Annotated in this window: 101 protein-coding genes, 3 tRNA genes, 2 pseudogenes and 1 riboswitch (3 of these 107 cut by a window edge); of the genes and pseudogenes, 35 read left to right on the top strand and 71 right to left on the bottom strand. The window is 35.9% G+C overall.

The window, feature by feature from the left end; translation table 11 throughout:
- The 3 genes from ACN1CN_RS01395 to aroB all read right to left on the bottom strand — a co-directional run.
- A protein-coding gene (locus ACN1CN_RS01395; protein WP_173966619.1) for a deoxyhypusine synthase family protein crosses the window boundary here: on the bottom strand, window positions 1–528 show its 5' portion. 441 nt of this gene lie to the left of the window's left edge; only the first 528 of its 969 coding nucleotides appear in the window; the start codon lies at window positions 526–528; the stop codon falls past the left edge of the window.
- A gap of 104 nt (window positions 529–632) precedes the next feature.
- Complete coding sequence (locus tag ACN1CN_RS01390) at window positions 633–2,036, bottom strand: arginine decarboxylase (RefSeq protein WP_264523866.1); 1,404 nt, start codon at window positions 2,034–2,036, stop codon at window positions 633–635.
- Between the two features lie 300 nt (window positions 2,037–2,336).
- Window positions 2,337–3,404 (bottom strand): 3-dehydroquinate synthase, encoded by a 1,068-nt coding sequence (aroB, locus tag ACN1CN_RS01385; protein ID WP_419134377.1) that lies wholly within the window; start codon window positions 3,402–3,404, stop codon window positions 2,337–2,339.
- Window positions 3,405–3,674: 270 nt separating this feature from the next.
- On the opposite strand from aroB, the gene ACN1CN_RS01380 reads away from it, so the two are divergent.
- Entirely contained in the window at window positions 3,675–4,844 is a 1,170-nt protein-coding gene (locus ACN1CN_RS01380; protein ID WP_419134376.1) for a proline dehydrogenase family protein, read from the top strand.
- A 213-nt stretch (window positions 4,845–5,057) separates the two neighbouring features.
- On the opposite strand, the gene ACN1CN_RS01375 is transcribed toward ACN1CN_RS01380, so the two are convergent.
- Both ACN1CN_RS01375 and ACN1CN_RS01370 read right to left on the bottom strand, forming a co-directional pair.
- Window positions 5,058–6,365 (bottom strand): OprO/OprP family phosphate-selective porin, encoded by a 1,308-nt coding sequence (locus ACN1CN_RS01375; RefSeq protein ID WP_264523869.1) that lies wholly within the window; start codon window positions 6,363–6,365, stop codon window positions 5,058–5,060.
- Window positions 6,366–6,406: 41 nt separating this feature from the next.
- The gene (locus ACN1CN_RS01370) at window positions 6,407–8,197 is read right to left on the bottom strand and encodes an ABC transporter ATP-binding protein (protein ID WP_291287401.1); all 1,791 of its coding nucleotides are present in this window, start codon (window positions 8,195–8,197) and stop codon (window positions 6,407–6,409) included.
- A gap of 263 nt (window positions 8,198–8,460) precedes the next feature.
- On the opposite strand from ACN1CN_RS01370, the gene ACN1CN_RS01365 reads away from it, so the two are divergent.
- The 7 genes from ACN1CN_RS01365 to ACN1CN_RS01335 all read left to right on the top strand — a co-directional run bounded on the left by ACN1CN_RS01365 (window position 8,461) and on the right by ACN1CN_RS01335 (window position 12,145).
- Window positions 8,461–8,535, top strand: a tRNA-Val gene (locus ACN1CN_RS01365).
- Window positions 8,536–8,841: 306 nt separating this feature from the next.
- Window positions 8,842–9,546 carry a purine-nucleoside phosphorylase gene (gene deoD / locus ACN1CN_RS01360; RefSeq protein WP_419134375.1) on the top strand — a complete coding sequence of 235 codons (705 nt, stop codon included), beginning with the start codon at window positions 8,842–8,844 and terminating at the stop codon, window positions 9,544–9,546.
- A gap of 337 nt (window positions 9,547–9,883) precedes the next feature.
- Window positions 9,884–10,390: a Crp/Fnr family transcriptional regulator gene (locus ACN1CN_RS01355; RefSeq protein WP_419134374.1), complete on the top strand. Its 507-nt coding sequence runs from the start codon at window positions 9,884–9,886 to the stop codon at window positions 10,388–10,390.
- A 59-nt stretch (window positions 10,391–10,449) separates the two neighbouring features.
- Entirely contained in the window at window positions 10,450–11,007 is a 558-nt protein-coding gene (locus ACN1CN_RS01350) for a DinB family protein (protein ID WP_419134373.1), read from the top strand.
- 69 nt (window positions 11,008–11,076) lie between these two features.
- The gene (locus tag ACN1CN_RS01345; RefSeq protein ID WP_419134372.1) at window positions 11,077–11,718 is read left to right on the top strand and encodes a class I SAM-dependent methyltransferase; all 642 of its coding nucleotides are present in this window, start codon (window positions 11,077–11,079) and stop codon (window positions 11,716–11,718) included.
- 191 nt (window positions 11,719–11,909) lie between these two features.
- Window positions 11,910–11,984, top strand: a tRNA-Val gene (locus ACN1CN_RS01340).
- 80 nt (window positions 11,985–12,064) lie between these two features.
- Window positions 12,065–12,145: transfer RNA gene (locus tag ACN1CN_RS01335), tRNA-Tyr, on the top strand.
- 117 nt (window positions 12,146–12,262) lie between these two features.
- On the opposite strand, the gene ACN1CN_RS01330 is transcribed toward ACN1CN_RS01335, so the two are convergent.
- Window positions 12,263–13,402, bottom strand: coding sequence for a transglutaminase-like domain-containing protein (locus tag ACN1CN_RS01330; protein WP_419134371.1), 1,140 nt, complete (start codon window positions 13,400–13,402; stop codon window positions 12,263–12,265).
- A 343-nt stretch (window positions 13,403–13,745) separates the two neighbouring features.
- On the opposite strand from ACN1CN_RS01330, the gene ACN1CN_RS01325 reads away from it, so the two are divergent.
- The 4 genes from ACN1CN_RS01325 to lepB all read left to right on the top strand — a co-directional run bounded on the left by ACN1CN_RS01325 (window position 13,746) and on the right by lepB (window position 20,733).
- Window positions 13,746–16,115, top strand: a complete 2,370-nt coding sequence (locus ACN1CN_RS01325; protein WP_419134370.1) for a TonB-dependent receptor domain-containing protein — start codon at window positions 13,746–13,748, stop codon at window positions 16,113–16,115.
- Between the two features lie 18 nt (window positions 16,116–16,133).
- On the top strand, window positions 16,134–17,348 hold the full coding sequence (locus ACN1CN_RS01320) for a hypothetical protein (RefSeq protein ID WP_419134369.1): 1,215 nt from the start codon (window positions 16,134–16,136) through the stop codon (window positions 17,346–17,348).
- Window positions 17,349–17,668: 320 nt separating this feature from the next.
- Entirely contained in the window at window positions 17,669–18,853 is a 1,185-nt protein-coding gene (locus ACN1CN_RS01315) for a PQQ-binding-like beta-propeller repeat protein (RefSeq protein WP_419134368.1), read from the top strand.
- 272 nt (window positions 18,854–19,125) lie between these two features.
- Window positions 19,126–20,733 (top strand): signal peptidase I, encoded by a 1,608-nt coding sequence (lepB, locus tag ACN1CN_RS01310; protein WP_419134367.1) that lies wholly within the window; start codon window positions 19,126–19,128, stop codon window positions 20,731–20,733.
- A gap of 105 nt (window positions 20,734–20,838) precedes the next feature.
- Here lepB and ACN1CN_RS01305 read toward each other — a convergent pair whose 3' ends face one another.
- Window positions 20,839–21,909, bottom strand: coding sequence for a hypothetical protein (locus tag ACN1CN_RS01305; protein WP_419134366.1), 1,071 nt, complete (start codon window positions 21,907–21,909; stop codon window positions 20,839–20,841).
- On the bottom strand, window positions 21,906–22,322 hold the full coding sequence (locus ACN1CN_RS01300) for a hypothetical protein (protein WP_419134365.1): 417 nt from the start codon (window positions 22,320–22,322) through the stop codon (window positions 21,906–21,908). The genes ACN1CN_RS01305 and ACN1CN_RS01300 overlap by 4 nt, the downstream gene beginning before the upstream one ends.
- A 378-nt stretch (window positions 22,323–22,700) precedes the next feature.
- A riboswitch (cobalamin riboswitch) is annotated at window positions 22,701–22,903 on the top strand.
- Between the two features lie 384 nt (window positions 22,904–23,287).
- On the opposite strand from ACN1CN_RS01300, the gene ACN1CN_RS01295 reads away from it, so the two are divergent.
- The 4 genes from ACN1CN_RS01295 (at window position 23,288) to ACN1CN_RS01280 (ending at window position 28,127) form a co-directional block, all read left to right on the top strand.
- Complete coding sequence (locus ACN1CN_RS01295; RefSeq protein WP_419134364.1) at window positions 23,288–24,577, top strand: cell surface protein; 1,290 nt, start codon at window positions 23,288–23,290, stop codon at window positions 24,575–24,577.
- A 43-nt stretch (window positions 24,578–24,620) separates the two neighbouring features.
- Window positions 24,621–25,862, top strand: coding sequence for a hypothetical protein (locus ACN1CN_RS01290; RefSeq protein WP_419134363.1), 1,242 nt, complete (start codon window positions 24,621–24,623; stop codon window positions 25,860–25,862).
- A 12-nt stretch (window positions 25,863–25,874) separates the two neighbouring features.
- The gene (locus tag ACN1CN_RS01285) at window positions 25,875–27,113 is read left to right on the top strand and encodes a hypothetical protein (RefSeq protein ID WP_419134362.1); all 1,239 of its coding nucleotides are present in this window, start codon (window positions 25,875–25,877) and stop codon (window positions 27,111–27,113) included.
- Window positions 27,114–27,179: 66 nt separating this feature from the next.
- Entirely contained in the window at window positions 27,180–28,127 is a 948-nt protein-coding gene (locus tag ACN1CN_RS01280) for a DUF4465 domain-containing protein (protein ID WP_419134361.1), read from the top strand.
- Window positions 28,128–28,258: 131 nt separating this feature from the next.
- Here the strand turns inward: ACN1CN_RS01280 and ACN1CN_RS01275 are convergent, their stop codons facing one another.
- Entirely contained in the window at window positions 28,259–29,743 is a 1,485-nt protein-coding gene (locus ACN1CN_RS01275) for an FAD-dependent oxidoreductase (protein WP_419134360.1), read from the bottom strand.
- Window positions 29,744–29,971: 228 nt separating this feature from the next.
- On the opposite strand from ACN1CN_RS01275, the gene ACN1CN_RS01270 reads away from it, so the two are divergent.
- Window positions 29,972–31,336, top strand: a complete 1,365-nt coding sequence (locus ACN1CN_RS01270) for a hypothetical protein (RefSeq protein WP_419134359.1) — start codon at window positions 29,972–29,974, stop codon at window positions 31,334–31,336.
- A 79-nt stretch (window positions 31,337–31,415) separates the two neighbouring features.
- Here the strand turns inward: ACN1CN_RS01270 and ACN1CN_RS01265 are convergent, their stop codons facing one another.
- From ACN1CN_RS01265 to ACN1CN_RS01180, 18 genes are all read right to left on the bottom strand, one after another.
- Complete coding sequence (locus tag ACN1CN_RS01265; protein ID WP_419134358.1) at window positions 31,416–32,981, bottom strand: serine hydrolase; 1,566 nt, start codon at window positions 32,979–32,981, stop codon at window positions 31,416–31,418.
- A gap of 518 nt (window positions 32,982–33,499) precedes the next feature.
- Entirely contained in the window at window positions 33,500–33,919 is a 420-nt protein-coding gene (locus ACN1CN_RS01260) for a VOC family protein (protein WP_419134357.1), read from the bottom strand.
- Window positions 33,920–34,030: 111 nt separating this feature from the next.
- Window positions 34,031–34,465 carry an NUDIX hydrolase gene (locus ACN1CN_RS01255; protein ID WP_419134356.1) on the bottom strand — a complete coding sequence of 145 codons (435 nt, stop codon included), beginning with the start codon at window positions 34,463–34,465 and terminating at the stop codon, window positions 34,031–34,033.
- A gap of 45 nt (window positions 34,466–34,510) precedes the next feature.
- Window positions 34,511–35,089 carry a YdeI/OmpD-associated family protein gene (locus tag ACN1CN_RS01250; protein WP_419134355.1) on the bottom strand — a complete coding sequence of 193 codons (579 nt, stop codon included), beginning with the start codon at window positions 35,087–35,089 and terminating at the stop codon, window positions 34,511–34,513.
- A gap of 21 nt (window positions 35,090–35,110) precedes the next feature.
- Window positions 35,111–35,668: a DUF4256 domain-containing protein gene (locus ACN1CN_RS01245; protein WP_419134354.1), complete on the bottom strand. Its 558-nt coding sequence runs from the start codon at window positions 35,666–35,668 to the stop codon at window positions 35,111–35,113.
- Window positions 35,669–35,737: 69 nt separating this feature from the next.
- Window positions 35,738–36,121, bottom strand: coding sequence for a DoxX family protein (locus ACN1CN_RS01240; protein ID WP_419134353.1), 384 nt, complete (start codon window positions 36,119–36,121; stop codon window positions 35,738–35,740).
- 15 nt (window positions 36,122–36,136) lie between these two features.
- Window positions 36,137–36,604: an SRPBCC family protein gene (locus tag ACN1CN_RS01235; protein WP_419134351.1), complete on the bottom strand. Its 468-nt coding sequence runs from the start codon at window positions 36,602–36,604 to the stop codon at window positions 36,137–36,139.
- Between the two features lie 8 nt (window positions 36,605–36,612).
- Window positions 36,613–36,936 carry an ArsR/SmtB family transcription factor gene (locus ACN1CN_RS01230; RefSeq protein WP_264523894.1) on the bottom strand — a complete coding sequence of 108 codons (324 nt, stop codon included), beginning with the start codon at window positions 36,934–36,936 and terminating at the stop codon, window positions 36,613–36,615.
- A gap of 157 nt (window positions 36,937–37,093) precedes the next feature.
- Complete coding sequence (locus ACN1CN_RS01225) at window positions 37,094–37,465, bottom strand: hypothetical protein (protein WP_264523895.1); 372 nt, start codon at window positions 37,463–37,465, stop codon at window positions 37,094–37,096.
- A 134-nt stretch (window positions 37,466–37,599) separates the two neighbouring features.
- Window positions 37,600–37,968: a hypothetical protein gene (locus ACN1CN_RS01220; RefSeq protein ID WP_264523896.1), complete on the bottom strand. Its 369-nt coding sequence runs from the start codon at window positions 37,966–37,968 to the stop codon at window positions 37,600–37,602.
- A 187-nt stretch (window positions 37,969–38,155) separates the two neighbouring features.
- On the bottom strand, window positions 38,156–39,088 hold the full coding sequence (locus ACN1CN_RS01215) for a transglutaminase (protein WP_264523897.1): 933 nt from the start codon (window positions 39,086–39,088) through the stop codon (window positions 38,156–38,158).
- Window positions 39,089–39,106: 18 nt separating this feature from the next.
- Window positions 39,107–39,958, bottom strand: coding sequence for a substrate-binding domain-containing protein (locus ACN1CN_RS01210; protein WP_291287375.1), 852 nt, complete (start codon window positions 39,956–39,958; stop codon window positions 39,107–39,109).
- 50 nt (window positions 39,959–40,008) lie between these two features.
- A complete protein-coding gene (locus tag ACN1CN_RS01205) occupies window positions 40,009–40,482 on the bottom strand; it encodes a DUF4265 domain-containing protein (protein ID WP_419134349.1) in 474 nt (157 codons plus the stop codon).
- A 30-nt stretch (window positions 40,483–40,512) separates the two neighbouring features.
- Entirely contained in the window at window positions 40,513–40,905 is a 393-nt protein-coding gene (locus tag ACN1CN_RS01200; protein WP_419134348.1) for a VOC family protein, read from the bottom strand.
- A 3-nt stretch (window positions 40,906–40,908) separates the two neighbouring features.
- Window positions 40,909–41,349 (bottom strand): DinB family protein, encoded by a 441-nt coding sequence (locus tag ACN1CN_RS01195; RefSeq protein ID WP_419134346.1) that lies wholly within the window; start codon window positions 41,347–41,349, stop codon window positions 40,909–40,911.
- Between the two features lie 264 nt (window positions 41,350–41,613).
- A complete protein-coding gene (locus ACN1CN_RS01190; RefSeq protein WP_291287372.1) occupies window positions 41,614–42,486 on the bottom strand; it encodes a nucleoside phosphorylase in 873 nt (290 codons plus the stop codon).
- Window positions 42,487–42,598: 112 nt separating this feature from the next.
- Entirely contained in the window at window positions 42,599–42,931 is a 333-nt protein-coding gene (locus ACN1CN_RS01185; protein ID WP_419134345.1) for a translation initiation factor, read from the bottom strand.
- A 111-nt stretch (window positions 42,932–43,042) separates the two neighbouring features.
- On the bottom strand, window positions 43,043–43,993 hold the full coding sequence (locus tag ACN1CN_RS01180; protein WP_264523904.1) for an isopenicillin N synthase family dioxygenase: 951 nt from the start codon (window positions 43,991–43,993) through the stop codon (window positions 43,043–43,045).
- A 171-nt stretch (window positions 43,994–44,164) separates the two neighbouring features.
- Here ACN1CN_RS01180 and ACN1CN_RS01175 point away from each other — a divergent pair, with 171 nt between their 5' ends.
- Complete coding sequence (locus ACN1CN_RS01175) at window positions 44,165–46,141, top strand: alpha-ketoacid dehydrogenase subunit alpha/beta (RefSeq protein WP_419134344.1); 1,977 nt, start codon at window positions 44,165–44,167, stop codon at window positions 46,139–46,141.
- 67 nt (window positions 46,142–46,208) lie between these two features.
- Window positions 46,209–47,951 carry a DUF885 domain-containing protein gene (locus ACN1CN_RS01170; protein WP_419134343.1) on the top strand — a complete coding sequence of 581 codons (1,743 nt, stop codon included), beginning with the start codon at window positions 46,209–46,211 and terminating at the stop codon, window positions 47,949–47,951.
- Between the two features lie 227 nt (window positions 47,952–48,178).
- On the opposite strand, the gene ACN1CN_RS01165 is transcribed toward ACN1CN_RS01170, so the two are convergent.
- Window positions 48,179–48,586 (bottom strand): glyoxalase, encoded by a 408-nt coding sequence (locus tag ACN1CN_RS01165; RefSeq protein WP_419134342.1) that lies wholly within the window; start codon window positions 48,584–48,586, stop codon window positions 48,179–48,181.
- Between the two features lie 59 nt (window positions 48,587–48,645).
- Here ACN1CN_RS01165 and ACN1CN_RS01160 point away from each other — a divergent pair, with 59 nt between their 5' ends.
- Window positions 48,646–49,029 carry an acyl-CoA thioesterase gene (locus ACN1CN_RS01160; protein ID WP_263360764.1) on the top strand — a complete coding sequence of 128 codons (384 nt, stop codon included), beginning with the start codon at window positions 48,646–48,648 and terminating at the stop codon, window positions 49,027–49,029.
- Between the two features lie 32 nt (window positions 49,030–49,061).
- A complete protein-coding gene (locus ACN1CN_RS01155; RefSeq protein ID WP_419134341.1) occupies window positions 49,062–49,490 on the top strand; it encodes a hypothetical protein in 429 nt (142 codons plus the stop codon).
- Between the two features lie 92 nt (window positions 49,491–49,582).
- Here ACN1CN_RS01155 and ACN1CN_RS01150 read toward each other — a convergent pair whose 3' ends face one another.
- Window positions 49,583–50,839 (bottom strand): mechanosensitive ion channel family protein, encoded by a 1,257-nt coding sequence (locus ACN1CN_RS01150; protein WP_264523910.1) that lies wholly within the window; start codon window positions 50,837–50,839, stop codon window positions 49,583–49,585.
- Window positions 50,832–51,119 (bottom strand): DUF3817 domain-containing protein, encoded by a 288-nt coding sequence (locus tag ACN1CN_RS01145; RefSeq protein ID WP_173967873.1) that lies wholly within the window; start codon window positions 51,117–51,119, stop codon window positions 50,832–50,834. The genes ACN1CN_RS01150 and ACN1CN_RS01145 overlap by 8 nt, the downstream gene beginning before the upstream one ends.
- A 103-nt stretch (window positions 51,120–51,222) precedes the next feature.
- Between ACN1CN_RS01145 and ACN1CN_RS01140 the strand changes: the two genes are divergently transcribed.
- The 4 genes from ACN1CN_RS01140 to ACN1CN_RS01125 all read left to right on the top strand — a co-directional run bounded on the left by ACN1CN_RS01140 (window position 51,223) and on the right by ACN1CN_RS01125 (window position 56,301).
- The gene (locus ACN1CN_RS01140; RefSeq protein ID WP_419134340.1) at window positions 51,223–51,753 is read left to right on the top strand and encodes a DUF6155 family protein; all 531 of its coding nucleotides are present in this window, start codon (window positions 51,223–51,225) and stop codon (window positions 51,751–51,753) included.
- A gap of 111 nt (window positions 51,754–51,864) precedes the next feature.
- Complete coding sequence (locus ACN1CN_RS01135; protein ID WP_264523912.1) at window positions 51,865–53,406, top strand: DEAD/DEAH box helicase; 1,542 nt, start codon at window positions 51,865–51,867, stop codon at window positions 53,404–53,406.
- 208 nt (window positions 53,407–53,614) lie between these two features.
- Window positions 53,615–54,949, top strand: coding sequence for a DEAD/DEAH box helicase (locus ACN1CN_RS01130; RefSeq protein WP_419134338.1), 1,335 nt, complete (start codon window positions 53,615–53,617; stop codon window positions 54,947–54,949).
- 83 nt (window positions 54,950–55,032) lie between these two features.
- Window positions 55,033–56,301 carry an NAD(P)/FAD-dependent oxidoreductase gene (locus ACN1CN_RS01125; RefSeq protein WP_291287327.1) on the top strand — a complete coding sequence of 423 codons (1,269 nt, stop codon included), beginning with the start codon at window positions 55,033–55,035 and terminating at the stop codon, window positions 56,299–56,301.
- Between the two features lie 223 nt (window positions 56,302–56,524).
- Here the strand turns inward: ACN1CN_RS01125 and ACN1CN_RS01120 are convergent.
- Window positions 56,525–57,679 (bottom strand): annotated as a pseudogene (locus ACN1CN_RS01120) (multidrug effflux MFS transporter).
- A gap of 226 nt (window positions 57,680–57,905) precedes the next feature.
- Here ACN1CN_RS01120 and ACN1CN_RS01115 point away from each other — a divergent pair.
- The 6 genes from ACN1CN_RS01115 (at window position 57,906) to ACN1CN_RS01090 (ending at window position 62,695) form a co-directional block, all read left to right on the top strand.
- Window positions 57,906–58,136: a hypothetical protein gene (locus tag ACN1CN_RS01115; protein ID WP_419134337.1), complete on the top strand. Its 231-nt coding sequence runs from the start codon at window positions 57,906–57,908 to the stop codon at window positions 58,134–58,136.
- Window positions 58,078–58,455, top strand: a complete 378-nt coding sequence (locus ACN1CN_RS01110; RefSeq protein ID WP_419134336.1) for a hypothetical protein — start codon at window positions 58,078–58,080, stop codon at window positions 58,453–58,455. Before ACN1CN_RS01115 ends, ACN1CN_RS01110 begins: the two co-directional genes overlap by 59 nt.
- Window positions 58,456–58,831: 376 nt before the next feature.
- The gene (locus ACN1CN_RS01105) at window positions 58,832–60,748 is read left to right on the top strand and encodes a DUF294 nucleotidyltransferase-like domain-containing protein (protein ID WP_419134335.1); all 1,917 of its coding nucleotides are present in this window, start codon (window positions 58,832–58,834) and stop codon (window positions 60,746–60,748) included.
- A gap of 3 nt (window positions 60,749–60,751) precedes the next feature.
- Window positions 60,752–61,348 carry a 3'-5' exonuclease gene (locus ACN1CN_RS01100; RefSeq protein WP_173967721.1) on the top strand — a complete coding sequence of 199 codons (597 nt, stop codon included), beginning with the start codon at window positions 60,752–60,754 and terminating at the stop codon, window positions 61,346–61,348.
- A gap of 562 nt (window positions 61,349–61,910) precedes the next feature.
- The gene (locus ACN1CN_RS01095) at window positions 61,911–62,450 is read left to right on the top strand and encodes an SRPBCC family protein (RefSeq protein ID WP_419134334.1); all 540 of its coding nucleotides are present in this window, start codon (window positions 61,911–61,913) and stop codon (window positions 62,448–62,450) included.
- 26 nt (window positions 62,451–62,476) lie between these two features.
- Window positions 62,477–62,695 carry a DUF4287 domain-containing protein gene (locus ACN1CN_RS01090; RefSeq protein WP_419134333.1) on the top strand — a complete coding sequence of 73 codons (219 nt, stop codon included), beginning with the start codon at window positions 62,477–62,479 and terminating at the stop codon, window positions 62,693–62,695.
- A gap of 59 nt (window positions 62,696–62,754) precedes the next feature.
- On the opposite strand, the gene acs is transcribed toward ACN1CN_RS01090, so the two are convergent.
- From acs to ACN1CN_RS01055, 7 genes are all read right to left on the bottom strand, one after another.
- Window positions 62,755–64,662: an acetate--CoA ligase gene (gene acs / locus ACN1CN_RS01085; RefSeq protein ID WP_419134332.1), complete on the bottom strand. Its 1,908-nt coding sequence runs from the start codon at window positions 64,660–64,662 to the stop codon at window positions 62,755–62,757.
- 504 nt (window positions 64,663–65,166) lie between these two features.
- Window positions 65,167–66,636, bottom strand: coding sequence for a ketol-acid reductoisomerase (gene ilvC / locus ACN1CN_RS01080; RefSeq protein ID WP_419134331.1), 1,470 nt, complete (start codon window positions 66,634–66,636; stop codon window positions 65,167–65,169).
- A 61-nt stretch (window positions 66,637–66,697) separates the two neighbouring features.
- Window positions 66,698–67,219, bottom strand: a complete 522-nt coding sequence (gene ilvN / locus ACN1CN_RS01075) for an acetolactate synthase small subunit (protein ID WP_291287343.1) — start codon at window positions 67,217–67,219, stop codon at window positions 66,698–66,700.
- An 88-nt stretch (window positions 67,220–67,307) separates the two neighbouring features.
- Entirely contained in the window at window positions 67,308–68,996 is a 1,689-nt protein-coding gene (gene ilvB / locus ACN1CN_RS01070; RefSeq protein ID WP_419134330.1) for a biosynthetic-type acetolactate synthase large subunit, read from the bottom strand.
- 151 nt (window positions 68,997–69,147) lie between these two features.
- Window positions 69,148–70,821, bottom strand: coding sequence for a dihydroxy-acid dehydratase (ilvD, locus tag ACN1CN_RS01065; protein ID WP_419134329.1), 1,674 nt, complete (start codon window positions 70,819–70,821; stop codon window positions 69,148–69,150).
- Between the two features lie 268 nt (window positions 70,822–71,089).
- A complete protein-coding gene (leuB, locus tag ACN1CN_RS01060; protein WP_264523925.1) occupies window positions 71,090–72,208 on the bottom strand; it encodes a 3-isopropylmalate dehydrogenase in 1,119 nt (372 codons plus the stop codon).
- Window positions 72,209–72,278: 70 nt separating this feature from the next.
- Window positions 72,279–73,454, bottom strand: a complete 1,176-nt coding sequence (locus tag ACN1CN_RS01055) for a 2-isopropylmalate synthase (protein ID WP_264523926.1) — start codon at window positions 73,452–73,454, stop codon at window positions 72,279–72,281.
- A 155-nt stretch (window positions 73,455–73,609) separates the two neighbouring features.
- On the opposite strand from ACN1CN_RS01055, the gene ACN1CN_RS01050 reads away from it, so the two are divergent.
- Window positions 73,610–75,154, top strand: a complete 1,545-nt coding sequence (locus ACN1CN_RS01050) for a hypothetical protein (RefSeq protein ID WP_291287348.1) — start codon at window positions 73,610–73,612, stop codon at window positions 75,152–75,154.
- 172 nt (window positions 75,155–75,326) lie between these two features.
- Here ACN1CN_RS01050 and ACN1CN_RS01045 read toward each other — a convergent pair whose 3' ends face one another.
- Entirely contained in the window at window positions 75,327–76,982 is a 1,656-nt protein-coding gene (locus tag ACN1CN_RS01045; protein ID WP_419134328.1) for a M1 family metallopeptidase, read from the bottom strand.
- A 179-nt stretch (window positions 76,983–77,161) separates the two neighbouring features.
- Between ACN1CN_RS01045 and ACN1CN_RS01040 the strand changes: the two genes are divergently transcribed.
- Window positions 77,162–77,860 (top strand): carbohydrate-binding family 9-like protein, encoded by a 699-nt coding sequence (locus ACN1CN_RS01040; protein ID WP_419134327.1) that lies wholly within the window; start codon window positions 77,162–77,164, stop codon window positions 77,858–77,860.
- Window positions 77,861–77,878: 18 nt separating this feature from the next.
- Here the strand turns inward: ACN1CN_RS01040 and ACN1CN_RS01035 are convergent, their stop codons facing one another.
- The 12 genes and pseudogenes from ACN1CN_RS01035 to ACN1CN_RS00980 form a co-directional block, all read right to left on the bottom strand.
- Entirely contained in the window at window positions 77,879–78,484 is a 606-nt protein-coding gene (locus ACN1CN_RS01035; RefSeq protein WP_419134326.1) for a hypothetical protein, read from the bottom strand.
- Between the two features lie 336 nt (window positions 78,485–78,820).
- A pseudogene (gene hisIE, locus ACN1CN_RS01030) lies at window positions 78,821–79,426 on the bottom strand (bifunctional phosphoribosyl-AMP cyclohydrolase/phosphoribosyl-ATP diphosphatase HisIE); the annotation flags it as partial.
- Window positions 79,427–79,501: 75 nt separating this feature from the next.
- Window positions 79,502–80,257 (bottom strand): imidazole glycerol phosphate synthase subunit HisF, encoded by a 756-nt coding sequence (gene hisF / locus ACN1CN_RS01025; RefSeq protein ID WP_419134325.1) that lies wholly within the window; start codon window positions 80,255–80,257, stop codon window positions 79,502–79,504.
- A gap of 39 nt (window positions 80,258–80,296) precedes the next feature.
- On the bottom strand, window positions 80,297–80,602 hold the full coding sequence (locus tag ACN1CN_RS01020) for an NIPSNAP family protein (RefSeq protein WP_264523931.1): 306 nt from the start codon (window positions 80,600–80,602) through the stop codon (window positions 80,297–80,299).
- Window positions 80,603–80,608: 6 nt separating this feature from the next.
- On the bottom strand, window positions 80,609–81,334 hold the full coding sequence (gene hisA / locus ACN1CN_RS01015; RefSeq protein WP_419134324.1) for a 1-(5-phosphoribosyl)-5-[(5-phosphoribosylamino)methylideneamino]imidazole-4-carboxamide isomerase: 726 nt from the start codon (window positions 81,332–81,334) through the stop codon (window positions 80,609–80,611).
- An 81-nt stretch (window positions 81,335–81,415) separates the two neighbouring features.
- Window positions 81,416–82,009 (bottom strand): imidazole glycerol phosphate synthase subunit HisH, encoded by a 594-nt coding sequence (hisH, locus tag ACN1CN_RS01010; protein ID WP_419134323.1) that lies wholly within the window; start codon window positions 82,007–82,009, stop codon window positions 81,416–81,418.
- An 87-nt stretch (window positions 82,010–82,096) separates the two neighbouring features.
- Window positions 82,097–83,233 (bottom strand): bifunctional histidinol-phosphatase/imidazoleglycerol-phosphate dehydratase HisB, encoded by a 1,137-nt coding sequence (gene hisB, locus ACN1CN_RS01005; RefSeq protein WP_419134322.1) that lies wholly within the window; start codon window positions 83,231–83,233, stop codon window positions 82,097–82,099.
- A 54-nt stretch (window positions 83,234–83,287) separates the two neighbouring features.
- Entirely contained in the window at window positions 83,288–84,331 is a 1,044-nt protein-coding gene (gene hisC, locus ACN1CN_RS01000) for a histidinol-phosphate transaminase (RefSeq protein WP_419134321.1), read from the bottom strand.
- 100 nt (window positions 84,332–84,431) lie between these two features.
- Window positions 84,432–85,724, bottom strand: a complete 1,293-nt coding sequence (hisD, locus tag ACN1CN_RS00995) for a histidinol dehydrogenase (RefSeq protein WP_419134320.1) — start codon at window positions 85,722–85,724, stop codon at window positions 84,432–84,434.
- A gap of 101 nt (window positions 85,725–85,825) precedes the next feature.
- A complete protein-coding gene (hisG, locus tag ACN1CN_RS00990; protein WP_264523937.1) occupies window positions 85,826–86,683 on the bottom strand; it encodes an ATP phosphoribosyltransferase in 858 nt (285 codons plus the stop codon).
- A gap of 310 nt (window positions 86,684–86,993) precedes the next feature.
- Entirely contained in the window at window positions 86,994–88,394 is a 1,401-nt protein-coding gene (locus ACN1CN_RS00985) for a sensor histidine kinase (RefSeq protein WP_419134319.1), read from the bottom strand.
- On the bottom strand, window positions 88,395–89,060 hold the full coding sequence (locus ACN1CN_RS00980; RefSeq protein ID WP_291287358.1) for a response regulator transcription factor: 666 nt from the start codon (window positions 89,058–89,060) through the stop codon (window positions 88,395–88,397).
- Window positions 89,061–89,397: 337 nt separating this feature from the next.
- Here ACN1CN_RS00980 and ACN1CN_RS00975 point away from each other — a divergent pair, with 337 nt between their 5' ends.
- Window positions 89,398–91,488 (top strand): LTA synthase family protein, encoded by a 2,091-nt coding sequence (locus ACN1CN_RS00975; RefSeq protein ID WP_419134318.1) that lies wholly within the window; start codon window positions 89,398–89,400, stop codon window positions 91,486–91,488.
- A gap of 222 nt (window positions 91,489–91,710) precedes the next feature.
- Here the strand turns inward: ACN1CN_RS00975 and ACN1CN_RS00970 are convergent, their stop codons facing one another.
- Window positions 91,711–92,709, bottom strand: a complete 999-nt coding sequence (locus ACN1CN_RS00970; protein ID WP_291287360.1) for a zinc dependent phospholipase C family protein — start codon at window positions 92,707–92,709, stop codon at window positions 91,711–91,713.
- Window positions 92,710–92,879: 170 nt separating this feature from the next.
- Between ACN1CN_RS00970 and ACN1CN_RS00965 the strand changes: the two genes are divergently transcribed.
- Window positions 92,880–93,833, top strand: coding sequence for a hypothetical protein (locus ACN1CN_RS00965; RefSeq protein ID WP_419134317.1), 954 nt, complete (start codon window positions 92,880–92,882; stop codon window positions 93,831–93,833).
- Between the two features lie 9 nt (window positions 93,834–93,842).
- Here the strand turns inward: ACN1CN_RS00965 and ACN1CN_RS00960 are convergent, their stop codons facing one another.
- On the bottom strand, window positions 93,843–94,808 hold the full coding sequence (locus ACN1CN_RS00960; protein WP_419134316.1) for a YeiH family protein: 966 nt from the start codon (window positions 94,806–94,808) through the stop codon (window positions 93,843–93,845).
- 74 nt (window positions 94,809–94,882) lie between these two features.
- Window positions 94,883–95,779: a LysR family transcriptional regulator gene (locus tag ACN1CN_RS00955; protein WP_419134315.1), complete on the bottom strand. Its 897-nt coding sequence runs from the start codon at window positions 95,777–95,779 to the stop codon at window positions 94,883–94,885.
- Between the two features lie 85 nt (window positions 95,780–95,864).
- Window positions 95,865–97,892: a hypothetical protein gene (locus ACN1CN_RS00950; RefSeq protein ID WP_419134314.1), complete on the bottom strand. Its 2,028-nt coding sequence runs from the start codon at window positions 97,890–97,892 to the stop codon at window positions 95,865–95,867.
- Between the two features lie 125 nt (window positions 97,893–98,017).
- Window positions 98,018–98,764: a 3-oxoacyl-[acyl-carrier-protein] reductase gene (fabG, locus tag ACN1CN_RS00945; protein WP_264523946.1), complete on the bottom strand. Its 747-nt coding sequence runs from the start codon at window positions 98,762–98,764 to the stop codon at window positions 98,018–98,020.
- Window positions 98,765–99,043: 279 nt separating this feature from the next.
- Window positions 99,044–99,244 carry a hypothetical protein gene (locus ACN1CN_RS00940; RefSeq protein WP_291287365.1) on the bottom strand — a complete coding sequence of 67 codons (201 nt, stop codon included), beginning with the start codon at window positions 99,242–99,244 and terminating at the stop codon, window positions 99,044–99,046.
- A 259-nt stretch (window positions 99,245–99,503) separates the two neighbouring features.
- Entirely contained in the window at window positions 99,504–100,880 is a 1,377-nt protein-coding gene (locus ACN1CN_RS00935; RefSeq protein ID WP_419134313.1) for a DUF4302 domain-containing protein, read from the bottom strand.
- 23 nt (window positions 100,881–100,903) lie between these two features.
- Window positions 100,904–101,761: a zinc-binding metallopeptidase gene (locus ACN1CN_RS00930; RefSeq protein ID WP_419134312.1), complete on the bottom strand. Its 858-nt coding sequence runs from the start codon at window positions 101,759–101,761 to the stop codon at window positions 100,904–100,906.
- Between the two features lie 25 nt (window positions 101,762–101,786).
- The gene (locus ACN1CN_RS00925; RefSeq protein WP_264523950.1) at window positions 101,787–103,268 is read right to left on the bottom strand and encodes a RagB/SusD family nutrient uptake outer membrane protein; all 1,482 of its coding nucleotides are present in this window, start codon (window positions 103,266–103,268) and stop codon (window positions 101,787–101,789) included.
- Between the two features lie 11 nt (window positions 103,269–103,279).
- Complete coding sequence (locus tag ACN1CN_RS00920) at window positions 103,280–107,011, bottom strand: SusC/RagA family TonB-linked outer membrane protein (RefSeq protein WP_419134311.1); 3,732 nt, start codon at window positions 107,009–107,011, stop codon at window positions 103,280–103,282.
- A gap of 224 nt (window positions 107,012–107,235) precedes the next feature.
- Window positions 107,236–108,354, bottom strand: coding sequence for a FecR family protein (locus ACN1CN_RS00915; protein WP_264523952.1), 1,119 nt, complete (start codon window positions 108,352–108,354; stop codon window positions 107,236–107,238).
- Between the two features lie 91 nt (window positions 108,355–108,445).
- Window positions 108,446–109,057 (bottom strand): RNA polymerase sigma factor, encoded by a 612-nt coding sequence (locus tag ACN1CN_RS00910; RefSeq protein ID WP_419134310.1) that lies wholly within the window; start codon window positions 109,055–109,057, stop codon window positions 108,446–108,448.
- A 475-nt stretch (window positions 109,058–109,532) separates the two neighbouring features.
- Window positions 109,533–109,961: a hypothetical protein gene (locus tag ACN1CN_RS00905; RefSeq protein WP_419134309.1), complete on the bottom strand. Its 429-nt coding sequence runs from the start codon at window positions 109,959–109,961 to the stop codon at window positions 109,533–109,535.
- Window positions 109,962–110,101: 140 nt separating this feature from the next.
- Entirely contained in the window at window positions 110,102–110,974 is an 873-nt protein-coding gene (sucD, locus tag ACN1CN_RS00900; RefSeq protein ID WP_017497509.1) for a succinate--CoA ligase subunit alpha, read from the bottom strand.
- Between the two features lie 84 nt (window positions 110,975–111,058).
- Window positions 111,059–111,421, bottom strand: a complete 363-nt coding sequence (locus ACN1CN_RS00895; RefSeq protein ID WP_319800533.1) for a nuclear transport factor 2 family protein — start codon at window positions 111,419–111,421, stop codon at window positions 111,059–111,061.
- Between the two features lies 1 nt (window position 111,422).
- On the bottom strand, window positions 111,423–112,352 hold the full coding sequence (locus tag ACN1CN_RS00890) for a UDP-3-O-(3-hydroxymyristoyl)glucosamine N-acyltransferase (protein WP_419134308.1): 930 nt from the start codon (window positions 112,350–112,352) through the stop codon (window positions 111,423–111,425).
- A gap of 96 nt (window positions 112,353–112,448) precedes the next feature.
- On the bottom strand, window positions 112,449–113,015 hold the full coding sequence (gene efp / locus ACN1CN_RS00885) for an elongation factor P (protein ID WP_264523956.1): 567 nt from the start codon (window positions 113,013–113,015) through the stop codon (window positions 112,449–112,451).
- Between the two features lie 85 nt (window positions 113,016–113,100).
- On the bottom strand, window positions 113,101–113,886 hold the full coding sequence (gene lpxA, locus ACN1CN_RS00880; protein WP_017497513.1) for an acyl-ACP--UDP-N-acetylglucosamine O-acyltransferase: 786 nt from the start codon (window positions 113,884–113,886) through the stop codon (window positions 113,101–113,103).
- 73 nt (window positions 113,887–113,959) lie between these two features.
- Window positions 113,960–115,343 carry the 3' portion of a bifunctional UDP-3-O-[3-hydroxymyristoyl] N-acetylglucosamine deacetylase/3-hydroxyacyl-ACP dehydratase gene (locus ACN1CN_RS00875; RefSeq protein WP_264523957.1) on the bottom strand. It continues 5 nt past the right edge of the window, so the window shows 1,384 of its 1,389 coding nt (coding positions 6–1,389); the start codon falls outside the window, past its right edge — the gene reads right to left on this strand; the stop codon is at window positions 113,960–113,962.
- Window positions 115,341–115,343, bottom strand: the 3' end of a protein-coding gene (lpxD, locus tag ACN1CN_RS00870; RefSeq protein WP_264523958.1) for a UDP-3-O-(3-hydroxymyristoyl)glucosamine N-acyltransferase. It continues 1,041 nt past the right edge of the window; only the last 3 of its 1,044 coding nucleotides appear in the window; its start codon lies beyond the right edge, outside the window; its stop codon occupies window positions 115,341–115,343. The genes ACN1CN_RS00875 and lpxD overlap by 8 nt, the downstream gene beginning before the upstream one ends.

Raw genomic sequence — 115,343 nt, 5'->3', positions numbered from 1 at the left:
GGCAGCGGCATACATCCAGCTGTCTTTTAAATCAATTTCGTAGTATTCTTCTAAAACGCCTGACAACAACATTTTGTACATGAATTCATGAGGAAAATAACGTTCTCCTTTATCATCGGCATCTTTCCAGATTTTGTAAATGTGTTTTTGTAAACGACGGAATGCTTCATGTTCTGGGATACAAGTGTCTGTAACACGGTTTAATCCTCTTTCTAATAAAGCCCATTCGTCTTCAGGTGTTAAATCACGATAGTTTGGCACTCTTTCGTAGTGTGAGTGTGCCACTAAGTTCATGATGTCTTCTTCTAGATTGGCTCCAGTACAAGAAATAATTTGTACTTTATCTTGTCTAATAATTTCGGCAAAAATTTTACCAATTTCTGCTGTACTCATAGCGCCAGCCATACTTACCATCATTTTAGCTCCGTTTGCCAATTGTTGCTCGTATGCTTTTGCAGCATCAACTAGAGAGGCAGAGTTGAAGTGTAAATAATGTTTTTCAATAAACTGACTGATTGGTCCTTTCATTTGTTCTTGTTTTTTTATTTTTTTTTGAATTAAAAGTTTAACCTTTTAGTGGTACTGCAAATTAATAATTTTATATTTATTAACTTTTATTTGGCAGGTTTTTTTTATACTTTTTTAGTGTATCCTAAAATCTTTAACACATCGTCAGAAGTTTGCTGTTCTGAGAAAACTTCAGTGGCTAAAATACCATTTTCGTCACGATCTATTAAGATATGTTTAGGTTGTGGAATCAGGCAGTGGTGTAAACCGCCATAACCTCCAATGGTTTCCTGATACGCACCAGTATTAAAGAAACCAATATACAAAGGTTTTTCTTTGTTGTATTTAGGCAAATAAATGGCGTTCATGTTTTGCTCTGAGTTGTAATAATCGTCACTATCACAAGTCAAACCACCCAATAAAACCCGCTCGTAAGTATCGTTCCAGCGGTTTACGGCCAGCATGATAAAACGTTTGTTTATAGCCCAGGTATCCGGTAAAGTGGTAATGAATGAGGAATCAATCATGTTCCATTTTTCCCTGTCATTTTGTTGTTTTTGATATAAAATCTGATAGATCGCACCACCGCTTTCACCTACTGTAAAAGATCCAAATTCTGTAAAGATATTTGGTACATCTACTTCAGCCTCATCACATGCAATTTTAATCTGATTGATGATTTCGTCAATCATGTACTGATAATCATATTCAAAGGCAAGTGAGTTTTTAATTGGAAAACCGCCTCCGATATTTAATCCGTCAAGGGTAGGGCATTCCTTTTTAAGTGCAATGTATACTTTGATACATTTTACCAACTCATTCCAGTAATATGAGGTATCATTTATTCCGGTATTGATAAAAAAGTGAAGCATTTTAAGCTCTAGTTTATCATTCTCCTGAATTTGTTTTTTATAGAACGAAACGATGTTTTTGTATCCGATTCCTAATCTTGACGTATAGAACTCGAATTTAGGTTCTTCTTCCGCTGCAATACGAATTCCAATTTTGAATTTCCCTTTGATTTCCGCCTGAAGTAAATCTAATTCTTCGTAGTTATCAATGATTGGAATAGTGTTTTTATGTCCGCTGTTGATTAATCTTGCAATATTGGTAATGTATTCGTCTCTTTTGAAACCATTGCAGATAACATAAGTACTTTTGTTGATTTTGCCATTTTCAAGTAAATTCTCTACGATATTAACATCAAAAGCTGATGATGTTTCGATGTGAATGTTGTTCTTGAAAGCTTCATTCATAATGTATTCAAAATGAGAGCTTTTTGTGCAATAACAGTAGTAGTACTTTGCATCGTACTTGTTTTTTTCCATTGATTTTCTGAACCAGGCTTTTGCCTTATTGATGTTCTCTGAAATCTGCGGCAAATATGTAAACTTTAATGGCGTGCCATATTGCTCTACCAATTTCATCAAATCGATGTTGTGAAATTGAAGATTGTCTTTGTTTAATTTGAATTCCGCTTGTGGAAAGTAATAGGTTTGATTGATTAGATCTGAATATTTTGTATTCATTTATTTTTTAATATTAAGGATGTGAATTTTATTTTATAGATGACAAATGTTTAATCTATAATTCAAACCCTAATATTAGCAAATACAATTTGCAGTTTTTCGTGTTCCGCTTTTGAGCACAAAAAAACATCAAAACAAAACGGACTTTTACTATTATAAAAACGATTCAACATTCTTAATAAAGAACTATTGAGCCGGTTTCTATAGGAGTTAAAATGTCTTTGTTTACTGTTTGTTTTCATCGTGGCAAATGTAAAAAATAATATATACCTAAAGCAAAGCTTTTTTATTAAAAAAAGTTTAATACTTATAATCCTGAAACGCGTCTAGAATTAATTTATTTTCAACCGATTGGTTAATTTTTATTTTTCCGATTCCTTCGATTAACGCAAATTGAATTAAACCGTACTCATTTTTTTTGTCGTGAATAAGCAATTCAAGGATCGGATCGATATCATTTTCTTCGATTTCTACATCGTCATAAATGCTTTTAAGATTGCTTTTAATTTCGGCATATTCTGTTTCCGTAATTAAGCCTTTTTGCAGGGATATGTAGCTTTCAAGGATCATTCCAATCGCTATGGCTTCACCGTGCAACAAGGTTGTTTTGGTTTCACTTTCCAAAAAGTAACTTTCAATAGCGTGTCCTAACGTATGTCCGAAATTCAATGCTTTACGAATGTTTTTTTCAGTTGGATCCTGAATTACAATGTTGTTTTTAATTTCAACAGAGCGATAAATCAACGCATCTAATCCGTCATATAAAATTGCTTTTAAATTTAAAAACTGTCTCCAGTAGGCTGCATCGTAAATCAAACCGTGTTTTAGCATTTCGGCAAGTCCTGAACGCATTTCGCCTTGTGGTAATGTTTCGAGATAGTTTATATCAATCAATACCATTTGAGGTACGTTAATTACACCGATCTGGTTTTTTAAATTGCCTAAATCTACTCCGGTTTTTCCTCCAACAGAAGCATCGACCATAGATAATAAGGTAGTAGGGATATTGATAAAATCAACTCCACGTTTAAAGGTTGAAGCGACAAAACCTCCTAAATCTGTTACAACACCACCACCCAGATTAATGATAAGCGACTTTCTGTCGGCACCAAGCTCTGTCAATACTTTCCAGATTTCGATACAGGTTTCAATGTTTTTATTGATTTCTCCGGCTTCAAATTCAATAATTTCTATCGTCAAATCAGTTTCAAGCAAAGGCAGGAACTTTGGTAAACAATACTCATTGGTTTGCGTATCAACGATGATAAACAAATTAGAATATTTATTTTCTTTTAAGTGATTGTTTAAAGCTTCGTATGCAGTTTGGTTAAAATGCACAAGATAATTATTGGCTTGGATGGATTGCATATGTCTGTAGTTAATTGAAAGCGCAAAATAAGGCATTTTTCACTAAATAATATCCAAAGTTTTGTTCTTATTTGTTTTAAAATGAATCATTCTAGATAAGGACGAGCGCGTTTGTTTCGAATTTTCTTTCAAAAAAAAGGAATCCGACAGGCTTCTGATGTTATAATTTACAGAAATGTAACAATGTTGTTGCCGATACTGAAAAATTGGGTATCGATTAGTGAAGAATATTCAAAACTCTATCTATATTTGCATAAAAAACTGACCTTAATGGAAAAAATATTTGATAACACTCAGGTTGCATTTTCACTAAAAAGTGATACGGAACTTGACAGAGCTTATTTTCTTTTTAAAATGATCGACAGCCAGCCCTTGGTGAGGATAGGAACCGCTGTTACCAATTTTGCAATTAAAGCAAATCTTCCGGTAGAAGGATTGATTCGCGCAACTGTTTTTGACCATTTTTGTGGTGGTGTAAACGAAGACGATTGTATTACAGTGGTAGACAAAATGTTTACCAAAGGTGTTTCATCAGTGTTGGATTATTCAGTTGAAGGAAAAGAAGAGGAAGAGCAGTTTGATGCTGCTTTAGAAATGACTTTAAAAACTATTGAATTTGCTAAAGAGCGTTTGGCGATTCCGTTTGCTGTATTTAAGCCAACAGGTTTTGGTCGTTTTGAATTGTATGAAAAATTAGGAGAAAAACAAACATTGACTCCGGTTGAACAAGCAGAGTGGGATAGAGTAGTAGCCCGTTTTGATAAGGTTTGTGGTGAAGCTCACAAAAAAGATGTGGCTTTATTAATTGACGGTGAAGAAAGCTGGATGCAGGATGCAGCCGATGATTTGGTTACCGATATGATGCGCAAATACAATAAAGAGAAAGCGATTGTTTTTAATACTTTGCAAATGTACCGCTGGGATCGTTTGGACTATTTGAAAAAATTACATGAAGTAGCTAAAAACGAAGGTTTCTTTATTGGAATGAAATTGGTTCGTGGTGCTTATATGGAGAAAGAAAACAAGCGTGCAGAAGAGAAAAATTATGTTTCGCCAATTTGTGTCTCTAAAGAAGCTACAGATATTAACTATGATGCTGCTGTACATTATATGGCAGAACACCTGGATATCATGTCGATTTTTGCAGGGACTCACAATGAATTGAGCTCTTATAAATTGATGGAAATGATGCAGGAGAAAGGAGTTGCCAAAAACGATACTAAAATCTGGTTTGGACAATTGTACGGAATGAGTGATAATATTAGTTATAATTTAGCTGAGAATGGCTATAATGTAGCGAAGTATTTACCATTTGGACCTGTAAAAGACGTTATGCCGTACTTAATTCGTCGTGCAGAAGAGAATACCTCTGTTGCGGGGCAAACAAGCCGCGAATTGTCTATGATTAAAGCAGAACGTAAGAGAAGAAAAGGAAAATAATAGTAAAAATTCCAATAAATTTAAAAATCCCAAATCCCAATTGTTATGATTGGAATTTGGGATTTTTTGTATTTGGAATTTAGGATCTCCTAATCGATCGCTTAAATCGGATAGGTTTTTAAAACCTGTCGGGTTTAAATCTTCAATAAAAAAAATCCAAATCCCAACTGTTACGATTGGAATTTGGAATTTGTATATTGGAATTTCATTTTTTTAAAAAGAGACCTGGCATTGCAACACGACCATGCCCAATCGATCGTTTTGTTTGTAAGCGCCTAGTAGTGTTTTATCAAACACCGCTCTGTTTTGATAGTTTAAACTGAATTTTGGTCCCAAAGTACCTGTAGTGTAATAATTTACGCCTAATTCGTACATAGTCATTGGTGTGTCTAAAGCTTCTAAATCGGCAATTTGTGTAGCGGCATAAGGCTGAAAACGGCCTTTCTGGGCTGGATTGTCTGATTTCCCAAAAAGATACCCTAGCTGTGCGTAATAAATATTTCCGGTACCTACACCAATAAACCCTGCGCCTGAACCATTTATTAAAGTATTGTCTCCAATAGCGGGATTCGGGGTGTTAACGGACTGAATGTAGTTTTTACCATAATTATTGTTGTTGAAAGCGGCGTAAGCTGTTATAGCAGCTCCTTTGTTATTAATCTGACTGTCGTAAAAAACATCAAGACCTAAGATTTTCATGTCGTCATACGCAACTGTTGCATCGGGTGTTAGACGCCACATGGCTTTGGCCTGGGTCATATAACCTAAGGCAACATTCAGGATTTTCTTTGTGCCTAAGTAAGTTCCTTTATGGTAGGCATCTTCAAGCGATTCTTTATCGAAGAAAGAATAAGTTAGAATCCCCGAGTATTGTGCTCTTGGTGTTTGCGTGCTTACCGAAGAATTTATTCCCAGATTGTCTGCTGTATTTCGATACGGATTTGTGATAGCCGCACGGTAATTAAACTTGCCCAAATATCCTTTAGCATAAATGCTTAAATTTCGATTTCCGAAGGTTGATGATATGTTTGTAAACTGCTGGTACATTGGAGTGTCCAGCGTAAGGTGTGATGAAGAACTGTTTGCCGAATAACGCGTGGTTCCTGCTCCCCAGGCTGTCAATCCACCACCGATATGAAGTTTTTCGTTGAAATGGTACTCTCCCAATGCGTCCATAACCGAAAGAGGTGCATTTGAAGGACCGTTATTTTGAGTAAAATTAATATTGTTCTGACCTAACTGAAGATGAAAGAAAATATTCTCAGTCAGCATTCCCATAGCCTGCAAACGCAAACGTCTGATTACAACATCATAAGTATCGCTAACTTCATTTGTGCCAATTTTACTGCCTTCGTTCAATTCTGCATATCTTCCCCAAACCTGAAGGTTCATTCCGAATTTGATGTATTGCGCTCCGTCTTTGGAAATGTTAACTACGTTAAAAGGTTTTTCCTGAGCCAGAACACTGATGGTATTTAAAACAATAAACAATAAAATTAAAACGATTCTTAAATGTGGCATTACTTTAAAATTAAAATGAGTTAGTACTATTTACATTTCGGTTAAGAGTTGCTGAATTGAAGATTACTTAAGTTTTTATAAGTTCCGTTCTCCAAATTGATTAATTCCTGGTGTGTACCTTCTTCTGTAATTTTTCCATTATCGAGAACCAAAATTTTATCAGCATTTCTAATAGTCGAAAGACGGTGAGCAATAATAATACTGGTTCTTCCTTCCATTAAAACTTCTAAAGCTTCCTGAACCAGTTTTTCACTTTCACTATCCAAAGAAGACGTGGCTTCATCTAAAATTAAGATACTTGGATTTTTAAGCAATGCTCTGGCTATAGCGATACGCTGACGCTGTCCGCCAGACAATTTAACACCGCGTTCTCCTACCAGAGTCTCGAATTTTTCAGGGAAACCTTCAACAAAATTAAAGGCATTGGCTTGTTTTGCAGCTGCTATAATTTCTTCGTTGGTAGCATCCGGTTTTCCGTATGCGATATTTTCTTTAATCGTTCCTCCAAACAGAATAACATCCTGAGGAACAATACTCATATTGCCGCGTAGATCTTCCAAATCGTAATCATAGATGCTTTTTCCATCCACAATTATTTCGCCTGAAGTTATGTCGTAAAAACGTAAAAGTAAGGAAGATATAGTCGATTTTCCGGCACCACTTGGGCCTACAATCGCAATTTTCTGACCGAATTCGGCTGTAAAATTCACATCTTTTAAAACCTCAATTTCCTTTCTTGAAGGATAGCTGAAGGCAACATTTTTGAAGGCAACATTTCCTTTGATTTTTTCGATAGGAGTAGTTCTCGCTTTTGCATTGATCTCTTCCGGAGTTTCTTCCAGTAATTCAAAAACACGTTCGGTTGCACCTACTGCTTTTTGAATCTGAGCATACATCTCGGCAATACCTCCAAAAGAGGCTCCGATAAATGTAGTATAAAGTACAAACGAAATTAAATCTCCAACGCCTTCAACTTCACCTTTAATGGTTAGGGTGATTCCGTACCAAACTACAGCAACCACACAGCCAAAAAGACAAAGGATGATAAACGAAGCAAAATAACCTCTGTACTGTCCGCCTTTAATAGCGATTTTTACAATTTCTTTGATTTTATTTTTATAACGCTGGATTTCATACCATTCGTTGGCAAAAGCTTTTACATTGCTGATTCCTTGCAGCGTTTCTTCTACAATCACCTGACTTTCGGCTACTTTATCCTGTGTTTTCTTTCCGTATTTACGGATGAATCTTCCAAAAACAACGGCCGCTACCGCTACAATTGGCACGATGGCCAACATCATCAGGGTTAGTTTCGGACTGATGTTTCCTAAAATAACAAATCCACCAATAATTAAAATCAGCTGGCGTAAGAACTCAGCGATAGTGGTGGTGAAGGTGTCTTGCAGTTGTGAAATATCAGCACTAATTCGGCTGTTTAATTCCCCAACACGTTTTTGAGAATAAAATGACATCGGTAATTTTACTAAATTCTCGTATAACGCAAAACGAATATTGGAAAGTGAATTTTCGGTAAAATTTACAAAAAGTGAAATTCTGAAAAAAGAGAAGATAGCCTGTAGTGTCAGGATAACCATAAGACCGACGGCAATTTCGTTGGCTCTGTTCAGGTTTTTATTTGTCACACAATCCACCAGCATTCCCATTAATTTTGGAAAGGCAAGGGCAGTGGCGCTGGTTAATAAGAGAAAAACCAAACCCAGAAAAAATTTCCATTTGTGGTTTTTACCGTATTTAAAAATTCGAAGTGCTTTTTGAAGTGAATTAGAGTCTAATTTAGCTTTAGGTAAATCGTTTTCTTGATATCTAGGCATTTGAGTATACTATTAAGGTATGCAAATGTATGATTCTAGCCAGTGAATACAAAAGAATATTCGAAATTACCCCTAGAGATTTCATTTTTTAACTAAATGGGAAAGAAAGCTAAAAAATATTTGTTTTTTAAGGGGTTGATAAATAGATTGCTAAGAAATATTTTGAAAAACTATTTCATTTTTTTTCAAAATAAGCTTGTAAATGCAAAATCTAACTGTATATTTGCACTCGCAATCACAAACGATAGCAACCTAGTAAAATAGGGCGATTAGCTCAGCTGGTTCAGAGCACCTCGTTTACACCGAGGGGGTCGGGGGTTCGAACCCCTCATCGCCCACAAAAATACAACCTTCAAAGTCATATGATTTTGGAGGTTTTTTGTTTTATGGAAGATCTATGGTGTTGTTGTTTGTAATTTATTTAGCGAAAGCGGGTAGGGGGTTTAAATCCTTGGTCGCCTACAAATAACACCACCTCTAAAGTCGTTTGATTTTGGAGGTTTTTTATTTTATGAGGACCTATGAGTTGTTGGTTACATTTTATTCGGTGAAAGAAGGAATAAATTTATGATTAACTTAGCTTGTTCGAATTAAGTAAATTAAAGTAGGAAAATAGAGTTTATAAATCAATAAAAAAAGATAATATGAGTGCACATAACAATGCAAAAAAGGGCGATATAGCAGATTTTGTTTTACTTCCTGGTGATCCCAGAAGAGCAAAGTTGATAGCGGAAACGTTTTTAACAGATGTAATATGTTATAATGAGGTGAGAGGAATGTTGGGCTATACTGGTTATTATAATGGTAAGAGAATTAGCGTGCAGGGTACAGGTATGGGGATGCCATCAATTTCTATTTATATTACAGAATTGATTGAAGAATATGGTGTAGAAACATTGGTTAGAATTGGGTCTTGTGGTTCTATTCAGGAGGATGTAAACATGATGGATATTGTTTTGGCTATGAGTGCGTGTACGGATTCCGGGATGAATAAGCTTAGATTTAATGGGAGTGATTTTGCTCCGACAGCCAATTTTGAATTATTAAAAAAAGCCAATGAAATTGCAGAGAAAAGTACGGTAAAAACTCATATAGGATCAGTATTGACATCTGATTTTTTCTATACTGAAAGTCATTTAGGTGATCCTTTTTTAAATTGGAAAACTTACGGCGTGTTGGGTGTTGATATGGAAACAGCTGCGTTGTATTCTATTGCTTCCAAATACAGAAAAAAGGCGCTGTCTATTTTGACAGTATCCGATCATATTCTTAGAAAAGAATCTTTATCGGCAGATGACAGGCAAAATTCTTTTAAAGAAATGATGGATTTAGCGTTGCAGTTAGCTTAGTTAAATTGTGCTGAAATATTAGGTTGCAGAGGTTTTGTTTTAATCCCTCATCGACCATCGAGAAACTCCTTAAGAAATTAAGGAGTTTTTTTTATGCGTTGCATTTTTTAATTTTATTTGAACAAGTAGGGAGATGGAATTGCTTCAAAATAGGCCTGAATTAATTACCATTTCAAAAAAAACGATTTATCTAAAAAGCCAATTCCGGTATTCTTTTTTTGTGTAGTATTGTAAAATCTTATTCTTGATAGAAGAGTGTTACTGCTTCGGTTAAGGGGCAGATGTGCACAGAAAATAAGTGAATTGCAAGTAGATCAAAACCTATGGCAGACAGGAAATGAAGGAAATTATCGAACTTTCGGAGAAGACAATAACCATCGACAGAAACGAATTTCTGAAGGTGAAAGGCAGTATTGATACCAATATGTATTTTATAGTAAGCGGAAGCCTTAGGATTTTTGTTTTAGACGAATATGAAGAACGAACCATTAGATTTGGTTATAAAGAAAATTTGATCGTTTCATTGGATTCTTTTTTGACGGGTAAACCTTCCGATTTGTTTATTCAGGCGATCAAAAAAACGGTGCTAAAAGTGGTGGATAAACAACAAATTGATCAATTTTTAGACGCAGAAAGCAATAGAAATTTATGGATTAAAATTCTGGAAAATTTGGTTGTTCAGCAAATGGAGCGGGAGATTGATATACTGACCAATTCGCCAAAAGAAAGATATGAAAGGGTTTTAAAAAGAAGTCCACAGCTTTTTCAGGAAATCCCAAACCGGCATATTGCTAATTATTTAAGGATGAGTGCTGAAACTTTATCCCGGTTAAAAAAGTCTTGACTTCAATCAAGATTTATTGAAAATGCTTTTTACAATTTTGCATAAAGAAAAATAAAACTATGCAATCAGGGAAATTAATACAGACGCTTTTAGAGCAGACAAGGCAAATTATCAATCAGGCAGAAAAATTAAAAAATTATGATTTGAATGCTCTAACTTGGAGGGAAAACGAAACTTCCTGGAGCATTCTGGAATGTTTGGAACATTTGAATTTGTATGGTGACTTTTATTTATCGCAAATAGAAAGCGAGATAAAACAATCAACCACCAAAACTGATGTTGAATTTAAAAGCGGAATTTTAGGGAGTTACTTTGCAAAAAGCATGTTGCCAAAAGAAAAGCCAAACAAAATGAAAACTTTTAAAGACAAAAATCCGTTGAATACTAAACTGGATCAATCGGTAATTGACAGGTTTATAAACCAGCAAATCAAACTTTTGGACTTGTTAAATCAATCGGGAAAAGTGAGTTTAAACAAAGTGAAGATTAAGATTTCAATTTCAAACTTCATTAAGTTAAAACTGGGAGACACTTTTCAATTTTTGATCAATCATATGATTAGACATTTCAATCAGATAGACAAAATACAGATTGCGATGAAAAATGCCAGACAGTAATATTTAACAAACTGCATACCTCAGGATTAAAGAAAAGATTAGAGACCACTTTTGAACAATAATAGGATTATGGACAGATATAAAGAAACATTTGAAACCTGGAACAAAATTGCTTTACCCTATCAGGATAAGTTTATGGATTTGGATCTGTATAACGACACCTATGACTTTGTTTGCAATTCATTTGACAAAGTAAATCCCAAAATTTTGGAGATTGGTTGCGGTCCCGGAAACATTACAAAGTATCTGTTATCAAAGCGACCTGACTTTGATATTTTTGGGATCGACATCGCCCCAAATATGATAGAACTTGCAGCTACGAACAATCCAACGGCGAGTTTTGCTGTGATGGACAGCAGGCAAATCGATGAAATTAAAGTAAAATACGATGGAATAGTTTGCGGTTTTTGTTTGCCATATCTGTCTCAGTCAGATAGTAGGAAGCTTATTAAGGACTGTTTTAATTTACTGAATGAAAATGGATTGGTTTATATGAGTTTTGTAGAAGGTGAGTCCAGTCAATCCGGTTTTCAGGTGGGTAGTAGTGGTGCTAGGAGTTATTTCTATTATCATAATTTAAATGATTTAAAAGAACTTTTTTCTGAGAATCAATTTGGAGAATTTGAAATATTTAAAGTAAAATATAAAAAATCAGAGACCGAAATGGATGTTCATACCATAGTAACGGCCAGAAAAAAATGGAGCACTTAAACCGATTTGACTTATTTTTAAAGTTTATAAGCGTGCCTGAAATGCCTTTAAACTCTAGTAACTTTGCACAGAAGGCTTGTAGAGGGTGTTGGTTAAAATTATTTGATTTTTTTTCAAAATAAACTTGCAAATACAAAATCTAGCTGTATATTTGCACTCGCAATCACAAACGATAGCAACCTAGTAAAATAGGGCGATTAGCTCAGCTGGTTCAGAGCACCTCGTTTACACCGAGGGGGTCGGGGGTTCGAACCCCTCATCGCCCACAATAACTCCTTAATTTTTCTAAGGAGTTTTTTTATGGCTTACCGAACTACACGGATTATAAATCTGTGTTAACGGACTAGGGGAGATACTCAAGCGGCCAACGAGGGCAGACTGTAAATCTGCTGTGTGAACTTCGCAGGTTCGAATCCTGCTCTCCCCACACAAGGGTAAAAGAAGTAAAAGGAAACTTTTCAATCTTTTAAAAACCGAAATATTTCAAAAACCTGTAAATCGCAAGATTTACAGGTTTTTTGTTTTTGATGCTATTTTGAAACTGTTATTTAAAAGGGTTGCTCCAGAACAAATCCGGATTGTTTGTTTTATAGTTTGTAAATTTAACCTGTGTTTTTGAATTTGTTTCTTCTTCCTTCTGCGGCGTTTGTACTATGCCGTCTAAGGGTAACAATTCAATATAGGTTATTTCTCTTCCATTATTCCAGGTTTCGGTATTGTATTCGCTAACTAAAGGACACTCCAGCCTGTATAGATTTTTGACCATATAAGTCTCTAAATAATTTTCTTTTGTTTGAGAAATCTCCTTATTCCAATTGGCCTCCGGATTTAAAATTAAAGTTTTTCCTTTTATCAGTCTTTCACGAACTTCTGAAATTCCAAGCAATTCTCCTTTCTCGTTCATTACATAAGCGTCAAAAGTCGGATCAATCCAGATCCATTTTTTAAATTCAGTACTGTAAACCATGTTGATTACATGGCAATCATCAAATTCAGTTTCTTTTGGCATACAGGTAACGTATCTTGATTTTATTCCCATTGAGAGATAACACTCATTAAGAACAGTCGCCATCATCCTGCAGTTCACCCCTCTATTTTCAGTTTTGCAAATTTTGATTATGTCTATTGCATTTTTTAAAGTTGGATTGTCACTGTTTCCATCGTGTCGAATTGTATTGTGAACCCAATGCAGGAGGTTTAGTATTTTTGAAGTTTCGTTGCCTTTTCCAGCGATAGAATCTAACTTTAAATCTTTTCTGATTCTGATTAGATTTGGATTTTCTATAGACTGGTAGCTGAAATTTGGAATATATCGGTTGTCAGAATAATTATATTTTGCTCCTAGTTTCAATTGGTCTAAACGTGATATTTTATACTTAATCTGAGTACGTGCTTTTATAGAATCATTTAGCATAACCGTAAAATTGAACTCGGTATCTTTTTTAATTTTTACTGTAATTGAATCAATGTCCGTTATGAAAGTAACTTTTTGACCCAATGAGCTTGTTTCGTAAATGTCCGGGGCTAATTCAGGGGAAATATTCCAGCTTTGTTTCTTAAGATTCTTCCCATCCCGAATATCAATTTTCCTGGAGGTTGATTTAATAATAGGATTATTATTTTGAGCTGTAACTATTTGGCAAGCAATGATAAATAGTACAATTAGACTAATGTTGGTTTTCATATTTGATAATGTTTTGAAGATTCAGATGAATATTTTTCCTGGTTTGTATGTTTGCGAAAATAAGTTCGCCGATCATTACAATTTTTAGGTGAATTGAATGTTTGATTTCAGAAAATAAATATAGTAATTTTTTTCTTACAAATAATATAATTGAAAAGTTTTTTAGCAGAAGTGAAGCTGGGTAGCAGTATAGGTTAAAGAGGTTTCCAGCTTATTTTTTGAGGCTACAGCCAGTCAAAATTTTATTTGCGCTTAAGAGTATTGTGAATTGATAAAATTTTATATTTTTGCACTTTTTTTATTCATTCTAAATAATAATAGTTCATAATTCTAAGTTTATTTCATGAAGCTCAAAATAGTATTGCTCTTTATATTCTCGACGACATTTTTAATTGCACAAAACACAATTTCTGGTAAAGTAAATGACGAATATGGAACTCCGTTAAGCGGGGTTACTATTCAGCTTTTAGGTACAGAAACAAATGTAAAAACGAATGCTGATGGACTTTATCAGATAGGGAATTTGGCAAAAGGCAGCTATACCATTGAAGCGAGCTTAGAGGGGTATAGCTCCAGGAAACATAAAATTGTTTTAGAAGATTCTTTCAATTCTTCGGTTGCTATAACTTTAGAAAAGGTTCATAAAACGCCGAAAGAGGCAGAGAAGTTAAATGATGTAGTAGTAAAGGGTGTATCTGAAAAAAAGAAAAAAGAACAGTCCGCACAAGCAGTTTCCGTAATAGAAATGAGGGAAGCCAAGTTTAAAACTGCTGATTTAGGCGAAGTACTTGCTCAAACGCAGGGTATTAGTGTGAGACGCAGCGGTGGTTTAGGTTCCAGAACAAATTTTTCGATGAATGGACTTACAGGAAATCAAATCAGGTTTTTCTTAGAGGGTATTCCATTAGAGTATCACGGTTATACTTTTGGTATTTCAACAATTCCTGTTAATTTGATTGATCGAGTTGAAGTTTATAAGGGAGTTGTTCCTATCGAATTTGGAGCAGATGCTCTTGGTGGTGCTGTCAATTTAATCACTCCAAAAATAAAGCCTGGTTTTAGTGGATCTTTTTCAGCTCAGGCGGGTTCTTTTGGAACGTACCGAACATCACTAATACTTAACAATTATAATGAAAAGACGGGCTTTTTTATAAGAGGAAGTGCTTTTTACGACAGTTCTCAAAACAACTATAAAGTAGATGTTGATGTTCCGGATAATGCCGGGAAAATCAAAAAAGTAACTGTACCGCGATTTCATGACGCGTACAAAGGCGTGGGAGTGCAGTTAAAAACGGGTATAAAAGACAGAATTTGGGCAAAGGAATTGAGTATTGAAGGATTTTATACCGATTATACAAAAGAAATTCAGCACAATCAATTAATGGTTGGAGTTCCTTACGGGGAGGTGATGACCTATCGAAAAGCAGCCGGATCGGTTCTTACGTACCGCAACGATTTTAGTAAAAAATTTACACTCGATTTTATTTCGGGCTATAACTACAGAGAGCGTCAGTTTACCGATGTATCTGATTTTGTATACAATTGGTATGGCGAACGTATTGAGGGTTCTACAGGGAATATTAGTGGAGAAATTTCAGAATCTACTGGTCCGAGTGATACGTATACCTGGAACAATGATGTTTTTTCACGTCTGAAAGCTTCATGGAAAATTAACGATCAATATGCTTTGAGTTTTACTTCAGCACCTACCTATTCCAAACAAACCGGTGACGACCGACTTATTAACGGTTATGACCCGGCCAGTGCTGCAAGGCAAATGTTTACGTGGATCAATGGCGCAGACTTTAAAATAAAAGCCTTTAATGAAAAATTAGAGAATGTTTTTTTTGCTAAAAATTATTTGCAAAAAATCAATTCTGAGGAGAAAATCCCCTCTAATAATTCCGTAATAAAAGAAAAGAATAGTGTGAACTATTTTGGTTTTGGAAATGGATTTCGTTTCAAATTCAACGAACAGTTTTCTACCAAGTTAACGTATGAATATGCTACCCGATTGCCTCAAACCGATGAGTTGTTTGGAGATGGGCAATTCATTCAAGGGAATATAAACTTAAAACCCGAACGCAGTCATAACGTCAATTTTGAGCTTTTTTTCAAGTCAAAAGCAAATTATGAAAGCAGCAGCTGGCAAGTGCAAACCAATGTCTTTTTAAGAAAGATAGACAATCAGATCTTATTTGTTCCGAGTGTGGATCGCAATAATATTTATCAGAATGTATTTGCAGCTACTTCCAAAGGAATTGAAGTTTCGGGCAGCTGGACTTCAAAAGACGACAAACTCTCTTTTCATGCCAATAGTACGTATCAGCACTTTTATAATGACTCAAACGAAGGAATATTTGCAGCATACAAAGGAGACAGAGTACCTAATCAGCCGTATTTTTTTGCTAACGGCGGGACTAATTATTCTTTTCATAACATAATTGGCAAAGCAGATAAATTATCGCTTTTTCTCGATGTTAGATATGTATATGAATTTTACAGAAGCTGGGAAAGCGCTTCCGTAAATCCATTTGTTATCCCGAGCCAGAAGACTTTTGATTTTGGTACAACCTATCACAATAGCATAAAGGGAGCCAAGTATGCCATCACTGCAGAAATACAAAACCTAAGCAATGAAAAAAATTATGACTTCTTTGGTGTGCAAAAAGCGGGAAGATCATTTAATATCAAACTAGTAACTCAATTTTAATTATATAACCAAACAGCAATGAAAACAAATCGATTTTTTATAAAACATGCAGTATTAGCCCTAATGTGTTCGGTATTTGCCTTAACATCATGCAGTTCAGACGATACCAAAACAGATGAAGGTCAAGGTAAGAATCCTGCGGTTATCGCATCAGTTCGTGTCAATACGCCTGGCGGCAGAGTTTTTTATTTAGGAGCATACGATAAATTTCCTTCGACTCTTGATTATAAAACAATGACAGAGATAGGCCCGGGGGCAACAGTGTATTCGTATGGTGAACATCCTTATGTTTGGAATGGTACAGCTTCAACCTTAACCAAATATAACGTTAGTACTGAAATGAAAATTTCGAAGGCAGACGCTTTAAGTCTTGCAGGTACCGGAGTTAGCGGTACTTTTGGTCCTCCTGCTTTCGTGTCTGAAACAGAGGCTTATTTTTTCGCCTTAAATGATGGAAAAATTATTAAGTTCAATCCGGCAACGATGACAATCACCGAAACTATTTCAGTGACTCCACTACCGTTAAGTAATGATGCTGGTATAAAAACATTTACTTACATGAGTTATGTTACTTCTGCAAAAAAAATCATTTTACCGGTGGCCGCAACGCCTACTGATTTTAATAAGTTTCCACAATATGCACAAATTGCAGTTTTTGATATCGCTTCAAAAGCAGTTTCTTATGTTAAAGATTCTCGTATGTCAATGGGATACGATACGTTTGCTAAAGGAAATGACGGTACTTTGTACTACAGACCTTCACGCGCTACATCGCTGTCATTAGATTACAGTACTGTAAAAGATGCTCCTCCGGCTGGTGGATTGTTAAAAGTAAATCCTAACGGGACATTTGATCCTAACTTTTTTTTGGATTTAAAAGTTGCTTTAAAGGCACATTCGGTAAATGTAGTTGCTTATGTTCACGGAGATAAAGCCCTTGCTCAGTATCTGGACAATACGTTTACTCCACCAGCGAAACCTGCTGACTGGTACAATGCCCCAACAAAATTTGCTCTTGTAGATTTAAAAACATTAAAAGTAGAGCCTTTTACTTCTTTTGAAAAATACGGAACCGTTTATACTGTAGGAACAATTGATGATGTAGAATATTATGGTAACATCACTGCTCCAGATGGTAAATTCAGTCTGTTAAAGCAAAAAGGAGCTGCTGATTTTGAAGCCGTTTCCGAAGCGATTGGCGGTAGTGTGATATTCGTTGGAAAACTAAGATAGTCACTGCATTGAATTTGTTATTTAGAATTAATGATTTTTAATCCTAAATAACATTATACCCATAATACCACCTCCAAAGTCATTTGATTTTGGAGGTTTTTTATTTTATACCTATTTCTATTTTAGACTTCAATTTTCAATTCAAACAAGTCGGAACTTCCAAAATGCTATAATAATTTTTAACTATATTTGGCAGAGATATTGATTGAGGTATTGCGTTAAATAATTTTAATTTCAGTGTTTTAATCCGTATTTAAATGATCTTTTTTTGCGTCCTACCGCTAAAAAAGAAATCAAATCATTAATCCCAAATTTTAAAAATGAAAAAAAAGCTCATCACTCTTTTGTTTGTAAGTACTGTTGTAAATATGTTTGGACAGTTGCCAACCTTACCACAACCTGATAAAACTTCTTATGCTCCTGATAAGGTTTCTAATAAAGTCTTAAAGCCGCTAACAAAAGTACCATTAGACAAAGAGTCAATTCTAATCTATGATTACGACGGTTCGCTTTTTTCTTTTAATCTGGAATCTGAGAAAATCAACTGGACCGTAAAGGCTACAGATTCTAATACCGAAATGTGTGCAAACGCCATCACACTACAGGATGGAGTGGTGTACATTCCGTTTATTAACGGTGAAATTTTTGCCATAAACAACCAAACCGGTGCCATTTTTTGGAAGTCAAGATTAGGTAATACTACGGATCAGATTGTGGTAAAGAACCAAATTCCAACTATACATGGAGGAAAACTGTATCTAACTACACAAAGTCCCAATAATAGTATTTATGCCCTTGACATAAAAGATGGCGGTTTAGCATGGAATTACAAGCTGGAGGAAACAAATAATGATAGTCCGGTTCTTGTTTTCGACAATAAAGTTTTTACTCAAAGCGCGACTAATTTATATAGTTTTGACGCTAATAGCGGGAAACTTCTTTCTCAAAAAAGCTTTGAGGGCGTTATGTCCGGAAAAGTGGTGACGGATGGTGAAAATGTGTTTATCGCAAATGAAAAAAACGAGCTTTATGCTTTAAGTGCCAATAAACTTGATATACTTTGGCAGTTTAAATTAGATGAAAACCAACAGAATATCAGGGAGCGCATATTTTGCAAAGACAACAAAGTTTATGTAGGTTCACAAGGCCCGGAAGTTTCTTCGATATATGCTCTGGAGTCAAAAACAGGAACTCAGATTTGGAAAAGGGATTTTAAAGACGACAATGTCGAGTATATGGTTGAGGAAAGTGATAATATCTGGGGATATACCCGTAAAGGAAAACTTTTTCAAATAGACATTACAAATGGTGAAATAGCATTTGAAACAAAATTGACAACCAGACCCATTTCAAATTTTGAATTTGGAGGCGATGATTACTTCTTTTATTATTCGGATGCTGCTTTGATTCAGTTTGAATTTAAAAGTAAAGACGAAAACGAAGTTTATCTGAGAACCACCATTAAAGACGATGCTTATAGTGCTTATATAACGATAATTAGATAGCAACTTCAACTATAAACTCCTTAAGTAATTAAGGAGTTTTTTTTATGTCTTTTTTGAAATATTTGTGCTTCTTTTAAAAATTCATTTTTTTTATTGAATGATTTGTAACAAATTAATTAAAACACTACAAATACTACTAGTATCATAGGTCTCTTGGTGTTAATTGTAATTTTATTTGTTAAAAACACAAGTTAATTAACAAGTTGTTCCTCAGTACCTATAAGCCCAATTAGCCCTCAAAAAAGTATAAAAAACAACTAAAAATCAAAAGTATGAATGTATTAGAATGGCTCTTTTTTATTTTAATTATGCAAATTATTCATGGTGTGTCTACCTGGAGGTTTTATGTAAAAGCGGGGAGAAGAGCGGTAGAATCCTTTATACCAATTTATAATATAGTAATTCTATTGAAAATTATACATCGTCCTGTTTGGTGGATTTTGATGCTTTTTGTTCCTATTATCAATCTTTTAATGATTCCCGTAGTTTGGATCGAAACTATTAGAAGTTTCAGGAAAGATACTACGCGAGATGTTGTATTGGTTGTACTAACATTAGGGTTTTATATCACTTTTTTAAATTATTTTTCTAAGGATCTAACCTATGTTGAAAACAGAGATTTGGGACCAAAAACCAAAGCAGAAGATACTGTACGATCTCTTTTATTTGCTGTTATTATAGCAACATTGGTGCATACTTACCTTATACAGCCATTTACCATTCCATCTTCATCATTGGAGAAAACATTGTACATTGGAGATTTTTTATTTGTTAGTAAGCTTAACTATGGAGCAAGAACGCCAATGACTTCGGTTGCATTGCCCATGGTACATGATTCAATTCCTTTTTTGGGTACAAAATCATATTTATTTAGCGATGATTTTACTAAAAAAGGAACGTCAATACTAAACAAATTTCAATTACCCTATTTTAGATTTCCTGCACTAGAAAAGATCAAACGCAATGAAATTGTAGTTTTTAATCAGCCTGCTGATACGTTGCGTGACATGGATAATTTTCATCCGGATAGAAATTATTACAAGCCAATAGATAAAAAAACAAATTTGATAAAACGATGCGTCGGAATGCCGGGGGACTTTCTGGAAATTCGCGAAGGGGATGTTTATATCAATGGTAAAATAGAAAAACTACCGCAAAGTGCTAAAGTTCAGTATAACTTTTTAATTGATACCAAAGGACAACCAATTAATCAAGATATCCTTGTAAATCATTATGGAGCCAGAGAAGGCATGAAGCACGAAAATGGGAATTTTGCCTTAACCAATACTGGACAATATTTTCTGACATTGACCAATGAAGAAGCAGCATTAATAGCCCGTAATCCGGTTGTAAAAGGAGTTAAAAAACATTTAATGGCAAAGGGAGAAGGTGAAGACGTGTTTCCTCAGGATCCTTCTTTGGGTTGGAACATAGACAATTTTGGACCTCTTTACATTCCCCAAAAAGGAAAAACTATAGAATTGAATATTAAAACACTTCCATTTTACAAACGAGTTATTGAAGAATACGAACACAATAATTTAAAAGTTATTGGTAATCAGATTCTAATCAATAGAAAAATAAGCGCAACTTATACTTTTAAACAAGATTATTATTGGATGATGGGAGATAATCGTCAAAACTCTTTAGACGCAAGATTTTGGGGATTTGTTCCTTTTGATCATGTAGTTGGTAAACCCGTATTTATCTGGTTCAGTTGGGATAAAGACGGAAAAGGATTCAACAAGGTAAGATGGAATCGTGTTTTTTCTTTTGTAAATGAAAAAGGAGAATCTAAGTCTTATTTACTGCATTTTTTAGCGTTAGTTGCAATTTATATGATCGTGAGTAATGTATTAAAGAAACGAAAAAAAGTGTAGATTCAAATTCCAAATCTCAAATTCCAAATTCCAGTGCTCGATTAAGAAGTTTTGGAATTTGGAATTTGGAATTTGGAGTTTGTAGTTTGGAATTTAACTATTGTTTTACCAGTCTCGGCTATCTTTAGTATTAATTCCCCATCTGATGCCGAACAAAGAAACGGATTCATCATTTAAAGCAGATTCAAAATTCTTTCCAAATCCACCCGTTACATAAAGGTTGTCGGATACTTTATACTGAACAAAGCCAACTGATCTGTAATTCTTGCCTTCTCCATTTCGTTTGATATATTCATAACCTACAGAGATTTTGTTCCAGTCAAACTGTGCTTTTGATCCTACGTCAAAAAAGTTAGTGTGATTGGTGAATCTGTTGTTTTTTGTATCGTAGTCCGTATTATCCTGTATGTATCTGCAAAAACCGTATAGTTTTAAAGATTGATCTCCTTTGCCTATTGTAAAGGTAAGTGTAGACCATGCACCAAAGCGGCCTGATTGGGACTTGTTGAAATCTTTAGCAGGCATTAACATACTGTAAGCCGATGCTATGTCTAATGTTAGTAAGGGAGCTTTTAGGATGTCTGCGAAATTTTTTGCAGCAACTTCTTTGTTTGTGGTCTCTTTTTCAGTTAATTCCCTTAATACTTGTGCATAACGCGTATAGTAGTTTCCTGTTGTGTCCCTTACGTAACCTTCCTGCTGTAACTGGGCACGAGCCATCGCACTCAAATCTTGCATGTCCGCCCGCATTGAACTATATTTTTTTCTCATGTCTTCAGATGAGGAATTATACAGCGTAAAAACATTAAACTTAATTCCGATTGCTACTTTAGAAATTGAATCATTCTTATTGTATGCTCCCGAAACGGTTGGCATTTGTATTTTTTGCATCGTAAAAGACTTGATATTATCTGTCCCGCTTCCTAAGCCATAGTATTCAAGACCTTTCATATTCGCTGAAAATAAATTCCCGTCAAACGAGATACTTTCAAGGCTTTCTGTATTAATATTGAATTCTTTGACATTTGGATTTGAGGTGATAATGGCTGCCGAATTATCTAATAGAGACAAAGCAGACGAGTTAAGTAATTCTACTTTTTTCAAATCAGTCTTGTCATACGATTGGGCCAGAACAGAAGAGGTGACTAGTAACGCGAGTAGGTGTAATGTTCTCATACGATATCGATTAAAGTAACGAAAAAAACAATTTTTCTGCTTTCTATAAAAGTTGGGCCAAGGTCAATTCCTTTAAATTTATTGTCTTTGCCATCACAGTTGTTGATGATGGTGTAATTAAACAAAAGTTTCTTTGCTGCCGCCTTTGCTTGTTCAAGTCCTCCATCCATGGCTTCATAAGACAAATAATGCTCAAAAAAGAGCAGTCCGCCATGATGTTGAAAGCCAGGTGTTAAAGGAATGGAAGCGTCAGTTAAATATTTTGGAGTAGTAAAGATAGGTTTGTCTTCGTTCCTGCCATTTTGCAAATCCAGAAAAACTTCAGTATAAAGCGGTATAAAACCAAAGTTGTTCAGAATAGACGATTCTAGTTTTATTTCAGGACATCCATTAGATTGAAATATTTTTTTCATAATATAAAAAATTAAGCACGGCCCACTTTTTTCGGCTGTTTTGGTTATAATTCATTTTTAGGTTTAAGTTTTCCGGTATGGTTTAGAATCGTGATAAGATCCGGAATTCTGGTATAAAAATAAGGATTTGACACTGCTGATTTTAGCGTACAACTACGCGATTTAAACAGGAAGCGCCAAGTAAAAGAATAAGAAAAATCCTTATTTTTAAAGCTATGATTTTAGGAGTGACTCATAAATTCCAAATCCTGGTACCGAAGTGAGCCGTATTTGGCACTTGAAACTTGAAACTTGGAATTTGTTTTTTGGAATTTGGAATTTGAGATTCGAGATTTGGAATTTTTTATTTAGAATTACTCTATTGTAAAAGATAGTTATATATTTGCGCCAGATTTTGGTCTGTTTTTTCTTAAGAAAAAACAGTTAAAAGGGAATCAGGTGTAAATCCTGAACAGACCCGCTACTGTAAGTTCTATTCAAGTCTTTAAACGTTACTCATGCCATTATTCGCCGCGGCGGATGAGAAGGTTGTTTTAAAGATGGAACAAGTCAGGAGACCTGCCACAATCACATAGTTTTAGACTTTCGTGGAATAAAGTTGAACAACAATAAACTGACCTGTCATTTTTTATGACGGGATTCTCTCTTATTGCTTTTTTAATTATTACATCCCGGAGTTTACTTAATTCATTTAGTGATGTATAATACAGAAAAAGGACTCTTATTTATTGTTGCATTTGTTTCTACTTTACTTCAGTCGCGAGTATTACATCGCTGTTCTTCCATTTTAAAAACATTTTGCACGGAAAGTAAATGTTATAAAAAATCAATCCGGACACAAAGCTCTTTCGTAAAACTACGGGATGCATTTTGTACGGCATCCGGTTGAAGACTAAAATTGAAAACCCCACTTCAATTACTTCAATTTTTATTGCCTTAGAAACTCCCAACTTAAATAATGCCACATGTTTTACAACACTTCTCAATATTTCCGGTTCTTATTCTTTTGTATTCTGGCACTCTGCTTAACCAATTGTTCTGAGGATAATGCTGCCAAAGAGGATAACAATCCGCCCCCGGTAAGTTCTGATCTGACTCTTAACACCCAGCGATTTGCAATCTTGGCTATAAATTCTACTATAAATACAGCTACAGAAGCTACCTACAGTTGGAGTGTTACAAAAGCGACGTCCGAAAACTATGCTCTAACCAATACGACAGAAAAAGAAGTGCTGTTTGCCGCAGCAGAAACCGGGGTTTATGAATTAACAGTAACGGTAAATAACAAAGGGAGTTTACAAACGCAAAAAGCAGTCATTACAGTAACAAAAGAAACGAAGGAGTATAAAACCTATATCGCAAAGGTATTTGAGTTTAAACCCGCTCCGGGACAGTTTATAAACGATCTTCCGGCTGCCAATGACGGGGATACTGCTGAAAGAATTTTATCAAGAGCCAATACCTATCTGACTAAGAAAAATGGAGATCTGGTTTCGCTTGGAGCCTTTGGTGGTTATGTTGTTTTTGGGTTTGATCATACTATTGTTAACGTCAAAGGCAAACGCGATTTTAGAGTTCTGGGCAATGCATTTTGGGCAGAAGCGAACCCTAATTCGAACAGTACAATGCGAGGCGGAAGCAGTGAGGCAGGAGTGATAATGGTGGCTTACGATAAAAATAAAAACGGACTTCCGGACGATGAATGGTACGAAATAGAAGGAGGCGTGCATAAAATGTCTAAAACGATTCAGCATTATGAAATTACTTATTATCGTCCAGATCCAAACAAAAAACCGGTACCGGGAGGAACTACAGGTACGGTAGGTTTTGTTGATATGGAATACATTTATTGGAAAGACAATCAGGGTAAAAGCGGTTATCTGATCCAAAATAACGCTTACAATCATTCTTTAGATTACTGGCCAAAATGGCTTAGAGATCAGGCTTCTATTACTTTTAAAGGAACAAGGCTACCAGATAACGCAGTGGATGAAAGCGGAACCGGAAGTTACTTTGTGCAATATGCCTTTTTATACGGATATGCTGATAATGCTCCAAACGGGGATGACGATTCAGCCATAGACATCAACTGGGCTATAGATAAAAATGGAAACAAAGTAATGCTTCCGGGGATCGATTTTGTAAAAGTATACAACGGTCTTAATCAGCAGGCGGGCTGGCTGGGAGAAACTTCGACTGAAATCATGGGAGCAACCGATTTGCATCTGTCAGGAGAAAGTATTTCAACGCGATAACGCCAATCAAAAATGTATTAAACTAAATTATTATACCAGAATTATGAAAAAAAACTTTGCCCATTTATTATTATTTGCTTTGGCATCGGTATTTACCGCATGCAGCGATGACGATAAAAATGATGCCAATTCAGGAGAAGGACTAGTCATACCAATAGCAGTAAAACTTCAGGGAAAATTTGAAGTAGCTACCTTTAATGTTTTAAATATTACCGCTTCTGCCGAAACGACTAACCCTAGTTATGAGTGGGTACTTAAAAAAAATCCTTACAACCAAACCAAAGATTCTGTAGTAGGGACTGCCAAAGATTTACGATTTATCGCCCTGTATCCTGGAGCTTATGAGCTAACGTTAAATGTTACCGAAGGAGATAAAAAAGGAACAAGTGCGACTACTGTGAATGTAATAAATGAAGCTCAGAATTACAATCCGTACATCACAAGTATTTTCGATTTTAGCCCGGCACCGGGTATGTTTGCTAATGATTTGTACAAAGACGGATTTGCGAAAGCTGATGTTATGAAGGTAGCATTGGGAAGGATAAATGAAACCAGTGTAGGATATCCAATTGACTTGGGAGGCTTTGGAGGTTCGATCGCTGTTGGGTTTGATCATATGGTGATTAATATTCCCGGAAAGAAAGATTTCAGAGTTTACGGCGCAGATCTGACCGATAAAGCCAATCCGCCGGCTCCTGGATTGATTTATGTAGCCTATGACAAAAATGCAAACGGGAAACCTGATGATGACGAATGGTATGAGATTATAGGAAGTCAGCACGCCAAAGAAAATACCATTAAGAATTTTAAAATAACCTATCAGAAACCAGCAGCAGGCAAAAAGGTGGTAGTAAGCGGACCAAATGATCCTTTTTTAGACCGTGAGCACCTTTATTGTGAAAACAACCAGTCTCAGACTTACTTTTTACCAAGATCAAAAACTAAAAAAGAATACTATCCATCCTGGGTAACTCAAACTACCGCTGTTTATGAAGGAACAAAGTTAAATGTAAATTTCGCGGCAGTACGTCCCGGACAAACTACTTTGTGGAATTTCGATGCTCCGGAATGGGGGTATGTCAATGCTAAAAGTCCGGATATTGATATTGACTGGGCGGTTGATAAAAACGGCAACAAAGCCAATCTTCCGGGAATTCATTTTATAAAAGTGGTGAACTGTGTGAGTGAGCCAATGGGACTTTGCCACCAGCAATCGTCAATGGCAACCCGATTCTCGGGAGCTGCTGATCTTCAGATCATAAAAAAGTACAATCTAAAAAAGTAAGAGAATAAGAATATGAAAAAGTTTATCAAATATACTTTATGCCTAATGGTTATTAGCGTTTTTTACAATTGTAGTAACGATGATGCAAAACCTGATCCTGTAGTAGTAGAACCTAAACCCGAACCGGTTAAAGATCCTTCACTTACTTTAAAACTGCAAGCCGATTTTAAGACAGAACGATACAATGTCGTTGCTATTGACCCGGAGGTGGTTATTGAAAATGCCAACGGTGCCGCTGCACAGTACAAATGGACTGTAAAAGTAACAGGAAAAGACGGTGTTGCTAAAGACTCTGTTATTGGCGATACTAAGACTTTAAAGTTTATAGCACCAAAAGCTTTGAGTTACGATGTAGCGCTTACGGTAACATTGAACAAGGTAATAAAACAGGCATCGACAAAAGTAACCGTTGCCGAAACGGGTAAAGTCTACACGTCAAAAGCCTTTTCGATTATCGATTATGTACCGGCTCCGCATTACAATAATGACAGCTTTGAATTTGCAACAAAAGCAGAAGCGATAGAAAATGCACAAACCAATCTTGCCGACGGAAATCTGGTTGATCTGGGGACTTTTGGAGGATATATCGTGACAAAATTTGACCATACCGTGATCAATGCTTATGGCAAAAGAGATTTCACGGTTCAGATGAACGCGATCTCTAACGCTTCAAAATTCTCTCCTGTAAGTATCGCTGTTGCGTACGATGCAAATAAAAATGGCATTGCAGAAGACAATGAGTGGTATGAAATAGCGGGAAGTGAGTATTATAAATCGTCTACAGTAAAAAACTATGAGATTACCTATTACAAGCCAGATGTCAACAAAACTGCTGTAGCAGGAAAATCGGATTGGCAGTTTGACAAGGAATATCTTAAATGGACCAATAATAAAAAGGAGACTGGTTTTATTACCAGAACAAAAAAATGGAGACGTTACAACTATTACCCGCAATGGCTTGGGGATTCTTATACGTTGAAAGGAACAAAAATCAATTTACCAACAAAAGACATTAGTGACGGAGAAGGTACAGCCTTCAATGTAGGGACTTTTGAATGGGGTTACGGTGGTATTAAAGATCCTTCTATAGATATCAGCTGGGCTGTAGACAGCAATGGCGTTAAAGTACAGCTGCCGGGAATAGACTTCGTAAAAGTATATGTACCTACATTCACAGAGATCGGGGCATTAGACCTCGTAACCAACTCTTTTAAACAGGCTGAAGATTTAAATTTTGCGGCAGGCAAATAATCAAAAAATTTGAACAACACTGTTCTATTAACTAACCAAGTATATTAATCCTAAATTTTATAAATAATGAAAAAAGTACTTTATTTTTTGACAGTAGGTTTGATGCTGGGACTTTCGTCTTGTAGCAATGATGAAAACCTTTCAAACAACGAAAACGGCAACGCAGCAGTAAAAAGCTCAGGCTCAACTTCTAAAAGTGCAGTGACCGATCCTTCGATAGGAACAACTTCTACGCTTAACCTGACCAGTTCTTTGTTGACTAGCGGAACATCAACAACAGGAGGGAAGTATTGGCAAAATACCTATGTGGCAAATACCAATTTAACAGTTGACATATTTAAATTTTCACATAGCGGAACATCATCAGGTTACAACTATTGGGATGGTTTTATTGTATCAAATGTAAATGATATTACAAATTATGGTTCAGGAGCAGGTTCTGGTGGATCTAACGGATGGGTTGCCAATCAGTGGGGAACTATGGCTGGAAGTGGTTTTGGTACTTCATCAACCATTGCTGCTGGAACTCCGGGAACAACAGGAGACCCTTATATTGTGGCTTATTGGTCAAGCTACACAGATCCAAAAAATCCACAGGGAACTACTTTTACAGAAGCAGGTTTCTCTAACTGGATTAAAATTGGAAACACAGGATTGTATCAGATAAAAGGACTTAAAATCAACAATCATCCGTGGCCATATTACGGCTGTTTATACGGAGACGGTTTTGCTCAGGCATTTTCTTCAGGAGATCATTTTGAATTGTTGATCTACGGTGTAGATGCGAGCGGAACGATTACCGCTCCAATCACACAATCATTGGCAGATTACACAGGAGGTTCTTTGGTAATGCCAACAGGATGGATCAATGTAAACACTACAGCACTTCAAGGTTTAGGAGATGTAAAATACCTTGTTTTCCAAATGGCTTCAACAGATTCACATCCGGTTTACGGAATGAATACTGCAGCTTATTTCTGTTTGGATAAATTGTCTGTAAAAAGAATTCAATAAGCAAACATATTAGTTATAGAAAAGGAGCCATCAAAAAATGGCTCCTTTTTGTATATGTACGGTAAAGAAAAATCTGCCAGATCCGCAAAATCTGCGAGAAAAAAAATAAAACTTCGATAAACGATCATCGCCTATTTTTTCTTCAAACACCTTCCTCTTGGTTCATCGCCTTCATGAAGCACTATTTCAGAATGCAGGAACTCCGCTGCATCAGCAGAATCTTTTACCTTTTTAGCACTTCGCTTCAACATTTCCGATTCATATTCCGTAAGCACACTTTCCCGTATTCCGCTTTTTCTCCACTGCGACAACGGTCGGCATCCTCTTACGATTCCACGCGCCAAAGAAAGTGCATCCAGTAAGGCCTGATTTGCCCCTTGACCTTTAAAAGGACTCATAGGGTGGGCTGCATCGCCTATTAAAGTCGCTTGCCCGTTTTTAGACAATAATTCGGAATGAAGCAATTCACGATCGTACACGGGATAACCGGAAATTTGAGTGGCCAGAGTTGCCGATAATATTTCAGGAATAGGAGTGTGCCATTGTGTTCTGCGGCATGCTTCTTCTTTCAATGCCTGAGGTCCCTGAGCACTAAGCGCTTTGGCTTCTTCTTCTGACATTGGAAAACTTAGCTGCCACATTACAGCATCAGAAGAGTAAGGCATCATATAAATGCGTTCATTGCCATTGGCAGTTTGAAAAACAGTTGCCGAATCCAGTAAAGAACTGTCAAGGCCTTCAAGAGCTGATAAAGGACAAATTCCCAATATTACAATACATCCCAAATAACGCAAAGGAGTAATCGTATCATCAATCAATAGTTTTCGTACCGAACTTCGAATACCATCGGCTCCAACCACTAAATCAGCTGTAGCGTTTTTTATTTCACCATCTACTTCAAATTTCAAAATGACCTTTTGATCATCAGATTCCTTAAAATCGATTAGTTGATGTCCCCATTGTACCACCTTATGTTCGCCTAATTGCTTTAGTAGTGCTGAGCGTAAATATTGTCGCGCAATGTGCATATTGGTTCGTTTCGGAGCCGTTTTTGTATCGGATGGAATCCATTTTCGGATTCCCCATTCCCCAATTACTTTTCCTTCTGTAGTATGCACCAAATGTCTTGTTGAAATCACTTTTTCTTCCAAAGAAAAAATACCGAAACCTTCGATTGCTTTACTGGCCTGCTGCAAAGTAAGTCCGTAACCTTGTGATCGGGCATCAAAGTTGGTATCGCGTTCGTATAGCGTAAAAGGAATCCCACGGTGCAGGCAGGCGACAGCTAGGGCCACACCACCAATACCGGCACCAATAATGGCAACATGCGGATAGTTTTCGGTATCTACAATTGTAGGATTAACAGAAGGGACCAATCCCGACCCATTACAGTTGGTGCAGCTGTTAAGATGCGCTTTAGGACGAGACGGGGGAGTTCCTGAGTCCGCTGCTTTTTCAAACTCCTCAAGTGCGATCTGATAACGGAGTCGTACTTTTTTACTGAGTCTTTGGCTTTTTTTGCCGCGTCCCAGACATTCCGGACAAATCGTCCAGTTTTCTCCTGTATTTTCTACCGTATTCAATTTCACTTTTTTCACTTGATTTAGATTCTTCATTAGTAGAAGAACTTTGCTATGCGGGTAGCAAAGGCACAAATTTAAGACAAAAGATGGCTAGTGCAAAATGATTGGGCTTTAGATACTAAAAACAGTTTATAAGAGTTATTAAGGATTGTATCAAGCGAGTTGATTTTTATGTAGGGTGTAGTTATTTGTTACCGGGTTATTTTGTTACTTCTAATGCTAATCTAAACCAATCTTAATTCATAAATGATAAAAATTACAATGAAAATCAAAGTTTTAGTCTTGATGCTGTACGTGGTAACATCTTTGTCCTTTGCCCAAAAACCAGCATTTAATATTAAGTATTCCGAACAATTGGCTGTTTTTGTTTTTCTTCAGAATTTATCTGAGAACTATCCGGATAATGTTTTTAAAACGGAATTTCAAAAATCAAAATACAATACCGAAGAGTTTCAGAAATTAACAACAGCGTTTGACCAACTGGCATTAGACTACAGCTACAAATTTGAGGAATTTCCGGAAGGTTCTAAAAAGCCAATGCAATCCATTGATTTTCTGAGAAAAAACTTAATAGAGACACAAAATCTAAAAGACTTTAAAATACGTTCTATTGGAATTGTCACAAATAAAACACTGAACGATCTTACTAGCATCATTGCCGTTTTTACTCCAATTTACAACGAACTGATATACAATCCCAATAAAGAGAAATTCGAAAAACAGCTTATTGAAATCACCAGATATGCTAATGAAAATGACATTGAGAAGTATTTTGAAACAGGTTTGGTTTTCTATAATTCGAGTTGGGACGCTACAATTCCTTTTGAAATTGCATTTTATCCGTTGCCCAATTCCAAAGGCTTTACAGCACAGTCGTTTGATAACAATTTTATCAGTGCCATTCAGACCGATTTAACAGATTATAAAGATCTTTTTAGTGTAATGCTGCATGAAACCTATCATATTATTTACAACGAACAGTCCTTGGAGCTTAAAAAAACCATCGACAAGAGTTTTAAAGAAAGTAAATCAAAAAGCAGCAATTATGCCTATCATTTACTCAATGAGGCGCTGGCAACTTCCTTAGCTAATGGTTATGTATATGAAAAACTGAACGGAAAAGCAGATAGCGGTGATTGGTACAACAAAAAATACATCAATCTTATGGCAAAGGAAATTTACCCCATGCTTAACGAGTACCTTTCTCAAAAGAAAGCGATAGACGGAAATTTTATCGATCGTTATATTGAAATTTATGAAACAAAATTTCCAAACTGGATCGATGAGATGGATAACCTTATGGCTTACAGATATGTTATTTCTGAAAATGAGAAAGATTTTGATATCATCAAACAAAAGTACCGTTACCGTTCCAGATCAGAGGATGAAACCGAAATAAGCATAAATGCACTTGAAAAGATGCAAAAATCAAACCTTACCAAAATGATCATTGTATCGAAAAATAATGCTGAGAATCTAAAGCTAATCAAGAGTGGTTTTAAAGAGCTGAAAAATTGGAAGTTTAATGCCGCTAAAGAATTTAAGTATAAAATTTTATTAGAAGATAAAAGCCAACTGTTCATCATCAATCAAAAAGAATCTGCGTTAAAAGCGCTACTTGATTAGATTCAAAAACATAAAGTCCGCAAAGTTTTCTCTTAAACTTTGCGGACTTTGTATCAACTTTTGCGGTAAAAAAAAGAATTTACTTGTTTACTCTTTTTAGATCCAGATCCTGAAAATCAAAACTGAAATCTATATTAGGGGAGATGCCTTTCATTTTAATCGATTGTGCTTTACCGGTTTCATCTAGTGAAAACATGGCAAAAGCATCACAATTCATTGCCTGATATTCCCATCTTATAGCGAATGTATTGGCATTATAAAAAGCCATAGGACCGTTTAACTTTGGTGAGCGATAGGATCTGAACCATAACTGTTTGTTTTTTTCAAATACTTCGATTTCTCCAAACCAATTGTCAGCGTAAACACCAATAAAATCTTCGTTTTTTACTTTCACGTTTTTTGCCGATTTTACTTTTTCCCAAACATTTTTGGTAACATCATCTCCGGTATTTCTGCCTTGTTTCATCCATTCCACAAATTTATTGGTCCAGTCAAAATCGTCCAGTCCTAAATAACTGTCAGAAATAGTATTACTAACGGCAGTAAAAAGTCCGCCACCGCCATTCTCTGTGTTGGTCAAAATCACGATGCCCAGGTTTAGATCCGGATACATGATCACAACGGATAACATTCCTGGTAAACCTCCTGTATGAGATACTTTTAAATTTCCTTTCACATCAGTTAATCCCCAGCCCAAGCCGTAACCGCTAAAATGCGAATTGTACCTTGGATTACGATCTACCTCTTCAACCGTATGAATACGCCACATTTCGTTGTGATTTTTCTCCGAAAACAATGTTGATTTCAAATCACTTCCATACTGCCCTTTGTTTAGGCACAAAGTCATCCATTTTGCCATATCGGCTGCGTTTGAAATGATTCCTCCCGCAGCACCGTTTATCTGTACTCCAAATCCATCAATTCGTTTTATAGTTCCGGATTCTGATGAATGTGATACCGCCAGATTGCTTTTATCTTTTATCCTGTCGCTTTGTGCAAAAGAATTGCTCATTTGCAAAGGATCAATAATTCGTGTTTGTATAAAATCTTCATAAGTCATACCACTTACTTTGGCAATTAATTCGCCTGTTACTAAATACAGTAAATTGTCATAATCAAACTTAGTTCGAAAAGCAGATACCGGTTTAAAATGCTGAAAACCTGAGAGAACATCATTTATTGTAAAATTGGAACCGTCGGGAAAAAACATCAAATCACCTACGCCTAATCCAAGTCCGCTGCGATGCGTTAGTAAATCCTGTATGTTAAAATTTTCCGTAACATAATCGTTATACATTTTAAACTTTGGAAGATGGTCTTTCACTTTATCCGTCCATTTCAATTTGCCTTCGTCCTCTAGTATAGACAATGCTGCAGTTGTGAAAGCTTTACTGTTGGAGGCTATCTGAAAATTGGTGCTTTCATTTACGGCTTTTTTTGTTTCGATAGAGGCAACACCATATCCTTTTTGATGAATTACTTTCCCGTCTTTAACAACCGCAATTGAGGCGCCTGCTACTTTAAATTTCTCTAAAGCATCCTGCATTAAAAGATCGATTTTTTCAGATGTAATTTGTGAATAGAGAGGGGGAGAAGCGTAACAAATAAAGAGCATTAATGTAAACAGACGGGTTACTTTTTTCATAATTTTTTTTTAAGGTTAGGGTATTTTTTGATTGTTAGTTGGAAATGTTAAAAATTAACTTCCCTGTCGACGAATATAGGAATTATCTTTGTAATTAATGCAGTATTTAGTGGGCTAAACAATGCTTTAGCCACATCTTTTATAAGTTTCTTTAATTTTTAGAAGATTGGTTTTTCAAAGAGTTGTGCAATGGACATTTCTCATGAAACTGAACTGCATGTTTATAACACCTACATGTCTGTCAAAATAGTTTTTTAAGCTATTTCAGCCAAGAGGCAATTGGATATTTCGATCGAATATCATTACTAAGAAAAATTTTCAGCATAAAAAATCTACGAGATCTGCGAGATCTGCTTGAAAAAAACACATAGAAACATAGTTTTTCTATGTGCTGAGAAGGACAAATAAAAGGAACATATTCCTTCCGCATAGCTAAGAACTATTTCAGCATAAAAAGTCTGCTAAATCTGCGTGAGAAAAAAAAATAGGTTTATTTGTGCTGAGAAGGCTAATACATCCTATGACGGCTCCCAAAGCTCAATTTTATTGCCTTCGGTATCCATAATGTGTACAAACTTTCCATAATCGTAGGTAGCAATGTCATCAAGTACAGTTACTCCGTTTTCTTTAAGTTGAGCGACAAGAGCTTCGATATGCTGCACTCGATAATTAATCATAAACTCTTTTTTGGATGGCAAAAAATAAGCGTCATCTTTTTTAAACGGGCTCCATTGAAGCGATTCTACAACCTCGGGCGCATCTATTTTTCGGGATTCAAAAGTAGATCCCCAATCGTTGACTTCGAGCCCTAAGTTTTTGGCATACCATTCTCTGGTTTCCTTCGGATTTTCTGAAAAAAAGAATATACCTCCAACTCCGGTTACTTTCGGAGTTTGATCTACAGAGGAGTGGTCGGTTTGTTTTTTTTGGTCTTCCATAAGATTTGTTTTTAATACTAAGATAAAACTAATTTCTTTTGATAAAGTCAAAATTTAGTCCCTTTCTCGAGTATCCCTTCTGTCAAAATGATAGAAAATGGATAGCAGAGACTAGTCAACGGATTTAATAAATCTAACACTATCATTCCTAATTGAATTCCAATCCCAAAGTTGTATTTGATCTAACAGAAAATCTTTTGTAAAAAAGGCATCCGCTTCCTCAAACCCAATCCAATCGTAGCCGTCGTGCTCCTCTGATATTTTAATTTGATTTGTAAGGAGCTCACTATAGTAAATAATCCCTGTAATCTGACAATCATCGGTAGGCCTATAATTCCAGGTGTCGATTACCTTAACTGGTCTGATCTCGAGATTTAATTCTTCTTTAATTTCTCTTTTCAATGTTTCCTCGGCAGTCTCTCCAAATTCCATTCTGCCACCAGGTAAATCCCATATTTTAATTCCCTCTACAAGGTTGTAAACAGCTAAAAAAGTATCGTTTTTTATAATCAAAGCCTTCACTGAAAAGAACATTTCTTTCTTCATATCAATTTATTTTTAACAACATCAGTAGTTGCTTTTCCAAAGAGATCAGTCTTTTAATCCCTTTCCTTCAAGAATCTGATCGATTACTTTTTCAACTCTTGAAGCTCTGGTTGTGGAGTTTTTAGGAGCAGAAAAATACAGTAAATAAGCACGTTGACGACCCGGACTTAAAGCTTTAAAAGCAATTTCTAAAGCCTTGTTTTCGTCTAACTTCTCTTGAAATTCTTCGGCCATCTTAAACTCGTCAGTTTTCTTTAGTTTAACTTTTAAACCTGCTTTTTCTACTTCAATAGCCTGATAAATATAGGTTTTTAAGATTGATTTTTGAGTAACAATCTCTTCAAGACTCGTAAAGCGAATTTGTCGCGCTGCCTGTACATTTTCACTTTGATGGACTAGAATCTGATCGGTATCCTTGAGCAAAGCTCCCTTAAAAAACAGAAACGCGAAATACTCTTTAAAAGAATGGATTAGAACAATATTGCTGTTGTGAAGCGTGTAGCAGGCGGTACCCCATTTTAATTCTTCGGTCAACTGGCAATCCAAAGCGATTTTTCGCAATTCTTGCAGCTCTGCTTGCCATTTCTCGGCATTCTCAAAATAAAAATCAACTTTTGGATTCATAAGCACAGTTGTTAAAATTCATTAAACGTTTAAAGCCCCTCTAAAACCTCTTGCGGCATAATAAGACTCTGCGCCATTGTGATACACAAATACGGTATTGTAACGAAAATCAGAGAATAGCGCGCCTCCCAGTTTGCGAATTTCAGCAGGTGTAGCAATCCAGCTTGAGGTTTTAGCATCAAACTTACCGAGTTTTTGAAGCTGTTTGTATTGTGCTTCATTCAAAAGCTCAATTCCCATCTCTTCGGCCATGTTTACAGCGCTTCCGGCTGGTTTGTGTTCTTTTCTTTTTTCTAAGGCTTCATGGTCAAAACACAAACTTCTTCGGCCTTTTGGGCTTTCGGCTGAACAATCGAAGAAAATATACTCGTTTGTTTTTGAATCAAACCCCACAACATCCGGTTCTCCTTCTGTTCTTTCCATCTCATCAAGGGACCAGAGTTTTTCCGGGTTTGCTTCCAGTTTTTTCTGAACGTTGTCCCAATCTAAGCCTTTGTGTCGGTTCATGTTGTTTTCAAAACGAATTCTTAATACTTTCAATAACTCCTCGCTTTGTTCTGCTGACAGTTTGTTTTTCATTTCTTTATATTTTAGGGGATAAATATTTTAATAAATGTTTTTTTTCGGTGCTTACCAAGACTTAAAAAATTACGCGCTCACTAAAGCTGTTTTTCTTTCTGTAGGTCTGTAGTACCAGGATACAATCGTAAGTACGATAAGCAATACCGGGCCGAATAATTCTTTTGGATGATCTCCAACAGCAAAATGAGAAAAAACAGCTCCACTCATGGCAAAAAAGAACCCGGCATAAGCCCATTCTTTCAGTAAAGGGAATCTAGGAATCAAAATGGCGATAGTGCCCAATAACTTCCAAACTCCAAGCAGCGTTAAAAAATACAGCGGATAACCCAAACGTTCTATCATACTGGCTTCTTCTTTTATTTGTAACAATTGTACAACTCCTGTTGATACCATTCCTAATGCCAACCATACTGTGGCAACCCAATAAATAATTTTGTCTCTTTTTTTCATGATTTTTAGTTTAAGTTAGTTTAGTTTATTAGCAATTTCCTGTAATCTGTTGTGCGCCATATTGATTCCCTGGGCAAAAGGCAGTTTTAACATCTGATCTCTGAGTGCAGCAGATTTATAAATGATATGCATTCTTAAGAGGCTGGTTTCAGGGGTTACGGCTTCAAATTCAAGAAACTCAAGCTGCGGCGGAAAAGGGGAGCCCTCCATTTCAAAGGTTCGTGTGATTTTCTGCTCGGGAAAAAATTCGTGAATCACTCCGTTGGCTTTAAAAACAACATTTCCTTTGTTATCGGAAGTTTCAAACTGCCAGCTGCCGTATTTTTTATTCTCAAGCTTCAGTACTTTAGTTCCCATCCATTGTTCGACAATCTCGGGTTCTACATAAGCCATAAACAATAATTTCAGCGGAAGATCAAATTCCCTTGTAATCACCAGATCCTGTTGGCCGTCCTCGGCACTAATTTTTGTTTTTCGTTCCATAAATAAGGTTATTCTTTTGGTTTATAGTTTTTCATGATGGTTTCCAGTTTGTTAAAGCGATCGTCCCACATCTGGCGGAAAGGTTCTATAAAATCGGCTACTTCTTTCATTTTTTTGGCATTGGTGAGGTAATGGATTTCTCTTCCGTTCTGTGTTTGCTCTAATAATTCACATTCGGTCAGTATTTGAATGTGTTTGGAGATCGTTTGTCTTGAAGAATCAAAATTTGCAGCAATAACACCCGGTGTCATTGACTGAATCGCCACTAAGCTTAAGATTGCCCTGCGGGTAGGGTCGGCAATTGCCTGAAATACATCTCTTCGAATTTCCATTGTGCAGTTATTTGACTGCTAATATAATGCAGTTATTTGACTGCACAAAATTTTTAGCGATATTTTTTTTAACTATTTTTTGTGCAATCAAAAGATTATCAATGATTTCAGGCTCTCCGAACGGAAAATTTGTAAGGAAGAAATGGTGTTGATGGTGCTAACGGCTTGCAATTTTTAGTTCGGTTCTGGCCAGAAAAAGTATAATCGCAATTTCTGCCAGAAAATAAAATACCGCTAAAGAGGTGATATGGGTATACAGATATAGTAACAGACCTGCCGTGAAACCACAATATAACAGGTTGGCAAAGGCAATAATTTTAAGACAGCCGCGCCAGTTTTCTTTTGCAAGCCAATAACTCGCAAACGAAGAAGCCATAAGCAGGCAGGCTAAGGCAGCAAGAAGATAGAGTGTTTTTTGGGGAACCCCAAAGTAGATTTCCAATTCAACCAATACGACGCCCAATAAAAGGGTAGAGAATAAGGCTCCTAAACCGTCGATTAGAAATATTTTTTTCGAATTTAAAGACATAGGTTCAATTGAGGTTTAATGATTTGGGTGCATTAAAGTTAGGCTTAAAGTGCTAATTCGCAAAATCTAAGCAAAATAAAAACCACTCTTTGCGGTTAAAAAAGAGTGGTTTGATTGTTTTAAAGTGTAAAACATTATATTTTTTTGAGGGTAATTTTCATTTCTTTACTATCCAGAGTCAGTTGATCTTCTGTAATAGTACTTTCGCAAGGATAAGGAGTGCCGGTTTCATCTTTAATTACTAAATTTTTTCCACCTTTTGTCAGCGCATAAGTACCATCGTTGATTTCTTGAGTCAGAAATCCGGTCACGTGCCCATCCTCCGTAAAAGTTAGTGTGCCCTGAGTTAGAATTACATTTTTCAGAGAATCTGAAAGCGGCTCTTTAGGCTCTACAGCAGTAATTTTCCAGGAGTTCACTAATCTATTTCGACCTTTGTGACAAGAAACCATTAGCACTGTCAGTAATGCAATTCCGAAGATAAGTAATTTAGATTTTTTCATGATTTTGTGATTAGATGTTAAACTACAGAAAATTACAAAATTTATTTTAATTAAAAATCTAAAAATCAAATATTTATAAAAATTGAGATGTCAAGCACCCGACTGTACGCTAAAAGCCGATAAACAGTACAATTATAGGAAAGTGTCAGTGTATGAATGACTTATGATTTTGACGAGTTTTTGGTAACTAGTTTAGTGTCAAAGCTCCCAGAATTTCTTCATACATAAATGGGCCGCCAGGGTATTTGGCAGTATAATCCAGATTCATCCAAACCTGACCACGCTCGTCCATATGGTAATGAATTTTCTTACCGTAACTCTCTTTAACAAAAAGTACGTTTTTAATCAGGTAGTTGACTTTTTCTAAGTCGATGGCCGAACCAATAAGGATCTCAGGGTAAATGTGTCCTTTGGTATGAATTAATCTCGGAGTTCCGCCAATAGAGCGAATGGCTGCTGCCATCAAAATGGAATGATCGTCGCAATCGCCCGAGAAATACTCTAAGGATTCACTGGCTGTTGCAATATAATCACCTTCTTTAGGATCGTTGACATAGTTCCAACGGCTGTTGATTTCCTTAAACACAGCAAAACACTGAATAATAGTTCTGTAGTCGGAATATCCTTTTAAGCCTTTGAAATGTTTGGTAGTAGCCATTATGGCAAAGTTTCGAACCTTTGGATTCTGATACTCAATCGCATTGATGATTTTTGACTTATTGGGAAAAGGCAACAGCTTAGCCACGATAATATCCTGCGGAAACGGATTATCAGACATGGTATAAACCATTGAATTGTAATCTTCGGATATTTCACTAAAACCGTAATTTCCAATAACACTTCCGTAGAACAAAACCAATAAATACACCGCGATACAAAGGATGATGATCGTTCTGAGTAACATTAAAAGAAAGAAAACAGCAGCAAAAACAAACAAAAAGATAAAAACACGATCCAGATTGAATTTCCATTCTAAATCGATCAGGTTTTGATGTAATATGATAAAGATCGGAATCGTTATTAAAAGACTCAACAGCATAATAATAATCCTATCCCAAGGTGATTTCACCTGTAATTTGGATTTTAATTGCGGAAAGTCAATTTTAGGAAAATTTATCATAAGAATCAAAAGCAGTTTTTACAGCGCTTTTACGGTTTCAACAAAAGTACTTTTTTTATCAATAATTCCGAGATCAAATAACTGATTTTGAATTTTATCAAAAGCTTTCTCTGTCAGTTGCTTCTGAGACCATTGTGTTAGTTTTAACCATTCCTGAATGTCTTCGGGTTTTTGATTGAAAAGTTCCGACAAGGTTTTGTCAATATTTGGAATCTCAGCAAAATCCTGAGTCGTTCTATTGATGATCTCCAGTATTTTTTCGACAATTTTCGGATTCTTTTTCAAAAATTCGTCTCTAACCGTTATCACAAAAGAAGGCCATGGAGTAGGGCAGTCGCCAACTCTTCTGAAAATGCCCTTATCAACCAGTGGTTTGGTCATAAAACGTTCCCACATAAAATAATCGGCAGTTTCGTTGGTCAAAGCTTCAACAGCTCCGTCAATGGTATTGATAATTTCAAACTGTAAATCATTGGTTTTCCAGCCTTGTTCGTGTGCATTCACATACGCCATCAGCTGCGACCCGGAACCTAGTCTCGAAATGGCTGCTTTTTTGCCTTTAAGGTCCTTCACCGTTTCAAAGTTTGACTTTGCAGCGACGTGAATTCCCCAAATCAAAGGAGATTGTACGTATATCTGAACTATTTTGCTGGGGTTTCCTGCGATAATGTCTTTTATGATTCCTTCGGTTAAAATAACAGCAATGTCAGCTTCATCATTTCGCAGCATCTGACACATTTTGCCGGTACCTTCCGGAATATCTTTCCATTGCAAATCTATGTTTTCGGCTTCAAATTCACCACTTTCAATGCAAAGTTGCCATGGTAAATTGAAGTGTTCAGGAACACCTACAATTTTTACAGTTTTCATTCTGGTATAAGTTTAAGTTGGTTAAGCGTATTCTAAGTTTATTCGGGGAATTAATTTTTTAATAAATCTGTTCTGTGTTTATCAGAGAGACAAGGCTCGGCAAATTCAATTATGGCATTCGATTCATATTCCGATAATACATTTTTTACAAGCGAATAATCGGTGCTTTTTGCGATTTCAACAGCCAGAAAGGTATCGTTTAATCCTTCTGACAGACAGTTTATCGCTTTTAATTTTTCACGTATGATTTCTTTGTCAAACCCTTTTTCTAAAATCAGAACCTGAACGATTGAGTTTCCTGAATGCTCTATGGTTTCTTTGTGAATAAAACACTTTTCATTTTCATCATATTCTGCCCGAAAAGTATCATCCGTTGCAATTAGAGGCCCAAAAAAGGGAATATTATCCAGTTTGAAATACCCTTTCTCTAAATCTATAATTTCAGCCCACATGGTTTCTGAAACTATTTCTTCGAGATAAGTGCTGTAGTATTTAAACAGGATTTTTTTATGCGTTTCTGCCATGGTTTAATTTTGTAATTGTTTTGTATCAAGCTAGTTAATTTCGCTGATTACTGCTTTTAAGGGCGATAATACAATGCGATAACCGTCAGGATCTAAGAACATTTTTCCATTCTCATTCCAAAAAGGATTGGTTGCAGTTAAGATTGAGATGTTGTTGCGTTCTACTCTGTCTACCAGCTCGTTGTAATCTATAATTGATTTTGGATAAAGTACAATAACATCATCCTCATCAAACGTATGATTTGCTTTTGTTTTTGATTGTGTAAATTCAAAATGCCAGTCCAATCCGAGCATTCCAAGAAAAACACCACCGTAATTTTTATGATTCTGAAAGCTGCCCAAAAGTTCAAAACCAAGGACATTGACATAAAAATCAACCATTTTTTCAATATTATCGGTATGTCGGGCAACTCTTAAAAACATAAGCTAGGATCTTATCTGGTGAATATGATGTTCTAAATGTTCTACATAATCGGTCATTAAAAATTTTAAATCAATCTCAGACCCATCACTTAAAATGATTGCATAGGCTAAAGCCTTTTCATCAACCGATTTCATGATTCTTACGATTTGTCGGTTGATAGAAAGCCAAAGTTGTGTCAGATCATAAATGTCCATGGTCTGATACTGATTTAAATTTACCAAATCCATTTGGTTATAAGGTCTGTGATGGTAAGGTTTTTCCAAATAATTAATTTCTGTAAACCGAATCAGATTATGAATTCCTGAATCAACCAAATGCCCAATAACTTCTTTCTTAGACCATTTTCCCGGGATTTTCGCCTCTAAAATTTCACTTGCCAAAGAAGGGAAATAAGCAGCATTTTCATTCAGTAATCGTTCAAATTTAAGAATAGCGTTTTGCATTATTTAATAAAATATGTTATTCAATTTTTTTAATAAAAATTATGATAAATATAAAAATAAGCATTCCAATCAGGCCATTTTTCTGAGCTGTTGTAAAACCATTTTTGTCCACAACTTCATTTTTTTGATCCAGGTAATATTCAAGATTTTTAGGGTATCGATCCTCAATAGCTGCATTTAGAAATCGAAAAAATAACCATCTGAATAATCCACCTATACCCAATGTAAACCTCTTTACAGGTTCCATTATGATGTGTCCGATCATTATTTGTTTGTTGCCAGTTTGTCTAAAGTATAAGCAATAAGCGCATCTACCGCTTTATAAGGATCTTCGCTGAAAGTTCCTGAAGCACGATTGGCGATAATAGCATTTAAAGACAAGGCATTATGTCCTAAAAGTGCTGAAAGTCCGTAGATAGCAGCAGTTTCCATTTCTAGATTGGTAATTCTTTGCTCGTCAAAATTAAAATTATCCATTTTACTGTTTAATTCCTCATCCTGGATGTTCAAACGTAAAACACGTCCTTGTGGTCCGTAGAAACCTCCGGCTGTAGCAGTAATTCCTTTAAACATTTGATCCGACTCGATAATTTTTTCCAGCTTTTCAGAGCAGGCAATCGCATACGGTTTTCCTTTTTTAATGTCCCAGTTGGTATGCGTGATAAAAGCATCTTCGATGGCAGCATTCGAAACTTCGTCAATTAAATAAGAACGGAGCATATTGTCTAATCCCAGTCCAAATTTAGACATAACAAAACTGTCTACCGGAATATCAGCCTGTAATGAACCTGAAGTTCCAATTCGGATAATATTCAAAGAAGTTAAGTTTTCTTTTGGCTGACGTGTTTCCAAATCGATATTCACCAAAGCATCAAGCTCGTTTATCACAATATCAATGTTGTCAGGACCAATTCCGGTTGACATTACAGAGATTCTTTTTCCTTTGTAAATCCCGGTTTGGGTTTTAAATTCTCTTTTTTGTGTTGAATATTCAATAGAATCAAAAAACTGAGTAATTTTTTCTACTCTGTTTTGATCTCCTACGAAAATAATATCGTGCGCTATATGTTCGGGACGTAGGTTTAAATGGTAAACACTCCCGTCTGGATTAAGTATTAATTCTGAATTTTGTATCATTTTTTTTAATGTTTCTTAGTTTTTTTAAGGTTCTGAGGGGTTAAGGTTCTGAGGTTTTGAGATTTTTTTAAAATTCGGTAATCTACAATCTACAATCTGCAATCAGAAATCATCATCCGCCGACTCTTTTCGTTTTGAATCCCTTAGCTTTAAGGATTTCCATTATTTTGTCGCGATAATCGCCCTGAATGATTATAGCCGCGTCTTTAAAAGTGCCGCCAACGCTAAGCTTGGTTTTGATTTCTTTGGCCAAAACTTTAAAATCTTCATCAGATCCTTCGTAGCCTTCGATTATGGTGGTGGCTTTTCCTTTTCGTTTTTCGAATTTACAAATCATGGGCTCTTTCTGAATGAAAAGAACATGATCCTGCTCCTGAACTTCTTCAGGTTCGTTAGATTCGACATGATCTGGAAACAAATTTTTTAATTGATCTTGTAAGTCCATGGGTTTTATGCTTCAAATAAATTCCAATAAATATAGGATGTAAAAATTAAATTCCAAATCCCAATGATGAGTTTGGAATTTGGAATTTAAAGATTGGAATTTAATTTATGTTTATTTTTTGATTAAACCTAAATCTACCAAGCGTTCGTATAAATAATCTCCCGCTGTAATATCTTCGAATTTCTTAGGATTCTCGTCATCAATACAGTTTTCCAAACAATCCAGCTTCATATCGCTTACCGGGTGCATAAAAAACGGAATAGAATAACGTGAAGTTCCCCATAATTCTCTTGGCGGATTAACTACCTGATGAATCGTCGATTTTAATTTGTTGTTGGTATGTCTCGACAACATATCTCCAACATTAATCACCAACTGATCGTCTTCTGCGATAGCATCAATCCATTCGCCATCATGATTCTGAACCTGTAAACCTTTACCCTGAGCACCCATCAATAATGTGATAAGGTTGATGTCTCCGTGAGCAGCTGCGCGAATCGCATTTTCCGGCTCAGTAGTAATAGGAGGGTAGTGAATTGGTCTTAAAATAGAGTTTCCTTCTTGGGCATACTGATCAAAATAAAACTCATCTAAACCTAAATGTAAAGCCAGGGCTCTTAACACATAAACACCTGTTTTTTCAAGCATCTGATACGCTTCTTTACCTACAACATTAAAACGAGGTAATTCGGCAACATTTACATTTTCAGGGTACTCTGCCGCATACTTAGAAGAGGCGTCCACGTACTGGCCAAAGTGCCAGAATTCTTTTAAATCTCCCTCTTTGCGCCCTTTAGCATGTTCTTTTCCAAAAGATACATAACCTCTTTGTCCGCCAATACCGGGAATTTCATAATTATGCTTAGTTTCTATTGGCAAAGCGAAAAATTTTCTAATTTCGCTATAAAGCTCGTCTACTAACTGGTCGTCTAAGAAGTGACCTTTTAGGGCTACGAAGCCAATGTTTTCAAATGCACTGCCGATTTCATTTACAAATTTTTGTTTACGTTTCGGGTCGTCCGAAAGGAAATCACGTAAGTCTACACTAGGAATGTTTTGCATACTTTACATTTTTATTTAAAGATAAAAGGCGTTGTAAGACCTTTCAATAACAAAGGTAGAGAATATTTTAGAATTGAATTTTAAAAGTTATACTAAAATTAAATTTTTCTAACAAAAAGAAATAAAATTGTTATATTTTTCTATATTTGGAATACTTAAAACAACGCGCTAATGATCTTTTACAGACAAAACCTAACTGACGCTCAATTATTAGACTTATATAAAAAAATTCTGAAGCCCCGACTCATCGAAGAAAAGATGTTGATCTTAATTCGTCAGGGGAAAGTTTCTAAATGGTTTTCCGGAATCGGGCAGGAAGCAATTGCAGTAGGGGTGACCTCTGTTTTAGACGACTCCGAGTATGTGTTGCCTATGCACCGGAATTTAGGGGTGTTTACCAGTCGAAACATTCCATTACACCGTTTATTCTCGCAATGGCAGGGAAAAGCAAATGGTTTTACAAAAGGAAGAGATCGTAGTTTTCACTTTGGTACTCAGGAATACAATATTATCGGAATGATTTCGCATCTGGGTCCTCAATTAGGTATCGCAGACGGAATTGCTCTGGCGCATAAACTTCAAAATGATAATAAAATAACAGCTGTTTTTACAGGTGAAGGCGCTACCAGTGAAGGTGATTTTCATGAGGCACTGAATATCGCAGCCGTTTGGAAATTACCCGTAATGTTTGTGATTGAAAATAATGGTTACGGGTTGTCGACACCCACAAATGAGCAGTATTATTGTGAGAATCTGGCCGATAAAGGCATTGGTTATGGTATTGATAGCTATATTATTGATGGAAATAACATACTGGAAATCTATAATAAGTTGGCACAACTGAAAGAGGAGATGCAGAAAGATCCACATCCTGTGCTGTTGGAGTTTAAAACGTTCAGAATGCGTGGTCATGAAGAGGCGAGTGGTACAAAATATGTTCCGCAGGAGTTAATGGACGAGTGGGCGGCAAAAGATCCCGTTGTGAATTACAAAAAATATCTGATCGAAACGGGTGTGCTTACTCCTGAATTGGATGAAGAGTTGCATAGTGCTATTAAACAAGAAATTGATGAGAATTGGGCAATGGCCAATGCAGAGCCGGAAATCGTTCCTAGTTATAGTGGTGAATTAAACGACGTTTACAAACCCTATACTTATGAAGAAGTTAATCCTGATTCAGAAGTAGAGAATATTCGATTTATTGATGCCATCAGCAGCAGTTTGAAGCAATCTATGGAACGGCATGAGAATCTTGTTCTAATGGGACAGGATATAGCCGAGTATGGTGGAGCGTTTAAAATTACAGATGGTTTTGTAAAGGCGTTTGGAAAAGAACGTGTACGGAACACTCCAATTTGTGAGAGTGCAGTAGTTTCGGCCGCGATGGGATTGTCGATCAACGGTTTCAAAGCCATTGTTGAAATGCAGTTTGCCGATTTTGTTTCTACAGGTTTCAATCCTATTGTTAACTTACTGGCAAAATCTCATTACCGCTGGGGCGAAAAGGCTGATGTTGTCGTACGGATGCCTTGCGGAGGCGGAACTCAGGCAGGACCTTTTCATTCGCAGACCAATGAAGCGTGGTTTACCAAAACACCAGGTTTAAAAGTTGTTTATCCGGCCTTTCCGTATGATGCAAAAGGCTTACTCAATACTTCTATAAACGATCCCAATCCGGTTCTCTTTTTCGAGCACAAACAATTGTACCGAAGCGTATATCAGGATGTTCCGGCAGGCTATTACACCATTCCGTTAGGAAAAGCGGCTCTGTTAAAAGAAGGAGAATCGGTTACCATTATCGCTTTTGGTGCCGCGGTTCACTGGGCATTGGAAACCTTAGGGAAAAATCCTGAAATAAAAGCTGATTTAATTGATTTGCGAACCTTACAGCCTTTGGATACTGAAACTATTTTTAATTCGGTTAAAAAGACAGGGAAAGTGATTATTTATCAGGAAGACACTATGTTTGGCGGCATTGCCAGCGATATTTCGGCTTTAATTATGGAAGAATGTTTTGAATATCTGGATGGTCCGGTAAAAAGAGTAGCCAGTTTAGATTCGCCAATTCCGTTTACAAAAGCACTGGAAGATCAGTTTTTGTCTAAAAATCGTTTTGAAGATGTTTTATTAGAATTATTGAAATATTAATTACAAATAGCAAATTGTTTTGCAAAAAGAACATTTTTTTTATCTTTAAACCATAAAAAAATAACTTATGAAAAAACTGTTTGCTTCAATTTTTGCAATTACCTTACTTTTTTCCTGTAATAAAAATGGCAAGTCTAACGGAGATAAAGCGTTAGATGTAAAATTCGATACCTACAAGGATCGTTTTGTTACCGATTTGTGGAAGATTAACCCGGGCTGGGCTTCTGGCGTTGGTTACCATAAACTGGACAGCGTTTTGGTTGTTCCTGATGCTGCTGAAGAAAAAAGACAACTTGATTTTGCTAATGCACAATTGGATTCCTTAAAACAATTTAATCCTGAAGATTTGTCTGATAATAACAAGACCGATTTTCAAATGATTAAAAATCAACTGGAGGCTACTATTTTTAGTGTAAAAGAGTTAAAGTCGTCTCAATGGAATCCTTCTGATTATAATGTCTGCGGATCATTTGCAGAAATTTTGAATGGCAAATACGATACTCCGGAGATTCGTTTGCGTGCTTTTAATGCAAAAATGAATAACGTTCCGGCTTATTATGAAGCGGCAAAAAAGAACATTAAAAATCCAACTGTAGAGCATACAGAACTTGCTATAGCGCAAAATCTTGGTGGCTCTACTGTTTTTGACGTTGATTTGGCTGCAGCTTTGGAGAAAAGTAAACTAAGTGCTGCCGAGAAAAAAGAAATGCTGGAGAAAGGTATTGTTGCTAAAAAAGCAATTACTGATTATGTGGACTGGTTGAAAAAACTATCCAATAAAACACCTCGTTCTTTTAGACTTGGGGCTGAATTGTACGCTAAGAAATTCAATTTTGATATTCAATCGGGTTATACAGCCGATGAAATCTTTAAAATTGCAGTAGATCACAAAAAAGATTTGCATGAAAAAATGTTTGTTCTGGCTGACAAACTTTGGAAAAAATACAAAGGAAATGAGCCAAAACCTGCAAACAAACTGGATTTGATCAAACAGGTAATTGATAAAATCTCTTTACAGCACACTACACCGGAAAAATTCCAGTCGGAAATTGAAAAACAAATTCCGGAATTAACGGCTTATGTAAAAGCAAAAGATTTGTTGTATATTGACCCTTCAAAACCGTTGGTAGTTCGTAAAGAACCTGCATATATGGCGGGAGTTGCAGGAGCTTCTATTTCGGCACCAGGGCCTTATGATAAAAATGCTAATACGTATTATAATGTGGGAAGCATGACAGGCTGGACAGCTGAGAACGCAGAAAGCTACTTACGTGAATACAACGATTATATTTTGCAGATTTTAAACATTCACGAAGCTGTTCCGGGGCATTACACCCAATTGGTATACAGTAATCAATCGCCAAGTATCATTAAGTCTATTTTAGGAAATGGCGCTATGGTAGAAGGTTGGGCGGTTTATGCGGAGAAAATGATGTTGGAAAGCGGTTATAAAAATTCGGATGAAATGTGGTTGATGTACTACAAGTGGAATTTAAGAGCGACGTGTAATACTATTTTAGATATTAGTGTTCATACTAAAAACATGTCTAAAGAAGCGGCTTTGGATTTATTGATCAAAGAAGCTTTCCAGCAACAAGCTGAGGCAGATGGAAAATGGAAACGTGTTACTTTATCGCAAGTACAGTTGTGTTCTTATTTTACAGGATATACCGAAATCTACAATTTAAGAGAAGAACTTAAAAAGAAAGAAGGAGACAAATTCAATTTGAAGAAGTTTCATGAGAAATTCTTAAGCTTCGGAAGTGCTCCGGTAAAATACATTAAGGAATTAATGTTATCTGAAGAATAAAAATAACGATGATTCTGAATGTATAGAATCATCGTTTATAAGGTTTTGTTTTATCTGTGTGTAAAACATTTTTTTTGAGAACTGCGTCCTAACGGATGCAAAGTAAAAAGACTAACAGGTTATTGTAACCGTTAGTCTTTTTTATTTTTGGTGTTTTTTAAATGGTAATTATTTAAACCCGACAGGTTTTAAAAACCTGTCGGGTTTGTATTTTTTATTGATAGTAATTAATTCGAATTCGACTCCAATTCAAACAATTGCACCTGACTTTTCAATCGGTCAATTAATAAATTCATCATTCGTTTGTTTAAACTCGAGGAGTTTTGAATATAAGTATCGTACTCTTCAATGGTAAAAAGAGCGATTACAATTCCCTTTAGAGAATTTCGAAACTTAATGTCCTTTTGAATGGAGTTTTCGATGGTTTGGAGTTTTTTCTCGACCGTGTAGGAGTAAAAGTCGGCTTTGTTTTTATTGACATAGTTGATGAAAACTGCGATAAATAAATCGTTTTGAAGTTTTAAAATTGGTCTAATGGTCTGATTTTGAAACAACTCATCCGCTGAAGATTGAGCACTGATTGTTCCTAAAGTTTCGCCTCTGAATTCTTTTAAAAAAGTGTCTCTCGCTTCCATGTTTTTTCTTTAAATTTAGAAAAAAATCCGATACAAAATTTTTTATTCAAACTAATATTATGCGATTTCACACCAGAAAATGGGTAAAACCCGAAGATTTAAATCCAAACGGAACATTATTTGGCGGAAAGCTACTCGCCTGGATCGATGAAGAGCTGGCACTGTACACGATCATTCAATTGGAGAATACCAGAGTCGTGACCAAGTATATGTCGGAAATTGATTTTAAAAGTTCTGCCCGACAAGGTGATATCGTCGAGATTGGGATTGATGTTGTAAAATTCGGAAACACTTCACTCATTTTAAAATGTGCGGTACGCAATATGATGACCCGCGAAATCATCATCACTATAGATAAGACTACAATGGTTAATCTCGATGAAGACGGAAAACCTAAAGCCCACGGAAAAACTCAAATTGAATTCGTAAAAGACCGTTTATAATTCTTTTATTATATCGGTTTAAAACTTCAAAAATGACTAAAAAAAATATACTTGCTTCTTTATTGTTTGTTCTGCTGCTGTCCTGTAATTCAAAAGAAAATAAAGACAGTTATAATCATGCCGTTTATCGTGCAGTTCACAAAGGAGATACCGCTGTTCTCGACATTCATATAAACGACAAAAGGTTTTTCGGTCGTTATGAAGTGTTTTATCATAAAATCGGTAAAGATTCAGGTGATGTAAGGGGAGATATTAAAGGAGATACTTTAAGGGGTGACTTTCATTTTATCTCTAATGGAGGCAGCTGGAAAAGGGTTCCATTGGCTTTACTAAAGAAAGATAACAAACTGTTTTTAGGAAAAGGAGTAATTGGTACCTACTTCAATCTTCCGCTTTTTTTACCCGAAGTACCTATTGAATATGACAATTCACAATTTGTTTTTGAAAAAATTAAAGAATAGTTTTCAATCGCAGTCTCAGTTTTCAGTTTTAAACTGCGACTGAATACTGAACACTGAGACTGAAAACTGAGACTGAAAACTGAGACTGAAAACTATTCAAATCGCCCAATCTTCGAAGGCAGTTCAAATATTTCAAGATCAAAATATTCTACTGAAGCCATCACATGGTCAAAAATATCGGCCATAATATATTCGTAGTTGGCCCAGCGTTTATCGCTCGAGAAAGCATAAATCTCTAAAGGAACCCCATTTGCAGTCGACTGTAACTGACGGCACATCATGTGCATGTCCTTGTTTAAGCCCGGATGTGTTATCAAATACTGCATGATATACTTTCGGAACAATCCTAAATTGGTCATATTACGGCCATTGAGTGCCAAAGTTTTGTCAACACCACGCAGATCATTGTATTTATCGATTTCGGATTGTCTGGTTTCGATATAAGAAGCAATCAATTGTACTTTTTTCATCTGATTCAAATCTTCATCATTCAGAAAACGAATGCTGCTGCTTTTAATCAAAACGTGTCTTTTAATGCGTCGTCCATCAGACTTCTGCATACCGCGCCAGTTCTGGAAAGAATCAGAACTCAGAGCATAAGTAGGTATTGTGGTAATCGTGTTATCAAAATTTCGAACCTTAACAGTCGTCAGGTTAATCTCGATTACATCCCCGTCTGCACCAAATTTATCCATTGTAATCCAGTCACCAATACGAACCATGTCGTTTATGGCCACCTGGACGCTCGATACAAATCCGAGGATCGTATCCCTGAAAATTAAGATAATAATAGCGGAAAGCGTTCCTAAAATAGTCAGAAGTTCGCCTTGTTTGATTCCAAACAATTTGGAGATAATAATGGCAACCCCAAAAATCCAGAGCACGATCATAATAACCTGAACGAAGCTGTCGATTGGTTTGTCGCTGTATTCCGGTTTTTGTTTTAAATAATCGCGTAAGGCATTAAAAATAGTCCTGGTAATCCACAATCCGAGCAAAACGATATAAACCCCAACTATTTTTCCAAAAACCGACTCCCAATACTCGTATTTGTCGAGAATAATTGGAACCGCTTTGTAAATAAAGAAAAACGGAATTAAGTATGCCGTATATTTGGTCGTTTTATTATGAATCAGATAATCGTCAAATTTTGTTTTGGTACGCTGCGCAAAAACGGCAGTCAGCGTAACCAAAACAAATTTTGCCAGATAATAAATGGCATAGGCCAGTATCACCATGATGGCGATATTAAAGATCAGACTGACATAAGACGCTATATTACGGCTCATGCCCCAATCTCTAAAAATAGGGTATAAAAAATTAAATATTTTATCCAAAAGTCTAGGCATTATTCTCCAGGTATTTTTTCTCTACATAAAAAGTTCCAAACGGAATAAGTGACGCGATCTGTATAATGGCAAAGGTTTTTAAATCCCAATTTTGAGGTTTTTTAAGTAAAAACGCCAGTAAAACATAACCAATAAATAAAACACCATGAGTCATTCCCAGCGGACGTAACAGGGTGTGATAAAGTTCGGGATTATTGGTTTTGATGAAAAGCATATTGGTAAATAATACTAGGTAAGAGATTCCCTCTAAAATTGCAGTAACTTTGAAAATCTTGAGCATATTCTATTTTTTGAGTTTAATACCAGCAAAATTAAGTATTATCGTTGGTATTTGAAGTATGAATCAGGAAAGTAATTTACTTTTGTAATCTTAAACTTTGATAATGAGTAAACGCGATTTAAAAAAATATCTTGCCGAATTAAACAAAGAGCAGCTCGAAGAGCAGATTGTCGAATTGTATGAAAAGTTTAGTCCGGTTAAAGTGTATTATGATTTTGCTTTCAATCCAAAAGAAGATAAACTGCTGCAGGAATGTAAGGTGAAGATTTCTCACGAATATTTTCCAATTAAAAAAGCAGGAGCCAAAAGACGTCCTAAAGCAAAACTGCGTCGCTCAGTGGCACAGAAATACATCAAACATTTTATTTTATTGGGAGTTGACCCGTTTGTTGTGGCCGACATTATGCTTTACAATATAGAGATCGCGCAAACGTATTCGTCACAAAACCCGGTTAAGCAGGAATTGTTTTACAAAAGTATCCTCAATTCATTTGAGCAGGCCGTAAATTTTTCTATTTCCAATGGAATTTTAGCTGATTTTAAAGAAAGAATTATAGCCATTCAACAAGAAACTCTTCAACAAAAATGGAAAAACAAGTATGATTTTGAGGCAATTTTAGAGAAAATCGATTAATAAAAGCAGTTCTCATAAAAAATCTTATTTAAAAAAAACATTTATTTTAGGTTAAAATAAAGTGAAAAACTGTTTTTTCGGTGTATTTTTGCAAAAATCCAAAAAATAACAATGTCTCAAAACACTTTAGAAATAGAAAGAGAAGAGAAAAAAGAACTTTATGCATATCAGAAAGGCGACATCGACGCCATTTTTGAACGTTTAGACAATGCTCCTCAGAAACATCATTTATTATATCAATTACCTACTGGTGGTGGAAAAACAGTGATTTTTTCCGAAATCGTTCGTCGTTATTTAGCTAATAATGATAAAAAAGTGGTTGTTCTAACTCACCGTATCGAACTTTGTAAGCAAACCTCTAAAATGCTGAAAGGGTTTGGTGTTTCTAACAAAATCATTAACAGTAAAGTAAAGGAATTACCGGATCAAAACGATTTTTCATGTTTCGTAGCGATGGTAGAGACCTTAAAAAACCGTATCAATGACGAAAAGTTACATTTAGACAATATTGGTTTGGTTATTATTGATGAGGCGCATTACAACTCATTCCGAAAACTATTAAACTCATTCAAAAACGCTTTTATTCTTGGAGTAACAGCAACCCCTTTGAGTTCAAACATAAAATTACCAATGCACCAGAGTTACAATGAACTTATTGTGGGAGATACCATCAGTTCATTAATCGACAAAGGATTCCTGGCGCGTGCCACTACTTATAGTTATGATGTTGGATTAACCTCTCTTAAAGTAGGTATCAATGGAGATTATACCGTAAAATCATCAGATGATTTATATACGAATACCATTATGCAGGAAAAATTACTGCATGCTTATACCGAGCGTTCGTTAGGCAAAAAGACCCTGATTTTCAATAATGGTATCCACACTTCGTTATACGTATATGAAACGTTTAGAGAAGCAGGTTATGACATCAGGCACCTTGATAACACTAGCAGTTCTGAAGAACGTAAAGACATCTTACAGTGGTTCAAAAAGACGCCTGATGCGATTTTGACTTCTGTGGGAATCTTAACAACTGGTTTTGATGAGCCAACAGTTGAAACAATTATTCTGAACAGAGCAACAAAATCATTAACTTTATACTACCAGATGATTGGGCGTGGTTCTCGTAAATTACCTGGAAAAGATGAATTTACAGTAATTGATTTGGGTAACAATGCCGCACGTTTTGGTCTGTGGAGTGAGCCGGTAAACTGGCAGCACATCTTTAAATCACCTGAATTTTATTTGGAGAATTTACGTGATGATACCGAGATTGAAATGTACTTCAAATACAGTATGCCACCGGAGCTGCGTGCTAAATTCAGCAAAACAGCCGATGTTACTTTTGATGTAGACGAAGAGCATAAACTAATCATCAAACAAAATTTACGTTCTAAAGTTGTATTGGATAAATCATTAGAGCAGCATGCTTCAATGTGTGTTGACAATACAGAAACTTTACAAGAAGCAAAATCATTAGGTAGAGAACTGGATGACGATATCGATTGCCGTATCAAGCGTTATGCAAAATGTTTGAGCCAATGCAGTAAAAACTACCGCGAATGGCTGGTTGAAGATTATAAAAAGAATTTAACCTTATTAATAGGCAAAAAGTATCGTGAAAAAATCATGAACGAGCCGGACGAATAGAGATATTTTGTTTCAGCTTGTCGCGCTGAGCGAAGTAAATGTTACAATATGTCATTTCGACGAAGGAGAAATCGCACTGGTATTACACAAAGTTTGTCGAATATTGGATGCGATTTCTCCTTTGCAAATTACTAGAAACTCATTTTTAAGTTCTCAAAGCAACCTGAAACTTGAAACAAATAAAAACAAAATAAACAAAATAAAAAGTATGTCTAAACAATTCTCATCATTAGGAATTTCAGCACCAATTTTAAAAGCGTTAAGCGAATTGAATATTGTTGAACCTACGGAAATCCAACAAAAAACAATTCCGTTACTTTTAGCTGAAACTCACGATGTAGTTGGTTTAGCCAAAACCGGAACCGGTAAAACAGCAGCCTTCGGATTGCCATTGTTGCAATTAATCGATACAGAATCTCCTGTAGTTCAGGCCGTAATTTTGGTTCCAACAAGAGAACTTGGACAACAAATATTCAGAAATTTAGAAGGTTTCGGAAAACACCTCCCAAACGTTTCTATCGCTTCCACTTGTGGAGGAATCCCAATAAAACCACAAATCGAACGTTTGACTCAGCCTACTCATATTGTAGTAGCAACACCGGGACGTTTGATCGATTTGATTCAGCGCAAAGCCATTGATTTAAAACAAACAGCCTATTTAGTACTGGATGAAGCCGATGAAATGGTCTCTATTCTTAAAGAGAGTTTGGACGAAATTGTTGCCGAACTTCCTAAAAAACACCGTACTTTATTGTTCTCCGCTACTTTACCGGGAACAATCAAGCAGCTGATTCAGAATTACTTAAATAGAAACGTAGTTCAGGTTAGTGCAAGCATGGAAACTGTTGGTAACCAAGGAATTGATCACGAGTATATTGTAGTAGATCCTATTGAAAAACTGGATGTTTTAATGCATTTCTTAAATTCAAGAGAAGGCGAACGCGGTATTATTTTCTGTAAAACCAAAGCAGCAGTCAATAAACTGGCCAAGAATCTGGCTATTAATCGTTTTTCTTCGGGAGCGCTTCACGGTAGTTTGTCACAGGGAATTCGCGACAGGATTATGGAGCAGTTTCGTGAGGGGCATATCAATATATTGGTTGCTACCGATTTAGCTGCAAGAGGAATTGACGTAAAAGAAATTTCTTATGTAGTCAACTATCATTTGCCTGATACCTATGAAAACTATGTTCACCGTAGCGGGAGAACTGCTAGAGCAGGAGCAAAAGGACTTTCATTAACCGTTTTACAGGAAGAAGAAGTAGCAGAGATTCCTGGATTTGAACAAGAACTAGGGATTAAATTTACTAAATTTCAAAAACCTTCGGTAGCAAGTCTTGAAGAAAACAATACGCTTTTATGGGCCAAACAAATTTTCAAAACTAAACCGAATCACGATATTTCGACCGAATTGAAAACGAAGGTAAAAACGGTTTTTCATCATCTGACTAAAGAGGAACTGATTGAGAAATTGTTAGCCAATTATGTTTTACAGAACAAAGTTGAAGTGGCTGAAAAACCTGTTAAAAAATTCAAAAAGTAATATTTGTGGCAATTAACTTTGCTAATTTATGTTGTATATTTATAAGGTAATTTTAGTATAATCTTACTTAATAAACAGCATATATGAAGATAGTCATCATAGGAGGTGGTTTTGCAGGAATCAATCTTGCAAAAGAGCTTGTAAACCATCCTCAAATACAGGTAACCCTTGTAGACAAGAACAATTATAACTTTTTCCCACCACTTATATATCAGGTTGCAACCGCATTTTTAGAACCTTCGAGTATCAGTTATCCTTTCAGAAAATTCTTTGCAGGCAAAAAAAACCTGCAATTTCGTCTGGGGGAATTGCTTTCAGTAGTTCCCGCTGAGAATAAAATTATCCTGAATAATGGAGAATTAACATACGATCATTTGGTTTTTGCAACCGGTGCAGAAACGAGTTATTTTGGAATGGAAAACGTTATGAAAAACGCCATTCCGATGAAAACTTTGAACGATGCCATCGAAATGCGTAATGCACTGCTTAAAAACCTTGAAAAAGCAGCAATTACCAAAGATATTCGCAAACGACGCAAATTGTTAACCATTGTGGTAGCAGGAGGAGGGCCAACAGGAGTGGAGGTATCGGGAATGTTTGCCGAAATGCGAAAAAGCATTCTTTTAAAAGAATATCCGGAACTGGAAACCTCTGCGAGTAACGTTTATTTGGTCGATGGGGGAGATGCACTCCTCTCGCCTATGAGTAAAGCTTCTCAGGAAGACACTTTGGATGCACTTACCAAACTTGGTGTTGTGGTAAAACTTCAAACACGTGTTGTTGACTATGTTGATGATACTGTTCATTTTGCAAATGGAGAAACAATTAAAACTAAAAATCTGATTTGGGCAGCCGGAGTTTCTGCTAAAACTTTTGAAGGAATCCCAACAGAAAGTTATGGCCGCGGAAAACGTATGGCAACAGATCAGTACAATAAAGTAAATGGACTCGTAAATATTTACGCTATCGGTGACACAGCCATCACAGCCGGTGATAAAAATTTCCCGGACGGGCATCCGCAAGTAGCGCAGGTCGCTATTCAGCAAGGATTAAATTTGGCCAAAAACTTTAAAGCCATGATACAAAACAAACCTTTAAAAGCATTCCTGTACAATGACAAAGGTTCAATGGCTATTATTGGAAAAAATAAGGCAGTTGTAGATTTACCTAGTCCAAAATGGCATTTTAAAGGATTTTTCGCCTGGATTATCTGGCTGTTTATCCACCTGATATCCCTGATTACTTATAGAAACAGATTAAATACATTTTGGAACTGGATGGTGGCTTATTTTGCAAGAGATCAGTCTTTGAGAATGATTATCAGACCAGAGAAAAGACAACAAAGAGAATAGATAAAATTCAATTTTTAAATTCCAAATTCCAATGAATTGGGAGTATTTAAGCGAACATAAAGAAGCCAGAATTTAATAATTCTGGCTTCTTTTTTACACAATATTGTCATTTCGACGTAAGGAGAAATCACACTAGTAGCTCGACAAAGATTGGAGATTCACTTTGTGGAATTTTTTTTGTGATTTCTCCTTTCAGTCGAAATGACAAACCGGAGTACCTTTGTTAATGACCAATCATAACATCATCTTCCTTAGACAATTCTACTTTTTGTTTAATAAAACGTTTTCCGATATTTAAAACAATAAAAGCGGTAATCGTAGTTGTTGTCATGATAGCCACCATTGGTGCAACAGAATTCTTTACAAAGATTCCAACCGCAAATGAAGCTAAAGCCCCAATTCCAAGCTGAATAGCACCCATTAAAGCCGAGGCACTTCCTGTATTTTTAGCAAAAGGCGCCAGAGTAAGACCTGCTGTATTTGGATTCGAAATTCCCAGACAAGCCAGGAATAAAAACAACATTCCAATAGTTTCATACAATCCTAAAAGGTCGTTTAAAGCCAAAATAAGGAAAACAATACTAATAACGGACTGCGAAATCAACGCACCAAAAATCATTTGTTCGCTGGAATATTTTTTCAATAAAGCTGAATTTAACTGACTTGAACCAATAAAACTAACCGACATAAAAGCAAAAATCCAACCGTAGGTTTTAGCATCAACATGGTAAATATCCATAAAAATTATAGGTGAGGCCGCAACGTATGAAAACAAACCTGAAAAAGCAATTGCCCCTGTAAAAGCATACGTATAAAACTGAGGCTCTTTAAGTACTTTTAAGAAATTGGTAATAATAGGTTTTGGTTTTAAAGATATTGAAGTGTCTGGTTTATAAGTATTAGGTAAACCAAGCTGTGATGCTATAAGAATCGCAATTCCCATACACATTAAAATAAAAAATACAGTATGCCAGCCGTAATCTTCTGTAACATAACCTCCAATTGTAGGTGCCAGCATAGGAGAAAGTCAGACAACAAGCATTAATAAGGAGAATACTTTTGGAATATCTTTCACAGGAAATAAATCTCTTACCATAGCAACAGAAGCAACTGTTGCAGCGCAACTTCCAACAGCCTGAACAAATCTTAAAAGGATAAACGAATCAATAGTAGTCACATAAATACAGCCCAAAGAAGCCAAAATATAGACCATTAACCCAATAAATAAAGGCTTTTTTCGACCAAAACGATCCAATAGTGGTCCGTAAAGTAATTGTCCGGCTGAAATTCCAATAAAATAACTCGATAAACTCATCGAAACTTTGGCGACTGAAGTGTGTAAATCCTTTGCTATACCTGAGAAACCAGGCAGATACATATCAATTGAAAAAGGGCCAAGTGCTGTTAAAGAACCTAAGATAAGGATGAGCTTAATGTATTTTTTTGTTGTCATTTTCTTAAAAAATTGCTTTTCATTTTTTGCAAAGGTAAAGATTTCATATCTTGTAGTGTAATTTAAACCTTTTTTAATAAAAGTTTGGGTGTATTACGCATAAATGGATTGCCAAAAATCATTTTAATATTAATCTTAAAAATTTAAAATTATGAGAAATTACATTGTACTATTTACACTTATTTTTACCACAATTTCATTTGCACAAACAATTACTTCTAAAAAAGAAGATGCAACTCCGGCACAATATGCCTTGCTGGAAAAAGTCAATCAGTATTATCCGGACATTACTTTAAGTAAAACGGTTACTAATTTTAAAACGCATGAAAAAAATTCTTCTATTATTGATTCTCGTAAGCTTTCAATCGTATGCACAGGCTAATAAATTTACCGGAACCTGGAGCACTGAAAATTGTAAAAGTTGCAGCAAAGAATATGTACTGAAATTAAACCTGGCGCAATCCAATAACAAAATATTTGGAACGGCCGAAATTACAAGCAGCAACGAAAAATTTGTTAGCGGTGTTATGGAGGTTGACGGTAATGTGTATGCACTTGGTGAAAAAGCCCAAATTAGCATCAAAGGCAAAGACGGTTCTGCAAGTGCAGTTTTATTTGTAAAGGAAGATCTTTTACAATTTGCCAAAAGAGGTGGTGATGATTTAGTTCCCAAAGAAACAATTCTAACGAAGTTATACTAGAGAAATCAAGGCAAAAGACACAAAATTGCCCTATTCTGGTATAGTATGTTTTGAACTATAATTTATATTATGTAAAATAGAAAATTCAGGAAACTCCTCTGGCCGCTGTAGATTCTTTATAAAATATTCTTTTATAGATTCTCTGAAATACTTAAAAATGAACGGTTTGTATTGTATCAAACCTATTTCCGTTTAAATCGTCTGTCAAAAACAAACCTAAAATGTGTTTTTGAATCGTAATAAATCATTTTAAAGGCTTTAAAATGACAATATTTAACATTTCTTTAAAATAATTAGATTCTGTGTAAGATGCTTTCATTGTACCACATTATTTTATTATTTTTACATTCGATACTTTAAAAAAATTATCAAACATATGAATACAATTGCTGAGCATATTGCAGATTTTTTAAAAGAATACCCGCCATTTGATAATTTAACTTTCCAGGAATTATCTGATATTGCAACGAACATTCGTGTTATCAATTTAGAAAAACATGCAGTATTGTTTCAAAACAATGACCTGCTTCACGACAGCTTTTATGTTGTGGCTTCGGGTATTGTAAATCTGACTACAATTGCTGATGCTGAAGAAACGATTATAAACAAATGTCATGAAGGTGATATTTTTGGTCTACGCCCGTTTTTTGCCAAAAATAACTATATGATGACGGCTAAAGCACGTGAAGAAAGTATTATTTATGCTATTCCAATCGCTGTTTTCAGACCATTTGTAGCGAATAATTCAGACGTTTTGAACTTTTTGCTCGAAAATTTCGCAGTAAATTCAAGACATGCGAAAGACAATGTACATTCTAATGGAAAATTGATTTCTGATACTGCGTTTTACGTGGATCAGCAATCAGAAATGCAGTATATTCAGTCTTTAGCGTACAACAATTCGCCTTTAACAACTGAATCCAACCATATTATCAAGGATGTCGCTATTTTGATGACCGAATCAATGGTCGACAATATCGTGATTTGTGAAAAGAATAATCCGATTGGTATTGTAACCAATGCCGATTTATCTTCAAAAATTGCGACAGGCCGCTACCCCATTACCGAAACGATCGATAAGATTATGTCTTCGCCGGTAGTTACTGTTATTGAAAATGTATCGCTGGCTGAAGCACAATTGCTGATGTTAAAACATAATGTTACCCATTTATGTGTTACCAAAGACGGTACCGGTAAATCTGCGGTAAAAGGAATTATTTCTGAACACGATTTAATTGTGGCACAGGCTAGTAACCCTGGTGTTTTAATTAAAGAAGTGAAACGTTCGCAGTTGCCGAAAGATTTAAAACAAATACGAGATCGCTTGTCTGATTTGATTCAGAATTCGATTCAGAAGAATATTCCAATTTCACATGTCAGTAATATTGCCAGTGAAATTAACCTGGCCATTATTAAGCGTGCGGTAGAGCTTTCTATTTTAGATTTGGGCTCCCCTCCTGCTCGTTTTGCATGGCTAAGTATTGGTAGTCAGGGACGTAAAGAACAGCTTTTGCTTACCGATCAGGACAGTATTCTGATTTTTGAAGATGTGGCACCGGACAAATACAGAGAGGTTAAAGATTACTTTTTAAGGTTGGCGAAAAGAACCACTTCGATCCTGGAAAAAGTAGGTTACGAACTTTGTCCAAACGGACATATGGGAAGTAATATGCTTTGGTGTAAGTCATTGACTGACTGGACAAAACAATACAACAGTTGGATGAATACTCCAGGTGAAAATAGTAACGATCTGAGCAGTATTTTCTTTGATTATGAGATTGTTTTCGGGGAACCAAAAATTGAGGAAGTAATCGAAAATGTGATCTTTAAAAATGCAGTAAACAATACTTTGTTTTTTGACTTTTTAGGGAATGACGCTTTAAAACGTAATTCTCCTTTAAGTTTTTTCAAAAAGTTTATTGTTGAAGAAGAAGGACCGCATAAAACAAAATTTGATATTAAAACCCGTGCATTAATGCCTTTGATTGATTCAGCGCGTTTGCTGATTTTGAATGCTAATATAAAGGGGATTAAAAATACTTATTTGAGATTCAAACAATTGGCTATTACAGATTCTAAAAATGCCGAAATTTATTTAAGCTGTGCCGAGGCCTTTCTGACCTTGTCAAAGTTTAGAACTGTTGAAGGTTTGAAGAATGATGATTCCGGACAATATATTAATTTAAGGGAATTGTCTAAGACAGACAAAGAAAAGTTAAAAAATGCCTTAACCCCAATGAAAGACCTTGAGGAATTAATTAAGAGTAAATTTCAACTTACACAATTCTCATAAAGTATGCTAGACTGGATTAAAAATATCAACAAAGAGTATCCGGACTTTTGGAAGGAGTACTTGACGAAATTTGAAGTTAAACCCAACAGGTTTGTGGTGTTGTCTACAGAGACTTCCGGATTAAATCCCAATAAAGATGTTATTTTGTCTTTGGGGGCTTTTTCGGTTATTGATGACAGCATTGTGATTAAAGACAATTTTGAAGCTGTTTTATTGCAATATAAATTTTTGCAGGATAACGGACTTTCGAATGAATTTATCATTGAGAGCAAAATGATGAAGATGCCGGAACCTGATGCAATGGAGGCTTTGATTAATTTTATCGGGAATTCGATTCTGGTTGGACATCATATTAATTTTGACATTGAAATGCTAAATGCGGCACTAGAACGTCTGGATTGTGGAAGATTAAAAAACGAAGCTTTGGATGTTGATATGATGTACCGTAAATTAATGGACATTAACGACAAGCAATTTTCTCTGGACGATTTAAGCGAAATCTATAAAATTCCAAAAAGCGACAGAAATTCTTCTGCAGAAGACGCGTATAAAATTGCCCTATTGTTCCTGAAACTAAAATCGAGATTGGGAATTAAATAGGAAGTTTGATTCACCATATAAAAAGAAGTAAGGAAATCACTGAAAAGTATTTCCTTTTTTTTGTGCTAAACATATTTGGTGTATCCGAAATAAAGGATAATTAATAAGTATTGTAAATCCGACAATCCCGAGGCTTTGGGATTGTCGGATTTGTTATTTTAAAGATTTTTTGTTAGGTACATCGCTGTCAGGCTAAGCGTACTCAATGTTTTTTAGTTTTGCAGGTCTTTGATTTTGCTTGTTTTTCGTGGCGGCAAAAAGAAATGACGTAAATCCCCCTATTGTTGTCATTTACGTACAGTATTGTCTTTTGTAAGTAATCGCATCTTTGTCTTGTTAGTTTAATTAAAAATTAACAGAAAAAGTAGAACAAAATGATAACTGTAAATTCTTATCTGGCTTTCAGCGGTAATTGTCTTAAAGTAAGGACGTTCTGTAGAAAATGTCTGAACAATCAGATTATATTTCAAGTGATTGGTGAATCCCCGGGATGTTTAACTTCACTGCAAATCAAAATTACCAATAAATACAAAGACCTTTTTAATTAACCAATTTAACAAAAATGAAAATGATATTCGTAAAAATAATAACGGTATTGGTAGCTATAGTTTCAATAGCTTTAGTAGTAGCGATGTTTACTAAAAATAAATATACTATAAGGAGAGAAATAATCATCGATAAACCCAAAGCGGAAGTTTTTGATTTTATAAAACTGAATCGAAATCAAAAATTGTACAGTAAATGGCTATTGCTGGATCCTGCTACAAAAATCGAGATAACAGGTACTGATGGAACTGCGGGTTCTGTTCTGACTTTTGAAAGCAAACACCATAAGACTGGTAAAGGAGAATGGGAAATAAAAAAATCAGAAAATGACAGAATCGATTTTGAACTTCGTTTTCTAGCACCTTATGTATTTACGGCAAATGGGTATATGGAAACAAAAAGTTTAGCCGAAAATCAAACAAAGCTTATCTGGGTTTATAATAGCGGAATGAACTGGCCTAAGAATTTTATGCTTATTTTCTTTGATATGGATAAAATAATTGGAGCTGATGTAGAAGAAAGCCTAACGAATATAAAAACGATTGTAGAAAAATAAACGATAACCTTTAAAATTACAAGATTATGTCATTTCAAGCTTATTTAACCAATATTAAAACAAAGACAGGAAAAGGTCCTGATGATTTTAAAAAACTTTCAGATGAAAAAGGATTTTCAGTCAGTGGAGAATTAAAATCTGAAGTAAAAGCAACCGAAATTGTTAGCTGGCTAAAAACAGATTTTGATTTAGGTCATGGACACGCAATGGCTATTTATGCGCTTCTTAAAGGATTAAGGAAGTAAAAAATAATTGATATAAAAAAAGCTGTCGAATGGACAGCTTTTTTTATTTTGTGAAGATACTAGATCTTCCCTTTTGTAATTTCTTCTACAATTTCAGGGTTCAGTAGTGTTGACGTGTCTCCAAAATTTGAAAGATCGCCTTCAGCTATTTTACGTAAAATTCTACGCATAATTTTTCCCGAACGTGTTTTTGGTAAACCAGAAACAAACTGAATTTTATCCAGTTTTGCAATTGGTCCGATGTGGTCAGAAATATACTGATTGATCTCTTTACTAAGATTCGATCTGTCTCTAACTTCTCCTGTCTCTTTCAGAATTACAAAACCATATAATGCATTTCCTTTGATATCGTGTGGGAATCCAACAATAGCAGATTCGGCTACAGCAGGATGCTCGTTGATCGCGTCTTCAATAGGAGCTGTTCCTAAATTATGACCGGATACAATCACAACATCATCTACTCTACCAGTGATTCTGTAATATCCTACTTCGTCTCTTAAAGCACCGTCTCCAGTGAAATATTTTCCAGGGAAAGCAGAGAAATAAGTGTCTTTGTAACGTTGGTGATCTCCCCAAATGGTTCTGGCGATTCCAGGCCATGGAAATTTGATACACAAACTACCAACAACCTGATTTCCTTCAATTTCATTGCGTTTTTCGTCCATCAATACAGGCTGGATTCCAGGTAATGGCAAAGTTGCGTAGGTTGGTTTTGTTGGCGTTACAAATGCAATTGGCGAAATCATAATTCCACCAGTTTCCGTTTGCCACCAGGTATCGACCACCGGACATCTTTTGTCTCCAACGTGATCGTTGAACCAGTGCCAGGCTTCTTCGTTGATTGGTTCTCCAACGGATCCGATTACTTTAAGTGATTTTAGAGGATATTTTTGAATATAATCTAAACTTTCTTTGGCAAGTGAACGAATTGCTGTTGGTGCAGTATAAAATTGTGTGATTTTATGTTTTTCGATAATGTCCCAAAAACGACTGAAATCAGGATAAGACGGAACTCCTTCAAAAATTACGGTAGTTCCTCCATTTAATAAAGGTCCGTATAAAATATAAGAGTGTCCTGTAATCCATCCAATGTCAGCAGTACACCAGAAAATATCATTTTCTTCGTGATTGAAAACATTTTTGAAGGTGTAGGCAGTATAAACCATATATCCGGCTGTGGTATGTACCATTCCCTTTGGTTTACCTGTTGAACCAGAGGTGTACAGAATAAATAACGGATCCTCAGCGTCCATTATTTCGGCTACACTATTGTCCATTGCGCTATTCAATAAAGGTTGTAACCACTCGTCACGACCGTCTTTCATTTTAATTTGAGTATTGGTTCTTTTTACGACCAAAACTTTAGTAACTGACGGACAGGTGTCTAATGCCTCATCAACAATACCTTTTAGGTCAATGGTTTTATTACCTCTGTATCCTCCATCAGCTGTAATAACCATTTTACATTCGCAATCATTTATTCTGGCAGATACAGCTGAAGCTGAAAATCCTGCAAAAACAACCGAGTGAATGGCTCCAATTCTGGCACAGGCCAATACCGCCACAGCCAGTTCAGGAATCATTGGTAAGTAAATACAAACTCTGTCTCCTTTACGAACACCTTGCTCACGCAAAACATTCGCCATTTTTGAAACTCTTTCGTATAATTCATTATACGTTATGTGTAAGGCGTTTTCAGACGGATCGTTCGGTTCAAAAATGATAGCCGTTTTTTCTCCTCTTTTGCTTAAATGCCTGTCAATGCAATTTTTGGTAATGTTAACTTTTGCCTCCGTAAACCACTTTACTTCTGCATCCCCCATATTAAAGTCAACTACTTTTTCCCACTGTTGGTACCAGGTAAAATTTTCCTCAGCTATCTTTCCCCAAAATTTCCTGGGTTCCCTTATTGACTTATTGTAATGTTTAAAATATTGTTCTAAATTTTCAATTTTATAATAACTCATACGTTTTTGGAATTTTTTTATAAATGTATTAAATATCAGTCTATTCTTAAAATTATTTAATTCATAAATAATAGCAAAAAAAAACACATATAGAAAAAAATATCGCGTTTTAATGGCTATAATTTAAAAAATAGCTTTTTGAAGAAAAAAAGCATATTTGCGAAAAAGGCACGATAAATGAATACCATGCCTTTTCAATTTTAACAATTTCAATAACAATTAATTTTGTAATTCTGTACCAAAGTACACTGTCATATTTTGAAAATAGTAGCAGCTTTATTAATTAAAATGAAACTTTCAACAGGTATATTTAGTGTCAAATATACTCCCCTTCATTAGGGATTAGCTTCACTTAACTTACATGTGCTTACTCACAGAAGTTAAGTGAACGCAATTTGCATCTATATCCATTTTTCTTAATAAGTGCTTACTAATTCAAAATATTACATAGAACAGAGATACAGTGCAGATTCCACAAGCGAATATGTGGTAATTCCCAATTTATTATCCAATTTTTTTCATTGCCGTCATTGACTCTCTCAACCATGCCCCTACTTCTTCGATAGGATGTTGACGAACTTCTTTGTTTACAGCAATTAAGGTAGCATTGTCTACTCCATTTGTAGTAGAGAATGGTTTTCCTATTACATTTGTTTCAACTGTTTTCATGAACTCGGTCAATAACGGTTTGCAGGCATGATCAAATAAATAACAACCGTATTCTGCTGTGTCTGAAATCACGCGGTTCATTTCAAATAATTTTTTTCTTGCTATAGTGTTGGCAATTAAAGGCAATTCGTGTAATGATTCGTAATAAGCTGATTCTTCGATGATTCCTGCCTCTGTCATGGTTTCGAAAGCTAGTTCAACACCGGCTTTTACCATAGCAATCATCAAAACTCCGTTGTCAAAGTACTCTTGCTCTGAAATTGGCGCTTCCTGAGGAGCTGTTTTTTCAAAGTTAGTTTCACCAGTTGCAGCTCTCCATTTCAATAGGTTAATATCATCATTCGCCCAGTCGATCATCATAGTTCTGGAGAATTCACCTGAGATAATATCATCCTGGTGTTTCTGGAATAATGGTCTCATGATATCTTTTAATTCTTCAGCAATTTCGTAAGCTTCAATTTTTGCAGGATTCGAAAGACGGTCCATCATATTGGTAATACCACCATGTTTCAAAGCTTCTGTGATGGTTTCCCATCCGTATTGAATTAATTTTGAAGCATATGCTTTATCGATTCCTTTCTCCACCATTTTATCAAAACATAAAATAGAACCGGTTTGCAATAATCCGCAAAGGATAGTTTGCTCTCCCATTAAATCTGATTTTACTTCAGCAACAAATGACGATTTTAATACTCCTGCTTTATGACCTCCTGTGGCTACAGCATAAGCTTTTGCCTGATCTAAGCCAAAACCGTTTGGATCATTTTCCGGGTGAACAGCGATAAGTGTTGGTACGCCAAATCCTCTTTTGTATTCTTCACGAACCTCAGAACCCGGGCATTTTGGAGCGCACATAATTACAGTGATGTCTTTACGAATCTGCATTCCTTCTTCAACAATGTTGAATCCGTGGGAATACGATAAAGTTGATCCGTTTTTCATTAAAGGCATAATGGCAGTAACTACAGCAGTGTGTTGTTTGTCTGGTGTTAAATTACAAACTAAGTCAGCGGTTGGAATTAATTCTTCATAAGTACCTACTTTAAATCCGTTTTCAGTAGCATTTTTATAAGATGCTCTTTTTTCAGCAATTGCATCTGCACGCAATGCATATGAAATGTCTAAACCAGAATCTCTCATGTTTAAACCCTGATTCAAACCTTGTGCACCACAGCCCACAATGACAACTTTTTTTCCTGCTAATGCCGAAATTCCGTCTGCAAATTCTGATTGCTCCATAAATTCGCAAACTCCTAATTGTTCTAATTGTAATCTAAGTGGTAATGTGTTGAAATAATTTGCCATTTTTTTTAAAAATATTTAATGAATGTTGTAATTTAATAATTGGTTAATAGATCAGATAATACTATTTGAATGTCTCTAATAGCGTTGAAATTTCCATTTTTTCTTTTGAGACTGATATTCTGCCGGAACGTACAAACTGCATAATGCCGTAAGGTTTGAATTTTGCATACAATTCTTCAATTTCAGAGCGTCTTCCAGATTTTGAAATCACAAAGAAGTCACGAGATACCGTAACAATTGTAGCCTGACTGTCTTTGATGATGTTTTGAATTTGTTTTTCGTCAAATAACAGGCTTGAAGCAATTTTAAACAAAGCATTTTCAAGATAAATGGTTTCTTCATCGGTATGATAAAACGCTTTTATGACTTCGATTTGTTTTTCAATTTGTCCTACGATATTTCTAACCCACTTCTCTGTTGTTTCCACTACGATAATGAATCGGGAAACACTGTCAATTTCTGATTCAGAAACGTTTAGACTTAATATGTTGATGTGACGCTTTAAGAATATTCCGGATATCCTGTTTAACAGCCCCACATTATTTTCTGAGTATACCGATATGGTAAATGTTCTGTTTTCCATTTGTTTTTTAGTTTTATTTGTTTCAGGTTTCAAGTTTCAAGTTCTTCTGAGAACGTGTAACCTTAAACCTGAAACCTGAAACTTTTTTTTAGCTTAATCTAATTTCAGAAACACATGCTCCCGTTGGAATCATTGGGAATACGTTGTTTTCTTTTTCTACCATAACTTCCAAGAAATAAGAATCTTTTGAAGCCAGCATTTCTGCGACGGCAGCGTCTAAATCTTCTCTTTGTGTTACTTTTTTAGATTTAATATGATACCCTTCAGCAATAGCAACAAAATTTGGATTGATCATTTTTGTGGATGCATATCGGTTGTCAAAAAACAATTCCTGCCACTGACGCACCATTCCTAAAAATTCATTGTTTAAGATGACGATTTTCACTGGTACCTTAGTCTGAAAAATCGTTCCCAATTCCTGAATGTTCATTTGAAAACCTCCATCACCAATAATAGCGACTACTTCACGATCTGGTTTTCCCATTTTAGCACCAATGGCTGCGGGCAAAGCAAATCCCATAGTTCCTAATCCTCCCGAAGTAATGTTACTTTTGGTCGAATTAAATTTGGCATAACGACAGGCAAACATTTGGTGTTGTCCAACATCCGAAACGATAATGGCATCTCCTTTGGAGTGCTTGTTAATCATTTCTACGGTTTCCCCCATTGAGATTCCTTTATTATTGGTCGGGTTTAATTCTTCTTTAATGACAGTATCATACTCGATTTGCTGTAGTTCTTTAAATTCGTTGTGCCATGAACCGTGTGTTTTTGCTTCGAGTAAAGGCAATAGAGCGGTTAATGACTCTTTTACATCTCCAAGAACTGCGATTTCAGTTTTTACGTTTTTGTCAACTTCCGCAGGGTCAATTTCGAAGTGAATTACTTTTGCCTGTTTGGCATAGGTATTCAGGTTTCCGGTAACACGGTCGTCAAAACGCATTCCGAGAGCGATTAAAACATCACATTCGTTTGTTAGTAAATTGGGTCCGTAGTTTCCGTGCATTCCTAACATCCCAACATTTAAGGGATGATCTGTTGGCAAAGCCGAAAGTCCTAAAATGGTCCAGGCAGCAGGGATTCCCGATTTTTCAAGTACAGCTTTAAATTCAGCTTCCGCTTGCCCCAGTATGATTCCCTGACCAAAAACGATAAAAGGTTTTTTGGCGCTATTGATTAAAGCGGCAGCTTCGGCAACTTTGTCTAGTTTCAATTTTGGAACCGGTGTATAACTTCTGATTCCGGTGCATTTTTCATAACTAAAATCTAGTTTGTCAAACTGTGCGTTTTTAGTAATGTCAATCAGTACAGGTCCCGGACGTCCGGAACGTGCAATGTAGAATGCTTTTGCAATTACTTCAGGGATCTCTGAAGCTTCGGTAACCTGATAATTCCATTTGGTAACCGGAGTCGAAATTCCGATAATATCGGTTTCCTGAAAAGCATCAGATCCTAACAAATGTTTTCCCACCTGGCCTGTAATACAAACCATTGGCGTCGAATCGATCTGCGCATCTGCAATTCCGGTAATCAAATTAGTGGCTCCCGGTCCTGAGGTTGCGATGGCCACCCCTACTTTTCCTGTTGCTCTGGCATATCCCTGAGCAGCATGTGTGGCTCCTTGTTCGTGGCGTACCAGAACGTGGTGCAGTTGATCCTGAAATTTATATAACTCATCGTAAACAGGCATGATTGCTCCTCCCGGATAACCATATAGCAAGTCTACTCCTTCTTCTAACAAACATCTTATAACGGCTTCAGCCCCTGATATTTTCATAGTATCTTTTTTTTCAAAAATCAATTTCAAGTTTCAATTTTAAAAATCCATGGCAAGTATCAAATCACAATTGATCTGTTTCTACTTTTTGTTGCTGTTAATTTTTAGTATTGTCATTGCTATTGTATGATTGAGATTGTTATTTTTTAAATTATTTATCGGTAACGCAACCTGTCGAAGCGCTTGAGACTGATCTGGCGTATTTTAGCAAAACTCCTTTGTTTACTTTTAAAGGAGGCTGGATCCAACTCTCTTTACGAGCTGCAAATTCTTCGTCAGATATTTTCAGGTTGATTGTATTTTTTATGGCATCAATAGCGATTAAATCACCATCTTTTACCAATGCAATACCTCCGCCATCATAAGCCTCTGGTGTAATGTGTCCTACCACAAAGCCATGTGAACCTCCAGAGAACCTGCCGTCAGTAATAAGAGCACAGCTGCTTCCTAATCCGGCTCCAATAATGGCCGATGTTGGTTTTAGCATCTCAGGCATCCCCGGACCACCTTTTGGTCCACAATACCTAATGACGACTACATTACCTGGTTTTATTTTTCCGGCTTCAAGACCAGGAATTACCTCAAATTCTCCTTCAAAAACTACAGCCGGACCTTCAAAATATTCTCCTTCTTTTCCACTGATTTTGGCTACAGCACCTTCAGAAGCAAGGTTTCCGTATAATACCTGAATGTTTCCGGTTGGTTTTAAAGCTTTTTGTATTTCATGAATTACTTGTTGTCCATCTTGTAAATCGGGTGTGGAAGCTAAGTTTTCAGCAACTGTTTTTCCGGTTACGGTTAAACAATCTCCATGAATAAGTCCAACTTTCAGTAAATATTTCATAACCGAAGGAATACCTCCTGCCTCATGAATATCTTCCATCATATACTTACCGCTTGGTTTCATGTCGGCAAGCACGGGAGTTCTGTCGTTAATGGCCTGGAAATCGTCGAGTGTAATTTCAATATCCACCGCATGTGCCATTGCAATTAAATGCATTACCGCATTTGTTGAACCTCCTAAAACGGCAACAATAGTAATGGCATTTTCAAACGCCTTACGAGTCATAATGTCTCTCGGCTTAATATCTTTTTCTAATAATGTTTTGATGGCTTTACCGGCCGCAAGACATTCATCCCTTTTTTCCTGACTCAAAGCTGGATTTGAAGAGCTGTAAGGCAAACTCATTCCTAAGGCTTCGATTGCCGAAGACATGGTATTGGCTGTATACATACCACCGCAGGCACCAGCGCCCGGGCAGGCATTTTGAATAACTCCTTTAAAATCTTCGGGAGTAATTTCATTTTTTACTTTTTTTCCTAAGGCTTCAAAAGCCGAAACAATATTCAGAGATTCTCCTTTCCATTTTCCGGAATGAATTGATCCTCCATAAACCATAAGCGACGGGCGGTTTAATCTTCCCATTGCGATTAACGCTCCAGGCATATTTTTGTCACAGCCCGGAATTGCGATGATACTATCGTACCATTGTGCTCCGGCAACTGTTTCGATAGAATCGGCGATTACATCACGGGAAACCAATGAGTAACGCATTCCTTCAGTACCGTTTGAAATACCGTCACTAACACCAATGGTATTAAAAATAAGTCCGACCAGATCTGCATCCCAAACACCTTTTTTAACATCTTTTGCTAAATCATTCAGGTGCATGTTGCAGGTGTTACCATCGTAACCCATGCTCACAATACCTACCTGTGCTTTTTTCAAATCTTCTTCAGTTAAACCAATACCGTACAACATGGCTTGCGCCGCAGGTTGTGTTTGATCTTGAGTGATGGTTTTGCTGTACTTATTTAATTCCATTATTGTGTTATTTGTTTTAATTTTTGTTCAAAAAAAAACCTTCCAGTATTTGGAAGGTTTGTAATATAGTTTTTCAATTATATTTATACCATTCCCCGTGCAGATGTGATAATCACATTTACAGTAATGACAGAAATAATAATAATTGAGTTTTGCACTTTCTTTTTTTTTAGTTTGACAAAAGTATGAAAACTTAAAGGACTAAAAAAACAAAATCTCAACATTTTACATACTTCTTGTTATTTATTCTAGTTTTTAACAGAAAACCTTAAACAATTGTCGATTGTCCGATATGAACGTTGTCATTATTAAAATATAGTAAATCGTCTTTGCTGAAGATAAAATTAGAAACAAACTCCCCTACTTCGTTTGTACCGAACTTTGAATCTGGTTTTAAATCAACCGTAACCACTTTAAATTCGATGGCTTTTTCGACAGCTTTATAAATCATATTGGCTTCTTTAAAAAGGCCAAAATGTTCCAGCAACATTGCTGCTGATAAAATTGATGCAATCGGATTGGCAATATTTTTTCCTTTTGCCAGAGGATAGGAACCGTGAATAGGCTCAAAAAGGGCATTTTTTTCTCCTAAAGAGGCAGAGGCCAATAAACCGATAGATCCTGTTATGACGCTCGCTTCATCAGAAAGAATATCTCCAAAAAGATTTTCCGTCAAAATCACATCAAATTGCTTTGGATTTAAAATCAACTGCATGGCTGCATTATCGACAAACAAAAAATCTAAAGCTACATCCGGATAATTTTGACCTACTTTTTGAACCACTTTTCTCCATAATCTGGAAGTTTCCAAAACGTTGGCTTTGTCTACCATGGTTAGTTTCTTGCGTCGGTTTTGTGCCGATTTAAAGGCTAAATGTGCTATTCGGGTAATTTCTTCTTCTGAATATTCACATAAATCTGAAGCGTGTGTGCCTTCTTCGTTTAGTGTTTTTGCTCCAAAATAAGCTCCTCCTGTTAATTCTCTGAAAATAGTAAAATCAGCACCGTCGATAATTTCTCTTTTTAAGGGAGAAGCGTCGATGAGTGATTTATAAGGTTTTATAGGTCGAATGTTGGCAAACAAACCCAATTCTTTTCGCAGTTTCAATAATCCCTGCTCCGGACGAACCTTTGCCGATGGATTATTATCATATTTAGGATCTCCAATGGCTCCAAACAATACGGCATCTGTATTTAAACAAAGGTTTAAAGTCTGCTCCGGTAGTGGATTTCCTGTTTTGTCGATGGCAATTGCTCCCATGAGCGCCTCTTCAAAAACAAATTCATGATTGTATACCTCACCAATAGCATATAAAGCTTTCTTGGCTTGTAAAATTACCTCTGGTCCAATTCCGTCTCCTGGTAAAACTGCTATTTTCAAATTCATAACGTCTCGTTCTTTATGTATTTAAATCCTTTTTTTTCTTTTTTTGTTCTATTCTCTTTATTCTATTGAACTAGTTTCTGATTAATTCTCCCTGAATTTTAGAAGCTTCAATGATTTGATGAATATCGGCATCGATTACTTCTTTTTTAATATCGGCGAATTTCAAAAATTCAATGTAAACCAAATCCAACTGCACTTTAGTAAGTTCATAACCTACTTTTTTAGCACGGTAGGCCAATGCTGCTCTTCCGCTTCTGGCCGTCAGGATAATCGATGATTCATTTACTCCGACATCAAGCGGATCCATGATTTCATAGGTTGCTCTGTTTTTGATTACACCATCCTGGTGAATTCCGGAACTGTGTGCAAAAGCATTTGCTCCAACAATAGCTTTGTTAGGCTGCACGATCATTCCCATGCTTTCAGAAACCAAACGGCTCATTTCGTTCAGTTCTCTTGTGTTGATGTTAGTATCTAAGTTTAAGTACGGATGTTGTTTGAAAATCATCACTACTTCTTCAAGTGCTGTGTTTCCGGCTCTTTCTCCAATACCATTAATAGTACATTCGATTTGTCTTGCTCCGTTTATAGCTCCTGCGATTGAATTTGCAGTAGCCATTCCTAAATCGTTATGACAGTGGCAGGAAAGGGTTACATTTTCGATACCTTTTACGTTTTCTTTTAGATATTTAATTTTTGCTCCGTATTCTTCCGGCAGGCAGTATCCTGTTGTATCGGGTATGTTTAGTACGGTTGCTCCCGATTTGATTACTTCTTCGCAAACTTTTGCAAGGAAAGCATTATCGGTTCTTCCGGCATCTTCGGCATAAAATTCAACATCTTCTACATAGGATTTTGCATGCGCTACAGCAAATTTTGCTCTGGCAATAATATCTTCTCTGGTCGTATTTAGTTTATGGAGTATATGAGATTCAGATGTTCCGATTCCGGTGTGGATTCTAGGTTTCTTAGCATGCTTGAGGGCAGCTGCAGCAACATCAATGTCGTTTTTTACGGCTCTTGTTAGTCCGCAGACGGTTGCATTTTCTACAATTTTACAAATCTCAGAGACCGATAAAAAATCGCCGGGACTTGACACAGGAAACCCCGCTTCGATAATGTCAACTCCCATTTTATCAAGTCGTTCTGCGATAACTAATTTTTGTTTCGTATCTAACTTACATCCTGGAACCTGCTCACCATCGCGCAAAGTGGTGTCAAAAATTTGAACTTTCTCTCTATTCATATTCGTTTATTTAATGTAATTTCACATCTCGATAACAAATATATATTGTACTTTGCCGGCACCAAATTCATTTTACTGAAATTATACTGTTCATAAAACAATTTAAAGCAGGTTAATTAACTAAAAATCAATAAGTTATATTATTATATTTTACAATGGCTAACCATCAAAAAGATTTCTTATTTGTATTAATAAAATCACTTTCTAAATCCGAAAAAAGACAGTTTAAGATTTTTGCAAGCCGTTTAGAGACGAGTTCGAATACTAAATTCATCGAGTTATTTAACATTTTAGATAAATCTGAAACCTATGATGAAAAGCTTATTTTAAAGAGCGGAATTATCAAAAAAGTGCAGTTATCTAACTTGAAATCATACTTATACAAACAAATTTTAGTAAGTATACGTTTGAATATTCCAAGTCAGAATATTCGATACCAGTTGCGGGAGCAAATAGATTTTGCTGTTATTTTATACAATAAGGGTTTGTACAAACAGAGTTTAAAAATTCTGGACAAAACAAAACTTCTGGCTCTTGAAAATGACGAGAAATATATGGCTTATGAGATTGTAGAGTTCGAAAAATTAATCGAATCACAATACATTACCCGAAGTATTCAGGGGCGTGCCGACGAATTGGTGATTCAGGCCAAAGAGCTGAATTATCGCAATACCATTTCGAGTAAATTATCCAATTTATCGCTGCAGTTGTACGGAATTATGCTAAAAACCGGCTATGTCAAAAGCGATGAAGAGTATAAATATATTGACGATTATTTCAACAAACATATTGCTAAATTAGACGAAAGTAAGTTTGGTTTTAGAGAGAAATACTGGTTTTATAATGCCAATCTTTGGCGAAGTTTTCTGGTTCAGGACTTCTTAGCGAGTTACAAATATGCTTATAAATGGGTGACATTGTTTTATGATAATCCCAATATGATTTATTTGAATCCTGTTTTTTTCTTAAAAGGGAATCATTATTTCCTCGAGTCCTTATATATGCTGAAGTATCAGTCGAATTTCAGGAAGTATCTGACGCTTTTAGAAGAGACGATTGCAGATCCTAAGTTTCCGGTGAATGACAACATTGCCTCGCTGTCTTTTTTATATGTGTATAACAACAAGTTAAACCTGCACATCCTCGAAGGTACGTTTGCCGAAAGTGAATATTTGATTCCGGAGATTCTAGAAAGGATAAAACTTCACAGTGAGCATCTTGACGAGCATCACGAGATGTTGTTTTACTATAAAATTGCCTCTATTTATTTTGGAGTTGAAAAGTACAACGAATGCATTAATTATTTAGATAAGATCATTAACAATAAGAATCTATCGATGCGTGAGGATTTAATGTGTTTTGCAAGACTTTTGTCATTGATCGCACATTATGAGTTGGGTAAGGATTATTATCTTGAAAATCATCTAAAGAATACGTATAAGTTCTTATTGAAAATGAATGATTTGCACGAAGTTCAGAAGGAGATTATCAAGTTCCTGAAGAACCTGAACAACTTCTACCCTGCCGATATTAAAAAAGAGTTCATCAAGATGCGTGCGCGCTTCATCGAACTCGAAAAAAATACGTATGAGAAACGAGCTTTCCTGTATCTGGATATCATTTCATGGCTGGAAAGCAAAATCGACAATAAAAAGATTGCTGACATTATTAAAGAAAAAGCAAAGTTGAATAGTCGCTGATAATTAGAGAATTAGGCAATTTGATAATTAGATAATTGTTTGATGCTCATTTTAAATTAACAAACCCGACAGGTTTCAAAAACCTGTCGGGTTTACTTTTTTATTAGATACAAAAAATCCCAAAATTCTTAGATTAGAATTTGGGATTTTTGTATTGAAATTTATTGAATTTTTATTCTACAATATTGGAACTGGTTACATAGAAATTCTTATCCACTTCAACCTTTCTGTTTTCATTAATTGTTTTCTCTGACTGCCATTCTGTGGTAGGTTTAAGCCAAATTTCCTCACCGTTTAAGGTTACTTTTACCGGCATATCAAACTTCGCTACACAATTGGTCCAATGGTATCCAAAAGTTCCGTTTTTAAACATATATTCAAAAACCGGAATTTGCGTTGTAGTCAAATATTGAGCATATACTCTATTAAAGTTAATTCCTGATTGTGTATTGATGTAATCCTCAATCTGCTTACTTGTTACCGTTTGATGGTAGAAAGTTTTATTTAATCCTCTCAAAATTGATTTCCATTTCGCATCATCGTTTACAATTTGACGCATCATGTGTAGCATGTTTGCTCCTTTTGGATACATATCGCCCGATCCTTCATTGTTTACATCATAATTACCAATGATAGGTTTGTCATTGCTAATCCCTCTTCTACACCCTATTACATATTCTGCTGCGGCATCTTTTCCATAATAAAACTCCAAAAATAAACTCTCTGAATAGTTGGTAAAGCTCTCGTGAATCCACATATCAGCAATATCCTTGTAGGTAATGTTGTTTGCAAACCACTCATGACCAGATTCGTGAATAATGATAAAATCAAACTTTAATCCCCAGCCTGTTCCGCTTAAATCACGGCCCAAATAACCATTTTTATATTGATTCCCGTATGTTACAGAACTTTGGTGTTCCATTCCTAAATACGGAACTTCCACCAGCTTGTAACTGTCTTCGTAAAAAGGATACGGTCCGAACCAATTTTCAAACGCTTTTAGCATTTTGGGTACGTCTTTGAATTGTTCTTTTGCCAAAGCCAGATTGTCTCTTAAAACATAGTAATTACAATCTAAATCTCCCTTTTCACCTTTGTATACCTCTGAGAAATTAACATAATCCCCAATATTGATGTTTACCCCATAATTGTTGATTGGGTTTGAAACATACCAATTGAATGTTTTGGTACCGTCCTTTTCCTTCTTAACGCTTTTTAATCTTCCGTTGGAAACTTCTGTAAGATCTCCCGGAACATTAACGCTGATCAACATATTTTCGACTTCATCATACATATGGTCCTTGTTTGGCCACCATACGCTGGCACCCAATCCCTGACAGGAAGATGCAATAAAATCTTTTCCGTTTTTATCTTTTTTCCAGCTGATTCCGCCATCCCACGGTGCCTTAACCGCTTCTCTCGGTTTTCCTCCAAAAGAAACTACAATTTCCTTAGTATCACCAACTTTCTGTTTTTCAACTAAAGTGATAAAAAAAGCATTTCCATCTCTTTTAAATTTCAATTCCTTTCCGTTTTGCGTTACTTTCGAAATCTGCATCGGCTCCTGCAAATCAATCTGCATGGTATTGTATTCCGTTAAAACGGTATAACGAACGGTATTTGAACCCGCAATAGTTCGTTCCTTAGGGTCGACTTTTACATCCAGATGGTAGTATTTTAAATCCCACCAGGCTCTTTCTTTTGTGATGCTTCCGCGTAAAGTGTCCTGATGCGTAAAAACAGTTTCTGACTTATTCAAAAGTCCTTGAGCGTTGGCCGTAAAACCAAATAAAAAGGCGATAAAAACGCCACCGAAGTATTTTTTCATACGTAGTAGATATTTTCTTTTGTCGAAATAAAGAAGGCTTTTTAAGCCGCTTATACTTTAACAAATGTAAACATTCGAATCAAGTTTTGACTGATTTTATATGGGTGATTGCGAAAATTTAATGTTAAAATTTGCTTATTCTTCTGTATTTTAGCGAATCAAATTCAGATCTGCTATTTATGAGAATCCTTAAAATCACCGTTCTACTCTGTTTGATGTGCTCGATCACAACTTATTCGCAAAATACTCTCATTCCAAAAACAACTCAAAAATTAACTATTGATGGTAATTTATCCGACTGGAAAACTCCTTTTTTGGGCCCATTTGTGATTCACGATTCAGGAAAAAAAGCAACTCAGAATACGTATGTTTCTTTCTCATGGAATGAGGAAAACCTGTATGTGGCCTATCGTGTAGCAGATTCTAAAATAGTTGGTAAAGCACAACAAAAAGATAGCGAGATTTTTAGCACAGATGATTTGGTTGAAATTTTTATAGATCCTGATGGCGATGGCCAGAATTACCTGGAAATAGGAGTCAATGCCTATTCTTCGTATTACCATTTACTGCTAAAATGCATCTCCCCGCTTTGCGGTGGCTGGAATACTAGTATGGCATTTGACGTTTTAGGAATAGAAGCGAAAAGCCAAATAACAGCCGAAGGTTTCAATACCGAAGTTAAAATCCCATTCTCCAGTTTAAATCCCATCAAAAATGGCAATTTTGCAACTCCAAAAGCAGGTACAAAATGGAAAGGAAATGCTTTTAGAATTGATTACGGTAATACAACCGAATTCCTTGCATTACAGTCTTATAAAAGCTTCAGGTTTGGATTTCATCAACCCGAAGAGTTTGCAGTTTTTGAGTTTGTAGAGTAGATTTATTTGGTTAATCGTTTAGTTGTTAAACTGGTTAATTGGAGTGTATTGAATGTTTGCGTATAGTAGATCATTATCCACTAAAAATTTAAAGAATGTATTACCTTCTTTCATCTTGTAAATTTCAAATATTGACTTGTTTGATTGGAAGTAAATATTCTGTAGAAACCTATCGTTTAAGTCTCCATGACAGCTATAAGTTTGCAAAAACATAGAAATTCCTTTTTTTAAAACTGTTGGATTAGAAAAATCTTTGGGGAGAAATATGTTTAAAAAAGTATCATTATCTATGTATAGTTCCCCTGTACTATCATTAATTGTAGTGAAATTACCATTTGCCGTTTTCTCCAGGAATAGAATTAACCTTTGCCCTTTTTTTAATTCAGCATTTCTTGGATCACATAACCATTCTTTCCATATACTAACATTGATTTTTGCCTTTGATTTTCCTTTTACAAATTGACTTACTGTAAATTCATATTCATTTTTTGAGACTTTTGAAATATTTCCATCAACAATCAAATCAGCTTTTGAAATAACAATAGAGTATGGCAGCTCGTGTTTTTTGTAATCAAAACTTAAAGATGGAGACCAATACAATAACAAACAGATGAAAAGATTCATAATGATTTTTTAAACGAAAATACACTTTTTCTCTTATGTTTAAACTGTTTATCGTGCAGTTTGTCATTTCGAGGAACGAGAAATCACACAAGCAGATTGACAAAGATTGTCGACTTAGTTTGCGGAGTTTCTAGTGTGATTGCTCCCTTCGGTCGAAATGACAAGATTGCGTAATTTGAGTACCGTTTGTCATTTCGAGGAACGAGAAATCGCACAAGTGGAGCGACAAAGATTGTCGACTTAGTTTGTGGAGTTTCTCTTGTGATTTCTCCCTTTGGTCAAAATGACAAGATTGTGTTTTGAGCTTAGATTTCCCGTTCCTTGAAAGACATTATTTTACTTCTGACGTTTCTTCAAAACATAAACGACATCTTTTAGTTCAAAACCTTTTGCCTGTAATAGGATTAAATAATGAAACAACAAATCAGCACTTTCGCTTAAAAATAGATCATCGTTGTCATCTTTGGCTTCGATCACCACTTCTACAGCCTCCTCGCCTACTTTTTGGGCAATTTTATTGATACCTTTTTCGAACAAAGAGGCTACATAACTTTTTTCGGAATCAGCATTTTCTCTTCGCGTTTTAATGGTATTTTCTAATTGAGAAATAAAACCAAAATTGTCTTTGTTTTCTTCCTGCCAGCAGGTATCAGCACCGGTATGACAGGTTGGTCCCACGGGTTTCGCCTGAATTAGAAGGGTGTCGCCGTCACAGTCGTTTTTAATACTCACGAGCTCTAAAAAGTTGCCACTCTCCTCACCTTTCGTCCAAAGTCTTTGCTTTGATCGGCTGAAAAAAGTTACTTTTTGAGTTTCTATTGTTTTTTGAAGCGATTCTTCGTTCATATACCCCAACATCAGAACATTTTTGGTCTCTGAATCCTGAATGATTGCCGGAATTAATCCGTGTGCGCTTTTTATATCTACGTTCATAGTTATTTTAGATTTTAGATTGCAGAGTTCAGATTGTAAAACTCCTTACTCTTACATTTCACTGTTTACTTTTTACTTTTATTTCTAAATTCTGACTTCAACACCATTGCTCCTAAGTTCTTCCTTCAAAGTTTTGATCTCAATCTCTTTAAAGTGAAAAACACTTGCCGCCAGTGCTGCATCAGCTTTCCCTATTTTAAAGGAATCCACAAAATGCTGAATATTTCCTGCACCACCCGAGGCAATAATCGGAATATTGATAAGTTCGGAAAGTTTGGCCAAAGCTTCATTGGAAAAACCATTTTTTGTACCGTCATTGTCCATCGAGGTGAATAATATTTCGCCTGCCCCACGTTCTGCTACTTCAACTGCCCAATCAAATAAGTTGAGTTCGGTTGGTACTTTTCCGCCGACCAGATGTACGACCCATTGTCCGTTAATTTGTTTGGCATCGATAGCAACCACAACGCACTGACTTCCGAACTTCTGAGCCAAATCATTAATAAGCTGCGGATTTTTGACTGCCGACGAGTTGATTGAAACTTTATCTGCTCCATTGTTCAGTAATATTTCAACATCTTCGACACTCGAAATCCCGCCTCCCACAGTAAATGGAATGTTGATTTTCTCCGCGACACTGCGTACCATATTAACCAATGTTTTACGACGTTCTTCAGTAGCCGAAATATCGAGGAAAACCAGTTCATCCGCTCCTTCTGCCGAATAAATTTCTGCCAGTTCGACAGGATCACCCGCATCGCGAAGATCAACGAAGTTGACTCCTTTTACCGTTCTTCCGTTTTTTATATCCAAACAGGGTATGATTCTTTTTGCTAACATTTTTTTAATTTGTCAATTAGATAATTAGTCAATTTTATACTATTCGAATACAGGGCGAAGAAAAGTTCTCTCGTAACTTAGTATACAGCGGGAATCTTCCGCAATTTTAAAAGTTTCAATACATTCCTGATCTTCCAAAATTAATCTTCTATAGTTTTCATATTCAGCTAAACTCGGGAAAGAAAACATTGCGAACGCAATATTATTAGCTCCTTCAGAAGGCATGAAGTAACCATGGTGCTGACCGCCAAATCGGTTTACTAGTTTTATCCATCTTTTTCCATAATCTTCAAAAACAGCCAGTTGGAAAGGATCTATTATGTATTTTAAATGACAAGTAATCATATGTTTTTATTTTCTAATTATATAATTTTCTAATTGTTTTAAGCTAATTCTTCCTTCGTAAATTGCCTTCCCGATAATAGTTCCTTCGCAGCCCAATTCAGCCAGTTTAGGCAATTCGTCGAACGTTGAAATACCTCCGGAGGCAATTAGTTTTACGCCATTGACTTCACTAAGTATTTTTTCATACAAATCAAAACTTGGACCTTCCAACATCCCGTCTTTTGCGATATCCGTGCAAATAACGTACTGAATTCCTTTGGTTTGATATTGCTGAATAAACGGAATCAAATCTTCGTCAGAATCTTCTAACCAGCCCGAAACGGCTATTTTTTCTTCTTTGGCGTCTGCTCCCAGAATGATCTTCTCAGAACCGTATTCCGAGATCCATTTTTCAAAAATAGCTCTGTTTTTCACGGCTATACTTCCGCCTGTAATCTGACTCGCTCCGCTTTCAAAGGCAATTCTTAAATCATCGTCTGATTTTAAGCCGCCTCCGAAATCAATTTGCAGACTGGTTTGTGTCGCGATTTGCTCCAGAATTTTATAGTTTACAATTTTACTTGATTTTGCGCCGTCTAAATCAACTAAATGCAAAAATTCGATTCCATGTGCTTCGAAGGATTTGGCTACTTCCAGTGGATTCTCATTGTAAATTATTTTGGTATCGTAATCGCCCTTCGACAAGCGAACACATTTTCCGTCGATGATATCTATGGCAGGTATTATTCTCATTTGATTTTTGATTGTAGATTAACAATTTTAGACTTTTGATTTTTAAAAATTGATATTGTCGTCCTAATTGGAATTTGGAATTTATTTTTTGTGATTTAACTTAAGAAAGTTTTCTAATATTTTCTCCCCAACAGCTCCACTTTTCTCGGGATGAAACTGTGTTCCGTAAAAATTATCCTTTTGCAAAGCCGATGCGTATTCGGCTTCATAATTGGTTGTTGCAATGGCTTGCAAACAATCAGGAGCATAAAAACTATGAACCAGATACATAAATTCGTTTTCGGGAATCCCTTTAAACAAGTCTGATTTTAAGTTGTAAATCTGATTCCAGCCCATTTGGGGGACTTTTACTTTTGATGTAAATTTAAGGACGTCGACATCAAAAATTCCTAAACCTTTGGTGTTTCCCTCTTCTGTTGATTTACACATCAATTGCATTCCCAGACAAATGCCTAAAACGGGTTGTTTTAGATTCGGAATCAGGCGATCCAAACCGCTTTCTTTTAGTTTTTGCATTGCTGAGCTTGCTTCTCCCACTCCCGGGAAGATTACCCTGTCGGCCCTTTGAATTTCATCGGGATTATTGCTCAAAATGGCTTTATAGCCAAGTCTTTCAATGGCAAACATGATGCTCTGAATATTTCCTGCTCCGTAGTTTATGATTACTATTTTCATTCGTTTTTGTTTGTTTTGTTTCAGGTTTCAGGTTTCACGTTCTGTAGCGTAACTTGAAACTTTAAACTTGAAACAATTTTAACCTTGCTAAAGCATTCCTTTCGTTGAAGGTAAAATCATTTTTTCAGTGTCTCTTTTTACCGCTACTTTTATGGCTTTTGCGAAAGCTTTAAAGATCGCTTCGATTTTGTGGTGCTCATTGGTGCCTTCTGCTTTGATGTTGATGTTTGCTTTTGCTCCGTCTGAGAAGGATTTAAAGAAGTGAAAAAACATTTCTGTTGGCATTTTACCTACCATCTCACGTTTAAATTCTGTTTCCCAAACCAACCAGTTTCTTCCGCCAAAATCTATTGCTACCTGCGCCAGGCAATCATCCATAGGCAAACAGAAGCCATATCGTTCGATTCCGAGTTTATTTCCTAAGGCTTTTGCAAAAACTTCGCCTAATGCAATTGCCGTGTCTTCAATGGTGTGGTGCTCATCTACTTCCAGATCCCCTTTTACCAGAATTTCTAAATCCATCTGTCCGTGACGCGAAATTTGGTCTAACATATGATCAAAAAAAGCAATTCCGGTTTCGATTTTACTTTTCCCTGTTCCGTCCAGATTTAAGTTGATAAAAATATCGGTTTCATTGGTTTTACGTGTAATCGAAGCTGAACGGGCTTCCAGTTTTAAAAACTCGTAAATCGTTTTCCAGCTCATCGTCTGAAGAATGATGGTTTTATCTAACTCCTCACGTTTTAATGAGATTTCATTGCTTCCGATTCCGTCATTATCATTGATAAAAATTGCTTTTGCTCCCAGGTTTTTCGCTAATTCAACATCCGTCAAACGATCTCCTAAAACAAAAGAATTGGCCAGATCGTACTCCGGATTATCAATATATTTTGTCAACATTCCGGTTCTTGGCTTTCTCGTGGGTGCATTGTCTTCCGGAAACGACCTGTCAATAAAAATTTCATCAAACAAAACTCCTTCATTTTCAAATGCTTTTAAAATAAAGTTTTGTGTTGGCCAGAATGTATCTTCGGGAAAACTATCTGTTCCTAATCCATCCTGATTGGTAACCATTGCCAGTTCATAGTCTAATTCATTGGCAATTTTAGCCAGATACTGAAATGCTTTCGGATAAAATTCTACTTTCTCTAAAGTATCTAACTGGTAATTTTCAGGTTCTAAAACAATCGTTCCGTCACGATCGATAAAAAGTACTTTTTTCATATTTTATATTTTCTAGACCTGACAGGTTTCAAAAACCTGTCAGGTCTGCTGACTTTATAATAACTTCAATTCTTTAATTAAAACAGCATTCTCTTCCGGAATACCAATAGTCAAACGCAGACAATTTTCACATAATGGCTGGCTGGTTCTGTTTCGAATTACGATCCCTTTCTCAATAAGTTGATTGTATCTTTTATTGGCATCATCAACTTTTACCAACACAAAATTAGCTTCGGTCGGATATACTTTTTCAACAAAACTCACTTGAAGTAAAACTTTAAGTAACTCTTCTCTTTGTTCAATAATTGATGCTATTTCTTCTTTTATTTTAGCGGAATCATTCAAACGGCTAATGGCTCTTTGCTGTGTTAGTTCGTTTACATTATAAGGAGGTTTTATTTTGTTCAAAACTGAAATTACAGCTTCAGATCCGTAACAAATTCCAAGACGGATTCCCGCTAATCCATACGCTTTTGAAAGGGTTTGTGTGATGATTAAGTTTGGGTATTCGTCGATCTCTGTCAGCCAGCTTTCTTTTTGGGAGAAGTCAATATAAGCTTCATCAATTACCACCAGACCTTCAAAGTTCTGCAGTAATTTTACGACACTCTCGTCTGAAAAAGAATTCCCTGTGGGATTGTTTGGCGAACATAAAAAGATAATTTTTGTTTGCTCATCGACGGCATCTAAAATCTGATCTACTTGTGGCTGAAAATCGGCTGAAAGTAATACTTCTCTGTTCTCAACAGCATTGATATTGGCCAGTACGCTGTACATTCCGTATGTGGGCGGCAACGAAATAATATTGTCGATTTTGGGCTCACAGAAGGCTCTGAACAATAAATCCAAGACTTCATCGCTTCCGTTTCCTAATAAAATCTGACTCATTTTTACTTTATTATTCTTCGCCAATATGGCTTTAACGGAGTTCTGCTGTGGATCCGGATAACGATTCACTCCATTTTGAAACGGATTTTCATTCGCATCGAGAAAAATCATTTCGGCAGTATCAAAATCTTCAAACTCATCACGTGCCGATGAATAAGGCTTCAAAGATTTTACATTTTCTCTTGTTATTGTATTGATATCGAATTTCATTTCTTAATTTTTTTCTTTTAAATAATAGATTCAAGAGCCAAGAGAATAGACTTTTTGTCTGATCTGTAACTGTGGTACTCTTGTTTCTATCTTCTTGGTTCTATCCTCTTCCCTCCAAACTCTTTAATCGCAACGTCACTGCATTCTTATGCGCTTGCAACCCTTCGGCTTTAGCCATAATTTCGATCGCATTGCCAATGTTTTGAATCCCTTTTTCAGAGATTTTCTGAAAGGTCATTGCTTTCATGAAACTATCCAGATTTACTCCGCTGTAATTTTTAGCGTAACCATTTGTCGGCAAGGTGTGATTGGTTCCGGAAGCGTAATCTCCGGCACTTTCAGGAGTATAATTACCAATAAAAACAGAACCTGCATTTACAATTCCGTTGCAATAAAAATCATCGTATTGGGAACAGATTATAAAGTGTTCCGGCCCATATTCATTGATTAAATCCAAAGCAATCTGATCGTTTTCGACATAGATTAGTTTTGAGTTTTCGATGGCTTTTACGGCAATCGCTTTTCTCGGAAGCTCTTCAATCTGAATTTGTATTTCTTTTTCAACGGCTTCAATAAGTTTTTTAGAAGTGGAAACTAAAATTACCTGACTGTCTGTTCCGTGTTCTGCCTGTGACAATAGATCTGAAGCAACAAAGGCTGGAACCGCGGTATCATCGGCTACTACAAGCAATTCTGAAGGTCCTGCCGGCATATCGATCGCTACTCCAAACTGAGTAGCGAGTTGTTTTGCCACGGTTACAAATTGATTTCCGGGTCCGAAGATTTTATATACTTTTGGGATTGATTTTGTTCCAAATGTCATTCCGGCAATGGCCTGGATTCCGCCTACTTTTAATATTTTGGTTACGCCGCATAGATTAGCCGCATATAAAATAGCCGGATTTATTTTTCCTGATTTGTCTGGCGGAGAGCATAATACAATTTCTTTGCAGCCAGCAATTTCAGCCGGAACAGCCAACATTAGAACGGTCGAGAATAAAGGTGCTGTTCCGCCCGGAATGTATAAACCAATTTTCTGAATAGGTCTTTTTTCCTGCCAGCAATTCACGCCTTCCGTGGTTTCGATTAAAATTTTCTCTGTTTTTTGAGCGCTGTGAAATTTATAAATATTCTCTTTTGCTAACTGAACAGCTGATTTTAATTCACTTGAAACAGAGTCAATAGCTTCCTGAATTTCTTCAGGTGAAACTTCATAATTCTCTAAAGCGATTCCGTCAAAAATGGATGTGTATTTTGCTACGGCTTCATCTCCTTTTTTCTGTACTTCTCTAAAGATTTCTTTCACTGTAACTTCAATATCATCGATCGTTTTAGTGGGTCTCTTTAGTATTTCGGACCAGGTATCTGGTTTTGGATTGTTTATTTTATTCATTTTTTTTATGCTTTATGCTTTAAGCTGTAGGCTATAAGCAAGTTTATTGTATGTGTTTTTAGCTTAAAGCGTATTGCCTAAAGCCTAAAGCGAGCAAAGCTCTAAAGAACCATTTTTTCGATTGGGCAAACTAAAATCCCTTCGGCTCCGGCATCTTTTAATTTGTCAATTACATCCCAAAAGGTGTCTTTGTCGATTACCGAGTGAACACTGCTCCATCCTTCCTGAGCCAATGGCAAAACGGTAAGGCTTCGCAGAACCGGCAAGATTTTTCCAATTTCATCGATCTTGTCATTTGGAACGTTCATCAGTATGTATTTTGAATTGCGAGCTCTTAAAACGGACTGAATTCTAAATTTTAAGGTGTCGATGTGTTTTTGAATCTCCGGAGATACTTTAGGAGAAACAGCCAAAACAGCTTCACTTTTCAGAATTACCTCTACCTCTTTTAGATTATTTTTGAACAAAGTACTTCCGCTCGAAACGATATCTACAATGGCATCGGCTAGTCCAATATTCGGGGCAATTTCGACTGAACCTGAAATTTGGTGAATATCGACTGTAAGTCCAAAAGAATTAAAGTATTCGTTTACGGTATTGGGATAAGAGGTGGCAACGCGTAGACCTGCCAAATCTTGTATCGAATTGTATTCAAAGGCTTTAGGGACAGCTACAGAGACCTTGCACTTAGAGAATCCGAGTTTTTGAATCACTTCGATGTGTTTGGCTTTTTCAACAAGCAGATTGTCGCCAACGATGGCTAAATCTACGACTCCGTCAATGAGATATTGCGGAATGTCTGAATTTCGAAGGTATAAAACTTCTAGAGGAAAATTGGAAGCCTCGGCTTTCAACTGATCGTTTCCGTTGTTGATTGAAATACCACAATCTTTAAGGATTTGAATGCTGTCTTCGTTTAACCGACCCGATTTTTGAATTGCAATTTTTAATGTACTCATTTTTTAGTTTTTTTTTAAATTAATAGTCTGAGTACAAAGAAGTGGTATAAAAAAACCCGTTTGATGTACTCAAACGGGTTTTAAAATATGATGATTTACACACATACCATTAACACATCGCCTGAGAGCAATAATGAAAATGATGATGATGTAATTGAATAGAAATCATGAGTTGTTTTGTTTTTTAATTCTTTGATTCGGTTGCAAATATAATAGTTATTTTCATAAAAAAAGCATTTTTTAATTTAACTTAACGATAGTTTATTGTTAAATAAATGTCCAGGCCTTGGTTTTATTGGATTTTTAGAATTTACGGCAGCGTATTTTTATTTTGATTGAAATACAAAATAACCGTTGTCCCCACTCCTATTTCGCTTTCAATTTTAAATTTAATATGAAGTAATTCTGTTATTCTTCGTACAATTGAAAGCCCTAATCCAGTTCCTTTGATTTCTGGATGTTCCGTAGAGTTTGATCTGAAAAACGGACTGAAAATAGCATCTAAATCCTGTTTTGCTATACCGATTCCGTTATCCGAAATGGAGCAGACTACTTTTTCATTTTGTTCCGAAAGTAAAACGGTCACTTCGCCTCCGCTATGTGAATATTTGATCGCATTCGAGATAATGTTTCTAAGTATGGTGATCACTAAAAAATTATCCGATTCGATATAATAATCCTGTGAAACATCAAATTTGACTTTGATTTTTTGGCTGTTAATCTTCTCTGAATTTAATCGGAAAACATCTAAAATAACTGAATTTAAGTATACCGATTCTGTGTTGATATTTTTTTTCTGGTTTTCAAAACGTGCCATTAACAACAGCTGATCTACAAGCATGTTTAAATGATCAACTTCTTTGATGCAATAGTTTATTTTATCTTCATACTCCTTGTTATCACGAGGTTTACGAATTAAAACTTCAAGTGTTCCTTTAATAACGGTAAGCGGTGTTCTGAGTTCATGAGAAGCATCAGACGTAAACTCTTTCTCGCGCTCAATTGCGTCTTCAATTCGGTTTAAAAGGTTGTTTATCGTTTTTGAAAGCGTGTACAATTCGTCCTTTGTTTTGGGCAGCGCAATACGTGTTTTCAGATTGTCTTTGGTGATGACCTTTGAGGTATTAATGATGGCATTAATAGGTTTGATACTCCTTCCGGCAAAGAATCGGGCTATGAAAAACAACAGTATTAAAATACCCAGAAAAGAAAGGCACATGATGTCGAACAGATTTTTGAGCACCATTTTAGAATCAGCCAATGACATGGCTACAATGACATACCCTATTTTCTTGCCTTTGAGATGAAGCGGAACCTGAGTTTGTCTAATGGCATGGTCTCCCATTTTGGCGTCAAAGAGTTCAAAATCTTCAACAGAATCATTAAACTTGAGCGTTTGCGTTTTTAGATTCGGCGCTTTTTCGATGATTTTTTTGTTCAGATCCAAAAACTCAACAAACACGGGGTTTACATCTACAGTATTATGCTCTCTTTCGTTCCATTCTTCCTCGTCTATTAGTATAACTTTACCATTAACCTCTTTGATTTCTTCAAGATGATTCTGAATTTCAACTTTAATTTTTTCATCAATATGGCTGTAAACGGTGTGTTTTACAATAGAATAGATAACAGAAAAAACGGCTACGATTAATAGACCGGTGGTAATAATATAGTTTAATGCAATTCTGTTTTTAAAAGAAAGCTGTGTCATTTATAGATCGTTAGCGATATAGCCGATACCGCGAATTGTTTTAATATAATCTTCTTCAATTTTTAAATTGAGTTTCTTTCTGATGGCGTTCATAAAAACATCAATTACGCCTGTGTCGTATTCGAAATTAATTTCCCAAACATCCTTTAGAATCTGATTTCGCGTGCAGACTTTTCCTTTGTTCTGAATTAAATATTTTAAGAGCTCAAACTCTCTTTGGGTCAATGCAATTTCTTCATTGTTTTTTAGGACAATATGTTTCAATAAATCGATTTTGATTGTTCCCAGTGTCAGGTTTTCCGGGCCTTTCTGATTCCTAAAGTGAACTTTAATCCGTTCTACCAGTTCTTCAAAGCTAAATGGTTTTTTGATGTAGTCATTGGCTCCGGCCTTTAAGCCTTCAATCGTTTCCTGAACGGTATCTTTCGCTGTTAGAAAAATGATTGGCGTTTTCTGATCCTTCACTCTAATGGCTTTGCACAAATCCAATCCGTTAATTTTAGGTAGCATCCAATCTAATAAAATTAAATCAAACTGCTGGCTATGTATCAACTCAAAGCCTTTAGAACCATCGTTGGCGGTCGTAATTTGATATCCTTCTTCCTGTAGGCCCTGTTGCAAAAACTGAACAATACCTAACTCATCTTCAACTATTAGAATGTGCATTTTACTGATGAAATTTAGATTAAACGGTGATTTTCTAACCTCAAAGATAAAACTTTTGAAGTCAGAAAAGGTTTAAAACCATGAGAATAGGTGAAAAAAGTCACACTTAAGGAAACCTTAAGTTAACACTAAGCAAGGCAAAAGCATAACTTCATCCCGAATTAATTTAATGGAATTAATTTTGCCATAAAAGGAATAGCATTTTCATAATATGTGTTAAAACAGCTTAAATATTGCGTAAAGACAAGAAAAATTATACTATTTTCGCCAATTTTATAATCTTATTAAATGTTTTGGTATTTAAAATTTATAGTTATTTAAATTAAAAAAAGAATTAATGACCCTTTCAAAAAAGTTTTCCCCATTCTACAACCTTGGTCTGTTTTATTTTATTGTTAGCTTTCTGTTAAGAATTATCTTGTTTTTTCATCCCATAACACAAAGTTCATTTACCATTTTGCAGAGTTTAAAAATCTTCGTCTTAGGACTTGTATCTGATTTTTTTGTCTTTATTCCCGCCTGTATTTTTTTATGGCTGTACTTGATTTTTATATCCAATTCTAAATACAACAAACCCTCCGGTTATATCATTTTAGGCATTTTTGCTTTACTTTTTATTTATGTGGCTTCCGGAAAAAGTATTTTTGACGAATACGGTGGCGCATTGCCGCTAATTGCCCTGATTTTTATCGGAATTAAGATGGCTCTTTTTGCACTTTTATTGTTTCTTCCCAAGCTAAGAGCTAAAATTAGATACTGGTTATTTGCATTTGTGATTTTCTTATATGTTTTACTAATTCTGCAAAACGGATTAAGCGAGTATTTCTTTTGGAATGAATTTGGTGTAAAGTACAATTTCATTGCGGTAAATTATTTAATTTATACCAATGAGGTTATCGGTAACATTATGGAGTCCTACCCTGTTATTCCGATATTTTCTGCTTTGTTTTTGGTAACTGGAACAGTTACTTACTTTCTTCTGAAGAGATCCAGAAACTATATTGATGCTATTCCAACATTAAGCGAAAAAGTAAAAATTACGGCTATTTACCTAAGTTTATTGGCTGTTTCTTTAATTGCGATTCCAACGTTGGCAAAAACAGAAAGTTCAAAAAACGTGTTTGTCAATGAATTGCAAGCAAACGGATTGTATAAGTTTTACCTCGCGTTTGAGAACAGCAAACTGGATTATTTTAAATTCTACAAAACACTTTCGAATGAAGAGGCTTTTGTACTTTTGAAACAACAGTTTCCTACTATTAAAGGACAAACAACGCAAAGAACCATCACTGGTGATTCCACAGAAATTCATAAAAATGTGGTGCTAATTACTATTGAAAGTTATAGTGCCGACTTCATGAAGATGTACGGAAATGAGCAGAATATTACTCCTTTCCTGGACAGTCTGGCGCAAAAAAGTCTTCTTTTTACCAATTTGTACGCTACAGGAAACAGAACGGTTCGCGGGCTAGAAGCAGTAACTTTGTGCTTGCCTCCTACTGCCGGTGAAAGTGTGGTAAAAAGAGAAGACAATAAGAATAAATTTTCGACCGGAGCTATTTTTAAGCAAAAAGGCTACAATGTGAAGTATTTGTATGGCGGGGATGCTTTCTTCGACAATATGCAGGATTTCTATTCCGGAAATGGTTATGAGATTGTAGACAAATCGAGTTTTTCTCCGGAAGAGATTAGCTTTTCAAACGTTTGGGGTGTTTGTGATGAAGACATGTACAACAAAGCCATAAAGGTGATGAATGCGGAAGAAAAGCAGAACAAACCATTCTTCAATCATATCATGACGGTAAGTAACCACAGGCCTTTTACGTATCCGAATAATAAAATTGATATTCCGGGTGATGCCAAATCACGTGAGGGCGGTGTAAAATACACCGATTATGCCATGAAGAAGTTCTTTGAAATGGCCAGCAAGCAATCTTGGTTTAAAAACACGATTTTTGTAATTGTTGCCGATCACTGTGCGTCTAGTGCCGGAAAAACACAGCTTCCGTTAGACAAGTACAGGATTCCGGGATTTATTTATGATCCGAATGGGAAACCTCAAAAATACAATCAATTGATGTCGCAGATTGATGTGATGCCTACTCTTTTTGGGTTGCTAAACTTTAGTTATGAAAGTAAGTTTTTTGGTCAGGATGTTTTAAAACCGGATTACAAACCAAGAGCTTTTATAGCGACTTATCAGGATATGGGACTGATCAAAGACAATGTTTTAACGATACTGTCGCCTAAACAACAAGTAAAACAATTTGATTTGCAAATCAATACAAAACCCGGCATTGCTCCGGAATTTCAGATTGATTACAATGAAATACCTATGAAAACAGAAAGAGCTGACCTGGTAAAGGAGACTATTTCTTTTTATCAGACGGCTTCGGATATGCTTAAACATAAAAAGTATCAGTATTAGTCTACAGTCTCGGTCTCGGTCTCGGTCTCAGTCTCAGTTTTCAGTCTCGGTCTCAGTTTTCAGTACAAGCTAAGACCTAAAAATAAAACTCTAAATAGGAAACAAAAAAACAGCCTCAGATTTATTAGAATTTGAGGCTGTTTTCATTATAATAAATTTAGTTACAATCTGTAAACTAAAATCAAACATTGCGACTGCTACTGCGACTGCGACTGAAAACTCTTAATCATTTTGATTTTTCATTCCAAATAAGTCACCTTGTTGAAATAACTTTAAATCATCTCTTAAAGGCTGGTAGTTTCTTTGTGTAACTGCCGGTGCATCTAACTCGCTTAAATCAGGTTTTCCTGCATTTACCCATGCCGTGTACCAAAAACTTGCTGTAGCTGTAATGGCTTTTCTCATTTGACTTTCAACCATTCCGTTTAACTCTTTGTGCAGTTTCTTAGCGTAATCATCAGAGAAAACAGAAGTGTTGTATTTGCTTTTTAGCACTTTTCCTTCTGCATCCATTTTAAAAACCTGATTCTCCGGTGTGGCAGTTCTAAGTTTTTTATCTACATCCAATAACGGCTGAACTAAGCTATGCGTATCGTTAATCATGTCCCAGGTTGCTTTATGAACATCTTCATAATATTGTGCCTGCGGAACATTTAACTTGTAGTTTTTAGCAAATAACTCCGGAAGTCTGCTTTCCCAAAGAGAGTGAATTCCTTTTTGATCCGTCAACTGTCCGTCATGATTGGAAGAGGTATGCAACGGCATGTGTGCGTCACCTATATAATGACCTAAATCAGCCGCAAGAAACAAGATTTCTGCTCTGTTTTTGTCTTTAAAAGCTTTGGTTAATTTTACCATCATATCTTCGATATACCAAGGCAAGATTCCGTTTTCGTTTAAAAATTTAGCATCGTATTTTTTCTTTGCTGCCTCTAAAGTCTGCGGAATGCTGTCTACTCTGCCAAAACTCTCCATGTCAAAATAATGTCTTGGATTTTCGTCTTTGTAATTCAGGGCATATTTTCGGATATCTGGTACAGAAGCTTCTTGAGTAATAAAATCAATGTGGTTGTAAAAGAAAATTAAAAGCGGTTGTGGCAAAGCCATAACTGCAGCTTTATTAATACGTTCGTGACCAACAATCCCCCAGGATAGTGTCAAAAAACCAACTGCTATTGCAAACAATGCAATTAGTCTTGGTTTCATTCTTAAGTTTTTCATTTTTATTTTTGTTAGAGGTGCAAATTTATTTTATTTATGTACATTTCAAAGGGAATAGCAGTAAAGATTATGAAATTAAGTTTGTTTTATTTTTTTGATGCTGAAATCATAGAAGTTACAATTAAAAGTTTCTTTGTAAATTCGTTCCGTTTTACCCTAATTTCTAAAATATGCGCCTGATCCGACTTAGCCTTCTTTTCTTTTTCTTTGTTTCTGTTTGTTTTGCTCAGGAAGATATAGTAGAATTAAAGAATGTTTCCGATACTATTCTTAACCCCAAAAGAACGCTGCAGGTCTCTGATCCGTTGGATGCCGTTAAAACGATGCAAAAGCTGTTTCCGGGAAAAGTATACAATCTTTCGGATCACAATACTTTTATAAGCTGGAAATGCAAAACCTGCAAACCAGCTCCCTACAATGATGTTAATGGTCTCGAAGGCGATCAATTGTTTCCCTACGAGGATGGTGTTGCGACACGTGTTCTGGGGAACCTTGATTATACCGATTCTAAAGGAAATCAGTTTAAATTATTGCTTTTCAATCACTCTTTTCACGACGAAGACGGATTGCAGACCGGAAGATTTTCGGGAGGACTTGCAGGAGTCGCCAAGTTTGCAAAAAATGGTACAGTCTGGCAAATGAGATCGTTTCAGCCTGCCATTGCAGCCTTTGGTTCTTTTGCTCAGGCGCCCTCGCCTAAATTGGTGCAAATTGGAGAAGATCAGTATGCCTTTACTTTCACTCATGTTAATGGTGGTGCCGGAGGTCCATTTGAAGGAATTCTATATCTGGTTGCCGGATTTGATGGTAAATACCAGCCTATCCTGGCGGTTTACAACTACAAACTTACCAATGTTGCCAGTGTGGAATGGTCGGGTTCCTATGCGGTCGTAAACGACACAACGAAGAAACATTTTAGAGATATTATTGTCAAAACAACTGGTTCATTTAACAAAGCTGAAAAAGCCAATGATGAATTTGAAGTGAATTTACCCGAGGAAATAGTGGCTATGGCGAAAACAAAAAAGCAGTTTGATTTTGTAATTGAGAGACGTTTTTCATTTAAAGGCAACCGCTATAAGATGATTGATAAGCCAACTGTCAAATTTTCTAAGGTAAAATAGTCATTTTCTTTACCCTAAGTACAAAATTGAGGCAAGACCTAGGACAGCGATAAATATCCAAAGTAGAATTCCTTGCAACAAAGGCATTACTCCTACTGATTTTAAAGTAGTCACATTCAAAGTGGCGCCAATCAGGAATAAAGTAATCGTTAAACCCACTTTAGCGACAGCCACAATATGTGGTGCAATGATAGCGGTTTGTGGCACATAGGTATTGAAAAGCATGGCCAGAATAAATAAACCGATAAAGTACGGAATCTTAATTTTAGAATTTTTGTTCTTGAAAAGCACCGCAGTTAAAAACGATATTGGAATGATCCACAGCGCTCTGGCAAGTTTTACCGTAGTCGCAATTTGTAAAGCTTCAGCACCGTATTTATTCGCCGCACCTACTACAGAACTAGTGTCGTGAATGGCAATCGCACACCACAATCCAAAATCTTTTTGTGACAAATCAAGTTGATGACCAACATAAGGGAACACAAACAATGCTATCGAATTGAGTATAAAGATAACGCCCAAAGCAATTGACGTCTGGTTTTCATTTGATTTGATTACCGGTGAAATGGCCGCAATGGCACTTCCCCCGCAAATAGCAGTTCCACAAGAGATTAAGTGTGATGTTTTCTTTTCGGTTTTGAACCATTTCCCTAAAAAAGTCCCCAGAATTAAGGTACTAAAAATAGAAAATATGGTAAGTACAAAACCTTCTTTTCCGGCTGATAACGCTGCTGTAGCATTCATTCCAAAACCTAAACCTACAACCGAAAACTGAAGTAAAAAAGTGATGGCGACGGAGTTGAATTTTACAAAAGGATTTCCAAATACATTTACAAGCACTACACCTAATAATAAAGCTATTGGAGGTGAAATGATCGAGAATAAACACAGTACAATTATAAAAGCAAATAATGCCTGTTGCAGGTGTTGATTGATTTCAAATAAATGAGCCGAGGTATGTTGTGTTGTTTTCAAAATAAGTAATTTGATATTTCTTGTACAAAGGTCAGTCGTTTATATCATAATTACCAATCGTAAAACACGATAGGCTATAACTCTAAGTTATAGTAAGAGGAGATGTTTTGAATAAAAAGCTCCGATAGTGCGTTTGGTTTTCCAAGCAAAGTAATGATGTAAAAGTGACGTTCTACCGATAAACCAGCCACATCCAGAACCATTAATTCGTTATTCTTAAGCTCTTTATCTACTGCGTGTATGGACATAAAAGCCAGACAATCTGAATTTAATAAATAGGATTTAATACTTTCAGTACTTCCCAATTGCATTTCGATTTGTAAATCACTTATTTTTACATCGAGCTGCTTTAAAGCATATTCTATAACTTCAAGTGTTCCTGATCCACGTTCCCGGGTGATGAATTTCATCAATTTTAGATCTTCTAATGAAATTTCATTTTGTCTGATCAAAGGATTTTTGGTGTTGCACACTAAAACGAGTTCGTCTTTTAAAAACGGAGTATATTTAATGGATTGGTTTTTAGATTGTCCTTCAACAATTCCAATTTCAATTTCTTTGTTGATCAGCGCATTCTCAATTTGCTCTGTATTTCCATTCAGCAAATTGACTTTGATGTCTTTTTGTTTTTGATGAAAACGTGCCAAAACAGGAGAAATAATGTACTGAGAAATCGTTGTGCTAGCTCCTAGCCTCAATAAACCCTGACGTTCGCTGATAAAAGAGCTCATTTCAAAGTCTATTTCGCGATAGATTTCAAAGATGCTTTTGGTGTGTTTCAACAGGATTTCTCCGGCCGGAGTTAAAGCAATTTTGGAGCCGTTACGTTCAAAAAGTTTGGTTTTATAGGTTTCTTCCAGTTCCTGAATGTGTTTGGAAACTGCTGGCTGAGAAATATACAATTCTGTTGCCGCTTTAGTAAAATTAAGGCGGATCGCAACAGTGTAGAATACTTTTAGCCTGAAATCCATTGTATTAATTAGTTTTGTTTCATGTTTAAAGTTTCAAGTTACGTAAAAAAAATGTTTTTTTTGCGCTACGAAACTTTTCTACTATTTAAAGTAATCCATTGTATTTTCGGATAAACCATTCTGCGGTCAATACCAAGGCAATAAAAATGAATAGCCAAACCCAATCAATCAAAGGCGTTTTGGTGGAAACATTTTTTTCAATCGATTTGTATTCTTTATTCTCTAAAAGCTGTTGAATTAAATCATCGGCCTGATTTTCAAAGAAGGCTTTTCCATTGGTCTGAAGCGCCAGTTGTTTTAATTTCTGAACATCCGGATTTACAAATTGTTTTTCGATATCAAAATCTAAAATTTCAAAATGTCCCGAATAAGCTGTGTTTGTATTTAGTTCTTTTACCGTAAAATTATACTTCCCGGTTGATAATCCGTCCAGATTGACAGAGAACGAGTTGTTTCCTTTTAGTAAATCGTAGTTTTTTGCTTGTTTCGTTTCGGCATTTGTTACGGTAATCGTTAGTCTTGCCTTTTCGTCAAACTCATAGTTTTTATTAAAATACTGGGCGTTGATGACAATGGCCTCGCCCGAATTGTAAAAGCTTTCGTGCGTAACAACCAACGATTTTTTGGTGGTTGTAGAAGCCAGGTACTGAATGATTTTGTCGATAAAAACATCGTACTTTTCAAACGATTGGTTGTCGATATGGCTTTGTAAACGCCACTTCCAGCTGTTTTCTCCTAAAAGAAAAGCGGTTCTTTTTCCATGATCTTCAGTAAAAGCCAGTAAGGGGGCGTTTGTAGAAACGTTTCTAATTTTTGAAGAAAGCAAAACAGACACATTTCCGCTGGTTGTAACTGTTCCGAATAGATTTTGCAGGGGTGGATAGTTTTCAAAACCAATATTGTCTACCGCAAATAAATTAAATTGTGATTGAAATTCGCAGAGGTAATCTTCCCTTTGTCCGCTTATTTTAAACAATAGATTTTTTTGCTGTTGGTTCAGGTAGTTAAAATCGGTATTGTTACCCGTAATGATAAAGGTATTGGTTGCTGCCAGTTTGTTGTTGTCGAATATTGCTTTAAAAGCAGTTGTTGGCTGGTACAAAACTAAAACGGAAACTTCTTGTAACTGATTAATATCGTTTGGCTTAACCAAGATCACTTTACGCTGTGCATTCACTTCAATAGCGCGTTTCAAAGCTGCGATATCTGGATGATTTATGGCCGAAACGATTGCAATGGTCGATTTTTGATCGATGATTTCAACTGCAAAATTTTTGATGTTGTTGTAGCTGTTCTTCTCTTTGGTATTGGAAGAAACTGCTGCTTTAAAAACTTGAAGTCCTACTTTATCAGCCGGTAAAAGCAAGTTTAAGGTTGCCGTTTTTTTAGCAGGAGAAAAAGAAACTTTCTCTTTGGCAATAACTTTACCGCCCTGTGAAATGGTGAAATCGGCATTTGTGGTTTTATCCCCTGCGTATTGAAGGAATACTTCGACCGGGAATTTATTCTTGTGAAATGCGTATTTGTTTACGTTGAGCTGATTGATTTTCAGGTCTAAAAAAGTGGTTGTATCTCCCACAACCAAAGGATAAACTTTATTGACAGGATCAAAACGATATACATAATCGTTTCCTGTAGTTTGATTTCCATCTGTAATAATTACGGTTGGAAAGATCAGGTTTTTGTTGATGCTTTTTAAATTTTTGGCGACTTCATCAAGATTGGTTTGTTTTCCTTTAAAGTCAAATTTCTCAGAAGGCTTAAAATCGGCATCAAACTGATAGGACTGAATTTCAAACTTTTCGCGAAGCGCAGGATTTGAAATTAATTTCTGGTGCAGTTCGACCGCTTTTTGATCTGATTTCAAAGCGGTAATGGAACTTGAATTGTCAACGGCAATTGCAAGCGGTGTTTTGGTAATCTCAAGCGAATTTTTGGTCATTATTGGGTTTATCAATAAAACCAGCAGTCCAAAAATGGCTAAAAAACGTAAAAAAGCCAAAAACCAAATCACATTGGATTTGTTTTTGGCTTTAAAAAAATATTGAAAATACGACAAACCAACTGCGATTACTAAAGAAAGTAATATTAATAGAATCGTGCTTGTAGTCATATTTTTGTTTGGTTTACAGTTTACGGTTGTGATTTACAGTTTACAGTCGCAGTTTTCAGAACCTGGGAACTCTTATTGAGGGTCAGGAATGAAACTGTAAACTGAGAATGAGAACTGAGACTTTTTTAAGTAAGCATTCCTCCGCAAACATTAAGTACTTGTCCTGTAACGTAAGAACTTAGGTCTGAAGCTAAGAAAAGACAAGCATTAGCAACATCTTCTGCACTTCCACCTCTTTTTAATGGAATACCTTCTCTCCATCCTTTTACTACATCTTCATTTAATTTTGCAGTCATCTCCGTTTCAATAAAACCAGGAGCAATTGCATTGCAACGAATATTACGTGATCCTAACTCTAATGCTACAGATTTAGTAAAACCAATTGCACCTGCTTTTGAAGCTGCATAATTCGTTTGTCCTGCGTTTCCTGAAACTCCTACTACTGAACTAATATTGATAATAGAACCTGAACGTTGTTTCAAAAAGGTTTTTTGAATTGCTTTTGTCATATTAAATACAGATTTCAGGTTTACATCGATAACCTGGTCAAAATCTGCTTCAGACATACGCATTAACAGGTTGTCTTTTGTAATTCCGGCATTGTTAATTAAGATATCTACTGTTCCGAAATCAGCCAAAACAGCATCCACAAAAGTTTGCGCTTCATTAAAATCGGCCGCATTAGACTGGTATCCTTTTGCTTTAATTCCTAAACCGTTCAATTCAGCTTCTAAAGCTTCTGCAGAAGCTACAGATGAGCTGTATGTAAAAGCAACATTTGCGCCATGTTTAGCAAAAACTTCAGCAATTCCTCTTCCAATTCCACGACTAGCGCCCGTAATAATGGCAACTTTTCCTTCTAGTAATTTCATAATCAAAAATAATGTTAATATTTATTTGTAGCTAAGCTGTTCTTTAGGTCTCTTTTTTTGTGAAAAATTACATAAAAAACAGGGCTATGAATGACTTGTCAAATATATGATAATTCCCTTTTTAAAAAAATTACTCTTGCTATAATTTATGATTTAAGCGGATTGTTTAGAAATAATCATAAAAAAACCGTTTCAAAATTATGAAACGGTTTTCCGTATTTATAGCTATTTAAAGTAAGATTTAAAGAGCATTACAACATCATTTATTACGAAAGAGACCTACTCACAAACCACGCCGTCTATTGTTGCTCTGCAGATTGGTTCTACCGGCTGTTCAGGTGGAAGCATGATACAAGGCCCGTTATAAGGAAAAGGTGTCCAGGGAATAGTACATCTCGTTCCACCGCTACCGTTTACTCCTTTTAGTTCTTCTTTACTTAGTACTTCCACTCTTGAGAAGTTTAAAATGGTTTTTAACATAATAAAATTGGTTATTTAATAGGTTTTGTTGTCTCAATCGTTTTTTGTCCGTTGAGTTTCAGACATAAAATCAGTATTAAATTACGTATTTTTTTTTGCTTAAAAAAGCAGCCCAAATTTGAGCTGCTTCCTTCAAAATAAAAAAAACTAATAAAAAAACTTATATGGGCAACTTTGTTCACTGCTCTAAATCGTAAACTCTTTTGTTGTAATTATAGTCCCAAAAGCTTTTTTCTATTCAAAATAATGTTATTAAAGTTTACTGGAATGCCCAGGTTGTGAATCTAAACGGTCCTGTTGCCGATGTAAACGTAAATACAGGATTTGTGGCTCCCACAGTAAAACTTTCTCTTTTAAAGTATAATCCTCCCGGGTTCATTATTTGATCGTCCAGATCCTTTAAATAAGCCGGTGCAGGAATATCAACTGCTGCTGCAAAAGTACTTCCCGAAGTCCACTTAGTTGTTGGCGTTAAGTATATGATTTTCTTTGTTTGATCTGCCGATAAGGTAAAGAAGTGATATACTCTTGTTATGACTCCTGTAGCGCTTGTAAATCGGTATTCCACATAACTTCCGTTAGGAGTGTTAAACCAAGGTTGTACTCTGCTTAATGTTGTACCGGCTGGTCTGGAAGCCTCAACAGCTCTGAATAATGCAAGAAACGAAGCTGAATTTGTGGATGCAAGCGTTAATATCGACCTGTCATGACCGTATACTAAGTTGGAGTTTGCCGGTAGCAGTATCTTGTAATCATCAGTCAATGCTAAAGGTTGGTTACCGTATTTAATGGTTGCAGTAACGCCACCAGTTCCGGTTGCGATAAAACTGCCATCTGTATCATTATAAGTAAAGGCTGATAATTTCTGACCAGCTACGGTTACTGCAGGACTTACTACAATACCTGTAGGCGTATACCCTACTCCCATGCTAATAACTGATTCAGAACCATCAACAGCTCTTGAAACTGCATATCTGGTAGCCGTTGTAAATGAAAAATCATATCTGGTAACTTTTGCACCATCATTAACCTCCAATGATCTGAATAATGGTCTGGTTGAAGCTCCTATAACATTTTTTTCTGTTGCAAGATTTTTAGGTAAGTCAGTCCAGTCCTGAGCAGTCGCTTTTACAAAACGTACTTCTCTTACCAATCTGTTGCTTCTAAAAACAAGATCTCCGTTTTCCTGTCCGTAATACAAAAACTGAAAATCTCCTAAATATCCTTTTCCTCTCAAAGCGGGAATTGGAAAGCTATTTGAATCTGATAAAAGGTGAATTCTGTTGTACGTATTAAACAATAAACTCATGGTACTCCCCAAAACAACGGAATATTCACTGGTATAAGTTTTAGTATCGCTATTAAAATCGGATGCCATTTCTACTTTATTGTTTGGAAGAAACTTGATCAAATGGGTATATCCGCCCAATTGAGTATCGTCTGTAAAATACACTGCTTTCCATCCAAATTCAGACGAAAGTAATGCGGTGTTTAATTCACTTTTCTGCTCATTCAAACGTTCTGCCGGTGTTTTATCAAACTTTGGTTCCGCATCGGTATCGTTTGCGCAGGCACTGAATAACTGTATGGTCAGGAATCCAATTATCAGATACTGTACTATATTTTTTAATTTCATAATTTGCGATTTAAATTAATGGCTTAATTATTTATAACATTGGTCGTGTTTACTTGTGCTGCATCTCTCAAAGCATAGAAGTCCATATTAAAAGCGTCTTTATAATACTGAACGACCATGGCTTCTTTTTGTTTGATTTTTGCTCTTCCGCTATCACTCGCGCTGGCAAGTAATGCATCGTATTCTGCTTTTGAACTGATTAGTATTACCGAAGCTGTTTCTGCAAAATCTTCAATAATATTACTTCTGGCATAATTCGTCACAAACCCTAAGTTTTTAGAGGTTTGGAGATTTTCTAAGTGCCAGGTTGCTGTATAATCTGCAGGAGTAACTTTTTGCCACGCTTTTTCGTCAAAAGGTTTATTCTGATTCAAAATATGTACATATTCGTGCTGAATGGTGTGGATGAATTCGGTAACACTTGCACGGTTTTTTCTATTCAGGTAGTCTACCTCGAACAATGTAATTCTTTGTCCTGAATCTGCAATCCCTAAAGTTCGGGTTCCATTGGTATTAGAGTTTACCCCTCCTACCAGAACAATTTCTCTTGGAGCCACTTTTTTTACAAAATCAGCACCACCAATGGTAGAATAACTGTTGATCCAGATTTGTTTCACTACCTCCAATGCCGGTTGCACACTATTGACAGCCGGAGGAAAAAGAAACCGGTTATTGTCTACTGTATTCTGATTCCATTTGTATTGCGCGTTGATATTATACGGATTTAGGTAATTGGTATCAATCCAGGTGTCTAAAGCTGTTTTCACAGGCTGCTTATAATCTAATTGACTGTCACCTGGCCTGTCTTCATGGGTACAGGCTGCTAAAGTTAAAACTCCGGCTAGTAGTACTATTGCTTTATATTGTTTTATTGTTTTCATATTTCTAAAATTTTGATTCGAAATTTTATCTCGGATTTTTTACTACTCCGTAGTTAGATGCGCTTAACGGTATTTGCAATGCGCGACGCTTATCATCTTTAGTTAATGTAATTGTCGGCTTACCAAAAGTCGCATGGCTTACAACAATATTAAAGCGTTTTACATCAAGCCATCTCAATCCTTCATGAACAAAATCTCTTCTACGCGTCTCTGCAATTGCTTTTACATAAGAAGTCTGTACAGGGGTCATTGTATAAAACGGAGTAAGTTCGTCTGCTATTACAGGATATAATGTCGTTATTCTTGCTTCAGTCAGTTTATCGGTTGTAGCGTTATAACCTGTTGTTCTGGTACCTAAAAAGAACTCCAATTCTGTATTGGCTTCTGCTGTTCTGCCTTTCATTACTAATGCTTCGATACGATTCAGATAAAATTCGTCGTTAGATAAAAGCACTATTCCCGCGTAAGCAATTCCAATATTGGCTGTTAAATTGGTGTATTTAAAGTATTCTTCAAATTTTGGTGTAAACAATGTTCTACTGCTGTTGTAGCTGTAAAAATCATATACCCATGCCTTTCCAAAAGGATTTGTACCTCTAAAAAGCTCTGTCTGTTTAGGATCTGTCAGGTAAAAGTTGCTTCCACCGGCAGATCTTCCAATTAGTGTATTTGGAGAGGCTACCAATAAATTGGATGTTAATGACGATCTGGAATACTCTATAAATTGTACATCCGGAGCCAAATTTGCTAAGGTTGCATAATCTTTAATTTTTGTTACCGGTTTAGAACCAAGACCTTCTGAAATTTTTATAACATTGTCCCAGTCACCCTTTACCAAATAGAAACGGCTGGCAAATGCTTTAGCAGCTTCTATGTTAAAGTGAAATTTTGGTTCTTTGTAGTTGTTTGTTACCAATGGAAGGCCTTCTTCTATATCTCTCTGAATAAAATCAAATACTTCCTGTACCGTATTTCTGGTGTAGTTTTTTAATAAGGAAGTTTCAGGTTCTTTAACATAAGGAATTCCCAAATCAGTTCCAGCGGTGGCCGGATTGTATCGCTGTGACCAAAAAGTAACGAGCATAAAGTGTGCATAAGCTCTGGCAATTAAAGCCTCGCCTTTTTGTGGATTTAAAGTTGCAGGGCTTCCTAATTCCTCAATCGATTTTAAAGCCTGATTGGCATGTGCGACAGCTCTGTAACAAGCGTCCCAATAAAACGCCTGAGTATCTATGTTGGTCTCGTCCTGCATTTCCCAATTGTAACTTTGCGTACTTTTTACACTTGCGTTGTTCAATTCGGCATCTGCTACGTTATCCGACATTGTTTCTGCCAAATCCATATAAGAAGCCTGAGGATAAGCATTTACTAATAGTTCTGAAATTTTTTCAGGGGTATTAATTTGTGTTCTGTTATCGGGTACTTCAGACAGGAATTCATCACAACTACTAAGACTGATCAGTAATAGTAAAGCAAAAAGCACCTTTATATTTTTTATATTGTTCATAATCAACTGTATTAGAATGAAAGGTTTAGTGAAAAACTGTATTGTGTTGTGATTGGAAAAGCAACACCTCCCGTATTACGGAACTCAGGATCTTGTCCGTTTAATTTCTTATCTGAATAAATTAACCAAGGGTTAACCGCAGAAGCTTTTAAGGTAAAATTGCTTACCCCTAATTTTCTTTGGAAATCTTTAGGAAATTCCCAGCTTAACGATACGTTTTTCAATCGTACAAAATCTCCATCTGCAATTCTTACATCAGAATAATTATACGTATTGTAAGCACGTCCTAGAGTGTTAATTCCGCCATAATTTGTAATTAAACGTTGATCAGCGATTACAGGAACATCTGTATATTGTTCGTCGCCCGGATTGATCCAACGGTTTGTAAAATCTTTTGTAAATACTGTTAAATCATCGTATTGGCTGCTATAAGAAGGGTTTAAACGAACTTTGTTTCCTCCTGATCCCACGATAAATACATACAATGACCATCTTTTGTAAGTAAAGGTGTTGGCTAAACCAACTGATTTGTTTGGTTCGATAGATCCTTCATATTTCAAATAATCCGTAACATTTTCGGTATCCTGAAAATTAGATCCTGTAACGTTACTTGTTGCTCCATCCTGTAAAAGAAAAGTTGGAAGTCCCTGATTGTTTAATCCTGTAAACTGGTAAGAAAAGATTGAATTTCTTGGATGTCCGATAGCATTTCCACCGTTTCCATCTACTAAATCAAACGCCGATGGCTTGTTCTCTAATTTTGTAATTTCCTGATTGAACACAGAGAAGTTAAGTGTAGTTGACCATTTGAAATCTTTTGAAACAATGTTTTGAGTGGTAATACCCAATTCAAGACCTTTGGTTTCCATGTTGGCATTGTTTCCTTGTTTAACTCGCTGCCCTCCGATTCCGGAAGTCACCACATAATCAACTAAATCAAATGCTTTACGGCTGTAAACATCTGCAACAAACTGAACTCTGTTGTTAAACATTCCTAAATCAACTCCTATGTTTGTTTCAAACTGTTTTTCCCAGGTTAAATCACCATTTTGCAATTCATCAATATTAATTCCGTTTTCTCTGTCAGGAATTCCTAAACGATCTGTAATAAAACTTCTGTAAATGGCTAATGAATTGGTTGCAGGACCTGCAGTTGCAGTTAAACCGTACGACGCTCTCAAAGCCAGGTTGTTAATTTTTGGAAGGTTTTTCATGAACTGCTCTTCAGTAACATTCCATTTACCACTAAAAGTATAGGTTGGCAGCCATCTTGAAGACCCGCTGTTTCCTTGTCTGTTAGATCCGTCATAACGTCCGGTAATAGACCCCGTATAACGACGATCGTAAGTATATCCTACTTTTCCAAAGAAACCAACAGTACGCTCTCTTTCTGCATTAAATCCGTAGTAAGAGTTTCCTTCGTTGATGATTTTTTCAATCAATTTTGGATCTGTAAAAGCTGTTAAGCCTTTATCGTACTGGAGCCCGGCTGCAGTAAAATTGTCACTGTTTCTGTCTAATGAACGCAATTCGGTACCAAAGAAACCTTCTAACTCATGTTTGTCGTTTAGTGTGTTTCTGTACGTTATACTGTTTCGAATATTATAAGAAGTCAATCCGTTTGTAAATTTTCTTAAAAATCCTCCGTGAGGCAATACCGAAATTGGCGGTGCAGTCAAATCTTCAGGGTCTTTGTACAAAAAGATATTGGCATTTCTAACCGTTGTATTTACTCCATCCGCTCCGTATTCTGTACCGGCTTTATACGCACCCACTACGTTAGAGTTTTCGTAAATCTTATGCTCTCTTGTTGTATTGGCATAACGGGCAGATCCTGTAAGGTTATAACTTAGGTTTTTGTTGATTTTATAATCTAAATCCAATTGAAAACGAATGTCTTTTACTTTAATATCCAGAATATTATTTTGAAGTTCATTGATAATATTCATCGGAGCCCAGTTGTTTCTGTAGTACTCCAGATTACGATTTTCATCATAAGGTCTTAAAGTTCTACTAGTGCTTAAAACATAGTTAAACGGGTTGATATCAAAATCTCTCGTTACATTTCCGAACACCACATCCTGTTGGCTTTCGTAGGTTCCGGGAGCTTGCTGATCACGCACAGATGCCAGTGTTGACATCGTAATATTTAAATTGTCATTAATGTAAAATGTCCCTTTAATGTTTGATGACAATTGTTTAACGTTATCAGCAATAGTCCATCCCGGATCGGTATAATAACCTAATGAGGCATAAAAAGTGTTGTTTTTTCCTCCACCCGAAAAGCTCAAAGAGTGATTTTGGGTAATAGAAGGTCTGAACAAAACTTTAAACCAGTCTGTATTAGCTAATTCATATTTTCTTAAGAAATTATTTCTTCTTACCGGATCGTTGTTTACTAAATAACCTCCCGTTTCAGGCACATAAGTATTGATAGCACGGCTTAAAATATTGTATACTCCTCCGTATCTTCCCTGTAAGGTTGATGGCACATCCAGAAATCCTTTTTGTTCCATTTCTTTTAAGATACTCATAGATTCCTGAGAATTTAGAATGTCGTACTGGGAATAATTAGGGACTGTTCTCACCGTATTTTCAACAGAATAAGCCACTTTTAAAGGAGAATCTCTACGTCCTTGTTTCGTTGTAACCACTACAACACCGTTTAACGATCTTGATCCATAAATAGAAGTTGCAGAAGCATCTTTTAAGATTTCTATGCTTTGAATATCATTTGAATTCAGTCCTGCAACAGATGAACTTAACAAGGTTTCTGAATTTCCGGAAGCCAAATCTGCAAAAGAGATGTTGATGATATCTTCCTGAACAACACCATCAATTACCCATAAAGGTTTTGTATCTCCAAAAATAGAAGAAGATCCACGAACTGTAATTTTAGGAGCAGTACCAAATGTTCCCGTAACGTTTTGTACGGTAACTCCGGCAGCCTTTCCTTCAATCATTCTGCTGATATCTACTACTCCGTCTACTTTTAATTCAGCTCCTGAAATTTTACTTATTGCTCCTGTAAAAGTCCTTTTTGATGTTTTTTCATAACCTGTAGTCACTACAACCTCTTTTAGATTTTGTCCTGCTTCATTCAGAACAACTGTTGGTGTAGTATTCCCGATTCCTATTTCTTTTGTCTCCATTCCTACATAAGAAATAACCAAAGCCGTACTGTTTGTTGGCATTTCGATCGAAAACTTACCGTCAAAATCCGTTAGTACCGCTATTTTTGTTCCTTTTACCAGTACAGTAGCTCCCGGAAGCGGACTTCCGCTCACATCAGTAACAGTACCTTTGATAATTGGACCCGCAGCCGTTAAAATTTCAAACAAAGAGTTTCCTGCTTCAGTACCCGCAAAAGGATCTGCTGCAGTGCTTTTTTGCAGGATAATCTGGTTACTAACTTCGGTATAAGTAATATTAAATGGTAATAAAATTCGATTCAGGACACTTGATAAAGTTTCATCATTAGCGTCTATACTCACTTTTTGATTTAGTTGTGGTAGTCTTGAATTGTACGAAAATTTTACGTTTGCCGATTTCTGTAATTTAGACAAAGTGTTATCTAAAGTTAAATTTGTAACATTAATAGTAACTTTAGTATCTAGTTTTTTTTGCCCATTTACATCATTTGCCATGGCAACACTTGAAAACACAAGTGCCAGAATAAACTGAAATAGTGTTATTTTCATGATTCGATGGAGTAATCGTTGTTTAACAACTGGTTTTTTCATAATTTTGGTTTGTTTTGATTAATACTGTTCGAGTGTATTTTAAGAAACGTACTCAGTTGCTCTTTACAGAGAGCAATTTGATTCCTTTAAGTGTCGATAATGTTACAGCATTTCGGCACTTTTTTTCTGCATTCTCTTTTACATAGGCATAATTTTGGTTTTGGTTATTTTTGGTTGTTTTTATTTTTAGAATCGAACTTTACAATTACAGTTGTAAAGCAGGATTAGTTACATCCGTCAGATGTTATAATGATTTGATTTCCATTCATTTCAAAAGTGGTGTTGTTGCCAATACTATTACACACAATTTTTAGTTTTTCCATCAAAGGCTGATCGCTAAGAGAAGTTGTAAGATGGCAGTCTTTTAGTTTGTTTTTTGGATAGTCAATATCCACGAGATAAGCCTGTTCTATCGTTTCAAAAATTTGCGATACCGGAATATCCGTAAATTCAAAGCTCAGCTGTTCGATATTCCCTACACTACGGGTAAGAACTATATCCTGAGTGATATCTGTAATTTTATTGAAGCTCAGATCTTTTCTTTGAAAACGAAGTGCCTGATTGGGCAATAGCACAACTTCGTCCTGATCTGACTTAGAAATTAAATCATTTGATTTTACCCTTACTTTACCGGTGCGAACAAGAACTTCAACATCAGGTTGATCGGAATACGCCTTGACTCTAAAACTAGTTCCGACTACCTTCGTTACAATTTCGTTTGCATAAACGAAAAAAGGCTTTTTAGGATTTTTACTAATTTCAAAGAAACCTTCGCCGGATAAATACACCTTTCTTTCGTTTCCGGTAAAGATCTTAGGATAACTTAATTTACTTTTAGGCTGGAGCAAAACAGAACTACCGTCAGATAAAGTAATGATTTGTGCTTTGTCTGAATTGTTCGTTTGTTCTACTAATCCTTCATTATTTTCATTAATAAGTTCGTTGTAAGTAACTACTTTACTTTCTGGAGTAATAATTGGGTTGTTAAAAATCCAAAGTGATCCTAAAGCGATAACTAAAGCTGCAGCAATACCGCTAAGAAAATACTTTTTAAGGAATCTTATCTTTGAGTTTTGGCTCGAATTGATTTCGTTTTCTTTCTCTTCAATTTTAATCCAGGTAGTCTGTAAGGCTTTATAAAGTTCTGGTTGAGTTATGGTTTGCTCAGGCACTTTCATGGCCAATAACAATACTCTCGCATCTTGTACCAACTTGGCGCGTCGGCGGCTTTCTAATGTCCATTCCTCCCAGCCATCATTGTCAATTTTAGACAAAATCCAGGACTGGAATGATTCATCAGATAAGAAATCTTCAATTTCGGTATATTTATTACGTTTTTGCATCTAGAAATAGGGTTACAAAAACAATAGAGGACAGGTTCTTTATTATATACTCACTAAATTGTGATTTTTTTTTAATTCTATATAAATAAAATTAAAAAGTAGTTGAATAAAGCAGAAGAATTAACGAAATACTACCCTTCCACTCTTTGCGAAGCGTAAGTAAACCGCGGTGTAGCAAGTTACTTGCCGACTGATAATTGACATCGAGCATTTCAGCGATCTGATCTACCGTTAAGCCCTGATGATATCTTAAATACAAAGCTTCTTTTTGTCGTGCAGGCAAATTGTTTAATAATTTATTCAAATGAATCACTTTTTCTTTTGTAGCATAATCGTCATCTATAAGATCATGTTCTACAGAGAATTCCAAAAGAAAAGCAATTGAATCTGTGCTTGCCGATTTACGAAAAATGCGATCACGTTCGTACAAACGTGCAATTCGTTTGCGCACACTCGAAAGCAAATAGGCTTTTACAACAACCGAACTTTGCAGCCCGTGTCTGTAAACCCAGATATCTGTAAAAACATCCTGAATACAATCCTGCACTTTCTCGGAATTAGGAGAGAGAGAATTTCCATAATTTACGAGACTTGCGTAGTATTTTTCAAATAAAAGAGAAAATGATTTTTCATCTCCATTTTTCAAGTTAGTCCAAAGCGTAAGGTCGTCAGAAGTACTGAATGGTAGAGTTTTGGTATTCATATAAATCGCAATAGAATTCTTGAAAATAAGCAGTTGTTTTTAACATAAAGAATACGATTTTTTAACATAATTCTTTACATCGATGCGATAAATATATAAAAGCAAATATATAAAACAAATTTTTTAACTAAAAAAAGACCGCTATTCCTATAATGAAAACGGCCTTTTTTATTGACTTCACGGGGTTTAGCTTAATTTTTTTTTAATGTACGGGTTCAAATGTTTTTGTAAATTGTCAGATTTTATTGCTACAGTTTCTTAGCTTTTTTTAACATTTATTTATGACTGAGTTTGCCTTTTGATTTCATTTTAGATCGCTTTGCGAGACAAACTGTTAACTCTTTTGGCGTTTAAAAATGTCATCAATCCTTAATAATTGAAGCGCTAAGAACAGGTTTGAATCTGACTTTAAAATAAAAAAGCCCTGCTAAAGTATAGCAAGGCTTTTCCTAATATTTACGTTAAGAAGCAGCTACTAGAAAGCTACATTCCATCTTGGTAATTTTGAGTTTTCGTCTAAGAAGTTTTGCAAAACCTGTCCTTCTACAGTGGTTGGAATTCCTTTTACATCTGCAGTAAAAGTTTCATACCAAACTACTTCAAGAGCGCTAATATTCTCTAGCTTCATTTGTGCTGGCCATGAATATTTTCTTCCGGTTTTTGCAAATTGGTGTCCGTTTACGATTTTGTCATATAAACCACCATTTTTACTTTTTAAAGTACCATCGTTTTGAACAGTTCCTGTAGAACCAACCATGATTAATTCTTTTGCATCTCCTTCAACTGCATAGACTACAAAAACACCTGCACCTGCTTCAGGGGCATTGCAAACTTGTTCTAAACTGTCTTCAATCGTAAAAGTAAAACTGTTGCTTACTTTAAATTTTTCTAATTCTTTGTACATATTTCTTTTTTTAGCTTCTAAGGTACTGAGGTTCTTAGCCGCTAAGTTTTTTCTATTTATACCCCAGCATTTTAAAATGTAAAAAAGTCTCAAGTAATATTGAGACTTTTTTTGGAATTTGTTATTTCAAATATTGGAGATTATCCAAGTACTTCTTTTACTTTTTTACCAATTTCAGCTGGCGAATCAACAACGTGGATTCCGTTGTCTCTCATGATTTGTTTTTTAGCAGCAGCTGTATCGTCAGAACCACCAACAATAGCACCTGCGTGACCCATTGTTCTACCTGCAGGAGCAGTTTCTCCAGCGATAAAACCAACAACTGGCTTACGGTTACCATCAGCTCTTACCCATTTAGCAGCATCAGCTTCTAATTGTCCTCCAATTTCACCAATCATAATGATGATTTCAGTTTCAGGGTCATTCATTAATAATTCAACAGCTTCTTTAGTTGTAGTTCCAATAATTGGATCTCCACCAATACCAATAGCTGTAGTAATTCCTAAACCTTGTTTTACAACCTGGTCAGCAGCTTCATAAGTTAAAGTTCCTGATTTAGATACGATACCAACTGTTCCTTTTTTGAAAACGAAACCTGGCATAATACCAACTTTAGCTTCACCCGGAGTAATTACTCCCGGACAGTTTGGTCCGATTAATCTTGAATTTCTTTCTTTAACATAGTTATTAGCTTTAATCATATCTGCTACAGGAATTCCTTCTGTAATAGCAATAATTACTTTAATTCCAGCGTCAGCAGCTTCCATAATTGCATCAGCAGCAAAAGCTGGCGGAACAAAAATGATAGATGTATCAGCTCCGGCTTGCTCTACAGCATCTTTTACTGTGTTAAAAACCGGACGATCTAAATGGCTTGTTCCCCCTTTTCCAGGAGTTACACCACCAACAACATTAGTACCGTACTCAATCATTTGAGAAGCGTGGAAAGTTCCTTCGCTTCCTGTAAATCCTTGAACAATTATTTTGGAATCTTTATTAACTAAAACACTCATGATATATATTTTATGTAGTTTTTAAAATTGTGATGCAAAAGTAAGGTTTTGTAACGTATTTTAACCTTTTTGTCTTCAAAAAAATTAAGAAAATTGACTCATTTGATAACCGCGATATAATTTATCATCTTTTATTTGCCAAATTGTCGCAAAATGAGCTAATAACATCTCTTCTCTTGGGTTTTCAATCGTTTTCACAAAATGAGAGTATCGGATTGAAACCAAGTCATCTTCTGCAATAATGTGACTAATTCTGACCTTAGAACGAACATAAGCACGGCTCAGTTCGTTTGCCATAGCGGTCATTGACTCATAATCCATCTCGATCAGTCCTTTAGTGCTGTTCCAATCCAACTTTACATCGGGATGTAGGTAAGTTTTCATGATTTCGCTATCAATTAAGGCATCTGATTTGTAAAATTTTTGAACAAACTCTTTTATAGACATATTACTTCAATTTATTTAGAATTTCAGGAATCTTTTTGATATTGGCCAATTGTTTTAACTTTTCTCTTGATTCTTCGATTGGAGTTCCGAAATAAGACTTTCCTCCTTCAACCGATTTGGTAACTCCCGTTTGTCCCATAATAACAGCTTTCGCTCCTATAGTGATGCCGCTGGTTGTTCCTACTTGTCCCCAAATTGTAACTTCATCTTCGATTACAACACAACCCGCAATACCTGTTTGTGATGCAATTAAACACTTTTTACCAATGACAGTATCATGTCCAACATGTACCTGATTGTCCAATTTTGTACCTTCACCAATAGTAGTATCACCGGTAACCCCTTTGTCAATCGTGCAAAGTGCTCCAATGCCCACATTGTCTTCAATTACCACACGTCCACCCGAAATCAACTGATCAAAGCCATCCGGACGTTTTTTATAATAAAACGCGTCGGCTCCTAAAATGGTTCCGGCATGAATCATTACATTGTCGCCAATTACGGTATGATCATAAATCGTAACATTTGGATGTATCAAACAATTTTTTCCAATTGTTACATGATTCCCAATAAAACAATTGGGCTGAATCACGGTACCTTCTCCAATCGTTGCAGAAAGAGCAATCGATACGCTGGTACCTTGAAAAGGTCTGAAATGTTTGGTAAGGGTATTGAAATCTCTGAAAGGATCATCAGAAATTAAAAGTGCTTTACCTTCGGGACATTCTACTTTTTTATTGATTAAAATAATAGTGGCTGCCGATTGTAAGGCTTTGTCGTAATATTTGGGATGGTCAACAAAAACAATGTCTCCAGGTTCAACGACATGAATTTCGTTCATGCCTAAAACTGGAAAGTTTTGGTCACCGATAAATTCGCAATCCAGCAAATTTGCAATTTCTTGTAAAGAGTGAATCTTTGGAAATTTCATATATTTATTTAGTTTTCAGTCTCAGTTTTCAGTCTCAGTTTTCAATCTGCATTAACAAACTGATAACTGCGACTGAAAACTGAAAACTTATAAAAACTACTCTTTTACACGCTCCATGTAAGAACCTGAAGCAGTATCAATTTTAATTTTATCACCTTCGTTGATGAATAACGGAACGTTTACAGTTGCTCCGGTCTCTACTGTAGCAGATTTTGTAGCATTTGTAGCAGTATTTCCTTTTACTCCCGGTTCAGCATAAGTAATTTCAAGAATTACAGATGTTGGCATATCCACAGATAAAGGGAGATCAGTCTCTGTATTAATCTGAACCATTACGTTAGTTCCTTCTTTCAACAATCCCGGATTGTCCAAGATGTTTTTATTCAAAGAAATTTGCTCAAAAGTTTCAGCATTCATGAAGTGAAATTCGTCTCCTTCAGCATATAAAAACTGAAAAGTATGTGTTTCAACACGAACGTCTTCGATTTTATGTCCTGCAGAAAATGTATTGTCCAATACTTTTCCTGTAGTTAAGCTTTTTAATTTCGTTCTTACGAAAGCAGGGCCTTTTCCTGGTTTTACGTGAAGAAATTCAATAATTTTATAAATATCGTGGTTGTATTTAATACATAAACCGTTTCTAATATCTGATGTAGATGCCATTTGTTTTTATTTTTTTTATTTTTTGTTGAATCGTTAAACCGTTTATTCGATCAAACGATTAAACAAATAAACAGTTAAACTTATTTTAATAATTTCCTGAATAACCTTTCATGATTCCTCGTGATGAATTTCGGATAAAATCTAAAATTTCATCTCTCTCAGGAGTAGCTTCCATTTCGGCTTCAATAATACTTAAAGCTTGCGTTGTATTGTAATTTTTCTGGTATAAGATTCTGTAGATTTCCTGAATTTCTCTGATTTTCTCAGTACTGAAACCTCTTCTTCTTAAACCAACTGAATTGATACCTACATACGATAACGGCTCTTTTGCCGCTTTTGTATATGGCGGAACGTCTTTTCTAACCAAAGATCCACCAGAAATCATAGCGTGATCTCCAATATGGATGAATTGATGAATCGCTGCCAAACCACCAATTACTGCGTGATTTCCAACTACAACGTGACCTGCCAGTGCAACTCCGTTTACGATAATGGCGTTATTCCCAATTTCGCAGTCGTGCGCAATGTGAGCATATGCCATAACCAGACAGTTGTTTCCAAGAATCGTTTGTCCAGAGGCAACTGTACCTCTGTTGATGGTAACACATTCTCTAATCGTACAATTATCGCCTATGATAGCAAGAGAATCTTCTCCTCCGAATTTTAAGTCTTGTGGTACCGCAGAGATAACCGCACCTGGAAAAATATTGCAATTTTTACCAATACGAGCTCCTTCCATGATTGTCACATTTGAACCAATCCAGGTACCATCACCAATAATTACATTATTGTGAATTGTTGTAAAAGGCTCAATTACAACATTTTTAGCGATTTTAGCGCCAGGATGAACATATGCTAATGGTTGATTCATATGTATTTTTTATATTTTAAATTAAAATAATCTAATTTGGGCAACAAACCTAAACAATAAAATTGATTAATTATTATTGTTTTCTTGCAATTTGAGCCATTAATTCTGCCTCGGTCACTAATTTCCCATTTGCGTAAGCATTTGCCTGCATATGACAGATTCCTCTTCTGATTGGAGAAATCAATTCACATTTGAAAATTAACGTATCACCTGGCAATACTTTGTGTTTGAACTTAACATTGTCAATTTTCATGAAATAAGTCAAGTAATTTTCTGGATCCGGAACGGTACTTAAAACTAAGATCCCTCCTGTTTGTGCCATCGCTTCTACAATTAGAACTCCGGGCATAACTGGTGCTTCCGGGAAATGTCCAACGAAGAAATTTTCATTCATTGTTACATTTTTCAAACCAACCACATGACGATCCGACATTTCGATGATTCTGTCAATCAACAAAAATGGAGGTCTGTGAGGAAGCATCGCCATAATTTTATGAATATCCATCAAAGGCTCCTGATTTAAATCGTAAACAGGAACATGATTTCTTTGTTCTATTTTAATGATTTTTGCCAATTTTTTAGCAAACTGGGTATTTACAAAATGCCCTGGTTTATTTGCTATAATTTTACCCTGAATACGAACTCCAATAAGAGATAAATCTCCAATTACATCAAGAAGTTTATGTCTTGCTGCTTCGTTTGGATAGTGTAAAGTAAGGTTGTCTAAAACTCCGTTTGGTTTTACAGATATTTCATCTTTTCCAAAAGCTTTCTTTAAATTCGCCATTGTAGCTTCAGAAATCTCTTTGTCTACATAAACAATTGCGTTATTTAAATCACCTCCTTTAATTAAACCATGCTCTAATAAAGATTCTAATTCATGTAAAAAACTGAAAGTTCTTGAACTTGCAATTTCTGTTTTAAAATCGGCAATACTTTTTAATGTAGCATTTTGAGTACCTAAAACTTTAGTTCCAAAATCTACCATTGTAGTCACCTGATAATCATCACTTGGCATTACAAGAATCTCGCTGCCAGTTGCTTCATCCGTAAACGAAATTACTTCTTTTACGACATAAACGTTACGGCTTGCGTCTTGTTCTTCTATCTCCGCTTTTTCAATTGCTTCAACAAAATATTTTGAAGAACCATCCATAATAGGAAGTTCTGAAGCATCTAATTCTATAATAACATTGTCCAGATCACATCCAACTAATGCCGCCAAAACATGTTCTGGAGTTTGAATTTTTACGCCTAGTTTTTCTAAATTAGTACCTCTTTGCGTATTCACAACATAATTAGCATCAGCCTCAATGACTGGCTGGCCTTGCAAATCTACTCTTACAAAAGTGAAACCGTTATTAATTGGAGCTGGTTTAAAAGTCATTGTAACTTCTTTCCCAGTGTGTAATCCAACGCCTGTTAGTGAAATTTCATTTTTGATGGTCTTCTGTTTA

The sequence above is a fragment of the Flavobacterium sp. T12S277 genome, assembly GCF_048514875.1.
Lineage (GTDB): Bacteria > Bacteroidota > Bacteroidia > Flavobacteriales > Flavobacteriaceae > Flavobacterium.
This window is presented reverse-complemented; position numbering and strand designations above follow the sequence as displayed.

Excerpts from the sequence above, each read along its gene's own strand:
- ACN1CN_RS00985 (WP_419134319.1), bottom strand. The coding sequence starts at position 88,394 with ATGACACAGCTTTCTTTTAAAAACAGAATTGCATTAAACTATATTATT.
- ACN1CN_RS01255 (WP_419134356.1), bottom strand. The coding sequence starts at position 34,465 with ATGAAGAAAGAAATGTTCTTTTCAGTGAAGGCTTTGATTATAAAAAAC.
- ACN1CN_RS01295 (WP_419134364.1), top strand. The coding sequence starts at position 23,288 with ATGTTTTACAACACTTCTCAATATTTCCGGTTCTTATTCTTTTGTATT.
- ACN1CN_RS01140 (WP_419134340.1), top strand. The coding sequence starts at position 51,223 with ATGAGTAAACGCGATTTAAAAAAATATCTTGCCGAATTAAACAAAGAG.
- ACN1CN_RS01205 (WP_419134349.1), bottom strand. The coding sequence starts at position 40,482 with ATGGCAGAAACGCATAAAAAAATCCTGTTTAAATACTACAGCACTTAT.
- ACN1CN_RS00935 (WP_419134313.1), bottom strand. The coding sequence starts at position 100,880 with ATGAAATTAAAAAATATAGTACAGTATCTGATAATTGGATTCCTGACC.
- sucD (WP_017497509.1), bottom strand. The coding sequence starts at position 110,974 with ATGAGTGTTTTAGTTAATAAAGATTCCAAAATAATTGTTCAAGGATTT.
- hisG (WP_264523937.1), bottom strand. The coding sequence starts at position 86,683 with ATGAGTACATTAAAAATTGCAATTCAAAAATCGGGTCGGTTAAACGAA.
- ilvC (WP_419134331.1), bottom strand. The coding sequence starts at position 66,636 with ATGGCAAATTATTTCAACACATTACCACTTAGATTACAATTAGAACAA.
- ACN1CN_RS01135 (WP_264523912.1), top strand. The coding sequence starts at position 51,865 with ATGTCTCAAAACACTTTAGAAATAGAAAGAGAAGAGAAAAAAGAACTT.
- ACN1CN_RS00905 (WP_419134309.1), bottom strand. The coding sequence starts at position 109,961 with ATGTACAAAGAATTAGAAAAATTTAAAGTAAGCAACAGTTTTACTTTT.
- aroB (WP_419134377.1), bottom strand. The coding sequence starts at position 3,404 with ATGCAATCCATCCAAGCCAATAATTATCTTGTGCATTTTAACCAAACT.
- ACN1CN_RS01155 (WP_419134341.1), top strand. The coding sequence starts at position 49,062 with ATGACTAAAAAAAATATACTTGCTTCTTTATTGTTTGTTCTGCTGCTG.
- ACN1CN_RS01190 (WP_291287372.1), bottom strand. The coding sequence starts at position 42,486 with ATGATACAAAATTCAGAATTAATACTTAATCCAGACGGGAGTGTTTAC.
- ACN1CN_RS01110 (WP_419134336.1), top strand. The coding sequence starts at position 58,078 with ATGAAAAAAATTCTTCTATTATTGATTCTCGTAAGCTTTCAATCGTAT.
- ACN1CN_RS01115 (WP_419134337.1), top strand. The coding sequence starts at position 57,906 with ATGAGAAATTACATTGTACTATTTACACTTATTTTTACCACAATTTCA.
- ACN1CN_RS00915 (WP_264523952.1), bottom strand. The coding sequence starts at position 108,354 with ATGCAAAAACGTAATAAATATACCGAAATTGAAGATTTCTTATCTGAT.
- ACN1CN_RS01325 (WP_419134370.1), top strand. The coding sequence starts at position 13,746 with ATGAAGCTCAAAATAGTATTGCTCTTTATATTCTCGACGACATTTTTA.
- ACN1CN_RS01215 (WP_264523897.1), bottom strand. The coding sequence starts at position 39,088 with ATGATAAATTTTCCTAAAATTGACTTTCCGCAATTAAAATCCAAATTA.
- ACN1CN_RS01180 (WP_264523904.1), bottom strand. The coding sequence starts at position 43,993 with ATGCAAAACATTCCTAGTGTAGACTTACGTGATTTCCTTTCGGACGAC.
- ACN1CN_RS01280 (WP_419134361.1), top strand. The coding sequence starts at position 27,180 with ATGAAAAAAGTACTTTATTTTTTGACAGTAGGTTTGATGCTGGGACTT.
- ACN1CN_RS01095 (WP_419134334.1), top strand. The coding sequence starts at position 61,911 with ATGAAAATGATATTCGTAAAAATAATAACGGTATTGGTAGCTATAGTT.
- ACN1CN_RS01330 (WP_419134371.1), bottom strand. The coding sequence starts at position 13,402 with ATGAAAACCAACATTAGTCTAATTGTACTATTTATCATTGCTTGCCAA.
- ACN1CN_RS01390 (WP_264523866.1), bottom strand. The coding sequence starts at position 2,036 with ATGAATACAAAATATTCAGATCTAATCAATCAAACCTATTACTTTCCA.
- ACN1CN_RS01225 (WP_264523895.1), bottom strand. The coding sequence starts at position 37,465 with ATGTCTTTAAATTCGAAAAAAATATTTCTAATCGACGGTTTAGGAGCC.
- ACN1CN_RS01370 (WP_291287401.1), bottom strand. The coding sequence starts at position 8,197 with ATGCCTAGATATCAAGAAAACGATTTACCTAAAGCTAAATTAGACTCT.
- hisH (WP_419134323.1), bottom strand. The coding sequence starts at position 82,009 with ATGAAAATAGTAATCATAAACTACGGAGCAGGAAATATTCAGAGCATC.
- ACN1CN_RS01200 (WP_419134348.1), bottom strand. The coding sequence starts at position 40,905 with ATGTTTTTAAGAGTTGCCCGACATACCGATAATATTGAAAAAATGGTT.
- ACN1CN_RS00955 (WP_419134315.1), bottom strand. The coding sequence starts at position 95,779 with ATGGATTTCAGGCTAAAAGTATTCTACACTGTTGCGATCCGCCTTAAT.
- ACN1CN_RS01105 (WP_419134335.1), top strand. The coding sequence starts at position 58,832 with ATGAATACAATTGCTGAGCATATTGCAGATTTTTTAAAAGAATACCCG.
- ACN1CN_RS01305 (WP_419134366.1), bottom strand. The coding sequence starts at position 21,909 with ATGAGAACATTACACCTACTCGCGTTACTAGTCACCTCTTCTGTTCTG.
- ACN1CN_RS00980 (WP_291287358.1), bottom strand. The coding sequence starts at position 89,060 with ATGCACATTCTAATAGTTGAAGATGAGTTAGGTATTGTTCAGTTTTTG.
- hisD (WP_419134320.1), bottom strand. The coding sequence starts at position 85,724 with ATGAATAAAATAAACAATCCAAAACCAGATACCTGGTCCGAAATACTA.
- ACN1CN_RS01160 (WP_263360764.1), top strand. The coding sequence starts at position 48,646 with ATGCGATTTCACACCAGAAAATGGGTAAAACCCGAAGATTTAAATCCA.
- hisA (WP_419134324.1), bottom strand. The coding sequence starts at position 81,334 with ATGAGAATAATACCTGCCATAGATATCATCGACGGAAAATGTGTTCGC.
- ACN1CN_RS01345 (WP_419134372.1), top strand. The coding sequence starts at position 11,077 with ATGGACAGATATAAAGAAACATTTGAAACCTGGAACAAAATTGCTTTA.
- ACN1CN_RS01050 (WP_291287348.1), top strand. The coding sequence starts at position 73,610 with ATGGCTAACCATCAAAAAGATTTCTTATTTGTATTAATAAAATCACTT.
- efp (WP_264523956.1), bottom strand. The coding sequence starts at position 113,015 with ATGGCATCTACATCAGATATTAGAAACGGTTTATGTATTAAATACAAC.
- ilvD (WP_419134329.1), bottom strand. The coding sequence starts at position 70,821 with ATGGAATTAAATAAGTACAGCAAAACCATCACTCAAGATCAAACACAA.
- ACN1CN_RS01130 (WP_419134338.1), top strand. The coding sequence starts at position 53,615 with ATGTCTAAACAATTCTCATCATTAGGAATTTCAGCACCAATTTTAAAA.
- ACN1CN_RS01230 (WP_264523894.1), bottom strand. The coding sequence starts at position 36,936 with ATGGAAATTCGAAGAGATGTATTTCAGGCAATTGCCGACCCTACCCGC.
- lpxA (WP_017497513.1), bottom strand. The coding sequence starts at position 113,886 with ATGAATCAACCATTAGCATATGTTCATCCTGGCGCTAAAATCGCTAAA.
- ACN1CN_RS01275 (WP_419134360.1), bottom strand. The coding sequence starts at position 29,743 with ATGAAGAATCTAAATCAAGTGAAAAAAGTGAAATTGAATACGGTAGAA.
- ACN1CN_RS00910 (WP_419134310.1), bottom strand. The coding sequence starts at position 109,057 with ATGAATACCAAAACTCTACCATTCAGTACTTCTGACGACCTTACGCTT.
- ilvN (WP_291287343.1), bottom strand. The coding sequence starts at position 67,219 with ATGGAAAACAGAACATTTACCATATCGGTATACTCAGAAAATAATGTG.
- deoD (WP_419134375.1), top strand. The coding sequence starts at position 8,842 with ATGAGTGCACATAACAATGCAAAAAAGGGCGATATAGCAGATTTTGTT.
- ACN1CN_RS01090 (WP_419134333.1), top strand. The coding sequence starts at position 62,477 with ATGTCATTTCAAGCTTATTTAACCAATATTAAAACAAAGACAGGAAAA.
- ilvB (WP_419134330.1), bottom strand. The coding sequence starts at position 68,996 with ATGAAAATATCAGGGGCTGAAGCCGTTATAAGATGTTTGTTAGAAGAA.
- ACN1CN_RS01250 (WP_419134355.1), bottom strand. The coding sequence starts at position 35,089 with ATGAATCCAAAAGTTGATTTTTATTTTGAGAATGCCGAGAAATGGCAA.
- ACN1CN_RS01210 (WP_291287375.1), bottom strand. The coding sequence starts at position 39,958 with ATGAAAACTGTAAAAATTGTAGGTGTTCCTGAACACTTCAATTTACCA.
- ACN1CN_RS01035 (WP_419134326.1), bottom strand. The coding sequence starts at position 78,484 with ATGAATCTTTTCATCTGTTTGTTATTGTATTGGTCTCCATCTTTAAGT.
- leuB (WP_264523925.1), bottom strand. The coding sequence starts at position 72,208 with ATGAATTTGAAAATAGCAGTTTTACCAGGAGACGGAATTGGACCAGAG.
- ACN1CN_RS00930 (WP_419134312.1), bottom strand. The coding sequence starts at position 101,761 with ATGAAAACAATAAAACAATATAAAGCAATAGTACTACTAGCCGGAGTT.
- ACN1CN_RS01165 (WP_419134342.1), bottom strand. The coding sequence starts at position 48,586 with ATGGAAGCGAGAGACACTTTTTTAAAAGAATTCAGAGGCGAAACTTTA.
- ACN1CN_RS01100 (WP_173967721.1), top strand. The coding sequence starts at position 60,752 with ATGCTAGACTGGATTAAAAATATCAACAAAGAGTATCCGGACTTTTGG.
- ACN1CN_RS01045 (WP_419134328.1), bottom strand. The coding sequence starts at position 76,982 with ATGAAAAAATACTTCGGTGGCGTTTTTATCGCCTTTTTATTTGGTTTT.
- ACN1CN_RS01315 (WP_419134368.1), top strand. The coding sequence starts at position 17,669 with ATGAAAAAAAAGCTCATCACTCTTTTGTTTGTAAGTACTGTTGTAAAT.
- ACN1CN_RS00895 (WP_319800533.1), bottom strand. The coding sequence starts at position 111,421 with ATGTCTATAAAAGAGTTTGTTCAAAAATTTTACAAATCAGATGCCTTA.
- ACN1CN_RS01285 (WP_419134362.1), top strand. The coding sequence starts at position 25,875 with ATGAAAAAGTTTATCAAATATACTTTATGCCTAATGGTTATTAGCGTT.
- ACN1CN_RS01055 (WP_264523926.1), bottom strand. The coding sequence starts at position 73,454 with ATGAATAGAGAGAAAGTTCAAATTTTTGACACCACTTTGCGCGATGGT.
- ACN1CN_RS01220 (WP_264523896.1), bottom strand. The coding sequence starts at position 37,968 with ATGAAAAAATCTAAATTACTTATCTTCGGAATTGCATTACTGACAGTG.
- ACN1CN_RS01270 (WP_419134359.1), top strand. The coding sequence starts at position 29,972 with ATGAAAATCAAAGTTTTAGTCTTGATGCTGTACGTGGTAACATCTTTG.
- ACN1CN_RS00940 (WP_291287365.1), bottom strand. The coding sequence starts at position 99,244 with ATGTTAAAAACCATTTTAAACTTCTCAAGAGTGGAAGTACTAAGTAAA.
- ACN1CN_RS01175 (WP_419134344.1), top strand. The coding sequence starts at position 44,165 with ATGATCTTTTACAGACAAAACCTAACTGACGCTCAATTATTAGACTTA.
- ACN1CN_RS01300 (WP_419134365.1), bottom strand. The coding sequence starts at position 22,322 with ATGAAAAAAATATTTCAATCTAATGGATGTCCTGAAATAAAACTAGAA.
- fabG (WP_264523946.1), bottom strand. The coding sequence starts at position 98,764 with ATGAAATTACTAGAAGGAAAAGTTGCCATTATTACGGGCGCTAGTCGT.
- ACN1CN_RS00920 (WP_419134311.1), bottom strand. The coding sequence starts at position 107,011 with ATGAAAAAACCAGTTGTTAAACAACGATTACTCCATCGAATCATGAAA.
- ACN1CN_RS01195 (WP_419134346.1), bottom strand. The coding sequence starts at position 41,349 with ATGCAAAACGCTATTCTTAAATTTGAACGATTACTGAATGAAAATGCT.
- ACN1CN_RS01145 (WP_173967873.1), bottom strand. The coding sequence starts at position 51,119 with ATGCTCAAGATTTTCAAAGTTACTGCAATTTTAGAGGGAATCTCTTAC.
- ACN1CN_RS01020 (WP_264523931.1), bottom strand. The coding sequence starts at position 80,602 with ATGATTACTTGTCATTTAAAATACATAATAGATCCTTTCCAACTGGCT.
- ACN1CN_RS01240 (WP_419134353.1), bottom strand. The coding sequence starts at position 36,121 with ATGAAAAAAAGAGACAAAATTATTTATTGGGTTGCCACAGTATGGTTG.
- ACN1CN_RS01245 (WP_419134354.1), bottom strand. The coding sequence starts at position 35,668 with ATGAAAAACAAACTGTCAGCAGAACAAAGCGAGGAGTTATTGAAAGTA.
- ACN1CN_RS00925 (WP_264523950.1), bottom strand. The coding sequence starts at position 103,268 with ATGAACAATATAAAAAATATAAAGGTGCTTTTTGCTTTACTATTACTG.
- hisC (WP_419134321.1), bottom strand. The coding sequence starts at position 84,331 with ATGAAATTCGATATCAATACAATAACAAGAGAAAATGTAAAATCTTTG.
- ACN1CN_RS01260 (WP_419134357.1), bottom strand. The coding sequence starts at position 33,919 with ATGGAAGACCAAAAAAAACAAACCGACCACTCCTCTGTAGATCAAACT.
- ACN1CN_RS01040 (WP_419134327.1), top strand. The coding sequence starts at position 77,162 with ATGAGAATCCTTAAAATCACCGTTCTACTCTGTTTGATGTGCTCGATC.
- ACN1CN_RS01380 (WP_419134376.1), top strand. The coding sequence starts at position 3,675 with ATGGAAAAAATATTTGATAACACTCAGGTTGCATTTTCACTAAAAAGT.
- ACN1CN_RS01150 (WP_264523910.1), bottom strand. The coding sequence starts at position 50,839 with ATGCCTAGACTTTTGGATAAAATATTTAATTTTTTATACCCTATTTTT.
- ACN1CN_RS00970 (WP_291287360.1), bottom strand. The coding sequence starts at position 92,709 with ATGAAAAACTTAAGAATGAAACCAAGACTAATTGCATTGTTTGCAATA.
- ACN1CN_RS00965 (WP_419134317.1), top strand. The coding sequence starts at position 92,880 with ATGCGCCTGATCCGACTTAGCCTTCTTTTCTTTTTCTTTGTTTCTGTT.
- ACN1CN_RS01290 (WP_419134363.1), top strand. The coding sequence starts at position 24,621 with ATGAAAAAAAACTTTGCCCATTTATTATTATTTGCTTTGGCATCGGTA.
- ACN1CN_RS01350 (WP_419134373.1), top strand. The coding sequence starts at position 10,450 with ATGCAATCAGGGAAATTAATACAGACGCTTTTAGAGCAGACAAGGCAA.
- ACN1CN_RS01170 (WP_419134343.1), top strand. The coding sequence starts at position 46,209 with ATGAAAAAACTGTTTGCTTCAATTTTTGCAATTACCTTACTTTTTTCC.
- hisF (WP_419134325.1), bottom strand. The coding sequence starts at position 80,257 with ATGTTAGCAAAAAGAATCATACCCTGTTTGGATATAAAAAACGGAAGA.
- ACN1CN_RS01185 (WP_419134345.1), bottom strand. The coding sequence starts at position 42,931 with ATGGACTTACAAGATCAATTAAAAAATTTGTTTCCAGATCATGTCGAA.
- ACN1CN_RS00975 (WP_419134318.1), top strand. The coding sequence starts at position 89,398 with ATGACCCTTTCAAAAAAGTTTTCCCCATTCTACAACCTTGGTCTGTTT.
- hisB (WP_419134322.1), bottom strand. The coding sequence starts at position 83,233 with ATGAAAAAAGTACTTTTTATCGATCGTGACGGAACGATTGTTTTAGAA.
- ACN1CN_RS01265 (WP_419134358.1), bottom strand. The coding sequence starts at position 32,981 with ATGAAAAAAGTAACCCGTCTGTTTACATTAATGCTCTTTATTTGTTAC.
- ACN1CN_RS01125 (WP_291287327.1), top strand. The coding sequence starts at position 55,033 with ATGAAGATAGTCATCATAGGAGGTGGTTTTGCAGGAATCAATCTTGCA.
- ACN1CN_RS01320 (WP_419134369.1), top strand. The coding sequence starts at position 16,134 with ATGAAAACAAATCGATTTTTTATAAAACATGCAGTATTAGCCCTAATG.
- ACN1CN_RS01355 (WP_419134374.1), top strand. The coding sequence starts at position 9,884 with ATGAAGGAAATTATCGAACTTTCGGAGAAGACAATAACCATCGACAGA.
- ACN1CN_RS01235 (WP_419134351.1), bottom strand. The coding sequence starts at position 36,604 with ATGGAACGAAAAACAAAAATTAGTGCCGAGGACGGCCAACAGGATCTG.
- ACN1CN_RS01375 (WP_264523869.1), bottom strand. The coding sequence starts at position 6,365 with ATGCCACATTTAAGAATCGTTTTAATTTTATTGTTTATTGTTTTAAAT.
- ACN1CN_RS00950 (WP_419134314.1), bottom strand. The coding sequence starts at position 97,892 with ATGACTACAAGCACGATTCTATTAATATTACTTTCTTTAGTAATCGCA.
- lepB (WP_419134367.1), top strand. The coding sequence starts at position 19,126 with ATGAATGTATTAGAATGGCTCTTTTTTATTTTAATTATGCAAATTATT.
- acs (WP_419134332.1), bottom strand. The coding sequence starts at position 64,662 with ATGAGTTATTATAAAATTGAAAATTTAGAACAATATTTTAAACATTAC.
- ACN1CN_RS00890 (WP_419134308.1), bottom strand. The coding sequence starts at position 112,352 with ATGAAATTTCCAAAGATTCACTCTTTACAAGAAATTGCAAATTTGCTG.